Raw genomic sequence first — 110641 nt, 5'->3', positions numbered from 1 at the left:
AGGTCAATTGAGCGGAAAGTCTAGCAATCTCGGCATACCGAATATATGCAGCTCGGTTTTGCATTACGGAAAGTGCAATTGGAGAGCTTATTCCCTTTCCGTTGGTCATATCCATTAGTTTTCTTTTGTCTAAGGATAGTGCTTTGAAAAAAATATGTGCCAAGTCGTGGATTGATATGTTCGCAAGTCCAGTGTACAGGGTCTGGTTTGCTGGGTATTTTGATTTTATTTCTTTCCAGAATTCACTATCGCTATAGTATAGCTCGCATGGATTATTAAAAACGATGTCCGAGTTGACCAAGAATACCAAATATGTACAGAAGAAAAAATCCCATTTATCTTCGGAAAAATACGAATTGAATGTATGGATTCTTTTTGTTATTGCTTCCAGATCTCGTATTTGGCAGTTGAAAGACAACGAAAGACTTTTAAATACAATTTGGTGTGGGTTTAGCGTGTCGCTAAATATTGACGTGGAGCTTGGCTCAACCTCTTCGTTTAGGCCGAATGGAGACGGGCTATGATAAGTGTCGAAAATTTTATAATGTGTGAATGGCGGGCAAATATCTTGCTTTATATGGGAGATTATCCAATTGTCTAGTTGTGCGTTGTCAAGCTTGAAGGTCGAATCGAAAAATCTTTTAAGGTAGCGTTTTGATGCGAATCCTGAGCCATACACTGCGCAAATTGAATGTGCAAGTTGCTCCGTGTCAGTCGCAATAACAAAGCGACAGCCTTCAATTTCAAAAAAATGTTTGACTCGCTCAAGGAGTTCAATGGCGTAAGTTGGGCGGCAACGATCTAACTCGTCGATAAAGATATAAACAGGCTTCTCTTGGTTGTTGCTACTAACGACCTTGAATAACTCCGTGAGGGAGTCTTGAAATTGGCTGACGGCGTTTAAAGCTTCCTGGTTTTTTCCTAATATTTGTTCAACAAATTTCTCCGCTGATTCAGCTGTCGCTTCTCCATCTAGAATGTCTAGAAAATCATCCCCAAGATATTTTTTGGCCGCTGCTTTCAGCATTGACGGTGCGATAGCCACGGCTAGCTCGCCAGCTTTTTTAGTAAACTCTTTGACTTTCTCTTCAACTAGTGATTGCGTTCCTCTATGTTCAGAAAGCTGGTCGCGGATTACCGATACGAGTGATAATAAAGGGTCATCTAAAAAATCGTTTTCCCATGCGTTAAAGTAGACTACTGGTCGCAGGTCTTCTTGCAAAAGCTGGAATCTCCAGTTTTTTAAAAAATACGTTTTTCCTGCGCCCCATGGGGAGTCTATGTTGAGTACGCGACAAATGTCTTGGTCCAAGAAATTTGAAAGAAATTCCGCGCGTCTTTTACGATCTAATAGGTCGTCGCTCCAAGCTAAGTTTGTCATGATTTTCCGTTACTATTTAAATGGTTGTAGGTGGTGGGTTATTTTTTTGCGTAGTGTAGATTCATGCTTCATGTTTGAGTAGGTCATATACGCAGAGAACTCTCTTAAATTCAGTGGTGCTCCTGTCTTGGAAGTTTTTTGTATATATCTCAAGATCGTCGATTGAAATTTTTTTGTTGAACGCTGACCATATTATAGAGTTGATTTTGTTACTGCTGGCAATGCTGTCATCTTCAAGGATGTCCAAGATTTTTTTGTGGTCTGTTTTTAAACGATCCTTGATGCCGTCTACAATGCTTTTGATTTTGTCCCTTTGTTGTTGTTTTAGGCGAGCTTCGTCTTTGAGGGTGGTGCAGACTTTAGAAAATCCGAATATAGGAAAAAATTGACTGGATTGGATTTTTTGTTTGTTGATAAGTTCCAGTATCTGATCGTTCGACTCTTCCATGATTTTGAAGTAATTTGTGATTATTTCTGAAATGGTGAAGTATTGATACTGAATGGTTTTTGATGATCCGATTGCCAGGATTTTGTCACTGTTCTTAAGTGAGTCCAGATCTTCAGTGATTGTAACTTTTATCTCTCCACCTGCATAAATTTCTTTGACGATATTCTGAACCTTTCTAACATCCATCGCGGTGATTGGTAATGTAAGCTTAGAGATTGCTTCGTAGATTGCGCCAAAATTATCTGTTTTTATCTTATTGATTCTTATGGTGGATGAGAATCCTTCTAGGTCAATATCATGCTCTGAAATTTCAGTTGAGGTAGAGTCTCTTTCAAACTCAATGAGTAGGAAGTTCTCTCGAATTTTTTTTGCATGATCGGAGTTGGGTTTTACGTAGGTAAAGATAGTTCTCAATAAGGCTTTTATATTTTCATCGCTAACGCTGTAGCCTATAAATATAATAGGGTTGTGGATGAAAAGTGAAAGTAGTTGAGCCCTGATCAGTTCGTATCTTGCAAAAAATGATTTATAGTCATCCTCGCTGATTATTATTTTTGTAGGGTGGTCAACGCAGCCGTGAATTTTATATACGGATCCATATGGGTTGCTGAGTAGTATGTCATTGCCAATTAGTGGTGAGAACTCAAAGAAGGTTTCGAGGAAGCTGTCATAGTTTGTGGTGATTATTGATCCTATGTTTTTGCTTGCTCGTTTAAGTGCGGATAGTTCTTCGGTGAAACCTTCTCTTATGGTGGTGTCACTGAGTAATTGAGATATGTAAATCTTCAGTCGACTTATGCTTATGTTATTTTGCATGTTTTGATAGAAGATATCATTTACAAAGCCCAAAGGGCCGCTTCTGTTTGAAGCTACTTCGGTATTAAACTCCCTCTCAAGGGTGCTTGCAATTCTGTCATATTTGAAGTCTCCATCCACTTCTGACGCAGCTTTTATGTCAAAGTAGTACTCATCATTACCTTTCAGGTCGTATGATATTTTTTTAAGCAGGCCGTCCCAAGTGTAGGATTTGTTGAGGTATCTTAGGCTCATTCCAGTCCCGACAAACAAAATCGGGTGATTTCGATATTTCCCTATAAACTCTTCAATATTCATTTGTTGAGTGCCTTCCAATTATTCTCGGATAATCTGGTTTATTGTCTCTGGATTGGAAATGAAGGTTTTGATCTCTGTCTAGTGCTGAGCGGAGCATACCTAACAGTCATGTGCCTAAACAGTTAAGAGGGTGACGTCCGTTCTAGCCAACCGCTCCCCATTAACCATCACATGCACCACATGCACCCCCGCATAATGCTTCCTCGTAGTGAAATCCTTAATCACCTGCCGCCGCACCACAACCTCACTCCAAAACCCTGCCAACTCCAGCGTCTTCAACTTGAAAACCTTGGCCGATGTCCCGCCATTCGCCTTCACATAGTCAATCGCATAATCAATCACCAACCGCTGTTCAACTGGCACCAACGATCGAACGGTAAACGACAAAGTGATCGTCTCTCCAAGCCGAACAACCGCCGGTTCCACCTTCACATCCAGCAACTCAACCTCAGCCTTTGCCCCCGCACCAATAACAGTGAGCGCCCGCGAATCGCCCTGTTTGATCAAACTCCGCAATGCATGTCTGGCAATCCAAGCCGTGTGCCTGTTCTCAAGGGACCACCCCTCAACCGTATCCAGCACCCATTCCGGATGCTCTTTCGTCACGTCATTCAAATGATTCGCCACGGACTTGCGCACGTACAAACTTTCATCCGCCTTAAGCCGGTCGAGAATCCCGGCAGCCAACAGCGGATCAGCCTGCACCGGTTCCAGCCGAAATGACCACGGCAGGCGAGGGCGGCTGCCTTCGCTGGCGAGTCTTCGGACGTGGTGGTTTTCGTCTCGGGTCCAGTCGTGCATCAGTTCCAGCGAGCGTTCCAGGTCGCTGCGCAGGAAGTGGCGGATGGCAAATTCGGAGGAGCCGAAGGTGGTGAAGTACTTCAGGGCCTCCATGGAGGTGTCGAACGCGTGCGCGCCGTAGCTCGCGACGTAGTGCGGCAGGCACATGCTGACGAAGCCGCTGTTCAGTCGCGGGGCAAGTTCGCGTAGTACGGCGAGGGAATCTTCGTAATCCAGCGGTAGCACGTGGTGCAGGCTTTCGCTGACGCGGGCCATGCGTTGCATGACGGAGAGGTCGGCGAGGCCGTGGTTGGCGTGCTTGAGAAACGCCTTGGCCTTGAACGCCGGGTACACGGCGCTCATTTCTGTAGCGATGTGTTGCAGGCGTTCGGCGTTGAAGAATTCTTTGAGGGCCGGGGCGGCGGTTTCGGTGGTGCTCATGGTCAGGTCATCGGGGTGCTGATGAACGCCTGGGTGCTTTCGGCGTACGCGGTGTATTGGGCGATGCGCGGGAAGCGATCCGCGTCGATCTGGTCAGGGACGACGAGGCCGGTGAAGCTCCAGGCGACGGCGAGGGTGATGCCGTCCTGCTGGAGAGGGCCGTCGGTGGGCAGCGGGTGTTTTTCGAGTTCGTGTTCGAGGGCAGTGAAGGCGGCGGCGAGTTGACCTTCGACGCGTTCGACCCACGGTTGGTATTGAATGTCGGCCGGGCGCAGGTTGCGTTCGTAGTAGAGCTGCACGGCTTTTTCGCAGGCGGCGAGGCCGAGGCCGATCAGGCGCAGGGCTCTGACCCGTTGCGGCAGGTCGGCGGGCAGCAGGGTTTTGCCCGACAGGGCTTCGAGGTAGTCGAGGATCAGGGTCGAGTCGATCAGCACTTCGCCGTCATCGAGCACCAGGGTCGGAGCCTTGACCACCGGGTTGATCTGCTGGAAGCGCTCGAAGTGACGGAACACCGACACCGGGTCGTGTTCCAGTTCGATCCCCAGGCACTTGGCGGAGATCGCCACGCGGCGCACGTAAGGGGAGTCCAGCATGCCGATCAGTTTCATGACGCGTTCCTTCAAGTCGAACCGGGGAGGGCATAACGTAGCCGAGGTTGGGGGGATTTGTCAGTCTTTGGAAAGGGCTGCTGTCGCCGTCAACGACCGTAACGAATTGCGACAAAGCGCCGCTCGTCCGACGTTTGTCTTCTATATACAGCCGCTCGACTGAATTTCTTGCTATAAACGCACTCCGATGAGCGCTGTGAAGCCTGTGTCAGAGCAGTTTCCGGGCCTTGTCGGACAAATTCCCGGTATTTACAGTTGCTGAGGCCTCAAACGGGCCTTAGACTGCCGCCCCTTCGTAAATTGAGTGCCGGGTGGCGTTTGCAATAAACGATGCCTTTCCGATGACCGCAGGCGGTTCGCCGGAACGCTCCCTAATTCGCCTTAATGCACGTTTTTTATAGAGATATCAATGACAAAGGACAAGTTGCTGGCCATGCCGGCAGATGACTACATGAATGCCGAGCAACACGCTTTCTTTCAAGAGCTGTTGCAGAACATGAAAGTCGAAACCCATGAGCGCATTGAGCAGAACCGTATTGCCATCGAAAGCCTGGACACCCCGGCTGACCCGGCGGACGCCGCATCGGTGGAAGAAGAGCGCACCTGGCTGGTAAACGCGATCGATCGCGACCAGCGCATGCTGCCGCAACTCGAGCAGGCCCTTGAGCGTATCAAGGAAGACAGCTTTGGCTGGTGCGACGACAGCGGCGAGCCGATCGGCCTGAAACGCCTGCTGATCAGCCCGACCACCAAGTACTGCATCGAAGCTCAAGAGCGTCACGAGCAGATCGACAAGCACCAGCGTCAGGCCTGATTCCTGAGGCGACCCCTTCAATGCGGGTCGTCGCGAAAAGATCGCAGCCTTTTGCAGCTCCCCCGGGAACTGCAAAAGGCTGCGATCTTTGCTTTTTTTCGTCTGCCGGAAAGTCTCCCCGCCATTCCATTGACCTGCCACAGACCCACGACTAACGGACCATGGATAATGGCGTTGTAGTGGCGTTTAATGCAGTCACAACAATGAGAACAAGCGTGGGGTAACGAAATGACGAGAGATGGATCTCTGGTTGCGGCTCTGCCTGCACCAGTTGTTTTGCCGAAGAATCGCTGGCTGACGCCGACCCTGCAAAGCATCGCCCTGATGCTGTTGCTGGCCGGGATGAGCCTGGGCGAATGGCCCTTGTACGTCGGCATGCCGCTGGCGGTGCTGATCGTCTGGCTGCCGCGCCTGCGTTCCCGGGCGGTCCCCGATGCGCAACCTGTCGACAGCAGCAGCGCGATGTCCGAGCTGACTCGCGATCTTTCCTACACCACCAGCCATAACGCGCTGTCAGCCGCCGGCGTGGCATTTTCCGTCAAGGAGCTGGCCGGCAAGCTGCAATCACAACTCGATGCCGCCGCGCAGATCGTCAACAACGCTGAAGTCATGATCGCCACTGAGCAGGCCACTTCGCAGCTCAGCCGCGAGGCATTGGGCGCTGCCAGCGAAGCCCATCACAGCAGCGCGGCGGGGCGCACCGAGCTGGTGGATTCGATCTCGCGCATGCATCAGCTCAGCCAGCGCGCCAATGCCAGCCGCGAACTGATCGAAGCCTTGAGCCAGCGCAGTGATGACATCCAGCGCGTGACACTGGTGATCCAGTCCATCGCCAGCCAGACCAACCTCCTGGCATTGAACGCCGCCATCGAAGCGGCCCGGGCCGGTGAGCACGGTCGCGGTTTTGCGGTGGTGGCGGATGAAGTGCGCGGTCTGGCTGCCCGAACCGCGACAGCCACCGGCGAAGTGGGCGAGATGGTCGCCGACATCCAGCAACGCACGGCGCAGGTGGTGGAGCAGATTCGCCAGCTCTCCGACGATTTGCACACGGGCGTCGAGCAGGTCGAACACACCGGTCAGCACCTGGAAAACATCGCGCGACTGGCGGCCGGGGTGGAAACCCAGGTCGGCGAAATCGCTCGAGGCGCAGAAACCAATCGTGAACAGCTCGACAGCCTGTTCACCGCCATCGAGCAGATGCGCAGCGATCTGGCGATCAGCGACCAACAGACCCGGCGCCTGGCCGAGGCGGCCGTGCAGATGGAAGGGCAGGCAGAAACCATCAGCGAACGTCTGGCTGAAGTCGGTCTGGATGACTATCACCAGCGCATCTATGATCTCGCCCGCGAAGGGGCCAGTCAGATTGCCGCGCGATTCGAGGCCGATGTCGAACAAGGGCGCATCAGTCTTGAAGACCTGTTCGACCGCCAGTATCAGCCGATTCCCGGTACACAACCCGCGAAGTTCCAGACCCGTTTCGATCGCTACACCGATCAGGTGCTGCCGGCCATTCAGGAACCATTGTTGCCGCGCCACGAAGGTCTGGTGTTTGCCATCGCCTGCACGCAGCAGGGTTACGTGCCGACCCACAATCAGGCGTTCAGCCAGCCGCTGACCGGGAATGCACAGGTCGACACCGTCAACAATCGCACCAAGCGCAAGTTCGCCGACCGCACCGGCATCCGCTGCGGCAGCCATCAGCAACCGGTGCTGTTGCAGACTTACACCCGCGATACCGGCGAGCTGATGCACGACCTGTCGGTGCCGATCATGGTCAAGGGCCGCCACTGGGGCGGGTTGCGTCTGGGCTACAAACCGGAGAATCCGCGCTGAGGCATTGTTGCCGGAACTGCAATTAAGCTGTACAGCCGCGCAGCTGTTTCATCCTGATCCAGATCATTAACATGCCTACATAGTTAGGTTGCTAATGAAGTTGGGAGGTCAGCATGCAATGCAGAGTCGATGTCGCGGTGATGATCGGCAGCGGCGTACCCGCCGGTTTGCGCGCGATGGGGCAAAGTGTCTGCTGGGTGGTGCTGCTCAATGGCGAGCAGCGCGGCACCGCTTTTGCCAGTCGCGACGAAGCCGAGGAGTGCAGGGCGGCGTGGCTCGCGCAATTGAGCGCCAGGGCCGGAGACAGCCTGCACTGATTGAAATCATTTGCCCCGGTGCAGGCGCACGTTCAGTTCATCGACCATCACCGCTTCTTCACCATCAGCACGCAGCCATTCCTTGAGCAATTGCGCCTGCTGCGGGCTCCAGAATTCGGCGTCGATCAGTTTGGTACCGGCTTCCAGCGGATGGGCTTCGATGAAGTCGTCGATCGCCGTTTCCTCCGAAGGCAGCCCTAATTGATCGAACAGGGTTGTCAGGTTGTAGGCAGGCAGTTCCATGGTGTACTCCTTGAAGGATGGCGGGGTCGGTCACTCTCTTTATCTGAGGTGCTCGCTGGCCAGGAGTTCGATCCGGGATTCCAGTGAACGGGCGAGGGCGCAAGCGGCGTTGTGATTCTCGCGGAAACCTCTGACAAGCCCAGTCGACTTTTCCCTGATATGGAAAAAGCCGTTGCCCGCCGGGATCACCTGAAACAACGGTGCCTGACCGCAAGACTCGGTTGTAGGAACAGTCTCAAAGCCTGGAGTGTTCAGGACAAAGGCAGGTTCGTGAGTCACGGCAAAATGCGTCATAGTGCACATATGAAGTCCTTTTCATGGATTGACCCGCATTTACAGGGTGTTGCGGGTAGTCGCGAACAGCATCGCTGCTCTAGAATCGCCAACACCTGTTGACGGCATGGCGCTATCTAAAGCAATTTTTTGCGTGCGATATGTCGGAAAAGTGATTTTCTTGGTGAGTTTTTTCCCTAAAGTTCGTAGTCAGTTTTCTCTGGCCGGCCGTGACGCGTTTTCCTTCAACATTTGGAGAACGTCTTTGCAGGTTTCGCGAGTGGCATTCCAGTAGTCTTGTGCAACTCGCGTTGAATGAGCACTTCGCTCGCTCAGGCGTATATTCGAGTCATCGCGCAACACCTTCGGCCTGGCCGACTTTTTCTGCCGTGCGCGCTTTTCGCGTACGGCACTCTTTTCAAGTGTGGGGATGTTTCTTTGGCAGTCAGTAACCTCGATATGCATGCTTTGTTCGTGCTGGGTGATTTGCGGGCAAAGCTGGTCAAGCAGTTTCAGTCGCGTTTTGTTTACATCACCGAGCAGAACGCCGAAGGCATTTACGTTGCCGAGATCGACACCGAAAGCGCATTGGTGGTCGATGACAAACCTGGCCTCAAGCTCAAGGTCGGCGATCATTTCAGCGCGTCGGTGCTGCCGAGCCGTGAAGGCGGCAAGATGGACATCCGCTTTCGCGAAATCAAAATGACGGTCTACGGTCTGGGCGACTACGCCTTTGTCACCACCGCCGACGGCCATGCCATCGTGTTCAAGGAAGGCCACAGCGCGGTCACCGTGTTCGCCGCCAATGAACAACTGCAGGAAGGCCTGACCAAGACCCTGAAAGCCGTCACCGCCAAAGCCGCCAAGTGGCGCAAGGGCGAACTGGTGACGTTCAAGGCCAGCGAGTGAGCCGCGCCGATTTCCATTTGCAGAACCTCGACAGCGCCCGCGAAGAAGCACGTCGATTGTTCACGGCAAAGGCTGAATTGCAGGGCGCCTGGCTGGGTTGGGTCGCCTCGCAGATCTATGCCTTGCAGCCTGCGGAATACGCCAGCATGGTCAGACGCGAGCTGAAGAGCCTGCAGGAAACTTCTGAAAAGTAGCCTTGTCCGTGTCATGCCCCTGAAAAAGCAGGAACCTCGTCTACAGTCAGTTGACTGAGTATTCAGAGGCTTGCGGTCTTCTGTCAGGCCATCCTGCTATTGCTGTGAACAGCACGAGGTGCAAAAGCATGAACGGATTTCGACGATTGCTGGCCGCTGGCCTGACCACCTTCGGCTTGATGACGGCGGTGCCTGCGGTGAGCGCGGCACAGGCGCCGATCCACTTTGCCGACCTGAACTGGGAAAGCGGCAGCCTGATCACCGATGTCCTGCGCATCATCGTCGAGAAGGGCTACGGCCTGCCGACCGACACCTTGCCGGGCACCACCATCACTCTTGAGACCGCACTGGCCAACAACGACATTCAGGTCATCGGCGAAGAATGGGCCGGACGCAGTCCGGTGTGGGTCAAGGCCGAGGCCGAAGGCAAGGTCGCCAGCCTGGGCGACACGGTCAAAGGCGCCACCGAAGGCTGGTGGGTGCCGGAATACGTGATCAAGGGCGACCCGGCAAAGGGCATCAAGCCACTGGCGCCAGACCTGCGCAGCGTCAGCGATCTGAAGAAGTACAAGGACGTGTTCAAGGATCCGGAAACCCCGAGCAAGGGCCGGTTCCTCAACAGTCCGATCGGCTGGACGTCGGAGGTGGTGAACAAGCAGAAGCTCACGGCTTACGGTTTGCAGGATGATTTCGTCAATTTCCGCAGCGGCTCCGGTGCGGCACTCGATGCCGAAATCAGTTCATCGATCCGTCGGGGTAAACCGGTGCTGTTCTATTACTGGTCACCGACGCCTTTGCTCGGCAAGTTCAAACTGGTTCAACTGGAAGAACCGCCGTTCGATGCCGAGGCCTGGAAAACCCTGACCGACGCCGATAATCCCAATCCGAAACCGACCCGTTCACTGGCCTCGAAGCTGTCGATCGGGGTGTCCACACCGTTCCAGAAGCAGTATCCGCAGATTGCCGAGTTCTTCAGCAAGGTCGATTTTCCGATTGATGACCTGAACAAGGCGCTGGCCGAGATGAGCGAGAAACACACGGCGCCTCGTGACGCAGCGGTGGCGTTCATGAAGGCGCATCCGGATGTGTGGCAGGCTTGGTTGCCGAAGGACGTGGCGCAGAAGGTCCAGGCAGGTTTGTAGCGGTGTGGCGAGGGCGTCAGGCCCTCGCCGAGTTGAATCAGAAGCGGGTTTGCACAGCCAGCTCCAAGGTGCGCGGTGTGCCGAGGTAATACGCCGGCGACACATGGGCGAACTCGGCGTACACCTCATTCGTCAGGTTGCGCACCCGCCCGGTCACGGTGGTGTGCGAATCCACCTTGTAGCTGAGAAAGCTGCCAAATAGTGTGTAAGACGGCACGGTCATGGTGTTGGCCGTGTCGGCGAACACCGACGCCACGTATCGCGCATCGACCCCGCCTTGCCATTGCGGCGAGAAATCGTAGGTCAGCCACAGATTGCCGACCCGGTCCGGCACGTTGGTCGGTGTATTGCCCTTGCGGGAAACCACTACGCCGGCAGCGTTCTTCTCGTTGAACTCATCGTATTGCGCATCGACCCAGGCGAAGTTGCCTTCTGCCAACAACTTGTCGGTGATCCGCAACGAGCTGGCAATCTCGATGCCCTTCGAAGTCTGCTGGCCGACCGGAATGCTGCTGGTCGGGTCCAGTGGGTCCGTCACCGCGAAGTCCTTGCGCTCAATGGTGTAAGCCGCGACTGTCGCCGAGCCGCGCCCGTTCAGGTAGTCGAACTTGCTGCCGATTTCCCATTGCTTGCCGGTCGAGACATCGAAGTCCTGGGTGCCATTGGGCTGCTCGGCGGCGGTGCTGTATTGCACGTACACATTGGCTGACGGAATGAACTGATACGTCATACCCACGCGTCCGGTAACCGGCTCCCAGCTGCGCTTGAGATGACGCGGATTACTCGCGGTCACCGTGCGATGGTTGGTCACGTCGAGATCGATGTCGTCGTAGCGCAGACCGGTGAGCAGCGAGAGCTTGTCGGTCAGTGCCAGGCGATTTTCGGCAAACAGCGCTTTGGTGGTGACTTCGTTGGTCTTGTCGCTGACAAAACCCGGCATCGTTCCGGGGATGTCATAGAAATGCCCCGGTCGGTAGTTGTTCGGGTTCACCGTGCTGGCGCCTTTGACATTCAGCGGCGAGTTGGTGGTCTGGTTGACCTTGTACTCGAAACCGCCGGACCAGGTGGTGTCGAGGCCAAACAGGGTGTTGTCGTGGCGCAGCTCGAACTGGTTGCCGTTCTGCTCGCCCTGGTGCCGCACCTGATACGCAGTGGAGCGGTCCACGGCGCTGTTGTCGGCGTTGTATTGATAGGTTTCCAGGTTGCGGTAATCGCGCTGGCTGTCGAGGTGATAGAGGGTGTTGCGCAGGGTGGTGCTGTCGTTGATCCGGTAGTCGATGATCGAGCGCACCCAGATCGTCCGCTGCTCGTAGCGGCCGTCCTCGACGTTGTAGTTGTTGAAGCGGTTGTGCTTGTCGATCTTCAACTCGCCGGCCTTGGGGTTGAGCACCGGCGTGCCCCAGTACGGGCTGTCCTCGTGTTCGTCCTGATATTCCAGGGCCAGGGTGTGCGACAGGTTCGGCGTCAGGTCGCTGAGCAGCGAGAACGCCACGCTCCAGGCGTCGCGCTCCTGGCGGTCGATGTAGCCGTTGCTGGTGTTGTGGCTGACGTCGAGGCGCGCGTAATGCTGCACGTCGGCGCCCGGGTCGGTCAGCGCGTGGTTGAGGCCGAATGCGGTTTCGGTGGTGTCGTAGGTGCCATAACTGACTCGGCCTTCGATGGCCTGCTCGTCGCGGGTGGCCAGTTTGGTCACGTAGTTCAGCGAGCCACCGACCGAGCCGGCGCCGTTGATCAGCGACGAGGGGCCGCCGACCAGTTCCACCCGGTCATAAATCCACGAGTCCACGGGCCGTGCCAGTCCGCCGGAAACGTTGACCCCGTTGAACATCTGGGTGATCTGGCTGCTGGTGAAACCGCGATAGGAGACGAACCCGCCAAAGCCCGGCGGTGCACTGGCGTTCACACCCGGCAAGGTGTTGGCAGCGTCCTGGAAGTTTTGCGAGCCGTGACGTTCGATGTCGTTGCGGTTGGCAATCGCCACCGAGGCCGGGGTGTCGCGCACGCTGAGACCAAGGCGCGAGGCCATGCCGCTGGACTGGTCGAGGCTCAGGCCCGGTTCGACGCCGGATTCGCCGTCAATGGTGATCGGCGCCAGGTCCACGGTGGATTGCGCCCAGACGTTGACGGACAGGCAGCCACACAGGCTCGCCAGCAAGGTAAGTTGTTTCATCGATTGAATCCTGAATACTTGTCTAGGAGTCAGCGCACAGGCGAACGCCGCGCGTTGGCGCAGTGGGCTGACAAATCAAAAAGGCAAGGGCACTCAGGCGAGCGGCGGGGCGCGAGGATTGGCCGAAGGCCAGATGAAGCGGGCAGGGAGGTCGGCGCTGACGATGACCGGCAGCGGCGGGCTGTGTTGTTCCGGCAGGATCGCCAGGGTCAGGCTGGAGTTGAACGCCGGGCCCATGCCGCCGGTGGAGCACAGCGGGCATCCGAAGGCCTTGGCCAGGGTCGGCAGTTTTTCTTCGGCGGGATTCGAGGCGAGCGGCGCCTGGGTGCTCGGGTCGACGGCGCAGAACTGGCCGCCGATACCGTTGAGCTGCATGCCGACCATTTGTCCGTGACCGATGCTGCAGGCGAATACGTTGAACAGGACGCAGCAATAGAGCATCCAGGCCAGCAGTGAGCGATCGGTACGGGTGAATTTCATGGGGCGGCACTTTACCGCACCGCCGACCGGTCGTGCACATGGAAAAATGCCGACTAGGATGTTTTGTTCAAATCCCTTTAAAGGATTCTCGACCATGACCTTTGTGTTGGCTCAATGGCTGGTGACGATATTCGCGGCGATCAGCCTGATGCATGTGTATTGGGCGATGGGTGGGCAGTGGGCGGCCGTGGCGGTGGTGCCGCAGGTTCCGGTGGACAACGGCGGACTGACGCTCAGGCCGGCGTTCAAGCCGTCAGGCTGGATCACGCTGGTGGTGGCGGCAGCCCTGCTACTGATTGCCGCACTGGTGTGCATGCGAGTGGGGTGGTGGCTGCCCGCCGTGCATCACTGGGCGCTGCAATGGGTGATCAGCGCGATTGCGCTGCTGATGTTTGCGCGGGCAATCGGCGATTCGGAGCTGGTGGGTTTTTTCAAGGAAGTGAAGGGGTCGCGGTTTGCCCGGCTCGACACTTGGGTTTACTCGCCGCTGTGTCTGATTTTGGGAGCCGGGCTGTTGGCTGTTGCCTGGATCTAGCTGCCGGTTTCAGTACGTCGGCTGCTGACCTCGGCCGGCACGTCATCCCCGGCCATGCGCTTGCGGAACAATGCCGCTCGCGCCAGCAGCAGGGTGGTCACCGGTACGGTGATCGACAGCAGAATCGGGATCAGCCATGCGTGCAGCACCGGCCCGGACTTGAGCGCGGAAAAACAGATGATCGACGCCAGTGCCACGCACCACGCGCCCAGCGTCGAGGCCAGCGCCGGAGGGTGCATGCGCTGGAAGTAATCCTTCATCCGCAGCAGGCCGGTTGCGCCGATCAGGGCGAAAATCCCGCTGAGGACCAGCAGGATCGCCACCGGGATTTCCACCCAGAGAGACAGTTCAGCGTTCATTCGATCACCTCGCCACGCAGGAGGAATTTCGCCAGGGCAAACGAGCCGACGAAGCCGAACAGCGCGATCAGCAGCGCCGCTTCGAAGTAGGTGTCACTGGAATAACGAATCCCCAGGGTCAGCATCATCAGCATGGCGACGATGTACAAGTAGTCCAGCGCCAGTACCCGGTCCTGTGCCGACGGCCCTTTGAACAGGCGCACCAGCGTGAGGACCATGGCCAGGGAAAACAGGAACAGCGTCAGCAGAATCGCGTTCGACAGCAGCGGGCTCATTCGAAAATCTCCATCAACGGCCGCTCGTAAGTGACCTTGAAGTGCTGGATGAATTGCGCCTCGTCATCCAGATCCCAGACGTGCAGCAACAGAATGCTGCGATCCAGCGCCAGTTCCGACCACACCGTGCCGGGCACGACCGTACAGATCATCGACAGCGCCGCCAGACCGTTGGCATCGCGCAGGTCCAGCGGCACCTTGATGAAGCGTGAACGAAGCGGCCGACGAGCGGCGTTGAGTACGCCCCAGGCCACCTGCAGGTTCGAGACGATCACGTCACGCCCGACCAGCAGAAACAATCGCAGGATCGTGCCCGGGCGGCGGATGTGAATTTGTTGCGGGCGCAGTTTGCGCATCATCAGCGGGGCGCAGAAACCGAGAACGGCACCCAACAGCAGATTGCCCGGGCTGACCGACAGGTTCAGCACCAGCCACAGCAACCACAGCGCAAGCGACAACCACGGAGCAGGGAACAGACGCTTCATGGTTGTACCTCCAGCAGCGCAGCCTTGGCTTCCGGGCTCGGCACGGCGCGGGTGCCGAGTACCGCCATCACGTATTGCTGCGGATTGTTCAGAGCGTCGGCCGCTGCCTGGGTGTAACGCAGCAGCGGTTCAGCCTTGAAGGTCAGCGCGATGCTCAGCCCGAGCAGCAGGAAAATCGGCGTGCATTCCAGTTTGCGCAGCAGGGGCGACGGGCGCTCTTCGGGCGACCAGAAGCGCTGGATGCCCAGGCGCGAGAACGCCATCAGCGAGCCGAGTCCGGTAAGGATCAGCAGGGCCAGCAACGCCCAGGCGGCCTTCGAGATCGGTTCGCCGGCGCCGAGGCCCAGCGGGTTGAGCAGGGCGCCGATCAGGCTCAGCTTGCCGATGAAACCGGACAGTGGCGGCATGCCAATGATCAGCAGCGCGCAGGCAATGAAGCTCAGACCGAGGAACGCCATGGTCCATGGAATCACCTGACCGACCACGGCTTTCTGCTCGTCGTCGAGGTTGATGCCCTTGACCGGACGCTGCCATTCCTGCGGACGCGGCAGCAGTTCGTTTTCATCTTCAAGCGGCACTTCGATGGCGGTGCGCGAGCGTTCGATCAGTTCGGCCAGCAGGAACAGCGCGCTCAACGCCAGGGTCGAGCTGACCAGATAGAACAGCGCGGCGCCAATCAGGTTTGGCTGGGCGAAACCCACGGCCGACAGCAGGATCCCCGCGGACACCAGAATGCTCAGGCTGGCCATGCGTTCCAGACGTTGCGCGGCAATGATCGCCACGCCTGCGCCGGCCATGGTGGCCATGCCGCCGTAGATCAACCAGTCACCACCAAAATACGCCGAAGCACCGGCCTGGCCCGAGAACAGCAGCGTCCACAGACGTAAAAGGGTGTAGACGCCGACCTTGGTCATGATCGCGAACATCGCCGCCACCGGCGCGCTGGCCGACGAGTAGGCCGGCACCAGCCAGAAATTCAGCGGCCACATGCCGGCCTTGGCCAGGAACGCCACGGCCAGAATCCCCGCGCCGGCGTGCAGCAGGCCACGGTCGGCTTCCGGCACCAGCGGGATCTTCAGAGCCAGATCCGCCATGTTCAGCGTGCCGGTCACACCGTAGATCAACGCCGCGCCGATCAGGAACAGCGACGAGGCCAGCAGGTTGATCGATATGTAATGCAGCCCCGACGAGACACGCGCCCGGCCCGAGCCATGAAGCAACAGGCCGTAGGACGCGGCCAGCAATACCTCGAAGAACACGAACAGGTTGAACAGGTCCGCCGTCAGGAACGCGCCGTACAGGCCCATCAACTGAATCTGGAACAATGCGTGGAAGCTCGACCCGGCGCCGTCCCAGCGAGCCATGGCGAACAGCAGGGCGCTGACGCCGATGATCCCGGTCAGCACCAGCATCAATGCCGACAGGCGATCGACCACCAGCACGATGCCGAACGGCACTTGCCAGTTGCCCGGCAGATAAACGCCGATGGAGCCGGGCACGCCGGTGGTCTGGGTCCATTGCAGCAGCATCACCGAAATACCGAGGCCGAGGAGGCTGGAGAACAGGTTGATTTTCGCCTTCAGCGGTCGGTGCTTTTCGCCAAGCATCAGCATGATGGCGGCGGTCAGCAGCGGCAGCAGGATCGGTGCGGCGATCAGGTGAGTCATCGCCGTCATTCCTTGGGCTCCCTTCCGTCAACGTGGTCGGTGCCGGTCAGGCCCCGTGAGGCCAGCAACACCACCAGGAACAATGCGGTCATGGCGAAGCTGATGACGATGGCCGTCAGCACCAGCGCCTGGGGCAGCGGGTCGGTGTAGTTGAGCAGATCCTGCGGCACGCCGTCCTTGATGATCGGCTCCTTGCCGATGAACAGGCTGCCCATGCTGAAGATGAACAGGTTGACGCCGTAGGACAGCAGGCACAGGCCCATCACCACCTGGAAGGTCCGTGGCCGCAGGATCAGCCAGACCCCGGACGCGGCGAGTACGCCGATGGCGATTGCGATGACTTCTTCCATCAGACGGCTCCTTTGGCGGCAGCGGTTTTGTGGCCCCGGACCGATTGGTGGGCGAGGGCGGTGAGGATCAGCAAGGTCGAGCCGACCACCACGGCGTACACGCCGATATCGAAGAACAGCGCGCTGGCGATATGGATGTCACCCAGCAGTGGCAAGCTGAAATGCCAGGTGTGGGTGGTGAGGAACGGATAACCGACCGCCATCGCCCCGAGACCGGTGACGGTGGCGAACAGCAGGCCGGTGCCCATCCAGCGCAGCGGCCGCAGGCTCATTTGCGCCTCGACCCACTGGGTGCCGGCGACCATGTATTGCAGGATAAACGCCACCGACATCACCAGACCGGCGACGAAACCGCCACCCGGCTGGTTGTGACCGCGCATGAACAGGTAGAACGACACCACCAGCGCAATCGGCAGCAGCAGGCGCACCAGCACCGCCGGCACCATCATGAAACCGAGCGCGGTGTCGCTGGCCGAGCGCGGGTTGACCAGATCGGTGACCACGTCGGGGGCGAGCAGGCGTTGCTGGGCCGGCAGTTGCAGGCTTTCTTTCGGTGGGCGGAAGCGACGCAGCAGGGCGAACACAGTCAGGGCTACGGCAGCGAGCACGGTGATTTCGCCAAGGGTGTCGAAACCACGGAAATCCACCAGCATCACGTTGACCACGTTGCTGCCGCCGCCCTCGGGCAGGGCGCGGCTCAGGTAGAACGAGGAAATGTCGTTCGGCGTCTGCCGGGTCAGCATCGCGTAGGACAGCAGCGCCATGCCGCCACCGACGGCAATCGACAGCAGCAAGTCGCGCAAACGCCGTACCCGCGCCTTGCGCAGGCTGCTTGGCAACGGCGAAACCTCTTCGATCCGCCGTGGCAGCCAGCGCAGGCCGAGCAGGATCAGCACCGTGGTCACTACTTCGACCACCAGTTGCGTCAGTGCCAGATCCGGCGCCGAGAACCAGACGAAAGTGACGCACGTCATCAGCCCGCAGACGCTGACCATGGTCAGGGCGGCGAGACGGTGATACTTGGCCTGCCACGCGGCGCCGAGGGCGCAGGCGATTGCCAGCAGCCACAGGGTCACGAACACGATCGAGCCCGGAATCTTCGGCCGGTCGCCCCAGCTCAGACTGCTGTGCAGCATCGGGATCAGGCCGGCCAGCACTGCGGCCAACACCATCAGGAACAGCTGGGTTTGCAGACGCTTGGTGCCGATCCGCCGCTCCAGCCGTCGGGCCAGACGCATTATCGCTACCAGACTGCGCTCGAACAGGCGCTTGCCGTTGAAGCGGCCTACCAGTGGCGGGAATTTGAAACGACCGCGTTTGAGCTGATTGCGCAGCAGCAGATAGACCACGATGCCGCCGGACATGGCGATCAGGCTCATGATCATCGGTGCATTGAGGCCGTGCCAGATCGCCAGGCTGTATTCCGGCAGCACGCCACCCACCACCGGCAACGCAGCAGCGGCCAGCAACGGGCCGACTACCTGGGCCGGGAAAATTCCCACCAGCAGGCAGGTGAACACCAGCAACTCGACCGGTGCACGCATCCAGCGCGGCGGTTCGTGCGGGGTGTGCGGCAGGTCGGTGGCAGTAGGGCCGAAGAACACGTCGACGGTGAAGCGCAGCGAGTACGCAACGCTGAACGTGCCGGCGATGGTCGCCACTATCGGCAGCGCAGCTTCCACCCAGGCGGTGGCGTTGATGAATACGGTTTCGGCGAAGAACATTTCTTTCGACAGGAAACCGTTGAGCAGCGGTACGCCGGCCATGGACGCACTGGCGACCATCGCCAGGGTGGCGGTGAACGGAATCAGTTTGAACAGGCCGTTGAGCTTGCGGATGTCGCGGGTGCCGCTTTCGTGGTCGATGATCCCGGCGGCCATGAACAGCGAAGCCTTGAAGGTCGCGTGGTTGAGAATGTGGAACACCGCCGCCACGGCGGCCAGCGGGCTGTTCAGGCCGAGCAGCAGCGTGATCAGGCCGAGATGGCTGATGGTCGAGTAGGCCAGCAGTCCCTTGAGATCGTTCTGGAACATCGCGCAGTACGCGCCGAGCAACAGGGTGGCGGCGCCGGCGCCGCTGACGATGTAGAACCATTCTTCGCTGCCGGACAGCGACGGCCACAGGCGGGCCAGCAGGAAAACCCCGGCCTTGACCATGGTCGCCGAGTGCAGGTACGCCGAAACCGGTGTGGGCGCCGCCATTGCGTGGGGCAGCCAGAAGTGGAAGGGGAACTGGGCGCTTTTGCTGAGGGCGCCGATAAGAATGAGGGGAAGCAGGATGGGGTAGAGGGCATGTGCGCAAATCAGATCGCCGGCGGCCAGGACCTTGTCCAGGTCATAGCTGCCGACGACATGGCCGAGGATCATGACCCCCGCCAGCAGGCACAATCCCCCGGCACCGGTGACCATCAATGCCATGTAGGCGCCGCGGCGCGCGTCGTGGCGGTGGTGCCAGTAGCCGATCAACAGGAACGAGAAGAGGCTGGTCAGCTCCCAGAAGAACACGATCTGGATCAGGTTGCCGGAGATCACCAGGCCGAGCATGGCGCCCATGAACGCCAGAAAGAACGCAAAGAAACGCGGCACCGGATCGTCCGGCGACATGTAATAACGGGCATATAAAGAGACGAGGGTGCCGATGCCCAGCACCAGTATCGAGAACAGCCAGGCGAAGCCATCCATGCGCAGGACGAAGTTCAGACCCAGGCTGGGCAGCCATGTGAATTCTTCGCGAATCACGCCGCCGTGGGCGATCTGCGGGTACAGCAGCGCGACCGAGACAGTGCCGATCAGTGCGACCAGACCTGCCAGCAGGGATTCGGCGTTACGTGCGTTGTGCGGCAGCACGGCTGCCAGACAGCTGCCCAGAAAAGGCAGAAGCAGTAGAACTATCAGGGACATAGGCTTCTAATCTGCGGAAGTTTGTGAAGCATCATACGTGCCAGCTCCCGGATCGCCAAACGCGAGGATGTCTCTGAATCCTACAAAGTAGCCCTAAAAGCCGCGTTTAGCCTTCGGTCTCGTGCTCCAATTCTTCCGTGACTGTTTGTGTCTCTTTGCCTTTGGTCTTCAATTCACTGACGATCACCGCCGCCACGATCAGTCCCGCACCCACCAGTGCAATCGCTGGGAGACGCTCTCCTGCGATACGACCAACGATCCCGGCCCACACCGGTTCACCGGCGTAGATTAAGGTCGCGCGGGTCGGCGAGACACTTTTCTGCGCCCAGTTCATCGCCACCTGAATCGCCGCACTCATCGCGCCGAGGCCCAGGGCAGTGCTCAGCAACAGCCACGAGAAATCCGGAATCGCCTCGCCGGTCGGCACCACCATCAAAAACGACAGCACCGAAGTCGTCGCCAGCTGCACCACGGTTACCCGGCGCACATCGACCTGCCCGGCATAGTTGCTGATCAGGATGATTTCGGCTGCTATCGCGATGGCGCTGATCAGCGTGGCTATTTCACCGGGGCTGAAATTCAGCGAAGCACCGGATGGCCCGGAAAGCAGCATCAGCCCGGTAAACGCCAGCATGATGCCGATGCTCGGCATCAAACCCGGGCGCCGACCGAGTACCAGCCATTGCAGCAGTGGCACGAACGGCACGTACAGCGCGGTGATGAACGCCGACTGGCTGCTTGGGATGCTCTGCAAACCGACGGTCTGCAAGCCATAACCGAGCATGATCGCCACGCCGATAAAGACGCCGGCCTTGAGTTCGAACAAGGTCAGTTCACGCAGATGTTTCCAGGAAAATAGCGCAACGATGCTCGCGGCAGCGGCAAAGCGCAGACCGACGAAAAACATCGGACCGCTGACGGTCATGGCGTGTTGCACCAGCAGAAAGGTGCCGCCCCAGAGCATGGTGATCAGCACCAGCACGCACTCGGCTTTGCTGAACCGGGAAAACCGCAGGGAAGATTGTGAGGGATTGGCTGACGTCATGACCTTGCGCACTTTTAAGGAGGGGACGCACAATGCGCCAAATGTTGCGCAGTATACTGCCCAACCCCAGCCAGTGAGCAATATAGTGCACAAAGATTCTGTACAGCGGGCTTCGGTCCTGCAACACGTCAGCCAGAACGTCCGGCGCCTGCGCCATGCCGCCGACATGAGCCAGACGGCCCTCGCGGAAAAGTCCGGGGTCAGCCGGCGAATGCTGGTGGCCATCGAGGCCGGCGAGAAGAATGTCAGCCTGACCACTCTCGACCGTGTCGCCGAAGCCCTCGAAGTGGCCTTCAGCGATCTGATCCAGGCCCCGGACAATCGCGATCCGGGCCGTATCAACGAACTGGCCTGGGCTGGCAGCATCCCCGGCAGCAAAGCCGTTTTACTGTCCAAGGCCAACGCCACCCGTGCGGTGGAACAGTGGGAATGGTGCCTGCAACCGGGCGAGGTCTATCCGTCGCAACCGGATGCCGAAGGCTGGAGCGAACAGATTTTCGTGTTCGAAGGCTGCCTGACGCTGATGCTCGGCGACCAACCCCAGCGCATCGCTGCCGGGGAGTTTTTCATGTTCGCCAGCAACCAGCCGCACACCTATCGCAATGACGGGGAAGTGGCGGCGCGCTTCGTGCGCAATGTGGTGATCTGACTGTTGCATGGCCGACAGCGGATAAACAGTTTGCTCCATCCTGCGTGCAGACTGCTTTAGATTGTTATCTCAATCTATTGATAAATAAATAAAATATATTCAGGCATGACTCCTGCTATGGGTTCTGGATCCTCATCCGGAAACCACGGAGTCGCCTCACATGACCTTTTTAATTCACACCTTCAAACGCCTCCTGAACATCGGGAGTGCCATTTGATGCCCCGCGAAATCCGTCTCAACGCCTTCGACATGAACTGCGTCGGCCATCAGTCGCCCGGCCTGTGGGCTCACCCTCGGGATCGCTCCTGGCAGTACAAGGATCTGGAGTACTGGACCGATCTGGCGAAAATCCTCGAGCGTGGCAAGTTCGACGGCTTGTTCATCGCCGACGTGCTGGGCATCTACGACGTGTACAACGGGAATGGCGAAGCGGCCATCCGGCAGGCGGCGCAGGTGCCGGTCAACGATCCGTTGCAACTGATCCCGCCGATGGCGCTGGGCACCGAGCACCTGGGGTTTGGCCTGACCGCTTCGTTGTCCTTCGAACATCCGTATCCATTCGCCCGACGCCTGTCGACCCTCGATCACCTGACCAAGGGCCGCGCCGGCTGGAACATCGTCACCTCTTATCTGGAGAGCGGCGCGAAGAACATCGGCCAGCAAGCCCAGACCGAACACGACGCGCGCTACGACTTCGCCGAGGAATACCTGGAGGTCTGCTACAAACTCTGGGAAGGCAGTTGGGAAGAGGGCGCGATTCTGCGGGATCGCGAGCGACGGATTTTCAGTGACCCGAGCAAGATCCACGAGATCCGCCACCACGGGAAACACTTCCAGGTGCCGGGCATTCACCTTTGCGAGCCGTCGCCGCAGCGCACGCCGGTTCTCTATCAGGCCGGCGCTTCCAGCCGGGGCAAGCAGTTTGCCGCCGAGCATGCCGAGTGTGTATTCGTCGCGGCACCGTCCAAGGTTTTGCTGAAAAAAACCGTGGCAGACATCCGCCGCCGCGCCGTCGAGGCCGGACGCGATCCGTCGAAGATCCTGATCTTCAACCTGCAAACCGTGATCCTCGGCGAGACCGACGCCAAGGCCAAGGCCAAGTTCGAGGAGTACAAATCCTGGGTCAGTTACGAGGGCGCGATGGCGTTGATCTCGGGCTGGACCGGCATCGACTTCAGCCGCTTCAAACCGGACGAACCGCTCAAACACGTACACACCAACGCCATTCAATCGGCGGTCGAGGCGTTTTCCACGGCGGATCCGAACAAGGTCTGGACCCCCAACGAACTCGCCGACTGGGTCGGCATCGGCGGCTTCGGCCCGTTGTTCGTCGGCAGCCCGGAAACGGTGGCGGATCTGTTGCAGGAATGGGTCGACGAAACCGACGTCGACGGCTTCAACCTGGCCTACGCGCTGACCCATGAAACCTTCATCGACGCCGTGGAATTGCTGGTGCCGGAGTTGCAGAAGCGTGGTGTCTACAAGACCGAGTACGCGCCGGGGACCTTGCGCGAGAAGCTGTTTGGCGAAGGGCCGAGGCTGCCGGAGATTCATCCGGGCAGCGGCTATCGAAACCTCGGCGAGCTGCATCGGCAGGAGAAAAAAGTCGCGTCCGTCTAGACACCTTCGCGGCGTCTGAATGACACTGGCCCGAGCATATCCTCAGCTGCGAGAACGGCATGACTCAAACCGATACGACCGCACTGCGTCACGCCGACATCCTGATTGTCGGCGGCGGCCTCAGCGGCACGATGCTGGCGGTGCAATTGCTGCGTTTGCCGGGGCGCAGAAAGATTCTGGTGATCGAGCCCCGGGCCGAACTGGGCCGGGGCGAAGCGTACAGCGCGGTGGAACTGGGCCACACGCTCAATGGCAACGCGGCGCGGATGAGCGTTGATCCGGACAATGCCGATGACCTGACCCAATGGCTGACCGCTCACATTGCCGCTGGCGGTTGGCCGGAGTCTGATCAGCAACATGTGCCGGTCAGCGAACTGTTTCCACCACGGGGGCTGTTCGGCGTGTACGTGCAGCAGCGTCTGGCCGAAGCGCAGCAGGTGGGCGCGCAACACGGTTCGACGGTCGAGCATGTGCGCGCCGAAGTGGTCGATGTTCAGACCTCCAGCGATTCCGTGCAGCTCACCTTAAGTGACGGCCAGCAATTGCAGGGCGCTCATGCAGTGCTTGCAACCGGGATGTTCCCGGCTGCCCGCACCCCGCAAAAAGAATCCAGCGGTCTCAACGCGGCGGCACTCGATCCATGGGATGTCGCGGCCATGCGTCAACTCGATCCGCAATCGACGGTGCTGATCATCGGCTCCGGCCTGACCATGGTCGATGCCGTGGTGTCGCTGGAGCAGGCCGGGCATCGCGGGCCGATCGAGGTGTTTTCCCGGCACGGGCTGTTGCCGCATGTGCGTCGTCAACCTCCGGCGTGGGTGGACTTCCTCGCCGAGGATCACAGCATCCGAACGCCACGCCAGTTATTGCGCGAATTGCGCCGGCATTGCCGCGACGCCATCGCCCAAGGTATCGACTGGCAGGCGCCGCTCGACACCGTGCGCGCGCACATCGGCCGGTTATGGAGCCAAGCCAGCGATGTGCAGCGCCGGCAATTCGTGCGGCATGTGCGGCCATGGTGGGAAAGTCATCACCATCGTTCGCCGCCGCTGAGTGCGGAATTGGTCGAGCGTCTGCATCGAGAAGGACGATTGCGCATTCATGCTGCGTCTTACAAGGGACTTGAGCCTGTATCGGGCGAGGGCGTGAGTATCCGCATTCGTCCTCGCGGTGAGGCCAAAACCTGCGTGGTGCAGGGCGCGGCGTTGATCAATTCCAGCGGCATCGAATACGACTGGCGCCGGGTCGCGCGACCTTTGCCGCAGCAGTTGCTGGCGCGCGGTCTGGTTCGTCCGGGGCCGCTGGCGCTGGGCATCGCGGCCGCGGTGGACGGCGCTGTATTGGATGAAGAGGGCCGAATCTCGAGCCGTCTGTTCGCCATGGGCCCGCCGTTGCGCGGCATGTGGTGGGAAAGCACCGCTGTCACCGACGTGGCGTCGCAGGCCAAGGCGCTGGCCGCGCGACTGGTTCGCTGATGCCCAAATGCAAGAAACCCCGCTTCGGCGGGGTTTCCTGTTTCTGGCAGCTCAAACCGATCACTCAGTAGCGCTGATATTTGGAACCGAATTCCGGGCGGTTTTCTGCAACGTACAGTTTGGTCTGTTCGGCGTTCTGTTGCAGGTTGAGGTTGCCCTTGTGTTCGGCATCGATGCTGACAGTGTCAACGTTCAGGGTGCCGGACTGGCCAACGGTCGCCGCCGCGACAACCGGGGTGCTGGCGTGTGGGGCTGCGATCGCGGAGGTGGCGCCGATCAGGGAAACGATGAAGCCGAGTGCGATGATGTCTTTCATGATGTTGCTCCAGAGAGTGGGGAGAAGATGGAGCCCACTCTAGTGCTGGAGGGTTTTGATGTGAAAACACCCTTGCGCATAGTCGTTATCGAAGGCGTTGATGCCTGATCAGCGCGGTAGGGTATTGGACAGCCAGCGCTGGCGCAGCTGCTCCAGACGGCCGTCGGCCCGCAATGTATCCAGCGCCTGCTGCCAGCGTGCGACCTGTTTCGGATCGGTTTGCGGCGAAAAGGCAATGTAGGTGTTCTGTTTCATCAGCGGGATCTGGTACCGCAAGCGTCCCGGCTCCATGCCTTGCTCGCGGGCGAGGGCGGCTTTGGACCAGGTATCGGAGACCACGAAATCGGTTCGCCCCAGGCTGAACAATCGCATCATCTGCTCCGGGGTTTCGACGCCGTAGAGATTGTTCAGGTCTTGTCCTTGCAGGTAGCTGTAGACCAGCCATTTGCGCGGCACCGTGATCCGGCCCAGATGATCGGCTTCACGCAGGCTGTGCACGGGAGGCTGGAGATTGTCGCGGGCGTACAGCGCGGTTTCGACTTCGATCAGCGGCCCGACCCATTGATAGCGATCGTCGCGGTCGTCGGTACGCAGTACGGTGAATACGCCGGTGTCGGGCGTGTCGCTGGCCATGCGCAGGGCGCGCAACAGCGGGACTTGTTGCAGATGGATGCGGTCGCCGGTCTGGGTCGCCAGGGCCTGCACCACGTCCACCCCGAATCCTGCGAGCTGATTGCCTTGCATGAAATGCAGAGGCGGGTGGTTGTCGGTGAGCAGTTGCAGATCCGCCGCGGTGGCCGTCAGGGCCAGCATGGACAGCAGACAGGCGGCAAATCGTTTCATGGATCGTCCCTGAACAAATCAATCGCGCAGCTTAGTACGAGCCATGACGGCTGTCGTGGGGAAACAGCGGGGCTTTTGTGTCAGAGAACAAGGCTTATCGGTAGTGAACGCTGCGGGGGCAGAGCGCCCCCGGCAGGAATCGACAACGGCGGGTAAAAACGATCAGTAACGCTGGTACTTGGAGCCGAACTCGGGACGGTTTTCGGCGACCAGTACGCTGCGGGCCGAACGTTCGCGCAGTTCCTGCAAGCGGTCGGCGCCACCTTCAGCGACGCGTTCGCGCAACTCTTGCAAACGGTCAGCACCGCCTTCGGCTACGCGTTCACGCAGTTCCTGCAAACGATCCGCGCCGCCTTCAGCCACGCGTTCACGCAGTTCCTGCAAACGATCCGCGCCACCTTCGGCAACACGATCCTTCTGCAGGTTTTCCGAGCCGTATTCTGCAACCAGCGGCTGGGAGCTGGCGGACGCCAGGTCGGCCAGGGCCAGGCCGCCGAGCAGGCTGATTGCGAGTACCAGGGATTTCGAGGACTTGAACATGGTGCTTCTCCTTGCGTTTGAGATGAGTGAACCAGTGCTTTCTGGTGGGTTCATTCAAACGCGAGGGTGTATCGCTGATATGTGGTGTTGCGGCCCGAAAACACGGGTTACGTATCTGCGCGGCGAATTTATACAGAGCGATACAAATCCGTCAGGATTCGGCGAGCATCTCCACGGCGAAGGAGAAAACATAACCCTCGTTGCGCAAGGTCTTGATGTAGGTCGGCTCGCGGGAGTCGTCCAGCAGACGCTGGCGCAGGCGGCTGACCAGCAAATCGATGGAGCGGTCGAACAGGTCCGCGTCGCGGCCCTGGGTCAAATTCAGCAATTGATCGCGGCTGAGCACCCGTTGCGGATGATCGAGAAACACCCGGAGCAGTCGATACTCGGCGCCGCTGAGGGCAACCATGGTGTCGTCTTCATCGAGCAGGTGGCGGGCGGTGGTGTCCAGGCGCCAGCGACCGAACGCGAGCAGGCGTCCGGTTTCGGTGATCAGCAGATTGGGTGGCAGCATTCGCGTGCGGCGCAGCACGGCGTTGATCCGCGCCAGCAATTCGCGGGCAGCGAAGGGTTTGGTCAGGTAGTCGTCGGCACCCATTTCCAGGCCGAGGATGCGGTCGGTCTGGTCGTCGCGGGCGGTGAGCATCAGGATCGGGATCGCCTTGTGCTTGCCGGCGCGCAGTTCGCGGCACAGCACCAGCCCGTCATCGCCGGGGAGCATGATGTCGAGCACGATCAGGTCGACCGTGTTGGCTTCCAGAAAACTGCGCATCTGCCGGCCATCGGCGACCACGGTGCTGCGCAGGCCGTTCTTGGTCAGGTAATTGCCGACCAGCTCGCGGATCTCGCGGTCATCGTCGACGATCAGGATGTGGTTGATGTGATCCATGGTTCACACTCTTTTTGTGGGGGCGGGTTTGCTCGCGAAAGCGGTCCGTCAGTCAACAAAGATGCTGAATTCGATGGCCCCTTCGCGGGCAAGCCCGCTCCCACAGTGTTATGGGATGCCCTGAAGAATGGGTCTTCAGGGTTAAGCATTGGCGGTGTCAGGACACCACGCGATAGCACGGCACATACGCCGCGCCGCCCGGCAGTTTCATCCGGTGCTGGGCGACGAAGGCTTTGAGCAGCAGATCGAGCGGTTGCATGATCGCGGCGTCGCCACGGATCTGATACGGCCCGTGTTCCTCGATCAGGCGGATGCCCTTGTCCTTGACGTTGCCGGCCACGATCCCGGAGAACGCGCGGCGCAGGTTGGCCGCCAGTTCATGGGGTGGCTGATCGCGGTGCAGCTTGAGGTTGGCCATGTTTTCGTGGGTCGGATCGAACGGGCGCTGGAAGCCTTCGTCGATCTTCAGCAGCCAGTTGAAGTGGAACGCGTCGGCGCGTTCGCGGCGGAACTGCTTCACGGCCTTGAGGCCCGCGGTCATCTGCCGCGCCACTTCGGCCGGGTCGTCGATGATGATTTCGTAGTGCTTTTTCGCCGCTTCGCCGAGGGTGGCGGTGACGAAGGCGTCGAGTTGTTCCAGGTACGGCGCGGCGTGTTTCGGCCCGGTCAAAATCACCGGGAACGGCAGGCCGGCGTTGTCCGGGTGCATCAGGATGCCCAGCAGGTACAGGAACTCTTCGGCGGTGCCGGCACCGCCCGGGAAGATGATGATGCCGTGGCCGACGCGGACGAAGGCTTCCAGACGTTTTTCGATGTCCGGCAGGATCACCAGCTCGTTGACGATCGGGTTCGGCGCTTCGGCAGCGATGATGCCTGGCTCGGTCAGGCCGAGGTAACGGCCACCGTGAATCCGCTGCTTGGCGTGGGCGATGGTCGCGCCTTTCATCGGGCCTTTCATCACGCCCGGGCCGCAGCCGGTGCAGATATCGAGGCTGCGCAGGCCCAGTTCGTGGCCGACTTTCTTGGTGTATTTGTATTCTTCGGTGTTGATCGAGTGGCCGCCCCAGCACACGACGATTTTCGGCTCGACGCCCGGACGCAGGGTGCGCGCGTTGCGCAGCAGGTGGAAGACGTAGTCGCTGATGCCCTGGGAGGTGCTGAGGTCAATGCTCAACGCATCGAGTTCGTTCTCGGTGTAGACGATGTCGCGCAGGGCGCTGAACAGCATTTCCCGGGTGCTGGCAATCATTTCGCCGTCGACGAAGGCGTCGGCCGGGGCGTTCAGCAGTTCCAGACGCACGCCGCGATCCTGCTGGTGGATGCGGATTTCGAAGTCCTTGTAGGCTTCAAGAATGGTTTTTGCGTTGTCGACATGGGCGCCAGTATTGAGGATGGCCAGGGCGCACTGGCGAAAGAGGGTGTAGGTGCTGCCGGTTCCGGCCTGGCTCAGTTGCTGAACTTCACGTTGGGAAAGGGTTTCGAGGCTGCCTTTTGGGCTGACCGAGGCATTGATTACGTGTCGTTGGGTCATGCAGTGATCCTTAAAACGATGTCATTGCCGGCATGGCCAATGGCATCCGAATAGTGTGTATCCATGAATGAAGATGGCACGATCTGCGTGGTATCGCCATGTCCCCGTTGGACTTTGAAAAGATGAAAAGGAGCTCCAGCATAGCTAAATCCGCCTCAGAGGCGATAATGCGCCGGCCTCTTTTTATTTCAAGCCATGGAAGCCTGTCGCGATGTTCGAGATTCAACCGATCGATGCCATCACTTATCGCCAGCAGACCCGGCGCAGCACGCTGATCATCGCAGTGCTTTTTCTGGTGCTGGCGATGGCGTTTTCGACGGCAGCGGTGGCGCTGTTCGGCGAGCCGGGCGGGGATAATCTGCGGTTCAATGTCGGCGGGGTGTTTGGCGCATTCCTGCTGACGGCGGCGTTGTTGCGCGGGCGTTTCTGGAACCAGACCTGGATGGCCCCGGCGGTGTACGGCTGGAGGCTCAAGCGCAGCCTGATGAGCGTCACCAACGTGATGCATCAGGTGACGGCGGCGGTGGAGAAGGGTGATCCGGTGGCGATGAAGTTGCTGCGTTTCTATCACCTGGGGCTGACCCAGATGCATGAACTGGACGGTAACTCCAGCGATCACGCGCAATTGCACCGGGAAGTCGAAGCGCACAAGGCACGGATGGAGGCGCTCGGTCTGGACACCGATCAGAAGCGCCTCGATCCGGCCTGGCTGGAAACCTTGAAAGCTCGCTAGAACGGAATGCGCGCGGCGCGCCGCAGTTTCCAGCGGCGAATCAGGCGCCCGTAGACCAGCAGGTTGACCACCAGCACTACGCTGCCCAGCACCAGTTGAATTTGTGGCGTCAGCCCGGCCGGGTAGATGATGGGCCAGACGTAATGTTCGATGAAACCGCCGGCGTATTCGGTTTGCCCGGCAGCGTGGCGCATCAGGTTTTCCCAATAGGTCAGCGGACAGGTCAGGTGCAACACCTCGACCGCCACGCCCCAGGCCGCCGCCGGCAAATGCAGCCACATCAGCCGCGGCCACTTGAGCACCAGCAGCCCGCCGAACAGCACGAACAGAATGAACAGCAAATGAAACAGCACCAGCCCGTCGGCGGCTATCCGATACAGCATGTCGTCTCCCTGACGCGTGTGTGAATGGTTGTCATGTTACGCCGGTAAACGACTGACGGAAGGAAGGAATTGCGCCAACTGCGCAAGATTGTTCAAGCCATGAACGGTCATTTGCTGGCAGAGTCCGGGGTCTTGTCTCACGGTTGAAGCGTGTTATGTCTGACTCATTAATGCCGCGCAGTGCCTTTCTTCGCGGAGCCGCGGCGATCATGCCGTTATCCCTGGCGACCGCGCCGTGGGGGCTGCTGGCTGGCTCCATGGCGATCGAAGCCAACCTCACGCCGCTGCAAGGGCAGGGCTTGTCGAGCATCGTGTTCGCCGGCGCTGCGCAACTGGTGGCGATCGGCATGCTCAAGGGCGGCGCCGGGATTTTCTCGATTCTGCTGACCACGCTGTTGCTGACTTCGCAACATTTGCTCTACGGCATGAGCATGCGCCACGTGATTTCGCCGTTGCCGGGGCGCTGGCGTATCGGTCTGGGCTTTTTGCTCACCGATGAACTGTTCGCCCTGACCAGTCAGCATGATCGTCAGCAGTTCAATCGCTGGTACGCGTTGGGCGTCGGCCTGACGTTCTACATCGCCTGGAACCTCTTCACCCTGGCCGGCATCGTGCTCGGCAGCAGCATTCCGGGGCTTGAACACCTGGGGCTGGACTTCTCGATTGCCGCCACTTTCATCGCCTTGATCACCCCGGTGGTGCGCAATGTGCCGACAGTGGTCTGCGTGGCGGTGTCGCTGTTCTGCTCGGTGCTGTTCAGCTACTGGCAATGGGGTTCGGCGTTGGTGCTGTCGGGCCTGGCCGGCATGACCGCCGGGTTTATCTGCAACAAGCTGTATCGGGAGCGCACATGATGGTCTGGGCAGTGATTTTTGGCATGGGGATTCTGGTGTTCCTCAACCGTTACGTGTTTCTCGAACCGCGCTTACCGGTGCGTTTGAGCAGCAACGCACGGCAATTTCTCGGTTTTGCCGTGCCGGGCATGTTGACCGCGATTTGCGGGCCGATTGTATTCATGCCGGATAAACAACTGAACCTGCAGTGGGATAACCCTTATCTGCTGAGTTCACTAGTGGCAATCGGCCTGGTGATCTACACACGCAACACGTTGCTCAGCATGCTATTGAGCATGGCGTTCTTCTTTCTATTGCGCTGGTGGCTTTAAGTTCTACGCTTAATGGATGAATTCCATTAGCGAGGTGAACATGGCAACCGAGCAGAAACGTCCCGAAGAAGATGACGAACCGAGTGAAGAGGAGATCGAGCGGGAGAAACACAAGGAGCAGACCTGGAAGCATGACGACAGCCGCGAGTTGTCCGACCGTGATCAGGAACGCCCGCTGAAACCCTGAACGCCACAACGAAAAAGCCCCGCGATTGCGGGGCTTTTTCGTTTTATCAAAGATCGTCCAGCTGCGTGAAATCGGGGTGGGAGGCCCGATAACCCAAGGTCTTGTCGATCCAGGCATTCAACTCGTTGACCATCACCGGCGGGTGGCAGGGATAGCTTTCAAGGGTAGCGCGCAGGATGCGGTCGATATCGGGTACGTCGCGCAGGTTTCGAGTCTTTATGTAGTGGCCGATAAAACAGTCGAGTTGAAAGCGTTCTGTCGTGGACAGATGAATACACTCCAGGCCTGTGACCTGTTTGATTGCAAAATCGTCGCGCAACTTAGTTCTCTGCAAGGCTTGTTAGTTTGTGGGGTATTCCTGGTTTTGCTGACTCTTTGGTCAACTGGTATGCCAATAGGAAATGCGGCGCGCATGCTATCCGTAGTGTTTCTAAAAGTATGTATGACGATTGAAATGTCAGACAGGCGGTTAGTTCACTCAAACGACTGTTTAAGCTCCCTGTTTCGCGAATGAAACACCGCGTGTAACGCGCAGGATTCAATTCGTGGATTCCTGTTCTTGATAACGCATCACGAGGGCGTTTATTTACGTTACCGCTTCAATCAGTTCCGCGCCCTGATTGCGGGAGTTGCCCACCGCTTTGCCGACTTTGTGCCATTGGAACGCTTCGCTGGGTTCGGCTTCGAACAGCAGCATCTGCTCGGCGCGTTCGGTGGGCGTGGCAGGATCGAGCCATTCGTGCACCCGATCAGCCCGCAGCACGATCGGGCGCCGGTCATGCACATCGAGCAAGCCGCCTTCGCTGTTGGCGGTGATGATGACGAAGCCGTCGTCTTCCCGTGGAGGTTCGCCGGGTGTCGGAAACTGGCCGATGGCGGCACAGAAAACCGGCTGATGATCGGCGCGACGAATCAGCCACGGCTGTCGGCTCTTGTCGGGTGCATCGACCCACTCGAACCAGTTGTCGACCGGCACGATCAGTCGATGGCGCCAGATCGCTCGAAAGAACGGCCCGTGGGCGACTTTTTCCACCCGCGCATTGATTGGCGCGGCGCGATCCTTGGCCCAGTGCGGGCGCCAGCCCCAACGCAGATTCTCGGCGTACAAACGTTGTTGGTGCTGATGAAGGATCGCCAGTGACGTCGTGGGCGCAGCGTTGTAATGCGCCAGCGGTGCGTCGCCGACGTGATTGATCAGCGCATCGGGAATGCTCAGCACCGCGACGAAATCGTGGATGCCCCGGTATTGCGACAGTCTTCCGCACATCGGCCGACCCTCCGGCGAACAGCTGCCTGAAGGTTTGAGCTTAGTTGCACGGTTCAATCCTTGCTGCCCTGGCCGGTGAACGCGTCGCGCCAGACCAGCCAGCGGCGTTCCAGCACGGCCAGCAGGCCGTCGCTGAGTTTGCCCAGCAGCGCCAGGACGATGATTGCGGCCAGCACGATGTCCGGCCGCGAAGTTTCGCGACCGTCACTGAGCAGGTAGCCCAGTCCTTTGGTCGCCGCGATCAGTTCGGCCGCGACCAGAAACATCCACGACAGGCTCATGCCGCTGCGCAATCCCGTAAACAGACCGGGCAGGGCGGCAGGCAGCAGAATTCGTCTGACCAGTTGCAGCGGACTGAAACCATAGATGTGCCCGACCTCCACCAGTTTGCGGTCGATGTTGCGGATCGCCGCGACCACGTTGACGTACACCGGGAAGAACGCACCGATGGCGATCAGGACGATTTTCGAGGTCTCGTCGATCCCCAGCCACAGCAGCAACAGCGGCACCCAGGCCAGGCTGGGAATCGAACGCAGCGCGGCGAAGGTCGGTTCCAGATAGGCCTCGGCTTCGCGGCTCAGGCCTACCCACGCGGCAAACACCAGCGCCAGACTCGCGCCGATGGCAAACCCCAGCAGTACGCGAATCAGGCTCGCGCCGATGTGTTTCCACAAGGCGCCTTCGGCCAGATCGGTGAGGGTCAGGGCGATCTCGCTTGGCGCGGGCATCTGGTAGGACGGCAGCCAGCCGATGCGTACGATAAATTCCAGGGCGATCACGATCAGCAGTGGCAGCGCCAGGCCTTTAAGGCGCCGACGCCAGAGCAGATTCAACGCCAAGGGTTTTCGGCGTGGGGCCGACAAGGCGAGGCGGGCGGGAAAGTCGTTGCTCATGGACGGTTCTCCGCTCACGACAAATCCGCGACGGGCGCGGACTTGTTGTGAGCCTGATCGGTTACTGGGCGGCAGCGACTTGCTGGAAACCGGTGTCGATCAGTTGATCGATGACCTGATCGACATTCACCCCACGGCGTACCAGTTCTTCGGAGACCAGAATCGGTGCGGCGGCTTTCGAGGCCAGCACGTCCTTGGCGGTCAGTTGCGGGCTGCTCAGGTCGGTGCGCGACAGTTGCAGCTTGGCCACGTCCAACGGCAGGCCGGATTCGCTGGCGAGCAATTTGGCCAATTCTTCGGGGTTCTTCACCGACCACTCGCGGGCCTGCTCATAGGCCTTGATTACGGTGTCGATGGTTTGCGGGTGTTGCTTGGCGTATTGCTCGGTGACGCTGACCACGCCGTAACTGTTGAAATCGCGATTGCGGTACAGCAGGCGCGAACCGGCCTGCACCTGACTGGCGGCCATGTGCGGATCGAGACCGGCCCAGGCGTCTACATCGCCTTTCTCCAGGGCGGTGCGGCCGTCCGGGTGTTGCAGGTGCACCAGTTCCACGTCGTCCTTTTTCAGGCCTGCCTGTTGCAGGGTGCGCAGGGTGAACAGGTACGGGTCGGTGCCTTTCGTGGCGGCGATTTTCTTGCCCTTGAGGTCGGCGACGGACTGGATCGGCGAGTCCTTGCGCACCACCAGCGCGGTCCATTCGGCGCGGCTGTAGACGTAGACCGATTTGATCGGGCTGCCATTGGCCCGGCTGAGCACGGCAGCGAGGCTGGCCGACGAGGCGAAATCCACGCCGCCGCTGTTGAGGTATTCCAGCGAGCGGTTGCTGCCCTGGCTCAGCACCCAGCTGACTTTGCTCTGGGGCAGGGCTTTTTCCAGGTAGCCCAGGTGTTTGAGCGCCAGGCTGACCGGCGAGTAATAGGCGTAATCCAGATGCACTTCGGCCGGCGGCGCTTCGGCAGCGTGGGCGAGCGGTTGCAGGCTCAGGGCTACTGCGCAGGCCGCGAGCAGCGTTTTGACGCGGGAAAACGGTAAGAGGTATTTCATGGGCACGCTCCGGCAAGGCAACAGTTTCTTATGTCCAAAAAGATATTTTTATCGAATGCTTCCTGCATGAATGGAATATTGCAGGCTCTGTGCCATATGCGCGTTGTCCCGTATTTATGGGGTTTGACGCCGGTTTTGCAGGTTTGAAGTGTTGCAGGGAAAACACTGTGCCGAGCCACTGTTGCTCGACCAACAGTGCGGCGGGAAGGTGATGAGCTTATGCGCTAATCGAATTTCAAATCTGATTTGTAAGAGCGTTATGGTCTATAAAAATCCCTTCTGCAGGACTCGCCATGAAGCTCTCACGTTTCCTACGCGCCGCGTTGACCAGCGCACTGTTTGCCACGCCATTGACCTACGCCGCCGAACCCTTGGTCCTGCACGTCGGTGACCAGAATTACTACAACATCCGCGCGTCCATAGAAGCGTCCGGCGTATTGAAGGACGCGCCTTACACGGTCGACTGGAAACATTTCCAGGCCGCCGCGCCGTTGGCCGAAGCGTTGCAGACCGGGTCGCTGGATCTGGGTTTTCTGGGGGATTCGGGATTTTTGTTCCTGGCCGCCAAACAGGCGCCGGTGAAACTGATCGGTGTGTCGCGACAGAACCCGGACACCATCGCCCTGTTGGTGCCCAAGGATTCTCCGGTGAAAACCATTGAGGACCTGAAGGGCAAGAAGGTCGCCTACTGGCCGGGAGCCTGGAGTCAGCAATTGACCTTGCGGGCGCTGGAGCAGGGCGGTTTGCCGGAGAATTACGTCGACTTCGTCAAATTGATGCCGATTGATGCAGCCGCCGCGCTACCACAAGGCAGCATCGATGCGTTCCCGGTCTGGGAACCCTACATTTCCCAGCAGATCGTGTTCTCGGGTGCGCGGCCGATTCTCACGGCGAAAAACCTGATGCCGGGCTTGAGCGCGATTGCGGCATCGGCGCCGTCCATCGACAGCAAGCGTGAAGCGATCGCCGATTTTCTCGGGCGCCTGAAGCAGGCCCGGGCCTGGGTTGACAGTCACACCGACGAATACGCCGACCTGTGGGCGAAGAAAGCCAACCTCGATCAGCAGGTTTCGCGACACTGGTTGCGCCAGGCGCACATGACGGTCGGCCCGGTGGATCAACAAGCCGCCGCTGATCTGCAAAGCACCGCTGACTTTCTGTTCAAGGTCAAGGCGCTGCCGGCTCCGCTGGCCACGGCCGGTATCATCGACAGCTCGTTTCAACAGGCACTGGCACGCTGAGCAAGCGCCGGAACCAAACCCTGTGTATCTTTATCCAACCTCGACCCATCTCAATGGGTCGCAGGGAGGCAGCAGCGGCGAAGGAGTTTTGCCAATCGACAACATGACCGCAACGGTCGGGCTCAAGGCAAAACATGACACAGTGGTTCAAGCTTTTCTGCGCGATGGCGGTGGCCGTCGGGCTGGCCGGGTGCATCGCCGCTCCCATCGAAATGACCACGCTGACCGAAGCCCGGCTCAAGGCCCAGGCGCCTGTGCGGTTTCTGTTGACATTCGATGACGGGCCCAGCGCTTCCAGTTTTTTCAATCCCACCGACACCGTGCTCGACAGCCTCAAGGACAACCCGCTGCAGCCGGGGATCAAAGCCGTGTTCTTCGTCCAGACCCGCGCGCCCCGAGCGGGCAACAGCGAGATCGGCCGACGGGTCATGCGCCGCGAGCACGCTGAAGGGCACATTCTGGGCTTTCACACCGCGACCCATTGGCACACCAATCATCGATTGCTCGATCCGGAGGAACTCGAAACCACGTTGACCAACGGCGCAGCGGACATCGCGGCGATCACCGGCGCGCCGCCGACGTTATTGCGCCCGCCATTCTGGAACTACGACAAACGCACCTTCGCCGCCTATCAGCAGCACCACATGCAGGTGTTGCTGACCGACCTGAGCGCCAACGACGGCAAGATCTGGGGCTTCAACGCCAGCCCCCGGCGGCGGGCAAACATGCTGCGTCAGCTGTCGGAAGTCCGCGAACGGATTGCCCTCGGCGAGTTGCCAACGGTGGACGGGGTGATTCCGGTGGTGGTGACCTTCCACGATCTCAACCGCTACACCGCCCGGCACACCCGCGAGTACTTGCAGATTCTGCTCGACAGCGCCGCCGCCACCGGCGTGCGACTGGCGGACAAACCGTTCTATGAGGATCGCACAGCACTGGAAAAAGCCGCGCTGGCGCGCACGGTAGGCGAGTCTTCGAAACCGGTGAACCTGCCGGGAATATGGAACTGGATCTGGGACCATGACGCCCATTGAGAGTGGCTACTTGAAGATGTGAAGCGGTTGGCAAATTTTGCGGGTGTCGGTGAGAGCACGGCGGCAAAAGCTCATCTATGCTGATCGGGTCGCCCGAGCCTGCGCCTGTGAGGCGTGCCCCCATGATTGCCATTACCGACATTTGCCGCATCGTCGAATCCGGCTTTTCGCCGCTGTATTGCGATTGCACCGAAACGGCGCAGGGACTCTTGCAGATCAAGGTTTACGAACCCGACAGCGGGCGGGTCAACCTATTGCTCAACGGGGTTTCCCCGGAGCATCTGGTCACCATTCGTGACATCTCCAATTTCATCGGTGAATTGCGCACGGAAATGAGCGCCGGTCGCCGGGCCTTCGCCGGCTGAGGCTCAAAGACGTCGCTGAAAGGCGCGGACGATGCTCAGCGTGGCGTCACTGACGTTGAGATTCTGCACTGCATCGAGCGGATGCCAGAGACAGTCGACGATTTCATTCAGCGGGCGAACCTGATCAATGTTCAGCACCGACGCCTCGTAGACGTGGTGGCGGGTGTTGCCGTTCTGCAATTCCATCAGATAAAGCATGTCATCGCTGTCCAGCCCGGTTTCTTCCTTGAGTTCTCGGACGGCGGCTTGCGCGCGGGTTTCCCCCGGTTCGACGGTGCCCCCCGGAAGCGTCCAGCGGCACCTGGGTTTGCGCACCAGGAGAATGTGTCGATCCTGCTCGCAGATGACGGTTGCTCGTACTTTCATGTGTTACTCGATTGCCGGTTGTCATAAATCTGTCATGAATTAGCAATATTTGGGCCGCTACCGGTTTAGAGCTTCTGAGTGCCTGGCAGCGGCAAAAGTGCCGGAGACTTGACGCGGCCGCGGTGCGACGTTCGGTCGGCACGGCAGCGCGTCGCGGGTGTAAGGTGGAAAAGTTCGTTACCAGACAGGAGGTGCCTATGAGCATGGCGATGCTGAATAAAATGCACATGAATGGCTACGATGTACTCAGCGTGAACAACGGCCCGTGGCGGGTCTGCACGCAGGGTGACCGGCTCGCTTCGTTTGCCAGTCGCGAGGAAGCGCTGGCGTACGCCGCCGCGCTGCCGGGGTACAAAAGCCGCGCACGCGGTCGCAAGGCAGACTGAAGGTCTGTGAAGAAAAAGCCCCGGTTGTCCGGGGCTTTTTGCTGTGGGCAGGGTGAGGTTCAGTGGATTTTGGTTCGGCTGATGGCGCGGGCTTTCACTTCCCGGGCGTAAAGTTGCAGGCGTTCTTCATCGCTTTGCAGCACTTCGCAGGATCTGAGCACCGCCTGGGCGTCGGCCTCGTTGCCCGACTGGCGCAGTTGCTCGGCGATGCGCTTGAGGTCCACCGCCGACCATCTCAGGTCCGATGCCACGCTTTGCAGGTCACGCTGAAGTTCGTGTTCGTATTCATTGAGCCGCATGATCACCTCCGGAACATTCTCGGTAAAACAGAGTAGCCGCATTTTTCCGGTGTGGGGCAAGGTCTTCTGTCGGTGAGCTCAATGGCCCGGTTTTCGGGGAATACAGGCAGAGCGCTACGATGGATGTCCGAACAGTTACAGGGTACATTCGCGTTTTTTCAGAAGAAGGAATCACCATGCGGATGTTGATCGGGGGGATGCTGATGGCGGCATTGGCCGGTTGTTCGCTGCCTGCGTCACTGGTGCCGGGCGAGCCGAATGTCAGCAAGATCAGCGGCAAGACTCCCAAGGACTACGCCGCGTGTGTATTGCCGCTGTGGCAGCAGGACGTTGCCAAGACGTCCCAGACAGCGATTTCGAATGGCTACCGGATCACCGCGCCGAGCATCGTCACCGCCGACGAGATTCTCGATGTGGTCAAGTACAAGGACGGCAGCCGCGTTTCCCTCTACCAGGGGCCGCCGTGGGCGAAGTCCGGGTCGTTGCGCAAAGCGGTGCGTGACTGCCTGTAAGGTCGAATAAAAAAAGCAGAAACCGGTGATCGGTTGCTGCTTTTTTTTGCCTGCTGATCGAGCTCAGTCCGAGATGTCGGTAAGCGGAATGCCGGCGCCACCGGTCTTCTTTTCCCGGCGATCCTGCATCCAGTCTTCGACCTGGCTGTTGAACCCTGCCGGTGCCTTGCGCCCGACCTTTCTGGCGATGTCGAGGATGGTCTGCTGGGCGAGGGCTTCTTCCATGCGCTTTTGCGCGGTCATCATCGCGGCGTGAATCGAGCAGGTGCCGTCCAGTGCCCAGTCCGGCGGGGAACCGTCAAAAAGCGCGCAGCGTCCGCGAATGTCCCGGCATTCGAAAATGTTCTTGGGACCATCAATGGCATTGACGATATCGAGCAGGGTGATTTCATCCGCCGGACGCGCCAAGGTGAAGCCGCCGCGCACACCGCCGGTGGATTCCACCAGTTTGCCTTTGGCCAGTTTGGTGAAGATCTTCGCCAGGTAATCCAGCGGCACCCCTTGCAGCTCTGCCAGGTCACGCACGCTGGCTTCACGACTGTCACCGCCGCTGCCCACCAGAAAGGTCAGGCAGTGAATGCCGTACTCGACCCCCGCACTGTAAAGCGACATAACTATCTCCGACTGTATTTGTCGCCGATGTTATCAGGGTTGTTCGTGGCAAACAAATCGGGAACGCCTTGGGTTTTTGGCTCTGAGGATCCCGTTTTTCTTGGTTTTCAGCTAAATCAACGAGTTAAAGAGGGTGGATTAGTTCAATCTGAGCTATCGAAGTTTTCGATGCTAATCATCACAAAATCTGACTTGTCGGATTTAAAGGCGACCAATAGAGTCGCCGTTATCCGGTGAGCAGCCCTCCGCGTTCTTGAAAAATCCAGACGTGTCCGCTCCCGATGATGTGAATCCTTCAACCTCATTCAGTGACTTGGCTTCGTGCCTGGAGAGAACAATGAAACAGCACATTCTGGTAATCGGCGCAGGTTTCGGTGGCATGTGGACGGCATTGAGCGCCACGCGTCTGGTCGACATTCACAATCAGGACAACATCGACGTAACCGTGTTGGCGCCGCAAGCCGAGCTGCGCGTGCGTCCGCGTTTCTACGAGCCGAATGCCCACACGCTGGCGGCGCCTCTGGGCGATCTGTTCGATGCGGTTGGCGTCAACTTCATCAAGGGCGCGGCGCACACCATCGACGTGCAGGCGAAAACCGTGGGCTACACCGACGCAGCCGGTGTGCAGCAGGTGTTCAACTACGACAAACTGGTGCTGGCCTCCGGCAGCGGCCTGGCCCTGCCGGACACCCCGGGCGTGGCGCAATACGCGTTTGATGTCGATCAGATCGAAGCTGCGATCCGCCTGGAAAACCATCTGGATTCCCTGATCGGCCAGCCTGAAAGCCAGGCACGCAACACCGTGGTCGTCGCCGGCGGCGGTTTCACCGGTATCGAAACCGCCACTGAAATGCCGGCGCGTCTGCGCGCTGTGCTGGGCGCTGATGCCAAGGTTCAAGTGATCATCGTTGACCGCGCGCAGAAAGTCGGCGCGTCCATGGGCGAAGCGATCAGCGTGTCGATTGCTGAAGCGAGCGAAGAACTGGGCGTTGAATGGCGACTGGGTGTGTCGGTGCTGTCGGTCGATGAAAACGGCGTGACCCTGTCGGACGGCCAGCGCATCGAGGCAAAAACCGTGGTCTGGACCACCGGTGTACGCGCCAGCTCCCTGACCGAACAGATTCCTGCCGAGCGTGATCGCCAGGGCCGTCTGCACGTTGATGCCAACCTGAAAGTCATCGGCCAGGACGACATATTCGCCACCGGCGACGTGGCTTACGCGGCCACCGACGATATCGGCAACTTCGCCCTGATGACCTGCCAGCACGCGATTTCCCTTGGTCGTCACGCCGGCAACAACGTCGCGGCACAGATTCTGGGTGTCGACCCGACGCCGTACAGTCAGCCGAAATACGTGACCTGCCTCGACCTCGGCGCCTGGGGCGCGGTGTACACCGAGGGTTGGGATCGTCAGGTGAAACTGGTCAAGGAGGAGGGCAAGTCTCTCAAGACCCAGATCAACACCCAGTGGATCTACCCGCCGGCGGCTGACCGTGCCATCGCGCTGGCGGCTGCGGATCCGATGATCCCCGTCGTCGCGTAAAAACGGCGTGGCACAGAAAATCCCGCCCGGTTGATGCCGGGCGGGATTTTTTCGTTCAGATTCCGCAAACCCCTCCGGCAAGGACCACCCGACCGAACTCGGCGTTGGCCTCCTGAGGTGTGATGGCGAGTAGTTGGTCGAGGCGAATTTCCTGTTGTGCGCCTTGTTGCTCGATCACCAGGAATTCTTCTTTGTCACTGCTGGTTCGCGTGGTCACGGCCCGGGCCATCAGCCGCTGACCGTCGATCAGCTCGATGTCCAGCTGATAGCCGCGCAGGCAGGCGATTTCGAGGTAGTCGTGCAGATCACAGTTCAACGGCTGATAACGGGTCATGGCTTTACTCCTCGAAACCTTGCAGGGTGATGATGAAATAGCCGTCTTCGGCGATGGCCTTGGCGACCTGCGGATTGGCCGGCTCGCTGTGGCAGAACAGACACTGGCTCTGGGAAATGTCTTCGTCCTGCAAGCCGTTGTCCATCAGGAACTGCCGGGCGTAGGCCTTCGCCGCTTCGGCTTCGCGATCGGTCAAAACATCGAAATGAAGATAGCGGCCATCTTTGGTGCGCACGTGGGTATCGAATACTTTGACGAACATTATTGGCTCTCCTGCATTTTCCAGGTGCCGGGCAGCGAGAGGTTGCCCGAGGCGATGTCGTAGACGCTGCTGACACACAGCAGCGGGTTGTGCAGGTCGGCATTGACCTTCAGCGCTGCGGTGACGCCGTCATAGTTGAAGCTTTGCGGGAAACCGACGGCAGCCAGCGGCACGCGGATCTGCGCGGCATTCTGTTTCACACTCAGGTCGTAGCCGGGGGAGTCGATGTAAATCGGCGCGCCGGGCCAGGTCGCGGGCAGTTTCGGTTTGGCGTCCTTGGGGATGTCGCGCACTTTCAGCCCACCGGGGCCGCAGCTTTCATCCTTGCTCAGGACCACCCAGTGCGAGTGCCAGAGGCCGCCATCGTTGTCCTTCTTGCCGTCCTTGTTTTCATCCAGCTGCGGGGTGTCATCGAAGTCCGGGTGCGAGGTCAGGGCGAGGGCGAGGATGCCGGAGTTCGGCTCAAAACCGACGGCGCTGCTGTCGAGGCTGGTGGGCCAGACGTAGCTGTAAACCTCGGCGCCGGCGAATGAGCCCTTGGCGGTCGGCACGCGGCTGCCGGCCTTGCCATCGACCAATTGTTCGAAGACCAGGGTGTTGCCGTCCTTGAAAACACGGGTGTGGACGAGGTCGAACGCGGCGTCGGTTTTACCGGGTTCGCTGTGAATGCCTTCAGGTCCGTGGGCCCAGGCTTGTGTTGCCAGAAGCGTGCTGATGGTCAATGCCAATGCGCTTTTCATGGGATGCCTCGATGTGCGGTTAAGTTTCGAATCGACACCGCAATCCTAAGCTGGCACTGTTTTTTGTCAATAAGGTTTTTAAACGATACTATTTATCGATCCCATTGAAACAGGCGATGACCGTGTTGTTTGACCTGCTGGAAAGATTGTCGAGCCTGGCCCGCGTGTGGTTTCGCGAGCACCCGCTGCTGGCCGAACTGCAACCGATTCAACTCAGCGCGCTGCTGTATCTGGCGCGGTGCAACCGCTATTCGAATACGCCGCTGGCGGTCACCGATTACCTCGGCCTGACCAAGGGCACCGTGTCGCAGTCACTCAAGGCGCTGGAGACCCATGGCTTTCTGACCAAGGTTCCGGACGCCCGAGACAAGCGCAGCGTGCATCTGGAATTGACGACCACTGCGCGCGAACTGATCGATGCGGTCATGCCGCCAGATTTCCTGAGCAATGCCGCGCAACGCATGGGCGCGCGTGCCGGCGATTTGGAGGGCTTGTTGCTGGAGTTGCTGCGCAACATTCAACACAGCGAAAACGTACCGAGTTATGGGCTTTGCCGGACTTGTCGTTTTCACCAGGCATCGACCGCTGGTGCCGTTTGCGGATTGACCGGCGAAGCGTTGGCTCCGCCGGAAATCGAACTGATTTGTCGCGAGCATCGGTTACCTGAAGAAATCCCTGTTTGATCTTCTTTGTGCCACGGCTGTGACTAATCCTCACGGCTCCCTGTTTTCTCTACGATGCGTAATGCCCGGTGACACTTGATCGCAAGCGTCTTTCCAGCGTGCACTAGGCTTTGAATGCCGGCCCATTACGGGCCGGCATTGCTGTTTTGGGAGGACTGTTTTTTTGATTCAAGGAGCGACCGATCATGGATGATCTGGTGAAAGAAGTGATTCCGCTGTTGCAGTACCTGATCCCGGGGTTTGTCTCGGCCTGGATTTTCTACACCCTGACGGCCTTCAAGCGGCCGGATACGTTCGGGCAGATCGTGCAGGCGCTGATTTTCACGTTTGTGATTCACGGGATGGTGCTGGGGGTTGGGGCGGTTTGTGTGTGGGTGGGGGAGAAAGGGTTTTCTGTAGGAAAATGGGATGCGAAGGCTGAAGCTTGCTGGGCATTTTCTGCTTCGTTGTTGCTTGGGCTGATGGCTTGCTGTCTGGCAACCAATGACCGATTGCATGGATGGCTACGCAGTAGAAACGTAACGAAACAATCTTCCTATCCGAGTGAATGGTTCAGCGCATTTGTACAGAATGACCACTTCATCACCCTGCATTTGAACGACGAAAGGCGCGTTCTAGGCTGGCCGATCGAGTGGCCTCCCGAATCCAGCACCGGGCAATTTTTGATGGGATCTCCGTACTGGCTAAATGAAGATGGCACCAAGTCGCCTTTGGGCGCTGAGTTTTTGCTGATAGATTCCGCGAAGGTTAAATGGGTTGAGTTCAACCCGACATCAGAGGGTTCAACATGACTGCTAGAGCACGACGACCTATGCCGGAGCATCTCAGACACCTGGTTTATGGGCCAGACGGTAAGCGATTGGAGAATCCACCGATTCAGGTTTCAAAGGCACCACCACCGCTGAAGTATCCCCCATCACCGCATACCCATTCCTAACCCCATCCATCCTTCACCGCCCGGCGAATGCCCTCCAGCAGCATTGCAAACGCCGGGTTGTCATTGTTTTCCCGCCAGATCAGATGCAGTTCGCTCTGCACCCCTTCGCCCAGATCGATCTCGCGAAACACCACATTCCTGAACACCACACTGGTCGCGCAACGCGGCACCAGCGCCAGGCCCATGCCCGCGTTGACCAGCGCCAGAATCGTCAGCGAAGACCCCAGCCACTGCACGTAATCCGGAGCGACCCGGGCCGAACGCAGCATACCGGTGAGCAATTCGTTGAACGGCGGATAGGCCGCATGGGAATACATCAGGAACGGCTGCCCATCCAGGTCCTTCACTGACACGTCGTCGGCCTCGGCCAGTCGATGACCACTCGGCACCGCCAGCACAAACGGCTCACGCACCAGGCATTCGGTGGCGTAGCCCGGCTCCAGCAATGGCGCGCGGACGATGCCCAGATCGATGCGTCGGGCGCGCAGGGCTTCGTGTTGCTGATAGGTGTTCATTTCGGTCAGGTCGATCTTCACCTGCGGCTGCTTGAGGCGCGCCTCGGCGATGACCTTGGGCAGAAACTCGTACACCGCGCTACCGACAAAACTGATGTTCACCGAACCGATATCACCCTCGGCAAAACGTCGGGCGGTGACGGCGGCCTGTTGCGCGCGTTCGAGCAGGTTTTGCGCCTCGATGAAGAATGCGCGGCCGGCAGCGGTGAGCGCCACGCTGCGTGTGCTGCGGGTAAACAGTTCGACGCCCAGATGATGTTCCAGTAACTGGATCTGCCGGCTCAGTGGCGGCTGGGTCATGTTCAACCGCTCGGCGGCACGCCGGAAGTTGAGCTCGGTGGCGACGGTAGTGAAGCAGCGCAGTTGGGTGAGTTCGAACATTGATCTAATCCAGGTATCAATCGAATGCCAAGTTAGATTAGACGGGATCAATTGCTCCGTCCATGATCGTTCTACGCCTCAAAGGCCACCGCTATCCCTACAAAAACAAAGATCGGGAGTCGCCCCTTGAATACCCTCCAGAGTCCGCCGGACATCACGGTACTCGCCCGCGCCGCCGCCAAGGTCAAGCGCCATGTGCTGCCGTTGTTCGTGGTGATGTTCATCGTCAACTACATCGATCGGGTCAACATCGGCTTCGTGCGCAGCCATCTGGAAACCGATCTGGGTATTGGCGCCGCTGCCTACGGCCTGGGTGCCGGTCTGTTTTTCATCGGTTACGCCTTGTTTGAAGTGCCGTCCAACATGCTCCTGCAACGCTACGGCGCCCGCGCCTGGCTGACGCGGATCATGTTTACCTGGGGCGCCGCCGCGATGGCCATGGCGTTCGTCAAAGGCGAAACCAGTTTTTACGTGTTGCGCTTCATCCTGGGCGCTGCCGAGGCCGGGTTCTTTCCGGGGATCATTTATTACTTCACCCAATGGCTGCCGGCCTCGGAGCGCGGCAAGACCATGGCGGTGTTTCTCAGCGGTTCGGCGATTGCTTCGGTGATATCCGGCCCGGTGTCCGGCGCGTTGTTGCATATCAGCGGTTTGGGTATGCACGGCTGGCAATGGATGTTCCTGATCGAAGGCGCCGCGTCGGTGGTGCTCTGCGGGTTTGTCTGGTTCTGGCTGCAATCCCATCCGCGTCAGGCCAAGTGGCTGAGCGAGGAGGAGCGTGAAGCGCTGGTGACGGCAATCGCCGAGGAGCAGCGTGCCCGTGAAGCAACTCACGTCGCCAAACCATCGATGTTCAAACTGTTGGCGGACCGGCAGATTGCGCTGTTCTGCTTCATCTACTTTTCCATCGCCCTGACCATCTACGGCGCCACTTTCTGGCTGCCGAGCATGATCAAGAAGATGGGCAACCTCGGCGACTTCCAGGTCGGGCTGCTCAACTCGGTGCCGTGGATCATTTCCATCGTCGCGATGTACGGCTTTGCGGCGCTGGCCGGCAAGTGGAAATTCCAGCAGGCGTGGGTCGCGCTGACCCTGGTGATCGCCGCGTTCGGCATGTTCATGTCCACCACCGGCGGGCCGATTTTCGCCTTCGTCGCCATCTGTTTTGCGGCCATCGGCTTCAAGGCTGCTTCGGCACTGTTCTGGCCGATTCCGCAAAGCTATCTGGATGCGCGTATCGCGGCGGCGGTCATTGCGCTGATCAACTCCATCGGCAACCTCGGCGGCTTCGTTGCGCCGACCGCGTTCGGCTTTCTGGAGCAGACCACCGGCTCTATCGAGGGCGGTCTGTATGGCCTGGCCGCGACTTCGCTGGTAGCGGCGGTAGTGATTTTCTTCGCCCGCATGGCGCCCGGCGCCAAAGGCAAAACCCCGGCAAAGCCTGAACCCGAGACCGCCGTTGCGCCGACGGCCAACCCGGTGGCGAGCCACTGATTCCGACTCAACAGGAGCGTCATTTTGAAAATCACTCGCGTCACCGTCACTCCGATTGCTTTCCGTGATCCGCCGCTGCTCAACGCCAGTGGCATCCACGAACCGTTCGCCTTGCGTTCGATCATCGAGATCGAGAGCGACAACGGCTATATCGGCCTCGGCGAAAGTTATGGCGATGCCCCGGCGCTGGCGATCCAGCAACAGTTGCAGTCGCAGTTGATCGGCCTCGATCCGTTCAACCTCAATCAGCTGCGTCGGATCGTTCAGGCGACGGTTGCTGCCAACAAACCGGCCAGTCTGGCCGGTGCTGAACTCGCCCCCGGTTCTCACGCCAGCAAGGCCGTGAGCAACGCGTATTCGGCGTTCGAAGTGGCGTTTCTCGACTTGCAGGCGCGCTATTTGAATGTGCCGTTGGTGGATCTGCTGGGCGGGGCGGTGCGTGATGAGGTGCCGTTCAGTGCCTACCTGTTTTTCAAGTACGCGCAGCACGTCGATTCACCGTACAAGCCGGACAACTGGGGCGAGGCGCTGAACGAACAGCAGATCGTCGCCCAGGCCGCGCGGATGATCGAGGCGTACGGTTTCAAGAGCATCAAGCTCAAGGCCGGCACGCTGCCGCCGGAACATGAAGTGGCGTGCATCAAGGCGCTGAAGAAGGCCTTTCCCGGTTATCCGCTGCGCATCGATCCCAACGGCAACTGGTCGCTGGAAACCTCGATCCGCATGGCCGAGTTGCTGGGTGATGATCTGCAGTATTACGAGGACCCGACCCCTGGCCTCGACGGGATGGCCGAACTGCACAAACGCACCGGGCTACCGTTGGCGACCAATATGGTGGTCACCGATTTCGACGAATTCCGCCGCAGCGTCGCGTTGAACAGCGTGCAGATTGTCCTCGCCGATCACCATTACTGGGGCGGTCTGCGCGACACTCAAACCCTGGCGAAAATGTGCGACACCTTTGGTCTGGGTGTGTCGATGCACTCCAATTCACACTTGGGCATCAGCCTGATGGCGATGGCACACGTGGCGGCGGCGGTGCCTAATCTGGACTACGCCTGCGACACCCACTACCCGTGGCAGGAACCGGATGAAGAAGTGATCAAGGGCGGCAAGCTGCCGATTGTCGATGGCTGCGTGAAGATCACCCGCGCACCGGGCTTGGGGTTGGAGCTGGATCACGATCAGCTTGGCAAGCTGCATGACCAGTACCTGACCTGCGGCATTCGCCAGCGCGATGATGTGCGGCAGATGCAGCGCTACAAACCTGACTGGAAAGCGCTGAAGCCGCGATTCTGATCGAGCAAAACCAGAGGGCGCCAAACGGCGCCCTCTGTTGTTTCAGAGCGTACGCATCAACCAGTCGCGAAACGCCTTCAGCGACGCCAGCGACTCATTGCGCGCCGGGTACACCAGGTAATAGCTGCGTCGGCTGCTGATCGGTTCTCCGAGTTGCAGCAGCTCGCCGTTGTGCAACTCATCCTCCACCAGAATTCTCGGCACCAGCCCGATACCGATATTGGCGCGCACGGCCTGGATCAGGTGCGAGGTCATCTCGAAACTCGGGCCGATGCGCATGCTGCGATGGGGCAGGGCGTGATGGCTGAACCACTCGGACCAGGCCTGAGCGTTGCTACTGACATTGAGCAGCAGTTGCCCGGCGATATCCTTGTCAGCCGCGAGGCGTTCGGCATCGGACAGCTGCGTGCTGGCGATCACTACCAGTTCTTCGGTGTGCAGACGGTGGGCGGTCAGCCCCGGCCAGTCGCCGCCGCCTACGCAAATCGCCGCGTCGATTTCGCTGGTGTCGAAGTCGATGGTTTCGATGCGTGAATGCAGGTGCACGGTCATGCCGGGATGCGCGGTGTAGAAATCCTTCAAGCGCGGCAGCAGCCATTTCGAGCCGAAGGTTGGCAAGGTCGCCAGGCGCAGGCTGTGAATGCCCGAGCCAAACGCCATGGCCTGCAACGTCGCGCTGCGGATCTGGCCGAGGGCTTCGGACAGTTCGCGCTGATACATGCGCCCGACGTCGGTAAGGATCACCCGCCGGCCTTCGCGACTGAACAGGCGCATGCCGAGCATCTTTTCCAGAATCTGCACCTGACGACTGACGGCGCTCTGGGTCAGCGACAGTTCGTGGGCGGCGCGGGTGTAGCTTTCATGGCGTGCGGCGGCTTCAAACGCCAGCAGCAACGACATCGAGGGAGTGAGGGTTCGCGGATTCATTCGTTTTAGTCATGGATTACGGGTCGATTTTACGGTTGTCCCGGCGTCGCTCTGCAATGAACATAAGCCCTATGAGATGGCGGGAGCGTGACGCAATCATTCATTGCGCACAACTGTTCACCGCCACACGGCCCGTTTTTGACCGAGATTGCCCTCCCGATGATTGCCCAGCTGTCGCCTTCCACCGCGCTGAACACCGATTACCAACAGTTTCTCAAAGCCCTTGAAACCGGCGGTTTTCGTGGCGAAATCAGTGCCGACTACGCCAGCCGCGTAGTGCTGGCCACCGACAACTCGATCTACCAGCGCTTGCCGCGAGCGGCGGTATTCCCGCGTGACGCCGACGATGTGGCGCTGCTGGCGCGTCTGATCGCCGAACCGGCTTACCAGAAAGTGGTGATCACCCCTCGCGGCGGCGGCACTGGCACCAACGGCCAGTCGTTGACCGACGGCATCGTCGTCGACTTGTCGCGGCACATGAACCGCATCCTCGAAATCAACGTTGAACAGCGTTGGGTGCGGGTGCAGGCCGGTGTGGTGAAGGATCAACTGAACGCCGCGCTGAAATCCGCCGGGCTGTTTTTCGCTCCGGAACTGTCGACCTCGAACCGCGCCACCGTCGGCGGCATGATCAACACCGACGCCAGCGGCCAGGGCAGTTGCACCTACGGTAAGACCCGCGATCACGTGCTGGAACTGCACATGGTCCTGCGCGGTGGCGAGCGCTTGCACGGCCGCCCGCTGGAAGAAAGCGAGCTGGAAGCGGAGTGCGCTCGTGAGGGCCGGGCCGGCGAGGTGTATCGCTGCGCGCGGCAGATCATCGACGAGCAGGGCGAACTGATCCGGGAAACCTTCCCCGATCTCAACCGCTGCCTGACCGGCTACGACCTGGCGCACCTGCGCGAGGCCGACAATCGTTTCAACCTCAACAGCGTGCTGTGCGGCGCTGAAGGTTCGCTGGGGTTTGTGGTCGAGGCCAAGCTCAACGTATTGCCGATCCCCAAGCACACGATGCTGGTGAACATTCGCTACGCCGGCTTCATGGATGCCTTGCGCGATGCCCGGGCGTTGATGGCGCTCAAGCCATTGTCGATCGAAACCGTCGACTCCAAAGTGCTGTTGCTGGCGATGCAGGACATCGTCTGGCACGGCGTCGCCGAGTACTTTCCGGAAAGCGCCGAGCGGCCGACGCTGGGGATCAACCTGGTTGAGTTCTGCGGCGACGATCCCGAGGAGTTGCAACGCCGGGTCGAAGCCTTCGTCCAGCACTTGGGCAACGACGCCACGGTCGAGCGCCTGGGCCACACGCTGGCGGTCGGGCATGCGGCGGTGAATCGCGTCTATGGCATGCGCAAGCGTGCGGTGGGTTTGCTTGGCAACGTTGCCGGTGAAGCGCGGCCGCAGCCGTTTGTCGAAGACACTGCCGTGCCGCCACAACATCTGGCCGAATACATCGCCGAACTGCGCGACCTGCTCGACAGCCATAAGCTGCAATACGGCATGTTCGGCCACGTCGATGCCGGTGTGCTGCACGTGCGGCCGATTCTCGACATGAAGGATCCGCAACAGGCCGCGTTGGTGCGCCCCGTTTCGGACGGCGTCGCGGCATTGACCCAGCGTTACGGCGGCTTGCTGTGGGGCGAACACGGCAAGGGCCTGCGCTCGGAATACGCGCCGGCCTTCTTCGGCGACTTGTACCCGGCGCTGCAGGCCCTGAAGGCGGCATTCGATCCGTTCAACCAGTTCAACCCCGGCAAGATCGCCACGCCGAACATTCCCGGCGCGGCATTGCTGAAGATCGACGAAGTGACCCTGCGCGGCGAACTCGACCGGCAGATCGACGAAAAAGTCTGGCAGGACTACGGCGCGGCCATGCACTGCAACGGCAACGGCGCCTGCTACAACTTTGATCCCGACGACGCCATGTGCCCGTCGTGGAAAGCCACCCGCCAGCGCGCGCAATCGCCCAAGGGCCGTGCTTCGCTGATTCGCGAATGGCTGCGGTTGCAGGGCGAGGCGGGTGTCGACGTGTTGGCCGATGCCAGTCGCCGTCCGCCGTTTTTCAGCACGTTGCTGCAGCGCTGGCGCAACAGCCGTGCGCAGGAACAGGACTTCTCCCACGAGGTGTACGACGCCATGGCCGGGTGCCTGGCGTGCAAGTCCTGTGCGGGGCAGTGCCCGGTGAAAGTCAACGTGCCGGACTTCCGCTCGCGGTTTCTCGAGCTGTACCACACCCGTTATCTGCGGCCGGCGCGGGATTATCTGATTGCCTCGCTGGAGTACACGATTCCGTACATGGCGCGGATTCCGTTGCTCTACAACGGCTTGATGGGCGCCTCGTTCAGCCGTCGCTTGATCGAGCGCCTTGGCGGCATGGTCGATGTGCCGTTGCTCAGCCGTTTCGATTTCCACGCGGCGATGCGTCGCTGGCAGGTTCAGCCGGCGTCGGTCGAGGTACTTTCGGCGCTGACCCAGGCACAACGTGAACGCAGCGTGGTGCTGGTGCAGGATGCGTTCACACGGTATTTCGAGGCGCCGTTGCTGGCGGATCTGATCGAGTTGATTTCGCGTCTCGGTTATCAGGTCTACCTGGCGCCGTTCAGTGCCAACGGCAAGCCGCTGCACGTGCAGGGCTTCCTGTCGGCGTTCAATCGCGCGGCGTTGCGCAATGCCGGGCAATTGCGCGCACTGGCCGAGATCGGCGTGCCGTTGGTGGGGCTCGATCCGGCGATGACTCTGGTCTATCGCCAGGAATATCTGAAAGTGCCGGGGATGGAGAAATGCCCGGAGGTGGCGCTGGTGCAGGAGTGGTTGCTCAAGGTCATGCCGGAGCAGACCGACCAGCGCCGCGCCGAACCCTTCCGCCTGCTGGCGCACTGCACCGAAAAAACCAACGCTCCGGCCGCCACCCGACAATGGGAGCAGGTGTTCGAACGTGTTGGCCTGAAGCTGGCGACCCAGGCCACCGGTTGCTGCGGCATGTCCGGCACTTACGGACACGAAGCGCGCAATCGCGAAACCTCGGCAGTGATCTACGAGCAATCCTGGGCGAAGCAGATCGAGGCGCCGACGGAGAAGGGCGAGGCGCTGGCCACCGGGTATTCCTGCCGCAGTCAGGTCAAGCGCCAGGCTGATCGACAGCTGCGCCATCCGTTGCAGGTCGTGCTGGAAACCCTGCGCACAGCGTGATCGCCGTTTGAGAATCGCTAGCGATTGGATCGACTTTTCATGTTATAAGGTAACGTAAATTATGCGGCTGCTTTCGTGCGGTCGCATCGATCAACCTTTCGATTGCGATACCTCCATGACGATTGCGGTTCCCCGTTCTGCCCCCTTGGCGACTGGCCGGTTGCTGTCCATTGATGCGCTGCGTGGCCTGGTCATTCTGTTCATGTTGCTGGACCACGTGCGCGAAACTTTCCTGCTGCATCGACAGGTCAGCGACCCGATGGACATCGCCAGCACCGAGCCCGCGCTGTTCTTCAGCCGCACCCTGGCGCATTTGTGCGCGCCGGTGTTCGTGCTGCTGACCGGGTTGTCGGCGTGGCTGTTCGGCGAGAAGTACGACGGCAAGGCTGACGTCAGCGCCTTCCTGTTCAAGCGCGGTTTGTTTCTGGTCGCGCTCGAATTCACCCTGGTGAATTTCGCCTGGACGTTCCAGCTGCCGCCGACCGTGATCTACCTGCAAGTGATCTGGGCGATCGGCCTGAGCATGATCGCGCTGTCGCTGCTGGTCTGGCTGCCACGCTGGCTGTTGCTGACGTTGAGCGTTGCGATCATCGCCGGGCACAACTTGCTCGACGGACTGCACTTTGGAGCGGAATCGGCACTGCATGTGCCATGGGCAATCCTGCATGACCGCGGCTGGATCGAGGCCGGCGAGACCTTGCGTCTGCGCACCTCGTACCCGTTGTTGCCGTGGATCGGCGTGATCGGGCTGGGTTACGCGCTGGGGCCGTGGTTCGCTCGCGCAGCCGATGCAGGCGTGCGCCAGCGCCGCTTGTTGATCGCTGGCGTCGCCGGGCTGTTGGGGTTCGTGGCACTGCGGTTGGTCAACGGTTACGGCGAGAAACCCTGGGCATTCGGGGACAGCGGTCTGCAAACCCTGATGAGCTTTTTCAACATCACCAAATACCCGCCGTCGCTGTTGTTCATCACGCTGACGGTGAGTGTCGGGCTGTTGCTGTTGCTGGTGTTCGAGCGCGCGCAGGACCGGCGCTGGATTCGCTGGCTGACGGTGTTCGGCTCGGCGCCGATGTTTTTCTACCTGCTGCACCTGTATGCGCTGAAGGTGCTGTACCTGATTGGCGTGGCGCTGTTCGGGCTTAATCAGGGCACGTATTTCGGTTTCTCGTCGGTGACGGCGGTGTGGCTGGCGGCGATGGTGCTGGCGGTCGCGTTGTTCCCGGCCGTGCGCTGGTTCTCGGGATTGAAGGCCCGGCGCCGCGACATCGCCTGGTTGAAGTATCTGTAAAGCGGCTCAGCCCGTTTTGCCCTCGCGGGCATTGCGGGCGAAATCGATAAACGCCTTGAGCGGCGCCGGTACGTGGCGTCGGCTCGGGTAGTACAGATGGAGGCCGGGATAGTACGGGCACCAGTCCGCCAGCACCTGTACCAGCCGCCCACTCGCCAGGTGTTCCCGGGCCATGTCCTCGAACACATACGCCAGTCCCAAGCCCTGCAACGCCGGGCCGATCATCAGGCTGACATCGCCCAGGGTCAGCGGGCCGTTGACCTCGATTTCCTGTTCTATACCACCCCGTTCGAATTCCCAGCGGTACATCGAACCGCTCGGGAACCGATGTCGGATGCAGGGAAGGGCATGCAAATCTTCAGGTTTCTGTGGCGCGGGATGTCGTTCAAAAAATCCGGGTGCGCCGACCACCACTGAACGCAGATTCGGCCCGATGGGTAACGACACCATGTCAGCTTCCAGCCGGTTGCCGAAACGTACACCCGCATCGAATCCGGAGGCGACGATATCCAGCAGCGCATCGCTTTCGACTACTTCCAGACGAATGTCCGGGTAAATCTTCAGAAACTCGCTGGCTATAGGCAGCAGCACCAGTTCGCACGCCTGGCGCCCGGAGGTAATGCGCAGATTGCCCGAGGGTTTGTCACGAAAGTGATTGAGGTCTTCGAGGGCGTCGTCGATGTCGCGAAACGCCGGTTTCAGCCGCGCATACAGCCGCTCGCCGGCCTCGGTCAGGGCCACGCTGCGGGTGGTGCGATTGAACAGGCGCACGCCGAGGCGATTTTCCAGTGCTCGCAATGAATGGCTCAGGGCCGACGGTGTCAGGCCCAGATCTACCGCCGCACGGCTGAAATTCAGGTGCTGGGCAATGCAGAGAAAGATCGACAGATCCGCCGTGGACGGGTTTTTCATTTGTGAGCGCCTTTCACAAAGTCATGCAAATTTGTTGGGATTATCACATCAGTAGCACGGCTTTAAAGTCGACTCAACTCATCAAGAAGGCCCGGCAATCTCGCCAGGGTCACCGACAGGAGGAGTTGATATGCGTACCTGGCTGATTACCGGAGCTTCCCGTGGTTTTGGCACCCTTATCGCTGAACAGGCCCTGCGTGCCGGTGACGCGGTGATTGCCACCGCCCGCAACCCGCAAGACATCACCGACCGCCTCGGCGATCACCCGAATCTGCTGGCGGTGCGCCTCGATGTGACCCGCGAAGAAGAGGCCCACCAAGCGGTGGCAGCAGGCATCAAGCGCTTCGGCCGCATCGACGTGCTGATCAACAATGCCGGCTTCGGCGTGTTGGGCGCCGTCGAAGAAACCAGCGCCAGCGAAACCGAGCGCCTGTTCGCCACCAACGTGTTCGGCCTGCTGAACGTCACCCGCGCCGTGCTGCCACATATGCGCGCCCAGCGCAGCGGACGGGTGATCAACATCTCGTCGATTGGCGGCTATCAGGCGTACATGGGCTGGGGCGTCTACGGCTCGACCAAGTTCGCGGTAGAAGGCATCAGCGAAGCCCTGCATCAGGAACTGGCGCCGCTGGGCATTCATGCCACGGTGGTCGAGCCGGGCTTCTTCCGCACCGACTTCCTCGACGAGCAATCGCTGATCAAGACCGCACTGGTGCTGCCGGACTATGACGAAACCGTCGGCAAGATGCGCACGTTTGCCGAAGCGGCCAACCATGCACAACCGGGCGATCCGCTGAAGTTTGCCGAAGCGATGCTGGCGCTGGTCAACGCACCGAACCCGCCGCAGCGGCTGGCGCTGGGCAGCGACACGGTTGCACGGATCGAGGCGAAGAACCGCTTGGTGGCGCAGGAGTTGGCCGAGTGGAAGGCGCTGGCGCTGTCCACGGATTTCAAGGACTGACCTAGCCCCTCGTTGAAGCTATCGCAGGCTGCGCTCTATTGATCGCAGCCTGATTTTCTTTTCATTGGATGAAATCATGACAAACGTCTCCCAACACACTGGCACGCGCGACAAGCTGCTGATTCTCGCGGCCATTTGCCTGTCGGCGCTAGTCCTGCCGTTAAGTTTTACCGGTGGCGCGGTGGCGACGCCGGCCATTGGCCGAGACCTGGGCGGCAGCCCGGTGGCGCTGACCTGGATCACCAATGCGTTCATGTTGTCGTTCGGCAGCCTGCTGATGGCGGCGGGGGCGTTGGCCGATGTCTATGGACGCAAGCGCCTGTTCACCGCCGGCATGTTGTTGTTCACCGCAGCGTCGATTGCCCAGAGCCTGGCGCCTTCGGTGTTCTGGCTGGATGTGTTGCGGGCGATTCAGGGCGTGGCCGGTGCGGCGGCGCTGGCCAGCGGTTCGGCGGCGTTGGCGCAGGAGTTCGAAGGCCATGTGCGCACCCGTGCCTACAGCATGCTAGGCACCACATTTGGTATCGGGCTGGCGTTCGGGCCACTGGTGGCCGGGGCGCTGATCGAGGCTTTCAACTGGCGCGCGATCTTTGTGTTCACCGCGCTGATCGGTGTAATCGCGATGGTCTTCGGTCTGCCGCGCATGCGTGAAACCCGCGACCCCGACGCCAGCGGTCTCGACTGGCCGGGTACCGTGACGTTCAGCTCGATGCTGGCGCTGTTCACGTTCGGTGTGATCCAGGCGCCCGAAAGCGGTTGGGGCAGTCCGTTGGTGGTCGGTCTGTTGGGGGCTTCGGCGTTGTTGCTGGCGCTGTTCGTCTTCATCGAAATGCGCGTCAAACGTCCAATGCTCGATCTGACGCTGTTCCGCTTTCCGCGCTTCATCGGCGTGCAGATGCTGCCGATCGGCACCTGCTATTGCTACATCGTGCTGGTGGTCATGCTGCCGCTGCGCTTTATCGGCGTCGAAGGCTTGAGTGAAATCGATGCCGGTCTGCTGTTGCTGGCGCTGTCGGCGCCGATGCTGGTGGTACCGATGCTGGCGGCGTCCATGACCCGGTTTGTCTCGGCCGGCATCCTGTCGGGCGTGGGCTTCCTGATTGCCGCCGTGGGGCTGCACTGGCTGAGCCTGTACAACATCGGCGAGCCGAAATTTGCGCTGGTGGTGCCGATGGTATTGATCGGAATCGGCGCGGGTCTGCCGTGGGGCTTGATGGATGGACTGTCGGTCAGCGTGGTGCCGAAAGAGCGCGCCGGCATGGCGGCCGGGATATTCAACACGGTACGGGTGGCGGGTGAAGGGATTGCACTGGCGAGCGTGGCGGCGATTCTTGCCTCGCTGCTGCATACCGATCTGCAGTCAGTGGCCAGCGGTGCAGACGCCGCGCTGATTGCGGAGACCGCCCACCGGGTGACCACGGGCGACATGGCGCATGCGATCAACACGGTTCCGGGCCTGGCCAATGAGCGTCTGGTTCGAGGTTACGCCTCGGCGTTCCAGTATCTGCTGCACATCCTGACGATCATCACCCTGGTGTCGGCGGCTGTGGTGCTGGGGCTATTAAGCAAGGATCGGACGGTGTCGGAACCCCAACAGGCTGCGGCATAAATGAAAAAGCCCGGAAGCGCAAAACGCTTCCGGGCTTTTTTCATTGGATCAGCGGCGATCCAGCCACACCGTCTGCGCGTTGCAGAACTCGCGAACGCCGAAGTGCGACAGCTCACGGCCGAAACCGCTTTTCTTCACGCCGCCGAAGGTCACGCGCGGGTCGCTGGCGGAGTAGCCGTTGATGAACACGCCGCCGGTTTCCAGTTCGCTGGTCAGTTGCTGGGCCAGGGCGACGTTGGCGGTGTAGATCGTGGCAGTCAGACCGAACTCGCTGTCGTTGGCCAGTGCCACGGCGTGAGCGCAATCGCGGGCGGTGATGATTGAGGCCACCGGGCCGAACAGTTCCTGCTTGAACGAAGTCATGCTGTCGGTGACATCGGCCAGTACGGTTGGCTCGTAGTAGTTGCCCGGCCCTTGGCCTTTGCCGCCGCCGAGCAGCAGGGTGGCGCCTTCTTCCAGGGTGTCGCGCACTTGTTGATCCAGTTCGTCACGCAGATCGAAGCGGGCCATCGGGCCGATGTAGTTGTCGGCGGACAACGGGTCGCCCATCTTCAGCTGGCGGGTGGCTTCGACGAATTTGCGGGTGAATTCTTCGACCACGCCTTCTTCGATGATCAAACGTTTGGCGGCGGCGCAGACTTGCCCTGAGTTCTGGTAACGACCGATGACTGCGGCTTGCACGGCCTCGTCGATATCGGCGTCGTTGAGCACGATGAACGGATCGGAACCGCCCAGCTCCAGCACGCATTTCTTCAGTGCGGCACCGGCTTGTGCGCCGATGGCCATGCCGGCGCGGACGCTGCCGGTCAGGGTCACGGCAGCAATGCGCGGGTCAGCAATGGCGGTGGACACGCCTTCCGGGGTGACGTTGATCACTTCGAACACGCCATCGGCAAAACCGGCGCGGGTGAAGGCGTCGCGCAACAGATAGGCGCTGCCCATCACGTTCGGCGCATGCTTGAGCACGTAGGTGTTGCCGGCGATCAGCGCCGGGACGGCGCCGCGTAGCACTTGCCAGATCGGGAAGTTCCACGGCATCACGGCGAGGATCGGGCCGAGTGGGCGGTACTCGATGCGCGCCTTGCCGCCTTCGACCAGCGTCGCTTCGGCGTTGAGCATGGCCGGGCCGTGTTCGGCATACCACTCGCAGAGCTTGGCGCATTTCTCGATTTCACCACGGGCCTGGGCGATCGGTTTGCCCATTTCCTGGGTGATCATGGTCGCCATGGCTTCGCTGCTGTCACGCAGCGCGCCGGCCAGCGCAGTCAGGGCGCGGGAGCGATCCTGCAGCGGTTTGCGTTTCCACTTGTTGAAGCCGAATGCGGCGCGGGTCAGCGCGGCGTCGAGGGCTTCGGCGGATTCGAAGGCGTAGTGACCGATCTGCTCGCCGGTGGCGGGGTTGATCGAGATGGCGTGGGTCTGGCTGGAAATCGGGCTCATGGCATCGTCCTGCGAGGTCAGTGGATGCGCTCAGAGTAGGGTGGCGTTTGGTTTCTGGAAACTGAATAATAAAGAGCGTTTCTTTCACGATTGGAGAATGACTGTGGATCTGGTGCAACTGGAAATCTTCAAGGCCGTTGCCGAGCACGGCAGCATCAGTGCTGCGGCGGCGCAGATTCACCGCGTGCCGTCGAACCTGACGACGCGCATCAAGCAGTTGGAGGAGGATCTGGGCGTCGACCTGTTCATCCGCGAAAAAAGCCGCTTGCGCCTGTCGCCCGCCGGCTGGAGCTTTCTCGAGTACGCGCGACGGATTCTCGATCTGGTGCAGGAAGCCCGCGCCACGGTGGCCGGCGAGGAACCGCAAGGCGCGTTTCCGCTGGGCTCGCTGGAAAGCACGGCGGCGGTGCGGATTCCCGGTTTGCTCGCGACCTACAACCAGCAACACCCGAAGGTCGATCTGGACCTGTCGACCGGGCCGTCCGGGACGATGATCGACGGTGTGCTTTCCGGGCGCCTGGCGGCCGCATTTGTCGACGGCCCGGTCTTGCACCCGGCGCTGGAAGGTATTCCGGCATTCGAAGAGGAAATGGTCATCATCTCGCCGCTTCATCACGGGCCGATCCAGCGCGCTGCGGACGTGAACGGCGAGAACATTTATGCGTTCCGCTCGAACTGCTCCTATCGCCATCACTTCGAAAAATGGTTCAGCACCGACGCTGCGGTACCGGGCAAGATCTTCGAAATGGAGTCCTATCACGGCATGCTCGCCTGCGTCAGTGCCGGCGCCGGTCTGGCTTTGATGCCGCGCAGCATGCTGCAAAGCATGCCCGGCTGCGCGACAGTGAGTGTCTGGCCGCTGGCGTCGGATTTTCGCTATCTGACGACGTGGCTGGTATGGCGGCGGGGCACGGTTTCGCGCAGTCTGAGCATGTTTGTGCGCTTGCTGGAAGAGCGCGGCGTGGTGCGCGCAGAAGAGAATTGACACGTTGTGTCATGGTTGTATCTTAGGCGTCCTGTTTCGCAATATAAAAAACTATACAGCGCTAACGATTAGCCAGAAGGAATCAGCGATGACCACAGCCCTGAGCGGAAAAGAAGCGGTAGGTGAGCGTTTTGTGCTGGAAACCATGCGCCACGCCCAGCAGTTGACCTGGAAGGCCGTGGACGAGATCGCCAAGGTGATCAAACCCGGGATGCTCGAGTCGGAAGCCCATGCACGGGGCAAGGAAATCCTCGTTGAGCTGGGCATGGACCGGATCTGGCATCCGCTGCTGATCCGCTTCGGCGCCAACACGTTGAAGACCTTCAAGGAGCGTTCCGACGGCGATCCGGTGCTGGGCGAGAACGACATTTTCTTCATCGACATGGGCGTGGTCTGGGAAGGTCACGAAGGCGATGCCGGGGCGACGTATGTCACCGGTTCCGATCCGCAGATGATTGCCTGCGCAGCGGCCTCCAAAGAACTCTTCGACAAGGTCGAAGCCTTCTGGCGTCAGGGCGTGACCGGTGTCGAGCTGTACCGTTACGCCACCGATCAGGCCGAGACGATGGGCTGGAAGCTGAATCTGGACATCAAGGGCCACCGGGTCAGCGATTTCCCTCACGCGATCTATCGCGGCGGCAATCTGGGGGATTTCGATCAGGCTCCGAATGCCGGTGTGTGGATTCTGGAAATCCAGATTGAACACCCCGAGCTTCCGTACGGTGCCTTCTATGAAGACTGCTCATTTGATTGAAAAGCTTGCCCGGTTCGGTGATTCGCCGAACCGGGCATTTTTTATTGGCCGTCTATGCTGCGGGGCAGGTCGAGTGGATTGGCGTCGCGCAATACCTGCGGCAGCAACGCATCCGGAAAGCCCTGATACGCCACCGGCCGCAAGAAACGCTCGATTGACGTCATGCCGACCGAGGTGAAGCGGCTGTCAGACGTAGCCGGGAACGGCCCGCCGTGTACGGTGGCGAAGGTCACTTCCTGCGGATGGGCGAAGGCGTTGACCACGATGCGTCCGGTGCGGCGTTCGAGGATCGGCAGCAGACGCCGGGCCAGATCCAGATCGCGGTCTTCAAGGTGAATGGCTGCGCTGAGCTGACCCTTGAACGAACGGGCAACTGCCAGCAGCTCTTGTTCATCGTTGACCGTTACCAACAGCGCCGCCGGACCGAACACTTCATGGGCCAGCGCCGGTTCGCTGAGCAGGCGTTGACCGTCAACTTTCAGCAGCGCCGAGCGGCCTTCAAACTGGCCATCCACCGGAGCGCCGACCGCTACCAGATTCGCCCCCACTCTTTCCATCGCCACCAGTCCTTTGACGTATGAACCGTGAATCCCCGGCGTCAACATCGTGCGTGCCGGTGCTTCACTGACCCGTTTGATCATCGCGCTGCGCAACGCGTGCAGACCTTCACCCTCGACCGCGATCAGAATCGACGGACACAGACAGGCTTGCCCGACATTCACCAGCATCCGCTCGATAAAACCATCGCCGATTTCACTGCCGCGCGCGGCCAGCGCGGCGGGCAAAATAAACGTCGGGTTGACGCTGGTCATTTCGGTAAACACCGGGATCGGATCAGGCCGTAATTGCGCGCGGCGATAAAGCGCCATGCCGCCCACCTCTGAACCGGTGAACGTCACCGCTTTAATCAAAGGATGATCGACCAGCGCCTCACCGATGACATTGCCGCCACCGCGCACCATGGAGAAAACCCCTTCGTGCAAGCCATGCATCTGCACCGCTTTGCGGATAGCGCGAGCCTGAATTTCCGAGGCCCCGGGATGCGCGTTATGCGCCTTGAGAATCACCGTCGCACCGGCCGCGAGTGCCGACGCAGTATCGCCGCCGGCCACCGAATAGGAGATCGGAAAATTGCTCGCACCGAAGATCGCCACCGGGCCGATGGCGACTTTCTGCAGGCGATGATCCATCCGTGGTCGCGGCTGGCGATCAGGTTGCGCCGGGTCGATCGCCAGTTGCAGAAAGCGCCCTTTGCGCACCACCTCGGCGAACTGACGGAACTGGGTCGCGGCCCGGGCGGCTTCGCCTTCGAGCTGCGCCTGAGGCAGGCCGGTTTCCAGCGCGGCGCGGGCGGCCAATTCTTCGCGTACGGCGTCTAGGTTGTCGGCGATGCTTTCCAGAAACGCCGCACGTTCGGCCAGCGAAGTGTGGCTGTAGCTGTCGAAGGCCGCATCGGCGAGGGTTGCCGCCTGATCGACCTGCGTCGCACCGCCGAAGGCGAATTCCGGTTCGATCAGCGTATTGGTTGCCGGATTCAGCGCCTTCATCGTGCCCTCGGTGGCGGGCACGTCAGCGGCGCCGATCAGCAGGTGGCCGGTCAGACTCATTTCGCTTCCCCCTGGGACTGAAGGCTGGCGATCAGTTCGTCCGTGGTGGTGATGACATGAGCGAACGTCGGGCCGTTGAGTTCGTGGGCGGCGTGCATCATTTCTTCCTTGAAAGCGGCAGTGGCATCGCGCACCAGGGTGACGTGATAGCCGAGCTCGGACGCGTAGCGCGCGGTGGCTTCGATGCAGGTGTTGGCCAGCAGGCCGACAATGATCACGTGGGTGATGCCTTGCTGTTTCAGGCGAAAATCCAGGTCGGTGTTGGCGAAACCGCTGGAGCCCCAGTGTTCCTGAACCACGATGTCGCCGTCCTTCGGTGCGAAATCCGGGTGCCATTCACCGCCCCATTCGCCGCGCGCGAAGTGGTGCATGTGCATGATCTTTTGTTGGGTCGGGGTTGGGTGATCCCAGTTCTCGTAGTCGCCTTTGACCCAGCGGTGATGCGGTACGATGACGACCGGAATCGGCAGGGCCCGCACGGCGCGATCGAGTTTGCGCAGGTTGTCGAGCAGGCCGTTCTGCTCGGCCATCGGTTTGATCAGCGGAAAGATCTTGCCGCCGTCCGAGAGAAAATCGTTGTACGGATCGACCAGCAGGTAGGCGGTTCTGTCGAGCGGATAGAGAGGTTTCGACATGACGATGTACTCCGGCAATGAGAGTGATCGATGCTCAGGGCTTGTTCCCGCATCGTGTTGATATGATAATCATAGTAAATGTGAAAGAGGCAAGCCCTGATGGCTGTAAACGATAGTCTTCCCGACACGCTGTGCCCGATTTCCCGGGCCGAGGCGATCGTCGGCGACCGCTGGACGGTGCTGGTTTTGCGCGAATTGTTCATGGGTAGCCATCGCTACGACGAGATCCTGGCCCAGACCGGCGGTACGCCGCAGATGGTCGCCGCCCGTCTGAAAAGCCTGGAGGCGGACGGGCTGGTCGAGCGCCGCTTGTACAACGAGCGCCCGAAACGCTACGAGTACCACCTCACCGCGAAAGGCGAGGCGTTTTACCCGGTGGTGATTGCGTTACGTGCCTGGGGCGAGACCTGGTGCAAGTCGCCCGAGGAAGGGCTGGCGGTGAACATGACCCACAAGAACTGCAACCACAGCGCCGGCCTCGGGCCGTTGTGCGATCACTGCGGTGAGGTGTTGCGCCGTGAGGATCTGATCAGCCAGCCGCAAGAGGCATACGCCGCCGAACGGCAGGCGCGGCGTGAGGCGTTCAAAAACAAGTGACCGGCATCAAGGCGTGCCGTTTCGTCCGTGCAATCGGTAAGCGGGGCGCAGGCTCAAACGTTCGTAATAAGCGCTCACCGCCGGCAAGTGCGGATGTTCCAGCGGCGTCTCGAACCAGCGATTGACCGACAGGCCGATCGGGATGTCGGCGAGGGAAAATTGCTCACCGCTGACATAGGCGCCGGTCTTTTGCAGCTGCCGGTCGAGGATCTCCATGTGCCTTGCCCACTCCCGGCAACCGGCGGCGAGAGCAACGTTGTCCTGATGCGCAGGTGACTTGCGTACCAGCGACATGAACGCGTAAGACCAGGACTTGTTCAGCTCCGAAGCCTGCCAGTCGATCCATTGATCCACCCGTGCCCGGGCGCGCGGCTCGCTCGGGTAAAGTTGTTCGCCGTGATAGCGCGACGCCAGATAGCGAATGATCGAGTTCGACTCCCACAGCGTGAAGTCATCGTCCTGAATCACCGGCACCATCGCGCAGGGATTGAGTGCGAGGAACTCCGGCGTCAACGTCGATTGAAAACCTGAGCCCCAGTCTTCGCGTTCGAAGGGCCGGTTCAGTTCAGCACAGGTCCACAGCACTTTGCGCACATTGATCGATGAGGCTTTGCCCAGAATTCGCAGCATTGGATTTCCATCTCCGGTTGTCGTCGGGCGTAAAGAAATAGCACAACGCAGAGCAGAAGGCCCGCACAGGGCGGGCCTTGTTGGTGCATCGAGTCAATCTCAGAGACTGCCCGCCAGTTTTCCGGAGGTCAGCCGCCGACGATAAGCACTGTCACGGGTCGCCAGCCAGAAATACAGCGGCGAGGTCACCAGCAAGCCAACCACCCACGACAGGTCCGCGCCGTTGATGTGTGCCGACACCGGCCCGACGTACAGCGGTGTGTTCATGAACGGGATCTGCACCGCGATACCGATCGCATAGGCCAGCAAGGCTTGCGGGTTGTAACGGCCGTAAATGCCGCCATCCACCTGGAAGATCGAGCCGATGTCGTACTGGCCTTTGTGGATGGCGTAGAAGTCGATCAGGTTGATCGCGGTCCACGGCACCAACACCACCAGCAACACCAGCACCATGTCGACGAAGTGGCCGATGAAGTCTGCCGAAGCGCCGACCGCAGCGAAGCAGCAGGCCAGCAGGACGATGATCGAAATCACAGCGCGGCTCTTGGCGGTCGGGATCCAGCGGTAAGCGAAAGTCTGCACCAGGGTGATCAGCGACAGCACCGCGCCATACAGGTTGAGGGCGTTGTGGCTGATCACGCTGAGCAGGAACAGCACCAGCATCAACGGGCCAATGGCGCCGGTGGCGAGTTTCACCGCGTCCATGGTGTCCATGCCCACCGGGGTCGCCAGCACGGCAACGGCGCCAAACACGAACGACAGGCTCGAACCCAGCGCCGATCCCAGATAGGTCGTCCAGAAGGTCGCCGCCACCGGCACATTCGCCGGCAGGTAGCGCGAGTAGTCCGACACGTACGGCGCAAACGCGATCTGCCACAACGCCGCCAGCGACACGGTGGCGAGCCAGCCCGAGATGTTGAAGCTGCCGCGAGTGAGGAAATCATCGGTCTGGATGTGGGTGAGGATGTAGCCGAAGCCGACCACGATGCCGATCCCCAGCACCCAGGTGCCGATGCGGTTGAGCACGTGGATGAAGCGGTAACCGATGATCCCGATGATCCCCGAACCCAGCGCGCCGATGACGATGCCGACCGGCACCGGAACGCTGTCGACCACGCCATGCAACGACTTGCCGGCCAGCACGATGTTGGAGGCGAAGAAACCGATGTACATGACGCCGGCAATCAACACCACCAGCAATGCGCCGAGGGAGCCGAATTGCGCGCGACTCTGGATCATCTGCGGAATGCCCATCTGCGGGCCCTGTGCCGAGTGCAGCGCCATCAGCACACCGCCGACCAGATGGCCGACCAGAATGGCGACGATGCCCCACACCAGATTCAGATGAAACAACTGCACGCCGAGGGCGCCGGTGACGATGGGCAACGGCGCGATATTGCCGCCGAACCAGAGGGTGAACAGATCCCGAACCTTTCCGTGGCGATCTTCGGGCGGCACATAGCCGATCGTGTGTTTCTCAATGAGCGGTGCGGACGTTGTTGCAGAGGTGGCCATGACGAACTCCAAGGCAAGGACGAGTACGTGGACGTACTTCAATGAGCGCCGGCACGGACGGCGCATTTCTTGTTGGGGTTGATCATGGGCAAGGAAAGGGCAGAGATAAATTAGTAGTTTTGTTGCTTCAGGCGTTAAAAAAACGAGGTTCTCCGGTCAGCTGAAAACGCTCTGCCTCGGGCGTTTTAGCGCCATGAACGACAACGCAGCTGACCTCCATCGGAGCAGCTGTCTGTCGGTGTTATTGCGGCTCGGCTGCGGATTTGAATCCGGCAGCCAGACCGTTTTTTAAAGGCGAATAGACGCCAGCATTCGTTGCAGCATCGCATCGCAGGCGTTGAGCTGATCGAGGCTGACAAACTCGTCCGGCTTGTGGCCCTGATCCATGCTGCCGGGGCCGCACACCACTGTGGGAATCCCCACCGCATCAAACAGTCCGCCTTCGGTCCCAAACGCAACAGTGCCGAAATCGTCCGAGCCGCAGAACGTGGCGATCAATTCCGCAGCTTTGCTTCGGGCATCGGTGGCCAGCCCTGGATAGGCCGACAATTCGCGGAAACGGATATCGCTCTGCTCACTGACGGCCCGCATGCGCGGCAGCATTTGCTGCTCGGCGTAGGCCTTGAGTTGCTGGGCGACAAGCGCCGGATCCTGCGAGGGCAGGGCGCGGATTTCGAAGTCGAAACGGCAATCGGCGGGAACAATGTTCAGCGCCTTGCCACCGTTGATCACACCGGTTTGCACCGTGGAGTACGGCGGGTCGAAACGCGGATCGACGTGTTCACCCTTGAGTTGCCGACCGATGCGTCCCAGCTCGCCGATCAGCTCGGCGGCGCATTCGATGGCGTTCACTCCGAGCGGCGCGTAAGCCGAGTGACAGGCATGACCCTGGACATCGCAGCGCACAGCCAGTTTGCCCTTGTGCCCAAGCACCGGTTTGAGTTCGGTGGGCTCGCCGATGATGCACAGCAGCGGTTTGACCGGACGCTGCTCCAGCACCTTGAGCAACGAGCGCACGCCTAGGCAGCCGACCTCTTCGTCATAGGACAAAGCAATGTGCACCGGCAGGCGCAACGGTGCTTCGACCAACGACGGCACCAGCGCCAGCACGCAGGCGATGTAGCCCTTCATGTCCGCCGTGCCGCGACCGTAAAGCTTGCCGTCACGCTCACTGAGTTCGAACGGCGACAGCGTCCACGGCTGGCCATCGACGGGCACCACATCGGTGTGCCCCGACAGCACGATGCCCGGCTGATCGGCCGGGCCAATTGTGGCGAACAGATTGGCCTTGCTGCGCTCATCGTTGTAGATCAGCTCGCACGGCACATCGAAACCTTCGAGGTAGCTGCGCACGAAGTCGATCAACTGCAGGTTGGACTCGCGGCTGGTGGTGTCGAACCCCACCAGCGTCTTGAGCAACGCGACGCTGTTGCTCATCGATCGTCTCCGGCAACCCCGTAGCCCGGCGCCTTGGCCGGATCGAGGGCGCGGTCGATGTAGTCCTGAAGCTGCGGGCTGTAGGCGTCCCAGAGTTTCTGCAATTGACCGATCGGGTCTTCATCGGCCCAGTCCACCCGTAGGTTGACGATGGGCCAGGTCAGTTCGCCGACCACGACAACAGCTGCCGAATGCACCGGACCTGCTTCACCACCCAGGGCCTGGGCGGCGTGCAGGGCCTTTATCAGGCGATCGGCCAATTGACCTTCGCCTTCTTCGAACGCGCTGACCATGGCTTCGATCACCGAGCGCCCGGCGAGCATGTTGCCCGCCGCCACGCATTGCTCGCCGGATACGGCGTTGTGCACGCCGAGGGTCTGCGCGCCGCTGAAATGCGCGGTCTGGCCGAGGTGGTTGATCGCCGTGATCTGCCGGTACTGACTGTAGCCGTTGCGGGTCAGTACCTTGTCCAGCGCCGCCTCGGGCGCCAGGCCTTGCTCCATCAAGGCGAGCACTTCCGGGCCGAGCGACGGCAGAGTGATGTTCTGGCTCGACACCGCGCCGACACCCGGCAACAGCCACGGGCAGCGGGCGCCGACGGCGATGCTGGAGGAACTGATGGCGATGCCGAACTGACCGGTTTCGGGGCAACGGGCGGCGATGGAAAATGTCATGTGTGGCCTCCTTTCGCTAAGGTCGAATTACTCGGGAATCACCGCAACTACATCAATTTCCATCAGCCACTGCGGCTGACCCAAAGCCGACACCACCAGCCCGGTGGAGATCGGGAACACGCCCTTCAGCCATTTGCCGACTTCCTGATACACCGGCTCGCGGTAGCGCGGGTCGATCAGGTAAGTGGTGGTCTTGACGATATGGCTCAGGTCGCTACCGGCTTCTTCGAGCAGTTGCTTGACGTTGCGCATCGCCTGTTCGGTCTGCGCGCGCGGGTCGCCGAGGCCGACCAGTTCGCCGTCGAAATTGGTCCCGACCTGGCCACGGACATACACGGTGTTGCCGGCGCGCACGGCCTGGCACAGGTCGTTGTCCAGGGTCTGGTTCGGGTAGGTGTCCTTGGTGTTGAACATGCGGATGCGGGTGTGGGTTGGCTGACTCATGTGCGGCTCCTGACGAAATCGGGCCCGGCGCGACGGGCGCCGGGATTGAAGAAGGAAATCAAGCGTCGACGGTGTCGACAGCGTTGTTGTGCAGCGCGGCTTCGCGTTGTTCGGCATCGCGATAGGCCAGGTATTTGCGCTGGGTGGCGATGTGATCGGCCACGTGCTTGGCGTCGTGCCACACACCCCAGATGAACGACGAGCCGCGTCGCGACTGCCACGGCAGACCGAGGAAATACACGCCCGATTCGCTGGACACACCGCGCTGGTGCTGTGGCTTGCCGTTGTCGTCGAACGCGGCGACTTTCAGCCACGAATAGTCCACGGCAAACCCGGTGGCCCAGATGATCGAGGTGATGCCGGCGGCGGCCAGATCGAGATCGGCCAGCGGGTTTTTCACACATTCAGGATCCGGATAAGTTTCGCGGGCTTCCGGTTCCAGCGGCAGATCCAGACCGTTGCGTTCGATGTAGGCGTCGGCGGCATCCAGCAGCGCGAGGTAGTTCTCGTCGCCACGCTTGAGGTTGTCGCGCAGGTCCTGTTTGAAGGTCACCACGCCGTCGCTGAACGATTCGGTGACGCCGACCAAAGTCATGCCGCGATGGGCCAGGCCACGGAAGTCGATGGTACGGCCACCGTGGGCACCGCTGACGGCGATGGTCACGTGTTCGCGGCCGGGTTTCATTGCGGCTTGATCCCACTCGCCGAGCACGCCGAGCCACCAGCAGAAATCACGGTTGCGGTAGGCGCGAGGAGGGCGGTCATGGGCGCCGACCGAGAGGTAAACCTGCTTGCCCGAGCACTGCAATTCATCGGCGATCTGCACGCCCGACGAACCGGCACCGACCACCAGCACGGCGCCGGCCGGCAACTGCTGCGGGTTGCGATAATCAGCCGAGTGGATCTGCAGCAGACGCTCATCTTTCGGCGCAATCGCCGGGATCACCGGACGCTGGAACGGACCTGTTGCAGCGACGACGCGGGCCGCTTCTATCACGCCCTCGGAAGTCTCGACGGTGAAGCCCGGGCGCCCGACATTACGCACCACGCTTTTCACATCGACGCCGGTGCGGATCGGCGCGTTGAATTTCTTCGCATAGGCTTCGAAGTAGTCGGCGACGCGTTCCTTATGGGCGAAACCGTCCGGATCGACGTCGTCGAATTCCATCCCCGGAAACCGGTCGTGCCACGCCGGACCGTTGGCCACCAGCGAATCCCAGCGCCCGGTGCGCCAGCGTTCGGCAACGCGGTTGCGCTCCAGCACCAGGTGCGGCACACCAAGTTTGCTCAGGTGTTCACTCATGGCCACACCCGCTTGACCGGCGCCGACAACAAGCGTGTCTGTTTTTATTATTTCAGTGGTCATCTCTGATCCCTTCTCACGAGGCCGTTGGATTCAGGTCGCTGTCGACCTGTTCTCTGTGCTTGGGATCAGACTAGGGAGGGGGTGGTTATCGGTAAAATATTATTAAGCTGGCATGTGAAGATAAAAACGTGATGCAGAGGCCTGAAAGCCCCGGAAATACGGGGCTTCGCCCTGGCACCGGAATCCGGGACAACAAAAAAAAGGACCGCCGACAGGGTTGTCGACGGCCCTTTTCAAGGCGCGTTCAGATCAGCAGGACTCAGCGATCGAGAAACGCCAGCAGGTCTTCATTCAATTGCTGCGCATGGGTCACCGCAAAGCCGTGCGGTGCGCCTGCGTAGACTTTCAGCTCGGCACCCTTGATCTGCGCAGCCGCTTGTTTGCCGGTGGTTTCGAACGGGACAATCTGATCGCCATCACCGTGAATCACCAGCGTCGGCACATCGATTTTCGCCATGTCCGGGCGGAAGTCGGTTTCCGAGAATGCAGTGACGCAATCCACGGTGCCTTTGAGCGAGGCCAGCAGGGCGATGTTCAGGGTTTGCGTCAGCACGCCGTCAGAGACTTTCTGACCCTGATTGGTGCCGTAGAACGGGGCGTTGAAGTCAGCGATGAACTGCGCGCGATCCTTCAGCAGGCCAGCCTTGATCCCGTCGAACACCGACGTGTCGACACCTTCGGCAAAGTCCGGTTTCTTGCCGAACAGCGGCGTCACCGCGCCCAGCAGCACCAGCCCGGCAACACGCTCGCTGCCGTGGCGCGCAATGTAGCGGCTGACATCGCCGCCGCCCATGGAGAAGCCGACCAGGGTCACGTCACGCAGGTCGAGGTGCTCGATCAACTGCGCGATGTCGTCGGCGAAAGTGTCGTAGTCGTAGCCGGTCCACGGCTGCTCGGAACGGCCGAAACCACGACGGTCAAAGGCGATGGTGCGATAGCCGCGGCTGCTCAGGTATTCCATCTGGTATTCCCACATGTCGGCATCCAGCGGCCAGCCGTGGCTGAACAGCACGGGCTTGCCGCTGCCCCAGTCCTTGAAATAGATCTCGGTGCCGTCTTGGGTCGTGAACGTGCTCATGAAAACTCCTTGGGTGTGGGCCTGCGTGGATGCCGTGATGGCAGCGTTCACTATCGCGACAAAGGGCATTGGCCACTTGTACGCAGGTGCTAAGTTTCGTGGCGCACGCGTTAACGGTTTGGCGGCATGAGTTGTAAGATGCAACCGCATCCAACCTGCCGTTTTGCCGGAGACACCCGAAATGAAGCGCAAAAGCCTTGCGGGCAATGCCTGCCCGATCGCCCGGACACTCGACCTCATCGGCGACTGGTGGTCGTTGCTGATCATCCGCGATGCGCTGGAAGGCATCAGTCGATTCAGCGATTTCGAGAAGAGCCTGGAGATCGCCAAGAACATGTTGAGCACCCGGCTCAAAGGGCTGGTGGAGCGCGACATTCTGCGTCTGGCGCCGGCGTCCGATGGCAGCGCTTACAAGGAATACGTGCTGACGGAAAAGGGGCGAGCGTTGCAAACCGTGATTGTTGCGTTGTCGCAGTGGGGTGGTGAGTTCATGTTCGAGCCGGGAGAGCCGGGGTCGGTGATGGTCGATGCGCAGAAGCGAAAGCCGATCAGGAAACTTGAGTTGCTGTCGGTCGATGGTCGCCATTTGGCGCCGGAAGATATCGCGACAACTTCGACTGCGTACTGACACCTGCGTCAGACGAAAAAAAAGCGCCCCGACGTTCTGTTCGGGGCGCTTCTACATTCAAGGTCGCTTGACGTATTTAACGAAACGCCGGCACCACATGCTTGATAAACAGCTCCAGCGACTTCTTCTTTTCCGCATGCGGCAAGCTGTTGTCACACCAGAAACTGAACTCATCCACCCCCAGTTCCTGGTAGTACTTGATCCGCGGAATGATTTCCTCAGGCGTGCCGATCATTGCCGTTTTGTGCAGGCTTTCCAGTTCAAACTCCGGACGCCCGGCAAATTTCTCTTCCGGGCTCGGTGCCAAGAAACCGTTCACCGGCACTTCCTTGTTGCCGAACCACGCATCGAACGTGCGATAGAAACGCGAGATGGCTTTCGCGCCCACCTTCCAGCCTTCCGGGTCATCCGACGAGTGCACGTGGGTGTGACGCAGCACCATCAATTGCGGACGCGGCACGTCCGGGTTGTTGTCCAGCGCAGTCTGGAACTTGTTCTTCAGATCGAGGACTTCTTCGTCGCCCTTCATCAACGGCGTGACCATCACGTTGCAGCCGTTGGCCACGGCGAAGTTGTGCGAGTCCGGGTCGCGGGCGGCGATCCACATTGGCGGATTGGGCTTCTGGATCGGTTTCGGCACGCTGGTGGAGGTGGGGAATTTCCAGATCTCGCCGTTGTGGGCGTAGTCGCCTTGCCACAGCGCGCGCACCACCGGAACCATTTCCCGCAGCGCCTGGCCGCCGCTGGAGGCGGGCATGCCGCCGGCCATGCGGTCGAATTCCACCTGATAGGCGCCGCGGGCCAGGCCGACTTCCATCCGGCCGTTGCTGATCACGTCGAGCAACGCGCATTCACCGGCGACCCGCAGCGGGTGCCAGAACGGCGCGATGATGGTGCCGGCGCCCAGGTGAATGGTGGTGGTCTTGGCCGCGAGGTAGGCCAGCAGCGGCATCGGGCTCGGCGAGATGGTGTATTCCATCGCGTGGTGTTCGCCGATCCACACGGTGCTGAAACCGCCGGCCTCGGCCATCAACGTCAGTTCGGTCAGGTCTTCGAACAGTTGACGGTGGCTGAGGCTTTCGTCCCAGCGCTCCATGTGTACGAACAGGGAAAATTTCATGACGCTACCTCGAATCTCTTGTGGTCGACCGGTCGCTTGCCGGCCTGTTTAAGTGCAATCGTGCGGATCAGGCGAAGGCGGGCAAGGCGCCCATCTTGCCGTGGCAATACACCAGCGGGCCGGCGTCCTGCTGAGGAACGATGAGGTTTTTCACCGCGCCGACCATGATCGCGTGGTCGCCGCCTTCGTATTCGCGCCACAGCTCACATTCGATGATAGCTGTCGCGTTGGCCAGGATCGGGTTGCCCAGTTCGCTCAGCGTCCATTCGATGCCCTGCGCCTTGTCCTTGCCTTTGCGGGCGAAGGCATAGGCTTCGCTCTGCTGGCCGCCGGACAGGACGTGAATGGCAAAGCGTTTGTTCTTGATCAGGACGGGATAGGAGTCGGAGCTGTAGTTGGGGCAGAACAGCACCAGGGCCGGGTCCATCGACAGCGAACTGAAGGCGCTGGCGGTGAGGCCGACGATCTGGCCGTCGTCATCCAGCGTGGTGATGACAGTAACGCCGGACGGGAACGAGCCCATGACTTGTTTGTAGACGGCAGCATCGATCATTGGTCAATCCTCGAGTGCGGTGGAGCGTGTTTTTATGTGTTTATGGGTCTGATGGTATACCGTAATACATCGATTGCAAGCGCTTTTTTGGTGAAACGATAAACGTGGTTCATCCGTCGGAAACTCAGCATTTACGGGGCTTTGCTCTAGCCGTGAACGCTGGCTATCAGGGAGGATGCCGGATCAGATGCCGTCGCAAACAGCGGATCAGTCTTGTGAAAATGTTGGAATACCATAATATGGTCTGCATCTGAGGGGCGGCCACGAAGCACCCCCGGTTTGGCTTCATACAACGATAAGAACAGACCCAATCGAGTTCATTTTTATGTCCCAGATGTCCCGGCAAGATCCGTTGATCGAGAATCATACGGTCGACTACGTCCCACTCGCGGAACGCCACGGGAAGGCCCGCGACCTTTTCACCCTTTGGTTCAGCACCAACATTGCGCCACTGCCCATTGTCACCGGCGCCATGGTGGTCCAGGTGTTTCATCTCGACCTGTTCTGGGGGCTGCTGGCGATAGCGCTGGGGCACATGATCGGCGGGGTGGTGATCGCCCTGGCGTCGGCGCAAGGTCCGCGCATGGGCATTCCGCAGATGGTCCAGAGTCGTGGCCAGTTCGGGCGTTACGGTGCGCTGTTGATCGTGTTCTTCGCGGCGATCATCTACATCGGCTTCTTCATTTCCAACATCGTGCTGGCCGGCAAATCCATCGTCGGCATCGCGCCGTCGGTGCCGGCGCCGCTGAGCATTTTGATCGGAGCCCTGAGCGCTACGGCCATCGGCGTGATCGGCTACAACTTCATCCACACGCTCAACCGCATCGGCACCTGGGTGATGGGCAGTGCGCTGCTGGCCGGGTTCATCTACATCTTTGCCCATGAGTTGCCAGCGGACTTCTTCACCCGTGGCAGTTTCAATCTTTCGGGATGGCTGGCGACGGTATCGCTGGGGATCATCTGGCAGATCAGCTTTTCGCCGTACGTCTCCGATTATTCCCGTTACCTGCCGGCGGACATCGGTATCAGCAAGCCATTTATCGCGACGTATCTGGGCGCCACGCTGGGTACGATTCTGTCATTCACCTTCGGCGCGGTGGCGGTGCTGGCAACCCCGGAAGGCACAGAAGCGATGGCGGCGGTCAAGCAGTCCACCGGTTGGCTGGGGCCGATTCTGATGGTGCTGTTCCTGCTCAACATCATCAGCCACAACGCGCTGAATCTGTATGGCGCGGTGCTGTCGATCATCACCTCGATCCAGACCTTCGCCAGCCAATGGACGCCGAGCATCAAGGTGCGGGTGATCTTGTCGAGCGTGGTGCTGGCGGGTTGCTGCGTGGTGGCGCTGGGTGCCTCGGCGGATTTCATTTCCGAGTTCATCGGGCTGATTCTGGCGTTGCTGCTGGTGCTGGTGCCGTGGGCATCAATCAACCTGATCGACTTCTACCTGATCAAGCGCGGTAGTTACGACATCGCCTCGATCTTCCGCGCCGACGGTGGCATTTATGGGCGCTTCAACCTGCTCGCGATCATTGCCTATTTCATCGGCATCATCGTGCAGCTGCCGTTCGCCAACACCTCGCTGTACGTCGGGCCGTACGCCAACTTGGTGGAAGGCGCGGACCTGTCGTGGCTGGTCGGCCTGATCGTGACGTGCCCGCTGTATTACTGCCTGGCGACCCGTGGCCAGACGCAGCAGAGCAGGGCGGCGCGGTTGGGTTTTACCGACTGAGCGTTCGCAGGCTGTTCAGACAATGCCCGGCACTTCGTCGGGCATTGTTGTTTCCGCATCCCGGCGGTCATGCAAATTGGCCATTTCGATCCCCTTTTGGCCAACGGGCTACTGTGCCGCGTCTACGCTGTCAGGAAGAATCGAAGCCACAACTAGATGCTGCACCTTCCTTGCCCTTGGCTGATCTGACAGCCGCTGCCGTGTACAGAACATAAAAACCATCGACTCACGCTGCATTCGGGGAAACACAACATGGTCACGATGAAACGCATTCTGGGCGCTACTGTTTTCGGGCTGACGCTGCTGGCCAGCGCCGTACAGGCCGAACAGCGCGAACTGCGGGTTTACAACTGGGCGGATTACATTCTGCCGTCGGTGCCCAAGGACTTCGCCGCCAAAAGCAACATCAAAGTGACCTGGGACACCTTCGACACCAACGAATCCCTCGAAGCCAAGCTGCTGACCGGCAACTCCGGCTATGACCTGGTGGTGCCGTCGAACCAGTTCCTCGATACCCAGATCAAGGCCGGCGTGTTCCAGAAACTCGACAAGTCCAAGCTGCCGAACTGGAGTCACCAGGACCCCGCGTTGCTCAAGCTGCTCGACGTCAACGATCCCGGCAATCAGTACGGCGTGCCTTACATGGTCGGCACGGTGCTGATCGGTTTCAACCCGGCCAAGGTCAAGGCTGCGCTCGGTGAGAATGCACCGGTGGACAGTTGGGACCTGGTGTTCAAACCGGAGAACATGGAAAAGCTGAAATCCTGCGGCGTGGCGATGCTCGATTCGCCGACGGAAATCCTGCCGCTGGCCCTGCATTACCTGGGCCTGGACCCGAACAGCCAGAACCCGGCCGACTATGAGAAAGCCAAGGACCTGATGCTCAAGGTTCGCCCTTACGTGACCTACTTCAACTCGGCCAAGTACATGACCGACATCGCCAACGGCGACATCTGCGTGGCCATCGGTTACTCCGGCAGCTTCTACCAGTTCGGCAACCGCGCCAAAGAGGCGGGCAACGGCGTGGTGGTCGATTGGCGCCTGCCGAAGGAAGGCGCGCCAATCTGGTTCGATACTTTCGCCATTCCGAAGAGCGCGAAGAACGTTGAAGAGGCCCACGAGTTCCTCAACAACCTGCTGGATCCGAAGGTCATCGCGTCGATCAGCGATTTCCTCGGCTACCCGAATGCCAACAAGGATTCGCTGCCGCTGATCAACAAGGAAATCACCGGCAACCCGAACCTGACACCGACCAGCGAAGCGCTGAAGAAGCTGTACGTGGTGCAACCGTTGCCGCAGAAACTGGAGCGGGTGCGGACTCGGGTCTGGACCAGCATCAAGTCGGATAAATAAGCCCAAAACCGGGGGAGCGAACCACGTTCGCTCCCCCGGCTGTTATTTCGCCTGACTTTTTTCAGGCGATTTGTCCTTCGTCAGGATCAGACTCAGCACCACCGACGCCAGAATCAGCCCGCCAACAATCGCCAGCGACCACTCCACCGGCATGTGAAACCACGGCATTACCGTCATCTTCCCGCCGATGAACACCAGCACCATCGCCAGTCCGTACTTGAGTAGATGAAAGCGGTCGGCCATGTCCGCCAGCAAAAAGTACAGCGCCCGCAGGCCCATGATCGCAAAGATGTTCGAGGTGAAAATGATGAACGGGTCGGTCGTCACCGCGAAGATCGCCGGGATGCTGTCGACCGCGAACATCAGGTCGCTGGCCTCGATCAGCACCAGCACCAGAAACATCGGCGTGGCCCAGCGCACACCGTTCTGCAGCACGAAAAACCGCTCGCCGTGAAAGCCATTGGTGATCCGCAGATGCCCGCGCACCCAGCGCAGCAGCGGGTTGTTATCGAGGTCCGGTTGCTGCTCGGCGAACACCAGCATCTTGATCCCGGTGATGATCAGGAACACGCCGAACACATACAGTAGCCAGGTGAACTGCGACACCAGCCATACGCCGGCAAAGATCATCGCCGCGCGCATCACGATCGCTCCGAGCACGCCGTACAGCAGCACCCGGCGCTGCAACTCCGGCGGCACGGCGAAGTAGCTGAAGATCATCACGAAGACGAACATGTTGTCGATCGACAGCGACTGCTCGATCAGATAACCGGTGAGGAATTCCAGGGTCTTGACCTTGGCGATTTCGGGACCGAATTCGCCGTTCAAATACCACCAGAGCAACCCGGCGAAGGCCATCGCCAGCATGCACCAGGCGATCACCCAGGATGAGGCTTCACGTACCGAGACCCGATGCGCCTTGCGCCCACCGAAGACAAACAGGTCGACGGCCAGCATGGCGAGGACAAAAACGATGAAGGCGACCCACATCCAGGGTTCGCCGATGTTGATGGGGTGCATGCCGTTCTCCCTGTCTTTATGTTTTTCGGGGTAGACGGGGCCATGCTAGTAGGAGCCTTCCGACAAAGAAAAATCGTTTATTTCGTGGGTATTGTTCGTGAATAACGAAGTGTCGGACGATCCGGGCAGGCGAGTAATACTTCATTCGACACTTCTTTGCTAACCTCGCTGTCGAGTCAGTCCACCACTTTGGGAGCTACGATCATCGACACGCCAGATCCTCAAGCCGTCTGCAGCCCGATCACCAGCGCTGCCATCTTCATTGTGGCGACTCTTAACGCCGAGGGCGAGGCCGCCGAAAAAGTCCGTGGCTGGTGCGCCGATATCGCAGGGCTGACGCGCTCGGTCGGCAAGCGCGTCCCTTCTGGAAACTTGTCCTGCGTTTGCGGGTTTTCTTCCAGCGCGTGGGATCGTCTGTTCGGCAGTCCACGCCCGGCGTCCTTGCATGACTTTCGCGAATTTGGCGTGGAAGGGCGGCGCGCCGTTTCCACGCCTGGCGATCTGTTGCTGCACATTCGCGCCGATCAGATGGACCTGTGTTTCGAATTGGCGACGCAGTTGATGTCGGCGCTGGATGGCGCCGTGACGGTGACCGACGAGGTGCAGGGCTTCCGCTATTTCGACATGCGCAGCATCATCGGTTTTGTCGACGGCACGGAAAATCCGGTCGGTCGCAAAGCCGAGCATTTCACCCTCGTGGGCGATGAAGATCAGGTGTTTAGTGGTGGCAGTTACGTGCTGGTGCAGAAGTACCTGCACAACATGAAGGCGTGGAACGAATTGTCGGTCGAAGCGCAGGAGCGGGTGATCGGGCGCACCAAACTGTCCGATATCGAGCTGGACGATTCGGTCAAGCCGAGCAATTCCCACAGCGCGTTGACCACCATCACCAAGGACGGCGAAGAGGTGAAAATCCTGCGCGACAACATGCCGTTCGGCCGGCCCGGCGCGGGGGAATTCGGCACTTATTTCATTGGCTACGCGCGCTCGCCGGAGCCGTTGGAGCAGATGCTGGAGAACATGTTTGTCGGCAAGCCACCCGGCAATTACGACCGGTTGCTGGACTTCAGCACCGCCGTCACAGGGAGTCTGTTCTTCGTGCCTTCGGCGGATTTGCTGGAAGAACTGGCAGAGCGATAAAAAAACGGCGGGATCAATCGATCCCGCCGTTTTTGCATTTACTTGCCTGCCGACAGTGCTGGCGTACGCGGCGGCACCAGACGTTTCGAACCCGTCGCTTCAAACGCCGCCGCCAGGCGCAGCAACGTCGAATCGTCATAGGCACGACCGGCAAACGTCAGCCCCACCGGCATGCCGATGTCGGCCATCACGCCCATCGGCACGGTGACGGTCGGTACGCCGAGGTGGCGGATCGCGAGGTTGCCGTTGGCGACCCAGATGCCGTTGCTCCAGGCGATGTCGGCCGAGGCCGGGTTGACGTCGGCGTCGGCCGGGCCCACGTCGGCATTGGTCGGGAACAGCACGGCGTCGAGGCCGAGGCGATCCATCCAGTCTTCGAGGTCGAGCTTGCGGGTCTTCTCCAGGCCGCGCAGGCCGTCCGGCAGCGTCGGGATCTGATCCCACGGCGTGATGCCACGTTCGGCCATGCGCACGTATTCGTCCATGCCGGCGGCGAGGTCGCCTTCACGGTTGGGCAGGGTGCCCGGGTCGTGCGGGAATATTTTCGGCCCGTCGACGTCTGCCAGACGGTTGAGTTTCGGGTCGCCGTTGGCACGCAGGAAATCATCGAAGGCCCAGGCCGACAGGTCCCACAGTTCATGGTGCATGAACTCTTTGGAGACGATGCCGCGATTGAACACGGTCGGTGCTCCCGGACGATCGCCTTCGCAGTTGGAGACCAGCGGGAAATCCACCTCGATGACTTCGGCACCAGCGGCTTCGAGGGCCTGACGCGCCTGTTTCCACAGATCGATCACCGAGGCGCGGGTGTTGATGCGCTGCCCGGTCGGGCCGCCGATGCCCGGCTCGTCGCTGGTGCCGGCCTCAGGGTCGGCGTTGATGTACATGCGCGGCACGCCCAGGCGTTTGCCGGCCAGTGCATCACTTTTCACGGCGAGTTCAAGATAGGAAGCAGGGCGCACCGAGGCGACGCTCGGGATCGGCACCCACGGTTGCAGGCGCCACAGGTCGCCACGGGTGTCGGTGTCTTCGGCGACCACCACGTCGAGCACTTCCAGCAGGTCGGCCATGGTGCGAGCGTACGGCACCACCACGTCCATGGTCGGCGTCAGCGGCCAGTTGCCGCGTACCGAAATCACCCCGCGTGACGGTGTGTAGGCGCACAGGCCGTTGTTCGACGCCGGGCCGCGACCGCTCGACCAGGTTTCTTCCGCCAGACCGAATGCCGAGAAGCTGGCAGCGGTGGCAGTGCCGGCACCGTTCGACGAGCCGGAAGCAAACGGTGCAGTCAGATAATCAGCGTTATAAGGGCTTTCGGCACGGCCATAGACGCCACGCTGCATCCCGCCATTGGCCATCGGCGGCATGTTGGTCTTGCCCAGGCAGATCGCACCGCCAGCACGCAGGCGCTCGATGGTGAACGCGTCGCGCTGGGCGACGAGATCGGCGAAGGCCGGGCTGCCGGACGCGGCGGTCAGGCCTTTGACCAGATAGCTGTCCTTGGCGGTGTAGGGGATGCCGTCTAGCGGACCGAGGGTTTCGCCTTTGGCGCGACGGGCATCGGAAGCTTGCGCTTCTTTCAGCGCTTCAGGGTTGCGCACGATCACTGCGTTCAGGGCAGTGGCGGTGTCCGGGCCGTCATAGGCGTCGATGCGCGCCAGATAGGCCTGCACCAGCTCGACCGCCGTGGTCTGGCCGGACTCGAGCGCCGCGCGCAATTGGGCAATGGAAACTTCAGTGACTTCGATCATGCTGTTACCGCCGACAGGTTCTCTAAAGGGTGGTTGATCATTGTTATCGTCGAAAGATGTCAAAGGTTCTTGATGGGCGAAACTCTACCCTGAAATTTGCCCAATGGCATGTATAAAGTCGATAAATATCGGTTAATTTCATCGGAAAAACTCTCCCGGCGTCTCGCCGAACTGCTGGCGAAACGCCGCGATAAACGCGGATGTCGAGTCATAACCACAGGCCAAAGCCACGTCGGTGACGCGTTCGCCGCGTTCGAGCGGCGTCAGCGCACCCAGCAGGCGCAGGCGCTGGCGCCAGGTGCGGAAGGTCAAACCGGTATCGCGCAGGAACAGCCGAGTCAGAGTTTTCTCGGTAACGCCGAACTTTTCGCTCCAGTGCGCCAGGGTCGTCTGCTGTTCCGGATGTTGCTCCAGACTCTGATAGATCTGGCGCAAGCGACTGTCCTGCGGCAATGGCAGCATCAGGTCGATGGGCGGCGCATCGGCCAGTTGATCGAGGATCACCTGGGCCAGACGCCCGTGCGGGCCGCTCAGGTCATACTCGACAGGAATCTGACTGAAGGCCCGAATCAGCTCACGCAAAAGATCGCTGACGCCGAGCACATGACAACGCTCCGGCGCCCAACTGGCGACGCTGCAATCGATGTACAGGCTGCGCATTTCCGTGTGCGGCGAACTGAAAACCCGATGCGGCACACCCGCCGGAATCCACACCGCCCGCTCCGGCGGCGCAACGAAACGACCGACGGCGGTCTGCACTTCGAGCACACCCTGGATCGCGTAGGACAACTGCACCCACGGATGACTGTGGCGGCGGGTCAGGGCGCGATTGGGCAGCGATTCAGTGCGCCCGTATAGCGGACGCGGCAGGCTGGGCAGGCCGGGAATGCTGCGTCTGACGCTTTTGTCGTGTCCTTTTGGCGGCATCTGTGGGTTCTTCGGCGTTAGTCGGTAATTTCCAGTCACGTTAGAGTCGCTTCCACGTACTGGCAACCCCCGGATGAAAAAACCATGACGCGCCCACGATTTTTGCCCGACAACTTCACCCTGACCCTGATCGGTGTCGTGCTGCTGGCCAGCTTCCTGCCCGCCAGCGGTCAGGTCGCGACCGGTTTCGGCTGGCTGACCAACATCGCCATCGCGCTGCTGTTTTTCCTGCACGGCGCCAAGCTGTCGCGCGAATCGATCATCGCCGGCGCCGGCCACTGGCGCCTGCATTTGCTGGTGTTCGGCCTGACCTTTGTCCTGTTCCCGCTACTGGGGCTGGCGCTCAAACCGCTGTTGTCACCGCTGATCGGCGATCAGCTGTACATGGGCATGCTTTACCTGTGCGCGCTGCCGGCCACGGTGCAATCGGCGATTGCCTTCACTTCGCTGGCGCGGGGCAATATTCCGGCGGCGATTTGCAGCGCTGCGGCATCCAGCCTGTTCGGGATTTTCCTTACGCCGCTGCTGGTGACGCTGCTGCTGAACGTCCACGGCGACGGCGGCTCGACCCTCGACGCGATCGTGAAAATCAGCGTGCAATTGCTGCTGCCGTTCATTGCCGGCCAGATCGCCCGTCGCTGGATCGGCGCCTGGGTCGGTCGCAACAAGAACTGGCTGAAATTCGTCGATCAGGGCTCGATTTTGCTGGTGGTCTACGGCGCGTTCAGCGAAGCGGTGAACGAGGGCATCTGGCACCAGATTCCGGTGATCGAACTGCTGGGGCTGGTCGTGGCGTGCTGCGTCCTGCTGGCGCTGGTGCTGCTCGCGTCCACAGTGCTGGGCAAGCTGTTCGGTTTCAATCTGGAAGACCGCATCACCATTCTGTTCTGCGGCTCGAAAAAGAGCCTGGCCACCGGTGTGCCGATGGCGCAGGTGCTGTTTGCCGGCAGCACGATCGGCGTGCTGATTCTGCCGCTGATGCTGTTCCATCAGATTCAACTGATGGTCTGCGCGGTGCTGGCGCAACGCTATGCGAAGCGACAGGAATCGGTGCCTGAACTGATGGCGCAGGTTGATCCTTGATCCTCATCGAGCGGGCCAGCGGGTATGCAGGAACTCCTGCAAAAATTCGGTGAAGGCCTTGACCTTGGAAGTCATGGCGGCGCGCTCCTGCACACAGGCATAGATCTCGAGCGGCGCGGCGCCGGCAAAGGTCGAGCCGCCGCCCGGTTCGAATAAAGAGACCAGTTGACCACTCTCCAGATAGGGCGCGGCAACGAATTCCGCCAGTCGGGTGATCCCGGCACCATGAGCAGCCATTTGCGCCAGGGCGTCGATATCGTCGCTGATGGTGGTCGCATTGATCCCAGCCTCAAAGCGCTGACCCTGCTCAACGAACCACCAGCGCAGTAGTCGTCCGTCCAGCGGATAGCGGAACGCAAGACAGGCGTGTTGCTGAAGATCCGCCGGAGTCGAAGGGCGACCGGCCTTTTGCAGGTAGTCAGGGCTGGCGCAAATCACGAACGGTACCGTCGCAACCTTGCGCGCGATGATGCCGTCTTCCAGTTGCGGCTCGATGCGCAGACTCAAGTCGATACCTTCGTGGAGGTGATTGATTTTGCGGTCGGTCGTCGAGAGCTCAAGCGTCAACTGCGGGTAGCGTTCGGCGAAACCGGCAATTACCGGGGCCAAAACATGGCGTCCGAACCCGGCGGTGGAGGCAATACTCAAGTGTCCCTGGAGTTGCGTCTGCGCGTGGCTGATGGCGCTCTGCGCGGACTCCAGATCGAGCGCGATACGTTTTACTTTCTCGAAATACACCGAACCGCTCTCCGTCAGCGCCATGCTGCGGGTGGTGCGTTGCAGCAGGCGTGTGTCGAGGTGATTCTCAAGGCGACCAAGGGTCTGACTGACGGCGGCGGCACTCACCCCGAGGGTTTTGGCGGCGCCGACAATCGATCCCGCCTCAACGACTTTGATAAAACAATCGATTGCACCCAAGAGGTTCATGCGTGGATCCCGGCAAGGACGAATTAATAAGATTTTGTTTATAAAGTGCTCACGGCGATCAGTCTAGTTGCGGGGTGACAGACTTGTTAGGGTGCTCGGCGCCTATCCACTTCGGTCAACAAGGACTGACATGAATCAGAGACTATCCCCAAGAACCACAGTATTCAGCCCGCGCAAGCTGTCTGGCCGTGCCATGCCGTACGTATTCGCGTTGTACATGGCGATCATCATGGCGTTTCTTATGTCGCTGGTAATCACCGCCTCCAATTTCGGAATTGATGCCGATTACCTTAGTAATACGCTACACGCCTACAAACTGGCGATGCCCGTGGCGTTTCTGTGCATTCTCGTGGTCCGGCCGATTGTGGTGAAACTGGTCGCACTGACCGTCCACCCGCAAGGCTGAACTGGAGGCAGGCTACAAGGCCCCGGAGTATTTCACCGCCGCCGCTGCCCGCGACGGCACGTTGAGCACCCGCAACAACGACGACACATGAATCCGCACCGTGAACGGCGAAATATCCAGTTCACGGGCGATTTCCTTGTTGGTCTTGCCCTGGGCGATCAGCCGCAGCACATCCTGCTGACGCGGGGTGAGGGCGGTGCCGGTGTCCAGCGGCAGCAGGCCGGACGGGGCGAATTTCACCAGAACCTCACCTTCACGAATCGCCCGGATCGCCTGACCGATCTCGTCGGGGGCGATGTTCTTGCCGATGAATCCATCGATGCCGGCCGCCATGACTTCGCCGATCAGCGCCTCGTCATCGACCATCGACACCACGATCAGCGTGGTTCGCGGCAAACGCCGGCGCAGTTCCGCGAGCTGACTGACACAGGTCAGGCCGGGAAAGCGCAGATCGAGGATCAAGGTGTCGGGCTCATCACCGGCCGGCAGCAGGGCGAGCACGGCGTCGAGGTCGCCGGCTTCTTCGATCAGGGCGTCGGGCAGCAGACGCTGGACGGTGCGCAGCAACGCTTCGCGAAACAACGGGTGATCGTCGGCTATGATGATTCGGCACGCCATGGCGCAACCCTCCCTGGGTCTGCATTGCTCATGGCATGCACCTTAGCATCGGGCGAAGGCATTGCCTGTTGATTCGTGCGTTTATGACGACTGCTGCACAAGGACGTTCCCCCATGAAGTTCGAAAAGAACACCGAGCTCGACCAGGCCAATCTGCGCATCATCATCGCCAGCATCGCGTTGGTTTACATGGCCGTGCTCGGTTTCCTGCCGGGCCAGCGCTTCGATACTTATCTGCCGGTGGTCACCTACATTTCCCTGTTTCTGCTGGCCTCCGTCGTGCTGCGCCAGGCCATCGTGCGCTGGCCGGGACATTATCCGGCGCGGCGGATTTTCGGCATGCTCCACGATTACACCGGCACCAGTTTCGGGCTGGTGGTCGGCGGCGAGGCGGCGTTGCCCATCTATGCCGTCATGGTCTGGGTCAATCTCGGCAACGGCATGCGCTACGGCTCGCGCTACCTGGCGATCGCCACGGTGTTGGCATTGCTGGCGCTGCTGGCGGTCTATCGGTTGACGCCGTACTGGCAGGCGCAACCGTTCATGGTGTTGATGCTGATGATCACCAGCACGGTGATTCCGGTGTATGCGCACCTGCTGCTGGAGCGTACGCGCAAGGCATCTGAAGAAGCGGTTGCCGCCAACCTTGAGAAGTCGCGTTTCCTTGCTCAGGCCAGTCATGACCTGCGTCAGCCTATCCATTCCATCGGGTTGTTTACCGCATGCCTGCGCGAGTCGCGACTGGGCGAAGAGGAGCGGCGGCTGGTGGACAGCATCGACCGTTCGCTGCTCAACGTGTCGCAGCTGTTTCGCTCGATTCTCGATCTCTACACCCTCGACAACGGGCGGATTCTGCCCCGCTTGCAGACGCTTGAGCTGGGCGAATGGCTGGCGGATCTGATCCGCCAGAACGCCGAAGCCGCACGCTGGGCGGGTGTCGAACTGCGCTTGCGGCCTTGCGAACACTGGGTGCGCACCGATCCGGCGTTGCTCGCGACCATGGTGCAGAACGTGCTCTCCAACTGCTTCAAATACGGGGCGCACCGGCCGGTGCTGATCGGTGTGCGCAAGCGCGGCGCGGGGTTGGCCATCGCGATCTATGACCGCGGTAACGGCATCGCCGAAGAGCATTTGCCCAAGGTGTTCGAGGAGTTTTATCGGGTTCGCCAGTTGCGCGACAAGGACGTCGAAGGCGTGGGTCTGGGGCTGTCGATTGTCCGGCGTCTGGGGCAATTGATCGGTGTCGACGTCGCGATCCGCTCACGGCTGGGGCATGGCACGGCGGTGACCTTGCATGGACTGCCACTCGCGCCGCCGCAGGTGCCGGTCAATCGTGAAGAGACTCGGCAAATCGGTTTGCTGACGGGGTTGAAGGTGTGTCTGGTGGAGGATGATCGCAACGTTCTGCTGGCGACCTCTGCGTTGCTCGAGCGCTGGGGCTGCGTCGTGCAGGCTGAGCTGAGCGGGCAGGGCCTGGTCACCGACTGCGACATCATCGTCGCCGACTATGACCTCGGTTCGCACAGTACCGGCATCGAGTGCATCGACGAGGTTCGCCGTCAGCGCGGTTATGCGGTCCCGGCCATGATCATCACCGGGCATGACATCGAAAAAATCCAGGCGGCCCTGCATGACCGGCAGATCGCCATTTTGTCCAAACCGGTACGCCCGGCCGAGCTGCGCGCGACCTTGCGTGCGCTGCGCGACCGGCAGACCGAAGCGGTCAGCGCTTACACAGATAGTCTTGCGTGATGGTGGTTTGCAGGCAGTTGTACTGGCCCATGGTGCGGCAGATGTTTTTCTCCGAGCCCGAAACTTCGGCGCTCTTGTAGCCCCAGACCTTGCATCGGCCTTCAGCCGTGGCCAACCCTTGAGCGGCGGAGGTTTGCCCGCTCTCGAACTGGCCCAGTTCATAGGAGACCTGGACAACGCCGTCGGTCTTGCTGCCGCCGGTGGCTTCCCATTGCTTGGGGGTGGCGCAGCCGGTCAGAACGACGGCCGCGAGGCTGAGGGTGGCGATGAGTGTTTTCATGATCGAGCGGTATCCTTTACCGGGTGAGACGAGGCGTTGGTACGGTTTTTCTGCGCCGGATTACTGGTACGGAATCGGCGATGCGCCTTTGGGCAGGCAAGACAGCGGAGGCGTCATGATGCCCATGCTGGCGACGGCCATGATGACGCCGCTGGGCTGCTCGCAGTTGTATTCGCCGGCGGCGGTGTAGGCCGTGTAGTAGGTGAGGGTGCTGTCGTTGCGGACGTTGGCGATTTTGCTGACCGGTTGGCCAATGACCGTCTGCGCACGTTCTTTCATGCTGTCTTCGGTAGGTTTTACGGTCTGGCAACCGCTGGCGCCGAGGAACAGGGCACCGAGAACCGTGATCTTGGTGAGGCTGAGGTGCAGTTTCATGGTGTTTCTTCCTTGGTGTTGTTGTTTTTCCAGGCACAACGATCCCGCGCACTGCACAGCTGCAATGTTGGGGAGCGTCGGGGGTTGCGAGGGAATATAACGCCAGGGATCGGGGTGGTCGATTAGCACAAATGTGCTAGTGCGGCGCAACCAGCGGTGGGCTGGTTGCGCCGATAGCGGTTATTGAGGACTGTTGAACTGGTCGGAATAGCTGCCGCTCATGAGGGCGGAAGCGACCTGGTCGGAGCCGACGCCTGCGCGGGAATAGGCGAGCCGGTTGGCACCGACCTTGTCTGCGCCATCGGCGGCGAGGGCGCGTGCGCCGACGTGGTCGGAGCCGTCAGAAGCGACTGCTCCAGCGCCAACGTGGTCGGAGCCGTCAGAAGCGACTGCTCCAGCGCCAACGTGGTCGGAGCCGTCAGAAGCGACTGCTCCAGCGCCAACGTGGTCGGAGCCGTCAGAAGCGACTGCTCCGGCGCCAACGTGGTCGGAGCCGTCAGAAGCGACTGCTCCAGCGCCGACGTGGTCGGAGCCGTCAGAAGCGACTGCTCCAGCGCCGACATGATCTGAACCGTCAGATGCGACTGCACCGGCGCCAACATGATCCGCGCCGTCAGAGGCGAGCGCCCCAGCACCGACGTGATCCGCGCCGTCAGATGCGACTGCGCCGGCGCCAACATGATCCGCGCCGTCAGAGGCGACCGCCCCAGCACCGACGTGATCCGCGCCGTCAGATGCGACTGCACCGGCACCAACATGATCCGCGCCGTCAGAGGCGACCGCCCCAGCACCGACGTGATCCGCGCCATCAGATGCGACTGCACCGGCGCCGACGTGATCCGCGCCATCAGAAGCGACTGCACCAGCGCCAACATGATCGGCGCCATCAGACGCAACCGCCCCCGCCCCCACATGATCCGCCCCATCCGACGCCAATGCCTGCGCCTTCGCAGCCCAGACACTGGGCATTGCCACCGTTGCCGCAACTGCCAGGACGATGCCCGGCCAAAGCGTGTGCTTCATGATTTTCTCCACGCCCCATCAGCCACACAGCACCGAGCGTTACCCGTCATTCGTTGCTAGACGGAAGGCTCGTCGGCCCGGGGTCAACCAGATTGGTGAATGGCACGGGGGCACCGGAGGGTGCACGGGTGTCGACGGTTTACAGGAAATCTGGACAGCGAACTGAAAAGTATAGTTCGCCCTTGGCGAGAGGCAGGCTGAAGGGCCGTGAAGGCGATAGTCGGTTAGCTTCCTTGCAAGCGTGCGCTAGAAAACAATCAATCTAAAAACCGCGTAGCGCAATGTCGCGCGTTTGCTAGGCTCAAGAATGTAGGCGAAGACGCAGACTGATGCGCAAGCGGATAGCAAGGGGACGTGGGGCGCGTTCCGAAGGGTACACGGTTAGAAAGATCTCCGCGCTGAGATCCAGCCCTTATGCCGTGTGAAGCAGCCGAGACCGTACCCCTTTCAATTTGGTCCGGTACTGTGAGAAGCCTGATAAACCTTGTAAGCCAGAGACCAGCACTGGCCGCCTACTCAAACACCAAAGCCCGCCTCGTGCGGGCTTTGACGTTTTCGGGTGTTAGATACTGGCCAGCGCTTGCGCCAGATCCGCACGCAGGTCTTCGATGTCCTCGACGCCCACCGACAGACGCACCAGACTGTCACCGATGCCGAGCTTGGCACGGGTTTCCGCCGGAATGGTCGCGTGAGTCATGATCGCCGGGTGTTCGATCAGGCTTTCAACACCGCCCAGGCTTTCGGCCAAAGCGAAAATCTGCACGTTCTCCAGGAAGCGGCGAGCGCCTGCCAGATCACTGTTCAGATCCAGGGAAATCATCCCGCCGAAACCACGCATCTGACGCTTGGCCAGTTCGTGCTGCGGATGGGATTCCAGGCCTGGGTAGTAGACGCGTTTGACCTGCGGCTGCTGTTCCAGCCAGCGCGCCAGCTCCAGTGCGTTGCTGCAATGACGCTCCATACGCAGCGCCAGCGTTTTCACGCCGCGCAGGGTGAGGAACGCGTCGAACGGGCCGGAGATGGCGCCGACCGCGTTCTGCAGGAAGCCCAGACGCTCGGCCAGCGCAGGATTGTCACCGACTACCGCGATCCCGCCGATCACGTCGGAGTGACCGTTCAGGTATTTGGTGGTCGAGTGCAGAACGATGTCGAAACCCAGCTCCAGCGGACGCTGAATCCACGGGCTGGCGAAGGTGTTGTCGGCCACGCAGAGGATCCCGCGCGCCTTGCAGATGCGCGCGATGGCGGCGAGGTCGGACAGACCCAGCAGCGGGTTGGTCGGGCTCTCCACAATCACCATGCGCGTGTCGTCCTGCAACGACGCTTCGAATGCCGACAGATCCGCCAGATCGACGAAGCTGAAACGATGCCCGGCGCTGCGCTGGCGCACCTTGTCGAACAGGCGGAACGTGCCGCCGTACAGGTCATTTCCGGACACGATGTGCGAGCCGGCGTCGAGCAGTTCGAGCACGGTGGAAATCGTTGCCAGCCCGGACGCGAAGGCGAACGCCTGGGTGCCGCCCTCCAGATCCGCCACGCAACGCTCCAGGGCAAAACGCGTCGGGTTGTGCGAGCGGCCGTAGTCGAAACCCTTGTGCACGCCAGGGCTGTCTTGCAGGTACGTGGAGTTGGCGTAGATCGGCGGCATCAGCGCGCCGGTGGTCGGGTCCGGCGTTTGCCCGGCGTGGATCACGCGGGTGGCGAAGCCCTGTTGACGGGCGTTCTTGTCGTGCTGGCTCATGCCAGGGATCTCCGTAATTGATTGAGCATGTCGACGCGGGTGATCAGGCCGTGGAAGCCCGAAGCGTCGGCGATGATGGCCACCAGGCCGCTGCTGAGCACAGCTTCCAGTTCAGCCAGCGTGGCGCCGGGGGCGAGGGTTTGCAACTTGTCCGTCATCGCTTTGGCGACGGGTTTGCTGAAGAGCGAGGCGTCTTCGTGTACCCGCACCAGAATGTCCGACTCGTCGATCACGCCGACTAGTTGCTTGCCATCCACCAGCACCGGCAGTTGCGAAACGTCGGCCAGGCGCATGCGCTGGAACGCGGTCATCAGCGTATCGTCCGGGCCGACGCTGACGACTTTGCCGTCCTCGAAGCGTCGGGCAATCAGGTCGCGCAGGTCGCCGTAGCGTTTGCGTTGCAGCAGGCCCTGATCGGTCATCCACTGGTCGTTGTAGACCTTCGACAGGTAGCGAGTGCCGGTGTCGCAGACGAAGCTGACCACGCGTTTCGGCTCGGTCTGTTCGCGGCAGTAACGCAGTGCGGCGGCCAGCAGGGTGCCGGTGGACGAACCACCCAGAATGCCTTCGGCTTTCAGCAACTGACGGGCGTGATCGAAGCTTTCTTCGTCGCTGATCGAGTAGGCGCTGCGCACGCTCGACAGGTCGGTGATCGACGGGATGAAGTCTTCGCCGATGCCTTCCACCGCCCAGGAACCGGCGGTGCCGAGGTGCTTGCTGCGGCTGTATTCAGCCATCACCGAACCGACCGGGTCGGCCAGGACCATTTCAAGGTCCGGTTGCACGCGTTTGAAGAAACGGGTCAGGCCCGTCAGGGTGCCGGCCGAGCCGACACCGACCACGATCGCGTCCAGGTCATGCTCGGTCTGGGCCCAGATTTCAGGCCCGGTGCTGCACTCGTGGGCCAGCGGGTTGGCGGGGTTGTTGAACTGGTCGGCGAAGAACGCGCCGGGAATGTCCTTGGCCAGACGCGCGGCGACGTCCTGGTAATACTCGGGATGGCCCTTGCCGACATCGGAGCGGGTGATGTGCACTTCGGCGCCCATGGCCTTGAGGTGCAGGACTTTTTCGGTGGACATTTTGTCCGGCACCACCAGCACGACGCGGTAGCCCTTGGCACGACCGACCAGTGCCAGGCCCAGGCCGGTGTTGCCGGCGGTGGCCTCGACAATCGTGCCTCCCGGTTGCAGACGACCATCGCGCTCAGCGGCGTCGATCATGGCCAGACCGATGCGGTCCTTGATCGAACCGCCGGGGTTCTGTGATTCGAGTTTGAGAAACAGGGTGCAGGGACCGGTATCGAAGCGGGTGACTTGTACCAGCGGCGTATTGCCGATCAGCCCAAGTACGGCAGGGCGTGAATCCTTTGACATCTCTTCACCTCTTTGTGGTGTTGATCGCGTTCCATTCGCGGGGAAAAAGCTCGCGTGCAACATAGGCTCAGACCTGAGCTGTCGCAACCTTTAAACGGCCGGAAATACAGCCATTTCGATCTAACGATAGAACGAAATCGGAGAGGGGAAGGAAGTGATTTGCAGAGGTTTATACGCAGGCGTCATCGAGTATTGAAAGGGCGTCTTCGGCGGCATGAAGCGCTTGATCCGGCAGTGAAAATCCTGCACCGAAAATCGCTCAGTGGTTGCTCATCAGACCGTGCAGCACGCCCAGTCGCAAGCCGGGTTCGGAGGGCACCATTTGCGAGATGCCGAACACTTTGAACGCTGCCAGCATGACCACCAGACCGCCGGGGAGGATGCTCTGGCGATGGGGTTGCAGGCCGGCCAGTTTCAGCTGTTGAACATTGCTGACTTCCAGCAGGCGCAACGACAGCCGCAACAGGCCGCCGTAGGTGATGCCGCTCTCGCCATGATCGTTCAGGCGATTGGCCTTGAGCACTTTGGCGAGCATCCGCGCGGTACCCGAAGAGCCAATCGTCTGCTGCCAGCCCTGGGCACGATACCGACGAGCGACTTTTTCGAATTGCAGGATGGCCACGCGTTCGGCTTCTTGCAGGGCGCCGGCGGAAATCTCGCCGTTGCGAAAGTAACGGGTGCTCAAGGTGCCGCTGCCGAGGGCGATGCTTTCGGTCAGCAGCGGTTGCGCGCCCTGGCCGAGAATCAGTTCAGTGGAGCCGCCGCCAATGTCCACCACCAGGCGCATGTCATCGGCGACCGGCAGGGTATGGGCCACACCGGCGTAGACCAGGCGCGCCTCTTCATGGCCGGAAATCACATCGATGCGAAACCCCAGATGCCGCTCCGCGCTGGCCAGAAACAACTGCGCATTGTCGGCCTCGCGAACCGCGCTGGTCGCCACCGCGCGCACGCGACCGGGTTCGAAACCGCGCAGTTTCTTGCCGAACCGCGCCAGCGCCTGCCAGCCGCGATCCAGCGCCATTTCGTCGAGTGCCCGACCGTCGAAACCTTCCGCCAGCCGCACCGGCTCGCGCAAGGTTTTGACCTCCTGAATCATGAAGCCCTTTCTGCTGCGCACCGACTGGCCAATCATCATGCGAAAGGCATTGGAACCGAGGTCGATGGCGGCAAACAGCGAGGTGTCTTCTTTCATGGGAATCCTTGCAAATCATCCGTCGGGAGGCGCGGGACGGTTTGCGAGGATTCTGCCGTGGGTTCGATGACAACCTGATGACGCGGGCGGGGCGGTTCAGTGAATTCATCGCTGTCATGACACTGTCATTATCGGCTGCCCATACTTGCCCCCAATACATCGCGTGCTTTTCATGATTCGGCTGCCTTCTGGGCAGCTTTTTTTTTGCCCGGGATTTACCGGGCACGCAAATTTGCAATCCCGGACGATGCACGATTAATATACGATCCATATACACTTCGTATCGGATATTGCCATGGGCATCGTAAAGATTTCAGAGGACATGCACGAGAATCTGCGCATCTCCAGCAACGCACTCAGCCGCTCGATCAACGCGCAGGCGGAACACTGGATGCGCATCGGCATGCTCGCCGAGCTGTATCCCGACCTTGATCACCACGCCATTTGCCGGTTGCTGATTCGCGCCGAGCAGTCGGGCGGTCTGGATCTGCAGCAAGTCTGCGCATTGGCGGATGCCGCGCAGAACGCCTCGGTCAAAGAGGCGGCCAAGGCATGAGAAACCCGATCAAGATCAACACCCAGGCCGAAATCGCCCAATCCCGCGAGGCCGGCAGACTGGCCGCCGAGGTGCTGGCGATGCTGGTGCCGCACGTCAAGGCTGGCGTCACTACCGATCAGCTCGACCAGTTGTGCAATGACTACATCGTCAATGTGCAGAAGGCGATACCGGCCAACGTCGGTTACCACGGCTTCCCGAAAACCGTCTGCGCGTCAGTCAACGAAGTAGTCTGCCACGGCATTCCTTCCAAGCGCGTGCTGAAGGACGGCGACATCGTCAATCTCGACATCGCGGTGATCAAGGACGGCTGGTTCGGCGACACCAGCCGCATGTACGTGGTCGGCGAGCCGACGCCCGAGGCGCGGCACCTGATCAAGACCACTTACGACGCCATGTGCGCGGGGATCCGCGTCGTCCGGCCGGGCGCCACGTTGGGTGACATCGGACATGCGATCCAGACGCTGGCGGAGAAGGAAGGGTTCAGCGTGGTGCGCGAGTATTGCGGGCACGGGATCGGCAAGGTTTATCACGATGAACCGCAGGTGCTGCATTACGGTTATCCGGAGCAGGGCTTGAAGTTGAAGGCGGGGATGATTTTCACCATCGAGCCGATGCTCAATGCTGGCAAGCGTCATGTGAAGAGTCTGGCGGATGGCTGGACTGTCGTGACCAAGGATCAGTCGTTGTCGGCGCAGTGGGAGCACATGGTGGCGGTGACGGAGGACGGGTTTGAGGTGTTGACGGCCTGGCCGGATGAGATTGAGGGCTTTAAGGCCATCGTCTGAAAAAATGGCCACCGCAACCCGACGTTGCGGTGGCCAGAAGTGACACGCAAATCTCTGTTGAATCAGTGCGCGCCGGCAGCTTTATTCAGATCGCTCTCAGCCCACTCGGTATAGACGCAAGCATCCGCCGTCGCCCAACGCACCCGAACCGGATCCCCAGCCTTCAACGGCATCCCCGCCGCCGACAACGCCTTCACCGTCATCGAAGTCCCGCCTGACGTCACCACACTGCACGTCTGACTCTCCCCCAGAAACAGCACCTCGACCACCTTCGCCGAAACCTCATTCCAGCCCGCCGCCAACGGCTCACTCGCCGCCTGCTGAACACTCAACGCCAACGCCTTTTCCGGCCGCACCATCAGCAGCACATCCTGCCCGGTCTGCAATCCAGCGGTCAGGCGGATCGACAGCGACTGCCCCTCAAAACTCGCCGCCGCATTACCCTGTGCCTTGAGCTTGAGAAAGTTCGAGTTACCGAGAAACGACGCCACAAACGCATTCGGCGGATTCTGATAAAGGTCATACCCGCTGCCGAGCCCGACAATCTTGCCGTGACTGAAAATCGCGATGCGCTGGGACAGGCGCATGGCTTCTTCCTGATCGTGGGTCACGTAAACGATGGTGATGCCGAGGCGACGGTGCAGTTGGCGCAGTTCATCTTGCAAGTCTTCGCGAAGCTTCTTGTCCAGCGCACCGAGCGGTTCGTCCATCAACAGAATGCGTGGCTCGTAAACCAGCGCCCGTGCAATGGCGACCCGTTGCTGCTGGCCGCCAGACAGTTGCGAAGGGCGGCGATGGGCAAATTGTTCGAGCTGCACCAGTTTCAACATCGCATCGACGCGCTTGTCACGTTCAGCGGCGGCGAGTTTGCGGATCGCCAGCGGGAACGCGATGTTGTCGCGCACTGACAGATGCGGGAACAGCGAATAACGCTGGAACACCATGCCGATGTCGCGCTTGTGCGGCGGCACATTCACCAGCGACTGGCCGTTGACCAGGATCTCGCCGCTGCTCGGGGTTTCGAAGCCGGCGAGCATCGACAACGTGGTGCTTTTGCCCGAGCCGCTGGAGCCGAGGAAGGTGAGGAATTCACCGTCCTTGATGTCCAGCGAAATGTTGTCCACGGCCGCAAAATCGCCGTAGTGCTTGTTCAGGTTGCGCAGGCTGACCAGGGGTTTGTCGTTCTGCTGGGATGCGTCTTTGATCACGGCACTCATGTCGTACTCCTGGGCGCTCAGGCGCTGATTTCGTTGCGCCGGCGCAGGGCGGCGGCGATCACCATGACCAATACCGACAGGCCGATCAGCAGCGTCGAGGCGACGGCGATCACGGGCGTCAGGTCCTGGCGCAGGGTGGTCCACATTTTCACGGGAAGGGTTTGCAGGGTCGGGCTGGCCATCATCACGCTGAGCACCACTTCGTCCCACGAAACCAGGAAGGCGAAGAGGGCGCCGGCCACCATCCCCGGGCGGATCGCCGGAAAGGTCACCTTGAACACCGCTTGCAGGCGTGACGCCCCGCAGATCACCGCCGCGTCTTCAATCGACTGATCGAACAGCTTCAGCGAGTTGATGATCGAGATGATGGTGAACGGCAGCGCGACGATCACATGGCTGACCACGAAGGCGAACATCGTCCCGGTGTAGCCGAGTTTGAGGAACAGCGCGTACACCGCCACCGCGATGATCACCAGCGGCACGATCATCGGCAGGGTGAACAGACCGTAGAGCATTTCCCGGCCGGGGAAGCGTCCGCGCACCAGCGCGAAGGCGGTCGGCAAACCGAGGGCGACGGCGCAGATCGTGGTCAGCACCGCGACCTTGAGGCTGGCCAGCGCTGCGCTCATCCAGTCGGCGTTGGAGAAGAACTGCACGTACCATTTCAGCGTCCAGCCCGGTGGCGGGAACACCAGCCACTGGGACGAACCGAACGACAGCAGGACGATGAACACGATCGGCAACAGCAGGAACAGGCCGATCAGCCCGGTGGTGAAATACAGGCCGAAGCGCATCCGGCGACTCATGGCATTGGGCGTCAGGAGCATCTCGGCTTACCTCGCGTTACTGGCGCCAACCGGGGATTCCGGTTGCAGCTTCAGGTAGACGTAGAACAGCACCAGCGTGATGACGATCAGCAACGCGGCGCCGGCGCTGGCCAGGCCCCAGTTGAGGAACGACTGCACCTGCTGAATGATGAATTCCGGCAGCATCATGTTCTGCGCCCCGCCCAGCAGCGCCGGGGTGACGTAGTAACCGAGCGACATCACGAACACCATCAACCCGCCGGACGCCAGACCCGGCCGGCACAGCGGCAGGAACACCCGGAAGAAGTTGGTCCAGGGACTTGCGCCACAGATCGAACCAGCCTGCAGGATCATCGGGTCGATGGCCTGCATGGTCGCCTGCAACGGCAGCACGATGAACGGGATCATGATGTAGCTCATGCCGATCACCACGCCGGTCAGGTTGTGCACCATTTCCAGCGGCTGATCGATGATGCCCATGGCCATCAAGGCTTTATTGATGACGCCCGAAGCCTGCAACAGCACCAGCCACGAATAGGTGCGGGCGAGGAGGCTGGTCCACATCGACAACAGCACGATGTTGAGGATCCAGCGGCCCCAGCCCCGTGGCACTAGAGTGATTGCCCAGGCCAGCGGGAAGCCCAGCAGCAGGCTGAACACCGTCACCAGTCCCGCCACCGAAAAGGTGTTGAACAGCACCCGGGCGTAGGCCGAGTTAGCGAACAGTTGCTCATAGTTGCCGAGGCCCGGCACCGGTTCCAGCACGCCGCGCAGCAACAAGCCAATCAGCGGGGCGAGAAAGAACAGACCGAGGAACAACAGCGCCGGCGCGAGATTGCCGGCGCCGCGCCAGCGTTGCTTGAGGGACGGGGCTTGCGCCATTGCACTCGCCTTGCCTGACGCCGGGCCGGCAGCGCTTGCGGCGCTCCCGGTGGCAGTGGAGGGACGGGACGCGGTGGCCGCCATTTTCATTTGACCAGCCATTCGTTCCACCGTGTCGCGATGGCCGGACCGTTCTTGGCCCAGTACGCGAAATCAAGAGTGATCTGATCCTTAGCGTAGGCAGTCGGCAGGTTCGGGGCCAGCGTTGAGTCCAGACGCGCCACGCTGTCGACGTTGACCGGGGCGTAAGCGGTCAGGTTGGAGAAGTCGGCCTGGCCTTTGGCACTGCTGGCGCTGGCCAGGAACTTCATCGCCGCGTCCTTGTTTTTCGAGCCTTTTGGCACGACCAGAATGTCGGCCATGACCAGGTTCTGTTTCCAGCTCACGCCGACTGGTGCGCCATCTTCTTGCAGGGCGTGGATCCGGCCGTTCCAGAACTGGCCCATGCTCGCTTCACCGGAGGCCAGCAGTTGCTGCGACTGCGCGCCGCCGCCCCACCAGACGATGTCTTTCTTGATGGTGTCGAGTTTCTTGAAGGCGCGATCGAGGTCCAGCGGGTAGAGCTTGTCGGCCGGCACGCCGTCGGCGAGCAGGGCCAGTTCAAGCACGCCGGGGCTCGGCCATTTATAGAGGGCGCGTTTGCCGGGGAAGGTCTTGGTGTCGAACAGCGCGCTCCAGTCCTGCGGCTTGTTGGCGCCGAGCATGCCCTCGTTGTAGCCGAGGACGAAGGAGAAGAAGAACGAGCCGACGCCGTGGTCGCTGACGAAACGCGGGTCGATCTTGTCGCGCTGGATCTGTTTGAAATCGAGGGGTTCGAGCAGGCCTTCGGCGGCGGCGCGTAGGGCGAAGTCGGCTTCGACGTCGACCACATCCCATTGCACGTTGCCGCTTTCGACCATGGCCTTGAGTTTGCCGTAGTCGGTCGGGCCGTCCTGCACGACGGTGATGCCGCTGGCCTTGCTGAACGGATCAGCCCAGGCCTGTTTCTGCGCATCCTGGGTGCTACCGCCCCAGCTGACAAAGTTCACACTCTCGGCGGCCATCGCGGCCTGACCGGTCACGCTCAGCAGTCCCGCAAGAAAGATCGCGGTTGCAGCTTTGTTCAACACCATTTTTACGCCCTCATTGTTGTGTTTTTGAGCGGGCTTGCGTTGTTGCCCGCCTGTCGGGAGCAGTAGCTGGACGATTTTTCAGATCGTCCGGTCTATGGAATATCATATTATGGTATTCCAAACTTTGTGCAAGCACTTTGCCGTACCGGCTATCTGGCAAACGGGGTTATTCGGTGAAGGGAATGCTCTCGACCACCTCAAGATCGTAGCCAGTCAAACCGGCATATTTCAGCGGCGGGCCCAGGTGGCGCAGCTTGCCGACGCCAGGTTCTGCAGAATCTGCGCCCCGGTGCCGACCTCCGAATAGATCCGCGATTGCGAGCGACTGAACTGCCGAGGCGGTTGAGTCAGTTGCGGAATGCGCTCCAGCAGCGCCTGGGAAGATTCATGATTGGCCAGCACCACCACAACGCCATGCCCTTCGGCCGCGACCCGTTGCAGCGCTGCCCACAACGTCCAGTTCGTCGGCCCGCTGTACTCGGCGCCGACCAGATCCCGCAGCGGATCGATCACATGCACGCGCACCAGCGTCGGCTCTTCACGGCGCAATTCGCCCATGACCATCGCCATGTGCACGCCGCCCTCGATGCGATCTTCGAAAGTAATCAAACGGAACGTGCCATGCACCGTCGGCAGTTCCCGCTCGCCGATGCGCTCGATGGTGTGTTCAGTGCTCAGGCGATAGTGGATCAGGTCGGCGATAGTGCCGATCTTGATCCCGTGTTTGCGCGCAAAGACTTCCAGATCCGGGCGACGGGCCATGGTGCCGTCGTCGTTCATCACTTCGACGATCACCGAAGCGGGCGTGAACCCCGCCAGCCGCGCCAGATCACAACCGGCTTCGGTGTGGCCGGCGCGGGTCAGCACGCCACCTTCCTTGGCGCGCAGCGGAAAGATATGGCCGGGCTGCACCAGGTCTTCAGCGCGAGCATTGGGCGCCACCGCAGCGGCCACCGTACAAGCGCGGTCAGCGGCGGAAATCCCGGTAGTCACGCCGACCGCCGCTTCGATGGAGACCGTGAACGCGGTGCTGAATACGCTGCCATTGCTCGGCACCATTTGCTCCAGCCCCAGGCGCTGGCAATGATCGTCGGTCAACGTCAGACAAATCAGCCCCCGGGCCTCACGGGCCATGAAACTGATCGTCTCAGGCGTGCAACGATCGGCGGCCAGTAGCAGGTCGCCTTCGTTTTCCCGATCCTCGTCATCGACCAGCAACACCATTTTGCCGAGGCGATAATCTTCGATGATTTCTTCGATGCTGTTGAAGGCCATGCTGAACTCTCGATGTGGATGAAATTCGTGGTATACCATAATACAAAACCAGCCAAGAGGTCACTATGAAGGCGTACTGGATTGCTCACGTGGACATCACCGATCCCGATCACTACAGCCAATACACCCAGCGCGCGCCGAAAGCGTTCGCCGAGTTCGGCGCGAAGTTTTTAGCCAGAGGCGGGCGCAGCGAAGCGATGGAAGGGCGGACGACACCACAGCGCAGCGTGGTGATTGAATTCGACAGCTACGAGCAGGCCGTGGCGTGCTACCGCTCGGCGGCGTATCAGGAAGCGAAGAGCTACCGCGAGGAGTGGGCGCGGGCGGAGATCGTTATTGTGGAGGGCATCGCCCACCTCTGATCATTCCCACGCTCTGCGTGGGAATGCAGCCCGGGACGCTCCGCGTCCCTGAAGTGCCGAACGCGGAGCGTCCGAAGAGGCATTCCCACGCGGAGCGTGGGAACGATCAGACGGCGCGGGCAGCACGATCAACGCATGAAATGAATCTTGCCGCTGTCGTCATTGCCCATGTACATGCCATACACCCCGGCCTGGCGTTCCTCGATGTAGCGTTCGAGGATCTGCCGGATCGCCGGGTAGTAGATCTGCTCCCACGGGATGTCTTCCGGGGCGAAGAATTGGCAGGCGAGGGTTTCCGGGCCGTACTGTCCGGTGATCTCCAGCGCGAGGGCGCGGAAGATGATGTAGACCTCGCTGATCTTCGGCACGCTGAAGATCGAGTACGGCGAGACGATTTCCGCGCGTACGCCGCTTTCTTCCCAGACTTCGCGCAAGGCGGCCTGTTCGGTGGTCTCGCCGCTTTCCATGAAGCCGGCGGGCAGGGTCCAGGTGCCGGGGCGCGGGGGAATCGCCCGTTGGCACAAGAGGTATTTACCGTCCTGCTCGATGATGCAGCCGGCGATGATCTTCGGGTTTACATAGTGGATGTAGCCGCAGCCGCGGCACATCAGTCGCTCGTGCGTATCGCCCGGCGGCACCTGCTGACCGAGATCAGCGCCACCGCATTTCGGGCAAAAGCTCGGGCTGAACATGTCAGTGACCTATGCGCGGTTCTTTCAGCGCGATGGGCAGGGTGATCGGTGGAGTGGCGCCGGTCTCTTCCTGCTTGCGCTTGAGGTAGTCGAGGGCCACGGCAGCCGCAGCGCGCACGTGATCGACGCACGCCTGATGCGCCGCCAGCGGATCGCCGCTCTTGATCGCCTCGACCATTTTTTCCATTTCGTGATTACTGGCGCCGCGACGGTTTTCCTGGGACACCGACGTCGCGCGCAGGTAGCTGATGCGCGCCTGCAACTGACGCAGCTGAGTGGCCGCGACATGGTTGCCCGAGCCTTCCAGCAGCACGTCGTAGAAACCCTGCACCGAGTCGATCACCTGTTGCAGTTCGCCGTCCTTGAGCGCCTTGCGGTTCTCGTCGAGGGCTTTTTCCAGGGCCTTGATGTCCTTGGCCTTGGCGCGCAGGGTGAACAGCTGGACGATCAGGCCTTCGAGCACGCAGCGCAGTTCATAGATGTCGACCGCATCGGCGAGGGTGATGATGGCCACGCGCGGGCCCTTGGCGTCGGCGAACTCCACCAGGCCTTCGGATTCCAGGTGACGCAAGGCTTCGCGCACCGACGTACGGCTCACGCCCAGGCGATCGCACAGATCGCGCTCCACCAGGCGATCGCCCGGCAGCAGCTGGAAGTTCATGATGGCGCTTCGCAGTTTATCCAGCACGATTTCGCGCAGGGTGACGGGGTTGCGATTGACCTTGAAGCTGTCGTCGAGTGGCAGGCGTTTCATGGGGTCCGCTCTTTAAGTTGGCTGTCCATGCCAGACGGGCATCAAAACAGCCGAGGGGTTAACTGGAGGCCTCGGCGTCGGCTTCGGCGAAGGCTTCACGGGCGAGCCGGAAACTGTCCACGGCTGCCGGGACGCCGCAATAAATACCGACCTGAAGCAGAATTTCGCGTATTTGCTCACGACTCAGGCCGTTACGCAAGGCGCCGCGCACATGCAGTTTCAGTTCGTGCGGGCGGTTGAGCGCCGAGATCATCGCCAGGTTGATCATGCTGCGCTCCTTGAGCGACAGACCCTCGCGTCCCCAAACATGGCCCCAGCAGTATTCGGTGACCATTTCCTGCAACGGGCGGGTGAAGTCGTCGGCGTTCTCGATCGAGCGCTGCACATAGGCTTCGCCCAGCACCTGGGTGCGGATCTTCAGGCCTTGCTCGTACTTTTCGTTGCTCATGTGTTTCTCCGCTCAACCCAGTGTCGGCAACGCGCCGAGCTTGCCCTTGTGATAAATCATCGGCGTCACCGGTTGCGCCGGCAGGATCAGGTTCTTCACCGCGCCGACGATGATCGCGTGATCGCCGCCGTCGTATTCACGCCACAACTCACACTCGATGATCGCCGTGGCCTTGGCGAGGATCGGGTTACCGAGCTCGCTCAAATGCCACTCGATGCCGTTGGCCTTGTCCTTGCCTTTGCCGGCGAAGGCGTAGGCCTCGGCGGTCTGGTCGGCGGACAGCAAATGGATCGCGAAACGCTTGCTGTCGCGCAGCACCGGGTAGGTGTCGGAGGCGTAGTTGGGGCAGAACAGCACCAGCGCCGGGTCAATCGACAGCGCACTGAAGGCGCTGGCGGTGATGCCGACGATGCCGCCATCCGGGTCAAGGGTGGTGACCACCGTGACCCCGGACGGAAACGAGCTCATGACGTCTTTGTAAATGCCGGGTTCGATCATGTCGCAGGACTCCTAACGCATCACAAACGGATCAGGCATCGGCGCCTGGGAGAGGTTGATCCACACCGTTTTCAGTTCGGTGTAGGCCAGCACCGAATCGATGCCGCTTTCGCGTCCATAGCCACTGTTCTTGAAGCCACCGATCGGTGCCATCGCCGACACGGCGCGGTAGGTGTTGACCCAGATGATCCCCGAACGCACGTCCCGGGCCAGGCGATGGGCGCGGCCCAGGTCGCGAGTCCAGATGCCGGCGGCGAGACCGAACTGCGAGTCGTTGGCGATCGCCAGCGCTTCGGCTTCATCCCTGAAGCGGATCACCGAGGCCACCGGACCGAAGACTTCTTCCTGCATGATCTTCATCGAATTGCGGTCGCATTCGAACAACGTCGGTTCGTAGAACCAGCCGTCACCGACGCCGCTCGGCCGCTTGCCGCCCAGACGCAGACGCGCGCCTTCGGCGATGGCATCAGCCACCAGACCTTCCACCACCGCCAGTTGCTGCGCGGTGGCCATTGGGCCCATTTCGCTGCTGTCGTCCTGCGGGTTGCCGATGCGGATGCGCTGGGCGCGCTCCACCAAACGGCTGACGAATTCGTCGTAGATTTCATCCTGTACCAGCAGTCGCGAACCGGATACGCAACTCTGGCCAGACGCCGCGTAGATCCCGGCGATGGCCCCGTTGATCGCGCTGTCGAGATCGGCGTCGGCAAAGATGATGTTCGGCGACTTGCCGCCCAGTTCCAGCGACAGCTTGGCGAAGTTCTCGGCGCTGCTGCGCACCACATGCCGGGCCGTGACCGCGCCGCCGGTGAAGGCGATCTTGCGGATCAGCGGATGACGGGTGAGGGCGGCGCCGGTGCTCGGGCCGTAACCGGTGACGACGTTGACCACGCCCGGCGGGATCCCGGCTTCGAGGGCCAGGCGCGCCAGTTCCAGAATGGTCGCCGAGGCGTGCTCCGACGGCTTGATCACGATGGTGTTGCCCGCCGCCAATGCCGGGGCCAGTTTGATCGCGGTCAGATACAGCGGGCTGTTCCAGGGAATGATCGCGGCGACCACGCCCATGGCTTCGTGCACGGTGTAGGCGAACAGATCGGGTTTATCCAGCGGCAGGGTGCCGCCTTCGAGCTTGTCGGCGAGGCCGGCGGTGTAGTGGAAGAACTCCGGCAGATAACCGACCTGACCCCGGGTTTCGCGGATCAGTTTGCCGTTGTCTCGGCTTTCCAGCTGCGCCAGTTGTTCCTTGTTTTCAGCGATCAGGTCACCGAGACGACGCAGCAGTTTGCCGCGCGCGGTGGCGGTCAAACCACGCCATGCCGGGCTGTCGAAAGCGGTTTGTGCGGCTTGCACGGCGCGCTCGACGTCGGCTTCGTCAGCGTCGGGCAATTCGGCCCAGGGTTCGGCCAGCGCCGGGTTGAGGCTTTCGAAAGTCTTGCCGGAGAGGGCGTCGACCCATTCTCCGCCGATGCACATCTGGAAGCGTGCGAGCGTCATGCAACGATCCCCTTTATATGGTTTTGTCGGGCGTGTGCGGTGTCGAGAAATTCCAGCAGCGTCTGGTTCACCAGCCGTGGCGACTCTACCGGCATCATATGCCGTTGCTCGGGCAGCACGGCAACCTTCGCACCGGGAATGCGCGCGGCCAGTTGCTCGGCCATTTCCGGGGTCGATCCGGGGTCCAGTTCGCCGGTGGCGATCAGCGTCGGCGCCTGGATGCTGCCCAGATCGTCGGCGCGATACATGTCCTGGGTGGCGAACAGTTCGTAAGTGGTCAGGTAACCCTGCGGATCATTGCCGGCGAGGGTCTGGCGGATCGCGGCGATTTGCGCCGGGTTGGCCGCCTGGTATTCACGGCTGAACCAGCGCGACAGCGCCGCTTCGGCATTCGCGTCCGGCCCGTGCTCGGCTGCTTGCGCGGTGCGGGCGATGACGCCGGCGCGCTGCTCTTCGCTGCGGTTGAACACGCTGTTGAGCACCACCAGGCTTTTCAGGCGGTCCGGGTAATGCAGGGCAAAGGCCCGTGCTACCAGTCCGCCCATGGAGAAACCGATCACCGATGCCTCGGGCAATTGCAGGTGATCGAGCAGCTCCAGCAACTGATCGGCGTAACCGAGCAGGGCGGTGCCGCTGGCCGGTCGCGGGCTTGCGCCATGGCCGAGCATGTCGTAGGCGATCACCCGGTATTGCGTGGCCAGGCCAACAATCTGGCCGCCCCACATTTCTTTGTTCAGGCCCACGCCGTGGATCAACACCACGGGTTGGCCTTGGCCGGTCGCCAGATAACTGGTGCCGGCCGGGGTGAGTTCAGCGGTGAGCCGAATCATGGAGCGCTCCTGCAATGCCTTTTTTTATTGTGATTACTGGGCTTTTTCGGCGGCCAGTTCTTCCAGATCGATGTAGCGGTTGCCGATGCGCGGGTGCAGGCGACCACCGTCGGCGCAACCGAGCACCACGACGATTTCGTCGGCGCGCGGGGCGTCTTCGATCTGCATTTCCAGGGTGATGTAGTGCGAGCGCAGGCCTTCGTCGTCCTTGTGCATCATCGGGATCTGAATCGAAGTGCCCGGACCGCCGCGCTTGTTGGTGAAGCTCAGGTAACTCTTGGCCTTGACCGCTTCGCGGTAGTGATTGCCGAAGCGCAGGGTGTGGATCACCGCCGACGCGTGCTCGATTTCGCCATCGGCGCCAACCACTGCGGCTTTGCCGTAGGCCTCGATCTTCCCGGCACCGCCGATGATGCCCACCAGACGCTCGACCATCATTGCGCCGAGATCGGAGCAATTGGCGCGGATCTGCGGCTTTAGGTCTTCGACAAAGCCGTTGCCGACCCACGGGTTCTTCATCACGACGGCCAGGCCGACCATGGTCACCGGGGTGTCGGACGCCTTGCCGCCTTCGATGAAGGTTTCTTCGACATAGCTGACGATCTTGCGAATTTCGAAACTCATGAGCTGCTCCGTAGGGGATAAAGAGTGTCTGTGCGTCTGATGGTATACCATAATACCGATCGTGCAAGTCCCCCTCGCAAGAATCCCTGCCATCAGTCGGACGAATGCCCGCGTATTCAGCCGCCGCTGTAGTCCCTTTCGGTTAACAAAAGATAACGTTGCGCCGATTGTCAGACGTTTCGAATGCCCGATAGGATGAGCCAGCTTCCGAAGGGGCTCTGGATGGCGGGTTTCAGGACTATGCTTGTGACCAGGCAGTCACCGTGAGCACCCTTGCGGCGCCCTTTAAGGTCCATGACCAACAATAATAAACAGGGGAAGGTCTATGAGTCGTTGCCGCCCGCCGGCGTTACGCAATACCGCGTTGCTGGCCACAGCACTCTCTCTGCTGGGCTTTGCCACATTGTCGGCGCCGGTTCTCGCCGCCGAAGCGCCTGCCGACGTGGTCTATTCCACCGAATCGGCCAAGGCCTCGAAAAGCCTGATGCTCGATGTCGTTCACGCCGGAACCCGGCTGGTGGCGGTTGGTGATCGCGGGCACATTCTCTATTCCGACGACCAGGGCAAGACCTGGACCCAGGCCAAGGTGCCGAGCCGCCAGTTGCTGACCGCCGTGTATTTCGTCGATGACAAGCACGGCTGGGCCGTCGGCCACGACGCACAGATTCTCGCCAGCGAAGACGGCGGCCTGACCTGGACCAAACAGTTCGAAGACCTCAAGCGCGAATCGCCGCTGCTCGACGTCTGGTTCAAGGACGTCAACAGTGGTCTGGCCGTGGGTGCCTATGGCGCGCTACTGGAAACCACCGACGGCGGCAAACACTGGGAAGACGTCAGCGATCGCCTCGACAACGAAGACCAGTTCCACCTCAACGCCATCGCTTCGGTAAAAGACGCCGGCCTGTTCATCGTCGGTGAGTCGGGCAGCATGTTCCGCTCCGCCGACTGGGGCCAGACCTGGGAAAAACTCGAAGGCCCGTACGAAGGTTCGCTGTTCGGCGTGATCGGTACGGCGCAACCGCAGACCCTGCTGGCCTACGGTCTGCGCGGCAACCTTTACCGCTCCACCGATTTCGGCAGCACCTGGGAGCAGGTCGAACTGAAAGCTGCGCGCGGTTCGCTGGAGTTCGGCCTGTCCGGCGCCACGCTGCTCGAAGACGGCTCCATCGTCATCGTCGGCAACGGCGGCTCAGTGGTCAGCAGCAGCGACAACGGCGAAACCTTCAGCGTGTTCAACCGTCCGGATCGCATCTCGCTGTCGTCGGTCACCGCCGCCGGCAACGGCAATCTGATCCTGAGCGGACAGGGTGGCGTTCGCGTGACTACTGCGAACGGCGCCGAGCTGGGCAAATGAGCCGAATCAATAATAAGAAGGCGGGGCTATGACTTCCTTGAGCACTCATCATCAGGACAAGGCGACGTTTCTCGAGCGCCTGATCTTCAACAACCGCCCGGCAGTGATCGTGATCTGCCTGCTGGTCAGCATTTTCCTGTTCTGGCAGGCCACGCTGATCCGCCCGTCCACCAGTTTCGAAAAGATGATCCCGCTCAAGCATCCGTTCATTGAAAAGATGATGGAGCACCGCAACGATCTGGCGAACCTGGGCAACACCGTGCGCATTTCGGTGGAAGCGAAGGATGGCGACATTTTCTCCAAGGAGTACATGGAGACCCTGCGTCAGATCAACGACGAGGTGTTCTACATCTCCGGCGTCGACCGTTCCGGCCTCAAGTCGCTGTGGAGCCCGAGCGTGCGCTGGACCGAAGTGACCGAGGAAGGTTTTGCCGGCGGCGAAGTGATCCCGCAGAGCTACAACGGCTCTCAGGACAGCCTCGATCTGCTGCGCAACAACGTGCTCAAGTCCGGTCAGGTCGGGCGTCTGGTGGCCAACGACTTCAAGTCGAGCATCGTCGACATCCCGCTGCTGGAGTCCTACCCGGACCCGCAGGACCAGGGCAAGCTGCTGGCGCTGGACTATCGCCAGTTCTCCCATGAGCTCGAAGACAAGATCCGCAACAAGTTCGAAGCACAGAACCCCAACGTCAAGATCCACATCGTCGGCTTCGCCAAGAAGGTCGGCGACCTGATCGACGGTCTGGTGATGGTGGTGATGTTCTTCGGCATCGCTTTCGTCATCACCCTGATCCTGCTGCTGTGGTTCACCAACTGCCTGCGCAGCACCGTGGCGGTGTTGAGCACCACGCTGGTGGCGGTGGTCTGGCAACTCGGGTTGATGCACTTCTTCGGGTTCGGCCTCGATCCGTATTCGATGCTGGTGCCGTTCCTGATCTTCGCCATCGGCATTTCCCACGGCGTGCAGAAAATCAACGGTATCGCCCTGCAATCCGGTGAGGCGGACAACGCGTTGACGGCCGCGCGGCGGACATTCCGTCAGCTGTTCCTGCCGGGGATGATCGCGATTCTGGCGGACGCCGTCGGCTTCATCACGCTGCTGATCATCGACATCGGCGTGATCCGCGAGCTGGCCATCGGGGCTTCCATCGGCGTGGCGGTGATCGTGTTCACCAACCTGATCCTGCTGCCGGTGGCGATTTCCTATGTCGGCATCAGCAAGCGCGCCATCGCCAAGAGCAAGAAGGACGCGCACCGCGAGCATCCGTTCTGGCGCCTGCTGTCGAACTTCGCCAACCCGAAAGTCGCCCCGATCTCCATCGCTCTGGCGCTGGTCGCCTTCGGCGGCGGTCTCTGGTACAGCCAGAACCTGAAGATCGGCGACCTCGACCAGGGCGCGCCGGAACTGCGTCCGGACTCGCGCTACAACAAGGACAACAACTTCATCATCAGCAACTACTCGACCAGTTCTGACGTGCTGGTGGTGATGGTCAAGACCAAGTCCGAAGGCTGCTCGCGCTATGAAGCCATGGCGCCGATCGACGAGCTGATGTGGAAGATGCAGAACACCGAGGGCGTGCAGTCGGCAATCTCGCTGGTGACCGTGTCCAAGCAGATGATCAAGGGTATGAACGAGGGCAACCTGAAATGGGAAACCCTGTCACGCAACCCGGACGTGCTGAACAACTCCATCGCCCGGGCCGATGGCCTGTACAACAACAGTTGCTCGCTGGCGCCGGTGCTGGTGTTCCTCAACGACCACAAGGCCGAAACCCTGGATCGCGCGGTACATGCGGTGCAGGACTTCGCCAAGGAAAATAACAAGGAAGGCCTGGAATTCATCCTTGCCGCCGGTAACGCTGGCATCGAAGCGGCCACCAACGAGGTGATCAAGAAGTCCGAGCTGACCATCCTGATCCTGGTGTACATCTGCGTGGCGGTCATGTGCATGATCACCTTCCGCTCGTGGGCGGCGACCCTGTGCATCGTGCTGCCGCTGGTGCTGACCTCGGTGCTGGGTAACGCGCTGATGGCGTTCATGGGCATCGGCGTGAAGGTTGCGACGCTGCCGGTGGTGGCGCTGGGCGTGGGCATCGGCGTCGACTACGGCATCTACATCTACAGCCGTCTGGAAAGTTTCCTGCGTGCCGGCCTGCCGTTGCAGGAAGCCTATTACCAGACCCTGAAATCCACCGGTAAAGCGGTGCTGTTCACCGGTCTGTGTCTGGCCATCGGCGTGTGCACCTGGATCTTCTCGGCGATCAAGTTCCAGGCCGACATGGGCCTGATGCTGACCTTCATGTTGTTGTGGAACATGTTCGGTGCGCTGTGGCTGCTGCCGGCACTGGCGAAGTTCCTGATCAAGCCGGAGAAACTGGCGGGGCAGAAGGGGAATTCGTTGTTTGCTCACTGATCCGGTTGGCTGAAATGAAAAAGCCGCAACCTTGAAGGGTTGCGGCTTTTTTATGCCTGCGGTGAGGGCAAGCGGTCTCAAGGCTTAAGAAAGTTCGGTGCCTAGCACTACGCTAAGCGCACTGCGCGCATCATCCAACTGCACCAACGTCGCATGCCGCGCCCCCAACGCATCCCGATTCTCGATCGCGGTCAAAATCGCCTTGTGCCGAGGCAACGCCAGTTCATGCAGATTCGGCCGCTGGTTCGAATGCTTCAGCGCCTCGGCAATCGCCACCGACAGCATGTTGCACAGGTTCGCCAGCAAATCGTTGTGAGTCGCGTCGGCAATTCGGCTGTGAAAGTCCAGATCCGGTTGCAGCAAGGCTTCCGGCGTCGGCGCCGCTTCCATGCGCTGGTAAGCCTCGGCAATCGACGCGATATCAGCATCGGTGGCGTGCTGGGCGGCGAGGGCGGCGGCGGCCGGTTCTATGATGCTGCGCACGCTGGTCAGGACGTTGAAGAACTCGTTCTGCGGGCTGCTTTGCATCAGCCAGTGCAGCACGTCCGGGTCGAGCATGTGCCATTCGCGGCGTGGCTTGACCACGGTGCCGACGCGCGGTTTCGAATACACCAGGCCCTTGGCGACCAGTACTCGGGTGGCTTCGCGCAACACCGGCCGGCTGACCGCATATTCCTCGCAGAGCAAGGCTTCGGCGGGCAGCTTGTCGCAGGGCAGAAAGCGTCCGGAAACAATCTGCATGCCCAGTTCCTGGACGATGCGCGAGTGCATGCTTTTACGGTCGGAAGGTTTGCGGTAATCCATGGGGAGTGGCGCGATCCTGAGCGATGGAGATGCCGCGCATCATAGCAGGCACGGCGTAATCTGGAGCGAGGCAATGCTCGTTCCCACGTCGAACCGTCTGCGTGGGAATGCCTGAAGGGACGCTCTGCGTTCCAGTTCTCGAATGGGACGCAGAGCGTCCCAGGCTGCATTCCCACGCAGAGCGTGGGAACGATCAGGGCAGGGGACGGCGGTGTTAGTGGGAATGGCGGGGAACTTCAGCCCCTCGGCAACCTACCAGGAAGTCGAAATCGCAACCTTGATCCGCCTGCAGCACATGGTCGATATACAGCTGACGATACCCACCCACCAACAATTGCTGCGGCGGTTGCAGATCCGCCATACGCGCCGCCAGTTCAGCGTCCGGAATATCCAGATGCAAACGCCCGCTGGCGCAGTCCAGCTCGATCCAGTCACCTTCCTTCACCGCCGCCAAAGGCCCGCCGGCCGCTGCTTCCGGGGCGACATGCAAGACAACGGTGCCGTAAGCGGTGCCGCTCATGCGCGCGTCGGAAATACGCACCATGTCGGTCACGCCCTGCGCCAGCAGTTTGGCCGGCAGCCCCATGTTGCCGACTTCGGCCATGCCCGGATAACCCTTCGGCCCGCAGTTCTTCATCACCAGAATCGAGTTCTCATCGACGTCCAGTTCCGGGTCGTTGATCCGCGCCTTGTACATGTCGAAGTTCTCGAAAACGACCGCACGGCCACGGTGCTGCATCAGTTCCGGCGTGGCGGCTGACGGCTTGAGCACCGCGCCCAGTGGCGCCAGGTTACCGCGCAACACGCAGATGCCGCCGTCGGCGCGGATCGGATTGTCGAGGGTGCGGATCACTTCGTCTTCACCGTAGATCGGCGCGTCCTTGGTGTTCTCGCCAATGGATTTGCCGTTGACGGTCAACGCGTTCGGATTCGGAATCAGATTGGCCTCGCCGAGACGTCGCAGCACGGCCGGCAAACCGCCCGCGTAGTAGAACTCCTCCATCAGGAAACGCCCGGACGGTTGCAGGTCGACGATGGTCGGCATGCCGCGACCGATGCGCGTCCAGTCGTCCAGATCCAGCTCGACGCCGATGCGTCCGGCGATGGCTTTGAGGTGGATTACCGCGTTGGTCGAACCGCCAATGGCCGCGTTGACCCGGATCGCGTTTTCGAAGGCTTCCTTGGTCAGGATCTTCGACAGTTTCAGATCCTCACGAACCATCTCTACCGCGCGCATGCCGGACATGTGCGCCAACACATAACGCCGCGCATCCACTGCCGGAATCGCCGCGTTGTGCGGCAGGGAAGTGCCCAGTGCTTCGGCCATGCAGGCCATGGTCGACGCGGTGCCCATGGTGTTGCAGGTGCCGGCCGAGCGGGACATGCCGCCCTCGGCCGCGAGGAAATCGTCAATCGTGATGGTGCCGGCCTTGACCTGCTCGCTGAGCTGCCAGACCACGGTGCCGGAACCGATGTCCTTGCCCTTGTGCTTGCCGTTGAGCATCGGCCCGCCGGTGACGACAATCGCCGGCACGTCGCAACTGGCCGCGCCCATCAGCAGGGCCGGGGTGGTCTTGTCGCAACCGGTCAGCAGCACCACGCCGTCAATCGGGTTGCCGCGAATCGCTTCCTCGACGTCCATGCTCGCCAGGTTGCGGGTGAGCATGGCGGTCGGGCGCAGGTTCGATTCGCCGTTGGAGAACACCGGAAATTCCACCGGAAAACCACCAGCCTCGATCACCCCGCGTTTGACGTGCTCCGCGATCTGGCGGAAGTGCGCGTTGCACGGGGTCAGTTCCGACCAGGTGTTGCAGATGCCGATGATCGGCTTGCCGTGGAACTGATGGTCGGCGATGCCCTGATTCTTCATCCAGCTGCGGTACATGAAGCCGTTCTTGTCGGCCGTGCCAAACCATTGGGCGGAGCGCAGGGTGGGTTTCTTATCAGACATGATCGATTCTCTTATTGTAAGACTATTGTTTGCGAGCCTCGGCTAAACATAAGCGCAAAATCGACGGTTTGGAAGTGTTGTTGCGTAATTAGTATTACTATATAGTCGATTTCGACGGAGGGATGGCCCTGGCGATTTTCCGCGAGAGGCGTCCCCCGAGGTTCCATAAAAACAACAATCGGAGACCGATCTCATGAGCCAGGAACTGCGGCTTGTCCGGCGCATCACGCTGAAACTGATTCCCTTCCTGATCCTGCTGTACCTGATCGCCTATGTGGATCGCTCCGCCGTCGGCTTCGCCAAGCTGCACATGGGCGCCGACATCGGTATCGGCGATGCCGCCTACGGCCTCGGCGCCGGGCTGTTTTTCATCGGCTACTTTCTGTTTGAAATCCCCAGCAACCTGATGCTCGAACGCTTCGGCGCGCGGCGCTGGTTCGCGCGGATCATGATCACCTGGGGCGCGATCACCATCGGCATGGCCTTCGTCCAGGGCCCGCACAGTTTCTACGTGATGCGCTTTCTGCTCGGCGCGGCGGAGGCGGGGTTCTTTCCCGGCGTTCTGTACTACATCACCCAATGGTTCCCGGTGCGCCATCGCGGCAAGATCCTCGGACTGTTCATCCTTTCCCAACCCATCGCGATGATGATCACCGGCCCCGTGTCCGGCGGCCTGCTGGGCATGGACGGCATCCTCGGCCTGCATGGCTGGCAGTGGCTGTTCATCGTCATCGGCACCCCGGCGATCCTGCTGACCTGGCCGGTATTGCGCTGGCTGCCGGACGGCCCGCAGCAAGTGAAATGGATGGACCAGGCCGAGAAGGACTGGCTGACCGGCGAGCTGAAAAAGGACTTGCAGGAATACGGCCAGACCCGTCACGGCAATCCGCTGCATGCGCTGAAAGACAAACGCGTGTTGCTGCTGGCGCTGTTCTACCTGCCGGTGACCCTGAGCATTTATGGCCTGGGCCTGTGGCTGCCGACGTTGATCAAACAGTTTGGCGGCAGCGATCTGGTGACCGGTTTCGTGTCATCGGTGCCGTACATTTTCGGGATCATCGGCCTGCTGATCATTCCGCGCAGTTCCGACCGTCTGAATGATCGCTACGGCCATTTGGCGGTGCTTTATGTGCTGGGCGCGATCGGCCTGTTCCTCAGCGCGTGGCTGTCGTTGCCGGTGGCGCAACTGGCGGCGTTGTGTCTGGTGGCGTTCGCGCTGTTTTCCTGCACGGCGGTGTTCTGGACTTTGCCGGGGCGGTTCTTTGCCGGCGCCAGCGCGGCGGCCGGGATTGCCTTGATCAACTCGGTGGGCAACCTCGGTGGCTACATCGGCCCGTTCGTGATCGGCGCGCTGAAGGAATACACCGGCAACCTCGCTTCGGGCCTGTACTTCCTGTCCGGCGTGATGGTGTTCGGGCTGATTCTGACGGGCGTCG

General features: G+C 60.6%; 114 protein-coding genes and 1 pseudogene (2 of these 115 cut by a window edge). 44 read left to right on the top strand and 71 right to left on the bottom strand.

The window, feature by feature from the left end; translation table 11 throughout:
- From AC0R79_RS18595 to AC0R79_RS18580, 4 genes are all read right to left on the bottom strand, one after another.
- Positions 1–1381 carry the 5' portion of a KAP family P-loop NTPase fold protein gene (locus tag AC0R79_RS18595; protein WP_474731157.1) on the bottom strand. Its footprint begins 2 nt before the window's first position, so only the first 1381 of its 1383 coding nucleotides appear in the window; the start codon lies at positions 1379–1381; only part of the stop codon is in view: it crosses the left edge, with 1 base visible at position 1.
- Positions 1382–1442: 61 nt separating this feature from the next.
- A complete protein-coding gene (locus tag AC0R79_RS18590; protein ID WP_474731154.1) occupies positions 1443–2942 on the bottom strand; it encodes an SIR2 family protein in 1500 nt (499 codons plus the stop codon).
- 114 nt (positions 2943–3056) lie between these two features.
- Entirely contained in the window at positions 3057–4163 is a 1107-nt protein-coding gene (locus AC0R79_RS18585) for a DNA alkylation repair protein (protein WP_474731149.1), read from the bottom strand.
- Positions 4164–4165: 2 nt separating this feature from the next.
- Positions 4166–4771 carry a glutathione S-transferase gene (locus AC0R79_RS18580; RefSeq protein WP_474731146.1) on the bottom strand — a complete coding sequence of 202 codons (606 nt, stop codon included), beginning with the start codon at positions 4769–4771 and terminating at the stop codon, positions 4166–4168.
- Between the two features lie 409 nt (positions 4772–5180).
- Here AC0R79_RS18580 and AC0R79_RS18575 point away from each other — a divergent pair, with 409 nt between their 5' ends.
- The 3 genes from AC0R79_RS18575 (at position 5181) to AC0R79_RS18565 (ending at position 7735) form a co-directional block, all read left to right on the top strand.
- Positions 5181–5585: a TraR/DksA family transcriptional regulator gene (locus AC0R79_RS18575; RefSeq protein ID WP_039767046.1), complete on the top strand. Its 405-nt coding sequence runs from the start codon at positions 5181–5183 to the stop codon at positions 5583–5585.
- A gap of 228 nt (positions 5586–5813) precedes the next feature.
- A complete protein-coding gene (locus tag AC0R79_RS18570; protein WP_474731142.1) occupies positions 5814–7418 on the top strand; it encodes a methyl-accepting chemotaxis protein in 1605 nt (534 codons plus the stop codon).
- Between the two features lie 113 nt (positions 7419–7531).
- Positions 7532–7735, top strand: coding sequence for a hypothetical protein (locus AC0R79_RS18565; RefSeq protein WP_273897471.1), 204 nt, complete (start codon positions 7532–7534; stop codon positions 7733–7735).
- A gap of 6 nt (positions 7736–7741) precedes the next feature.
- Here the strand turns inward: AC0R79_RS18565 and AC0R79_RS18560 are convergent, their stop codons facing one another.
- Positions 7742–7978, bottom strand: coding sequence for a DUF2789 family protein (locus AC0R79_RS18560; RefSeq protein WP_007950543.1), 237 nt, complete (start codon positions 7976–7978; stop codon positions 7742–7744).
- 39 nt (positions 7979–8017) lie between these two features.
- Entirely contained in the window at positions 8018–8281 is a 264-nt protein-coding gene (locus tag AC0R79_RS18555) for a hypothetical protein (RefSeq protein ID WP_375747353.1), read from the bottom strand.
- Positions 8282–8689: 408 nt separating this feature from the next.
- Between AC0R79_RS18555 and AC0R79_RS18550 the strand changes: the two genes are divergently transcribed.
- From AC0R79_RS18550 to AC0R79_RS18540, 3 genes are all read left to right on the top strand, one after another.
- Positions 8690–9160: a hypothetical protein gene (locus AC0R79_RS18550; RefSeq protein ID WP_007950541.1), complete on the top strand. Its 471-nt coding sequence runs from the start codon at positions 8690–8692 to the stop codon at positions 9158–9160.
- On the top strand, positions 9157–9354 hold the full coding sequence (locus AC0R79_RS18545) for a hypothetical protein (protein ID WP_474731138.1): 198 nt from the start codon (positions 9157–9159) through the stop codon (positions 9352–9354). The genes AC0R79_RS18550 and AC0R79_RS18545 overlap by 4 nt, the downstream gene beginning before the upstream one ends.
- Positions 9355–9482: 128 nt before the next feature.
- Entirely contained in the window at positions 9483–10496 is a 1014-nt protein-coding gene (locus AC0R79_RS18540; protein WP_115078290.1) for an ABC transporter substrate-binding protein, read from the top strand.
- 37 nt (positions 10497–10533) lie between these two features.
- Here the strand turns inward: AC0R79_RS18540 and AC0R79_RS18535 are convergent, their stop codons facing one another.
- Together AC0R79_RS18535 and AC0R79_RS18530 are read right to left on the bottom strand one after the other, a co-directional pair.
- Positions 10534–12666 (bottom strand): TonB-dependent receptor, encoded by a 2133-nt coding sequence (locus AC0R79_RS18535; protein WP_474731134.1) that lies wholly within the window; start codon positions 12664–12666, stop codon positions 10534–10536.
- Between the two features lie 93 nt (positions 12667–12759).
- A complete protein-coding gene (locus tag AC0R79_RS18530) occupies positions 12760–13146 on the bottom strand; it encodes a DUF2946 domain-containing protein (protein WP_085602912.1) in 387 nt (128 codons plus the stop codon).
- A 94-nt stretch (positions 13147–13240) separates the two neighbouring features.
- On the opposite strand from AC0R79_RS18530, the gene AC0R79_RS18525 reads away from it, so the two are divergent.
- On the top strand, positions 13241–13681 hold the full coding sequence (locus tag AC0R79_RS18525) for a DUF3995 domain-containing protein (RefSeq protein ID WP_127798465.1): 441 nt from the start codon (positions 13241–13243) through the stop codon (positions 13679–13681).
- On the opposite strand, the gene AC0R79_RS18520 is transcribed toward AC0R79_RS18525, so the two are convergent.
- The 7 genes from AC0R79_RS18520 to AC0R79_RS18490 form a co-directional block, all read right to left on the bottom strand.
- A complete protein-coding gene (locus AC0R79_RS18520; protein ID WP_064379433.1) occupies positions 13678–14040 on the bottom strand; it encodes a Na+/H+ antiporter subunit G in 363 nt (120 codons plus the stop codon). The two genes, AC0R79_RS18525 and AC0R79_RS18520, sit on opposite strands and share 4 nt — an antisense overlap.
- Positions 14037–14315, bottom strand: coding sequence for a K+/H+ antiporter subunit F (locus tag AC0R79_RS18515; RefSeq protein ID WP_007910754.1), 279 nt, complete (start codon positions 14313–14315; stop codon positions 14037–14039). The genes AC0R79_RS18520 and AC0R79_RS18515 overlap by 4 nt, the downstream gene beginning before the upstream one ends.
- The gene (locus tag AC0R79_RS18510; RefSeq protein WP_474731128.1) at positions 14312–14800 is read right to left on the bottom strand and encodes a Na+/H+ antiporter subunit E; all 489 of its coding nucleotides are present in this window, start codon (positions 14798–14800) and stop codon (positions 14312–14314) included. Before AC0R79_RS18510 ends, AC0R79_RS18515 begins: the two co-directional genes overlap by 4 nt.
- Positions 14797–16476, bottom strand: a complete 1680-nt coding sequence (locus AC0R79_RS18505; RefSeq protein WP_127798464.1) for a monovalent cation/H+ antiporter subunit D — start codon at positions 16474–16476, stop codon at positions 14797–14799. Before AC0R79_RS18505 ends, AC0R79_RS18510 begins: the two co-directional genes overlap by 4 nt.
- Positions 16473–16817, bottom strand: coding sequence for a Na+/H+ antiporter subunit C (locus tag AC0R79_RS18500; protein ID WP_003192163.1), 345 nt, complete (start codon positions 16815–16817; stop codon positions 16473–16475). Before AC0R79_RS18500 ends, AC0R79_RS18505 begins: the two co-directional genes overlap by 4 nt.
- On the bottom strand, positions 16817–19717 hold the full coding sequence (locus AC0R79_RS18495; protein ID WP_474731123.1) for a monovalent cation/H+ antiporter subunit A: 2901 nt from the start codon (positions 19715–19717) through the stop codon (positions 16817–16819). Before AC0R79_RS18495 ends, AC0R79_RS18500 begins: the two co-directional genes overlap by 1 nt.
- A gap of 106 nt (positions 19718–19823) precedes the next feature.
- Positions 19824–20762: a DMT family transporter gene (locus AC0R79_RS18490; protein ID WP_127798462.1), complete on the bottom strand. Its 939-nt coding sequence runs from the start codon at positions 20760–20762 to the stop codon at positions 19824–19826.
- 85 nt (positions 20763–20847) lie between these two features.
- Here AC0R79_RS18490 and AC0R79_RS18485 point away from each other — a divergent pair, with 85 nt between their 5' ends.
- From AC0R79_RS18485 to AC0R79_RS18475, 3 genes are all read left to right on the top strand, one after another.
- Positions 20848–21411 (top strand): helix-turn-helix domain-containing protein, encoded by a 564-nt coding sequence (locus AC0R79_RS18485; RefSeq protein ID WP_007950529.1) that lies wholly within the window; start codon positions 20848–20850, stop codon positions 21409–21411.
- A 216-nt stretch (positions 21412–21627) separates the two neighbouring features.
- Positions 21628–23031: an LLM class flavin-dependent oxidoreductase gene (locus AC0R79_RS18480; RefSeq protein ID WP_474731120.1), complete on the top strand. Its 1404-nt coding sequence runs from the start codon at positions 21628–21630 to the stop codon at positions 23029–23031.
- Between the two features lie 59 nt (positions 23032–23090).
- Entirely contained in the window at positions 23091–24506 is a 1416-nt protein-coding gene (locus AC0R79_RS18475; RefSeq protein WP_474731116.1) for an FAD/NAD(P)-binding protein, read from the top strand.
- 64 nt (positions 24507–24570) lie between these two features.
- On the opposite strand, the gene AC0R79_RS18470 is transcribed toward AC0R79_RS18475, so the two are convergent.
- The 5 genes from AC0R79_RS18470 to ppnN form a co-directional block, all read right to left on the bottom strand.
- Entirely contained in the window at positions 24571–24822 is a 252-nt protein-coding gene (locus tag AC0R79_RS18470; protein WP_474731113.1) for a hypothetical protein, read from the bottom strand.
- Between the two features lie 108 nt (positions 24823–24930).
- Positions 24931–25665 (bottom strand): substrate-binding periplasmic protein, encoded by a 735-nt coding sequence (locus AC0R79_RS18465; RefSeq protein WP_474731110.1) that lies wholly within the window; start codon positions 25663–25665, stop codon positions 24931–24933.
- Positions 25666–25827: 162 nt separating this feature from the next.
- Positions 25828–26205 (bottom strand): hypothetical protein, encoded by a 378-nt coding sequence (locus tag AC0R79_RS18460; protein WP_459794511.1) that lies wholly within the window; start codon positions 26203–26205, stop codon positions 25828–25830.
- A gap of 151 nt (positions 26206–26356) precedes the next feature.
- Positions 26357–27094, bottom strand: coding sequence for a response regulator (locus tag AC0R79_RS18455; RefSeq protein WP_474731106.1), 738 nt, complete (start codon positions 27092–27094; stop codon positions 26357–26359).
- A 157-nt stretch (positions 27095–27251) separates the two neighbouring features.
- Positions 27252–28625: a nucleotide 5'-monophosphate nucleosidase PpnN gene (gene ppnN / locus AC0R79_RS18450; RefSeq protein WP_007950520.1), complete on the bottom strand. Its 1374-nt coding sequence runs from the start codon at positions 28623–28625 to the stop codon at positions 27252–27254.
- 211 nt (positions 28626–28836) lie between these two features.
- Here ppnN and AC0R79_RS18445 point away from each other — a divergent pair, with 211 nt between their 5' ends.
- A complete protein-coding gene (locus AC0R79_RS18445; protein WP_375747349.1) occupies positions 28837–29358 on the top strand; it encodes a DUF3087 domain-containing protein in 522 nt (173 codons plus the stop codon).
- Here the strand turns inward: AC0R79_RS18445 and AC0R79_RS18440 are convergent.
- On the bottom strand, positions 29355–29741 hold the full coding sequence (locus tag AC0R79_RS18440; RefSeq protein ID WP_039766992.1) for a DUF2784 domain-containing protein: 387 nt from the start codon (positions 29739–29741) through the stop codon (positions 29355–29357). The two genes, AC0R79_RS18445 and AC0R79_RS18440, sit on opposite strands and share 4 nt — an antisense overlap.
- A gap of 155 nt (positions 29742–29896) precedes the next feature.
- Here AC0R79_RS18440 and AC0R79_RS18435 point away from each other — a divergent pair, with 155 nt between their 5' ends.
- From AC0R79_RS18435 to AC0R79_RS18425, 3 genes are read left to right on the top strand one after another with little or no spacing between them, the layout of a single operon-like run.
- On the top strand, positions 29897–30595 hold the full coding sequence (locus AC0R79_RS18435; protein WP_045121617.1) for an AzlC family ABC transporter permease: 699 nt from the start codon (positions 29897–29899) through the stop codon (positions 30593–30595).
- Entirely contained in the window at positions 30595–30906 is a 312-nt protein-coding gene (locus tag AC0R79_RS18430; protein ID WP_164872179.1) for an AzlD domain-containing protein, read from the top strand. Before AC0R79_RS18435 ends, AC0R79_RS18430 begins: the two co-directional genes overlap by 1 nt.
- 40 nt (positions 30907–30946) lie before the next feature.
- Positions 30947–31093, top strand: a complete 147-nt coding sequence (locus tag AC0R79_RS18425) for a hypothetical protein (RefSeq protein WP_007950514.1) — start codon at positions 30947–30949, stop codon at positions 31091–31093.
- Between the two features lie 46 nt (positions 31094–31139).
- Here AC0R79_RS18425 and AC0R79_RS18420 read toward each other — a convergent pair whose 3' ends face one another.
- The 4 genes from AC0R79_RS18420 to AC0R79_RS18405 all read right to left on the bottom strand — a co-directional run bounded on the left by AC0R79_RS18420 (position 31140) and on the right by AC0R79_RS18405 (position 34301).
- On the bottom strand, positions 31140–31412 hold the full coding sequence (locus tag AC0R79_RS18420; RefSeq protein WP_192561400.1) for a hypothetical protein: 273 nt from the start codon (positions 31410–31412) through the stop codon (positions 31140–31142).
- 267 nt (positions 31413–31679) lie between these two features.
- A complete protein-coding gene (locus AC0R79_RS18415; protein ID WP_375747348.1) occupies positions 31680–32360 on the bottom strand; it encodes an SOS response-associated peptidase in 681 nt (226 codons plus the stop codon).
- A 53-nt stretch (positions 32361–32413) separates the two neighbouring features.
- Positions 32414–33253: an ABC transporter permease gene (locus AC0R79_RS18410; protein ID WP_375747347.1), complete on the bottom strand. Its 840-nt coding sequence runs from the start codon at positions 33251–33253 to the stop codon at positions 32414–32416.
- Between the two features lie 61 nt (positions 33254–33314).
- Entirely contained in the window at positions 33315–34301 is a 987-nt protein-coding gene (locus AC0R79_RS18405; protein WP_474731097.1) for an aliphatic sulfonate ABC transporter substrate-binding protein, read from the bottom strand.
- A 293-nt stretch (positions 34302–34594) separates the two neighbouring features.
- Between AC0R79_RS18405 and AC0R79_RS18400 the strand changes: the two genes are divergently transcribed.
- The 3 genes from AC0R79_RS18400 to AC0R79_RS18390 all read left to right on the top strand — a co-directional run bounded on the left by AC0R79_RS18400 (position 34595) and on the right by AC0R79_RS18390 (position 36941).
- On the top strand, positions 34595–35542 hold the full coding sequence (locus AC0R79_RS18400) for an ABC transporter substrate-binding protein (RefSeq protein WP_011334669.1): 948 nt from the start codon (positions 34595–34597) through the stop codon (positions 35540–35542).
- A 134-nt stretch (positions 35543–35676) separates the two neighbouring features.
- Positions 35677–36576, top strand: coding sequence for a polysaccharide deacetylase family protein (locus AC0R79_RS18395; protein WP_474731093.1), 900 nt, complete (start codon positions 35677–35679; stop codon positions 36574–36576).
- 122 nt (positions 36577–36698) lie between these two features.
- The gene (locus AC0R79_RS18390; RefSeq protein ID WP_007950507.1) at positions 36699–36941 is read left to right on the top strand and encodes a DUF1652 domain-containing protein; all 243 of its coding nucleotides are present in this window, start codon (positions 36699–36701) and stop codon (positions 36939–36941) included.
- Positions 36942–36944: 3 nt separating this feature from the next.
- Here the strand turns inward: AC0R79_RS18390 and AC0R79_RS18385 are convergent, their stop codons facing one another.
- Positions 36945–37307 (bottom strand): NUDIX hydrolase, encoded by a 363-nt coding sequence (locus AC0R79_RS18385; RefSeq protein WP_375747344.1) that lies wholly within the window; start codon positions 37305–37307, stop codon positions 36945–36947.
- A 197-nt stretch (positions 37308–37504) separates the two neighbouring features.
- On the opposite strand from AC0R79_RS18385, the gene AC0R79_RS18380 reads away from it, so the two are divergent.
- Complete coding sequence (locus AC0R79_RS18380) at positions 37505–37693, top strand: hypothetical protein (protein ID WP_007950503.1); 189 nt, start codon at positions 37505–37507, stop codon at positions 37691–37693.
- A 59-nt stretch (positions 37694–37752) separates the two neighbouring features.
- On the opposite strand, the gene AC0R79_RS18375 is transcribed toward AC0R79_RS18380, so the two are convergent.
- Complete coding sequence (locus tag AC0R79_RS18375; RefSeq protein WP_375747343.1) at positions 37753–37992, bottom strand: hypothetical protein; 240 nt, start codon at positions 37990–37992, stop codon at positions 37753–37755.
- Between the two features lie 176 nt (positions 37993–38168).
- Here AC0R79_RS18375 and AC0R79_RS18370 point away from each other — a divergent pair, with 176 nt between their 5' ends.
- Complete coding sequence (locus AC0R79_RS18370) at positions 38169–38504, top strand: hypothetical protein (protein WP_085602948.1); 336 nt, start codon at positions 38169–38171, stop codon at positions 38502–38504.
- Positions 38505–38567: 63 nt separating this feature from the next.
- On the opposite strand, the gene AC0R79_RS18365 is transcribed toward AC0R79_RS18370, so the two are convergent.
- Complete coding sequence (locus AC0R79_RS18365) at positions 38568–39116, bottom strand: RrF2 family transcriptional regulator (protein ID WP_221534365.1); 549 nt, start codon at positions 39114–39116, stop codon at positions 38568–38570.
- Positions 39117–39453: 337 nt separating this feature from the next.
- On the opposite strand from AC0R79_RS18365, the gene AC0R79_RS18360 reads away from it, so the two are divergent.
- Positions 39454–40659, top strand: a complete 1206-nt coding sequence (locus AC0R79_RS18360; protein WP_474731087.1) for an NAD(P)/FAD-dependent oxidoreductase — start codon at positions 39454–39456, stop codon at positions 40657–40659.
- Between the two features lie 55 nt (positions 40660–40714).
- Here the strand turns inward: AC0R79_RS18360 and AC0R79_RS18355 are convergent, their stop codons facing one another.
- From AC0R79_RS18355 to AC0R79_RS18345, 3 genes are read right to left on the bottom strand one after another with little or no spacing between them, the layout of a single operon-like run.
- Entirely contained in the window at positions 40715–40993 is a 279-nt protein-coding gene (locus AC0R79_RS18355) for a Rho-binding antiterminator (RefSeq protein WP_236177779.1), read from the bottom strand.
- A 4-nt stretch (positions 40994–40997) separates the two neighbouring features.
- On the bottom strand, positions 40998–41255 hold the full coding sequence (locus AC0R79_RS18350; RefSeq protein WP_007950496.1) for a DUF2024 family protein: 258 nt from the start codon (positions 41253–41255) through the stop codon (positions 40998–41000).
- Positions 41255–41995 carry a hypothetical protein gene (locus tag AC0R79_RS18345; protein ID WP_474731082.1) on the bottom strand — a complete coding sequence of 247 codons (741 nt, stop codon included), beginning with the start codon at positions 41993–41995 and terminating at the stop codon, positions 41255–41257. The genes AC0R79_RS18350 and AC0R79_RS18345 overlap by 1 nt, the downstream gene beginning before the upstream one ends.
- A gap of 116 nt (positions 41996–42111) precedes the next feature.
- On the opposite strand from AC0R79_RS18345, the gene AC0R79_RS18340 reads away from it, so the two are divergent.
- Positions 42112–42678, top strand: coding sequence for a MarR family winged helix-turn-helix transcriptional regulator (locus AC0R79_RS18340; RefSeq protein WP_474731079.1), 567 nt, complete (start codon positions 42112–42114; stop codon positions 42676–42678).
- Between the two features lie 185 nt (positions 42679–42863).
- Positions 42864–43469 carry a DUF6338 family protein gene (locus AC0R79_RS18335; RefSeq protein WP_474731076.1) on the top strand — a complete coding sequence of 202 codons (606 nt, stop codon included), beginning with the start codon at positions 42864–42866 and terminating at the stop codon, positions 43467–43469.
- A gap of 142 nt (positions 43470–43611) precedes the next feature.
- Here the strand turns inward: AC0R79_RS18335 and AC0R79_RS18330 are convergent, their stop codons facing one another.
- Positions 43612–44511, bottom strand: a complete 900-nt coding sequence (locus AC0R79_RS18330; RefSeq protein WP_064379392.1) for a LysR family transcriptional regulator — start codon at positions 44509–44511, stop codon at positions 43612–43614.
- A 126-nt stretch (positions 44512–44637) separates the two neighbouring features.
- On the opposite strand from AC0R79_RS18330, the gene AC0R79_RS18325 reads away from it, so the two are divergent.
- Positions 44638–46005, top strand: coding sequence for an MFS transporter (locus AC0R79_RS18325; RefSeq protein ID WP_474731074.1), 1368 nt, complete (start codon positions 44638–44640; stop codon positions 46003–46005).
- A gap of 24 nt (positions 46006–46029) precedes the next feature.
- Positions 46030–47304, top strand: a complete 1275-nt coding sequence (locus tag AC0R79_RS18320) for a glucarate dehydratase family protein (RefSeq protein WP_007950478.1) — start codon at positions 46030–46032, stop codon at positions 47302–47304.
- A gap of 42 nt (positions 47305–47346) precedes the next feature.
- Here AC0R79_RS18320 and AC0R79_RS18315 read toward each other — a convergent pair whose 3' ends face one another.
- Positions 47347–48231, bottom strand: coding sequence for a LysR substrate-binding domain-containing protein (locus tag AC0R79_RS18315; RefSeq protein ID WP_085690249.1), 885 nt, complete (start codon positions 48229–48231; stop codon positions 47347–47349).
- Between the two features lie 159 nt (positions 48232–48390).
- Between AC0R79_RS18315 and ydiJ the strand changes: the two genes are divergently transcribed.
- Complete coding sequence (gene ydiJ / locus AC0R79_RS18310; protein ID WP_474735144.1) at positions 48391–51420, top strand: D-2-hydroxyglutarate dehydrogenase YdiJ; 3030 nt, start codon at positions 48391–48393, stop codon at positions 51418–51420.
- Between the two features lie 115 nt (positions 51421–51535).
- Positions 51536–52705, top strand: coding sequence for an acetyltransferase domain-containing protein (locus tag AC0R79_RS18305; protein ID WP_474735143.1), 1170 nt, complete (start codon positions 51536–51538; stop codon positions 52703–52705).
- 6 nt (positions 52706–52711) lie between these two features.
- Here AC0R79_RS18305 and AC0R79_RS18300 read toward each other — a convergent pair whose 3' ends face one another.
- Positions 52712–53617, bottom strand: a complete 906-nt coding sequence (locus AC0R79_RS18300) for a LysR family transcriptional regulator (protein WP_474731073.1) — start codon at positions 53615–53617, stop codon at positions 52712–52714.
- Positions 53618–53747: 130 nt separating this feature from the next.
- On the opposite strand from AC0R79_RS18300, the gene AC0R79_RS18295 reads away from it, so the two are divergent.
- Both AC0R79_RS18295 and AC0R79_RS18290 read left to right on the top strand, forming a co-directional pair.
- The gene (locus AC0R79_RS18295; protein ID WP_474731071.1) at positions 53748–54578 is read left to right on the top strand and encodes an oxidoreductase; all 831 of its coding nucleotides are present in this window, start codon (positions 53748–53750) and stop codon (positions 54576–54578) included.
- Between the two features lie 76 nt (positions 54579–54654).
- Positions 54655–56187, top strand: a complete 1533-nt coding sequence (locus tag AC0R79_RS18290) for an MFS transporter (protein ID WP_474731069.1) — start codon at positions 54655–54657, stop codon at positions 56185–56187.
- Positions 56188–56235: 48 nt separating this feature from the next.
- On the opposite strand, the gene AC0R79_RS18285 is transcribed toward AC0R79_RS18290, so the two are convergent.
- Positions 56236–57627, bottom strand: coding sequence for an aldehyde dehydrogenase family protein (locus tag AC0R79_RS18285; RefSeq protein WP_474731067.1), 1392 nt, complete (start codon positions 57625–57627; stop codon positions 56236–56238).
- Between the two features lie 103 nt (positions 57628–57730).
- Here AC0R79_RS18285 and ptrR point away from each other — a divergent pair, with 103 nt between their 5' ends.
- Together ptrR and AC0R79_RS18275 are read left to right on the top strand one after the other, a co-directional pair.
- Positions 57731–58612 carry a putrescine utilization regulator PtrR gene (gene ptrR / locus AC0R79_RS18280; protein WP_007950470.1) on the top strand — a complete coding sequence of 294 codons (882 nt, stop codon included), beginning with the start codon at positions 57731–57733 and terminating at the stop codon, positions 58610–58612.
- Positions 58613–58700: 88 nt separating this feature from the next.
- Positions 58701–59366, top strand: a complete 666-nt coding sequence (locus AC0R79_RS18275; protein ID WP_474731065.1) for a M24 family metallopeptidase — start codon at positions 58701–58703, stop codon at positions 59364–59366.
- Between the two features lie 41 nt (positions 59367–59407).
- Here AC0R79_RS18275 and AC0R79_RS18270 read toward each other — a convergent pair whose 3' ends face one another.
- Together AC0R79_RS18270 and AC0R79_RS18265 are read right to left on the bottom strand one after the other, a co-directional pair.
- On the bottom strand, positions 59408–60973 hold the full coding sequence (locus AC0R79_RS18270) for an aldehyde dehydrogenase (NADP(+)) (protein WP_474731063.1): 1566 nt from the start codon (positions 60971–60973) through the stop codon (positions 59408–59410).
- Positions 60970–61608, bottom strand: coding sequence for a cysteine hydrolase family protein (locus AC0R79_RS18265; RefSeq protein WP_474731062.1), 639 nt, complete (start codon positions 61606–61608; stop codon positions 60970–60972). The genes AC0R79_RS18270 and AC0R79_RS18265 overlap by 4 nt, the downstream gene beginning before the upstream one ends.
- Positions 61609–61707: 99 nt before the next feature.
- Between AC0R79_RS18265 and AC0R79_RS18260 the strand changes: the two genes are divergently transcribed.
- Positions 61708–62205, top strand: a complete 498-nt coding sequence (locus tag AC0R79_RS18260; RefSeq protein ID WP_474731060.1) for a winged helix-turn-helix transcriptional regulator — start codon at positions 61708–61710, stop codon at positions 62203–62205.
- 6 nt (positions 62206–62211) lie between these two features.
- Here AC0R79_RS18260 and AC0R79_RS18255 read toward each other — a convergent pair whose 3' ends face one another.
- The 7 genes from AC0R79_RS18255 to AC0R79_RS18225 all read right to left on the bottom strand — a co-directional run bounded on the left by AC0R79_RS18255 (position 62212) and on the right by AC0R79_RS18225 (position 69349).
- Complete coding sequence (locus tag AC0R79_RS18255; RefSeq protein ID WP_375747328.1) at positions 62212–62835, bottom strand: glutathione S-transferase family protein; 624 nt, start codon at positions 62833–62835, stop codon at positions 62212–62214.
- Positions 62836–62934: 99 nt separating this feature from the next.
- Positions 62935–64350, bottom strand: a complete 1416-nt coding sequence (locus AC0R79_RS18250; RefSeq protein WP_007950463.1) for a purine-cytosine permease family protein — start codon at positions 64348–64350, stop codon at positions 62935–62937.
- A 288-nt stretch (positions 64351–64638) separates the two neighbouring features.
- Positions 64639–65787 (bottom strand): acetylornithine deacetylase, encoded by a 1149-nt coding sequence (argE, locus tag AC0R79_RS18245; RefSeq protein WP_474731058.1) that lies wholly within the window; start codon positions 65785–65787, stop codon positions 64639–64641.
- Positions 65784–66461, bottom strand: coding sequence for a DUF1028 domain-containing protein (locus AC0R79_RS18240; protein ID WP_474731056.1), 678 nt, complete (start codon positions 66459–66461; stop codon positions 65784–65786). Before AC0R79_RS18240 ends, argE begins: the two co-directional genes overlap by 4 nt.
- Before the next feature lie 27 nt (positions 66462–66488).
- On the bottom strand, positions 66489–66905 hold the full coding sequence (locus AC0R79_RS18235) for a RidA family protein (RefSeq protein ID WP_007950460.1): 417 nt from the start codon (positions 66903–66905) through the stop codon (positions 66489–66491).
- A gap of 58 nt (positions 66906–66963) precedes the next feature.
- On the bottom strand, positions 66964–68271 hold the full coding sequence (locus AC0R79_RS18230) for a flavin-containing monooxygenase (RefSeq protein WP_474731053.1): 1308 nt from the start codon (positions 68269–68271) through the stop codon (positions 66964–66966).
- Positions 68272–68530: 259 nt separating this feature from the next.
- Positions 68531–69349 carry an alpha/beta fold hydrolase gene (locus AC0R79_RS18225; protein WP_474731051.1) on the bottom strand — a complete coding sequence of 273 codons (819 nt, stop codon included), beginning with the start codon at positions 69347–69349 and terminating at the stop codon, positions 68531–68533.
- 181 nt (positions 69350–69530) lie between these two features.
- Here AC0R79_RS18225 and AC0R79_RS18220 point away from each other — a divergent pair, with 181 nt between their 5' ends.
- The gene (locus tag AC0R79_RS18220) at positions 69531–69977 is read left to right on the top strand and encodes a winged helix-turn-helix transcriptional regulator (protein WP_375747324.1); all 447 of its coding nucleotides are present in this window, start codon (positions 69531–69533) and stop codon (positions 69975–69977) included.
- 76 nt (positions 69978–70053) lie between these two features.
- Here AC0R79_RS18220 and AC0R79_RS18215 read toward each other — a convergent pair whose 3' ends face one another.
- Positions 70054–71097: an LLM class flavin-dependent oxidoreductase gene (locus tag AC0R79_RS18215; RefSeq protein ID WP_474731049.1), complete on the bottom strand. Its 1044-nt coding sequence runs from the start codon at positions 71095–71097 to the stop codon at positions 70054–70056.
- 67 nt (positions 71098–71164) lie between these two features.
- Positions 71165–71650: a flavin reductase family protein gene (locus tag AC0R79_RS18210; protein WP_007950450.1), complete on the bottom strand. Its 486-nt coding sequence runs from the start codon at positions 71648–71650 to the stop codon at positions 71165–71167.
- A 325-nt stretch (positions 71651–71975) separates the two neighbouring features.
- Between AC0R79_RS18210 and AC0R79_RS18205 the strand changes: the two genes are divergently transcribed.
- Both AC0R79_RS18205 and AC0R79_RS18200 read left to right on the top strand, forming a co-directional pair.
- The gene (locus tag AC0R79_RS18205) at positions 71976–73382 is read left to right on the top strand and encodes a purine-cytosine permease family protein (protein WP_474731047.1); all 1407 of its coding nucleotides are present in this window, start codon (positions 71976–71978) and stop codon (positions 73380–73382) included.
- Positions 73383–73634: 252 nt separating this feature from the next.
- The gene (locus AC0R79_RS18200; RefSeq protein ID WP_127798417.1) at positions 73635–74735 is read left to right on the top strand and encodes a polyamine ABC transporter substrate-binding protein; all 1101 of its coding nucleotides are present in this window, start codon (positions 73635–73637) and stop codon (positions 74733–74735) included.
- 42 nt (positions 74736–74777) lie between these two features.
- Here AC0R79_RS18200 and AC0R79_RS18195 read toward each other — a convergent pair whose 3' ends face one another.
- Complete coding sequence (locus AC0R79_RS18195) at positions 74778–75755, bottom strand: TerC family protein (protein ID WP_474731044.1); 978 nt, start codon at positions 75753–75755, stop codon at positions 74778–74780.
- Positions 75756–75944: 189 nt separating this feature from the next.
- Here AC0R79_RS18195 and AC0R79_RS18190 point away from each other — a divergent pair, with 189 nt between their 5' ends.
- Positions 75945–76895 carry a Dyp-type peroxidase gene (locus AC0R79_RS18190; protein ID WP_474735141.1) on the top strand — a complete coding sequence of 317 codons (951 nt, stop codon included), beginning with the start codon at positions 75945–75947 and terminating at the stop codon, positions 76893–76895.
- A 38-nt stretch (positions 76896–76933) separates the two neighbouring features.
- Here the strand turns inward: AC0R79_RS18190 and AC0R79_RS18185 are convergent, their stop codons facing one another.
- On the bottom strand, positions 76934–78646 hold the full coding sequence (locus tag AC0R79_RS18185; protein ID WP_474731042.1) for an amidase: 1713 nt from the start codon (positions 78644–78646) through the stop codon (positions 76934–76936).
- 138 nt (positions 78647–78784) lie between these two features.
- Positions 78785–79573: an AraC family transcriptional regulator gene (locus AC0R79_RS18180; protein WP_375747319.1), complete on the bottom strand. Its 789-nt coding sequence runs from the start codon at positions 79571–79573 to the stop codon at positions 78785–78787.
- A gap of 84 nt (positions 79574–79657) precedes the next feature.
- Here AC0R79_RS18180 and AC0R79_RS18175 point away from each other — a divergent pair, with 84 nt between their 5' ends.
- Positions 79658–80656 (top strand): bile acid:sodium symporter family protein, encoded by a 999-nt coding sequence (locus tag AC0R79_RS18175; protein ID WP_085603035.1) that lies wholly within the window; start codon positions 79658–79660, stop codon positions 80654–80656.
- A gap of 3 nt (positions 80657–80659) precedes the next feature.
- Here the strand turns inward: AC0R79_RS18175 and AC0R79_RS18170 are convergent, their stop codons facing one another.
- Entirely contained in the window at positions 80660–81583 is a 924-nt protein-coding gene (locus tag AC0R79_RS18170; protein WP_474731038.1) for a LysR family transcriptional regulator, read from the bottom strand.
- Positions 81584–81713: 130 nt separating this feature from the next.
- Here AC0R79_RS18170 and AC0R79_RS18165 point away from each other — a divergent pair, with 130 nt between their 5' ends.
- A complete protein-coding gene (locus tag AC0R79_RS18165) occupies positions 81714–81989 on the top strand; it encodes a DUF2798 domain-containing protein (protein WP_474731036.1) in 276 nt (91 codons plus the stop codon).
- A 12-nt stretch (positions 81990–82001) separates the two neighbouring features.
- Here the strand turns inward: AC0R79_RS18165 and AC0R79_RS18160 are convergent, their stop codons facing one another.
- Complete coding sequence (locus AC0R79_RS18160; RefSeq protein WP_474731034.1) at positions 82002–82607, bottom strand: LuxR C-terminal-related transcriptional regulator; 606 nt, start codon at positions 82605–82607, stop codon at positions 82002–82004.
- 113 nt (positions 82608–82720) lie between these two features.
- On the opposite strand from AC0R79_RS18160, the gene AC0R79_RS18155 reads away from it, so the two are divergent.
- Positions 82721–84358 carry an ATP-binding response regulator gene (locus AC0R79_RS18155; RefSeq protein WP_474731032.1) on the top strand — a complete coding sequence of 546 codons (1638 nt, stop codon included), beginning with the start codon at positions 82721–82723 and terminating at the stop codon, positions 84356–84358.
- On the opposite strand, the gene yecR is transcribed toward AC0R79_RS18155, so the two are convergent.
- The 6 genes from yecR to AC0R79_RS18125 form a co-directional block, all read right to left on the bottom strand.
- Entirely contained in the window at positions 84330–84638 is a 309-nt protein-coding gene (gene yecR, locus AC0R79_RS18150; protein WP_007950440.1) for a YecR family lipoprotein, read from the bottom strand. The two genes, AC0R79_RS18155 and yecR, sit on opposite strands and share 29 nt — an antisense overlap.
- Before the next feature lie 60 nt (positions 84639–84698).
- A complete protein-coding gene (locus tag AC0R79_RS18145; RefSeq protein ID WP_127798412.1) occupies positions 84699–85013 on the bottom strand; it encodes a hypothetical protein in 315 nt (104 codons plus the stop codon).
- A gap of 218 nt (positions 85014–85231) precedes the next feature.
- On the bottom strand, positions 85232–85900 hold the full coding sequence (locus tag AC0R79_RS18140) for a hypothetical protein (protein ID WP_474731030.1): 669 nt from the start codon (positions 85898–85900) through the stop codon (positions 85232–85234).
- A 698-nt stretch (positions 85901–86598) separates the two neighbouring features.
- Complete coding sequence (locus AC0R79_RS18135; protein ID WP_007957389.1) at positions 86599–87777, bottom strand: cystathionine gamma-synthase; 1179 nt, start codon at positions 87775–87777, stop codon at positions 86599–86601.
- Positions 87774–89150 carry a pyridoxal-phosphate dependent enzyme gene (locus AC0R79_RS18130; protein ID WP_085603045.1) on the bottom strand — a complete coding sequence of 459 codons (1377 nt, stop codon included), beginning with the start codon at positions 89148–89150 and terminating at the stop codon, positions 87774–87776. Before AC0R79_RS18130 ends, AC0R79_RS18135 begins: the two co-directional genes overlap by 4 nt.
- A gap of 259 nt (positions 89151–89409) precedes the next feature.
- Positions 89410–90345 (bottom strand): Ppx/GppA family phosphatase, encoded by a 936-nt coding sequence (locus AC0R79_RS18125; RefSeq protein WP_127798411.1) that lies wholly within the window; start codon positions 90343–90345, stop codon positions 89410–89412.
- Between the two features lie 295 nt (positions 90346–90640).
- On the opposite strand from AC0R79_RS18125, the gene AC0R79_RS18120 reads away from it, so the two are divergent.
- Positions 90641–90901, top strand: coding sequence for a ParD-like family protein (locus AC0R79_RS18120; RefSeq protein WP_011334623.1), 261 nt, complete (start codon positions 90641–90643; stop codon positions 90899–90901).
- Entirely contained in the window at positions 90898–91689 is a 792-nt protein-coding gene (gene map / locus AC0R79_RS18115; protein WP_007957394.1) for a type I methionyl aminopeptidase, read from the top strand. Before AC0R79_RS18120 ends, map begins: the two co-directional genes overlap by 4 nt.
- A 62-nt stretch (positions 91690–91751) precedes the next feature.
- Here map and AC0R79_RS18110 read toward each other — a convergent pair whose 3' ends face one another.
- The 5 genes and pseudogenes from AC0R79_RS18110 to ribBA form a co-directional block, all read right to left on the bottom strand.
- A complete protein-coding gene (locus AC0R79_RS18110; protein ID WP_207983019.1) occupies positions 91752–92906 on the bottom strand; it encodes an ABC transporter ATP-binding protein in 1155 nt (384 codons plus the stop codon).
- A 17-nt stretch (positions 92907–92923) separates the two neighbouring features.
- Positions 92924–93733: an ABC transporter permease gene (locus tag AC0R79_RS18105; RefSeq protein WP_007957396.1), complete on the bottom strand. Its 810-nt coding sequence runs from the start codon at positions 93731–93733 to the stop codon at positions 92924–92926.
- A gap of 6 nt (positions 93734–93739) precedes the next feature.
- On the bottom strand, positions 93740–94684 hold the full coding sequence (locus tag AC0R79_RS18100; protein WP_007957398.1) for an ABC transporter permease: 945 nt from the start codon (positions 94682–94684) through the stop codon (positions 93740–93742).
- Positions 94681–95706 (bottom strand): ABC transporter substrate-binding protein, encoded by a 1026-nt coding sequence (locus AC0R79_RS18095; RefSeq protein WP_474731022.1) that lies wholly within the window; start codon positions 95704–95706, stop codon positions 94681–94683. The genes AC0R79_RS18100 and AC0R79_RS18095 overlap by 4 nt, the downstream gene beginning before the upstream one ends.
- A gap of 166 nt (positions 95707–95872) precedes the next feature.
- Positions 95873–96981, bottom strand: a pseudogene (gene ribBA / locus AC0R79_RS18090) (bifunctional 3,4-dihydroxy-2-butanone-4-phosphate synthase/GTP cyclohydrolase II).
- Between the two features lie 65 nt (positions 96982–97046).
- On the opposite strand from ribBA, the gene AC0R79_RS18085 reads away from it, so the two are divergent.
- Positions 97047–97343: a DUF1330 domain-containing protein gene (locus tag AC0R79_RS18085; RefSeq protein ID WP_474731019.1), complete on the top strand. Its 297-nt coding sequence runs from the start codon at positions 97047–97049 to the stop codon at positions 97341–97343.
- A gap of 128 nt (positions 97344–97471) precedes the next feature.
- Here AC0R79_RS18085 and AC0R79_RS18080 read toward each other — a convergent pair whose 3' ends face one another.
- The 7 genes from AC0R79_RS18080 to AC0R79_RS18050 are packed head-to-tail and all read right to left on the bottom strand — an operon-like array spanning position 97472 to position 102683.
- Positions 97472–98035: an NUDIX hydrolase gene (locus AC0R79_RS18080; RefSeq protein WP_085603061.1), complete on the bottom strand. Its 564-nt coding sequence runs from the start codon at positions 98033–98035 to the stop codon at positions 97472–97474.
- Between the two features lies 1 nt (position 98036).
- The gene (locus AC0R79_RS18075; RefSeq protein WP_085603063.1) at positions 98037–98789 is read right to left on the bottom strand and encodes a GntR family transcriptional regulator; all 753 of its coding nucleotides are present in this window, start codon (positions 98787–98789) and stop codon (positions 98037–98039) included.
- A gap of 58 nt (positions 98790–98847) precedes the next feature.
- Positions 98848–99237: a carboxymuconolactone decarboxylase family protein gene (locus AC0R79_RS18070; RefSeq protein ID WP_007957404.1), complete on the bottom strand. Its 390-nt coding sequence runs from the start codon at positions 99235–99237 to the stop codon at positions 98848–98850.
- 12 nt (positions 99238–99249) lie between these two features.
- Entirely contained in the window at positions 99250–99735 is a 486-nt protein-coding gene (locus AC0R79_RS18065) for a flavin reductase family protein (RefSeq protein WP_127798405.1), read from the bottom strand.
- A gap of 12 nt (positions 99736–99747) precedes the next feature.
- Positions 99748–101229, bottom strand: coding sequence for an aldehyde dehydrogenase (locus AC0R79_RS18060; protein ID WP_474731016.1), 1482 nt, complete (start codon positions 101227–101229; stop codon positions 99748–99750).
- Positions 101226–102059, bottom strand: a complete 834-nt coding sequence (locus AC0R79_RS18055; RefSeq protein WP_273897386.1) for an alpha/beta fold hydrolase — start codon at positions 102057–102059, stop codon at positions 101226–101228. The genes AC0R79_RS18060 and AC0R79_RS18055 overlap by 4 nt, the downstream gene beginning before the upstream one ends.
- Before the next feature lie 33 nt (positions 102060–102092).
- The gene (locus AC0R79_RS18050) at positions 102093–102683 is read right to left on the bottom strand and encodes an amino acid synthesis family protein (RefSeq protein ID WP_127798403.1); all 591 of its coding nucleotides are present in this window, start codon (positions 102681–102683) and stop codon (positions 102093–102095) included.
- 325 nt (positions 102684–103008) lie between these two features.
- Between AC0R79_RS18050 and AC0R79_RS18045 the strand changes: the two genes are divergently transcribed.
- On the top strand, positions 103009–104037 hold the full coding sequence (locus AC0R79_RS18045) for a WD40/YVTN/BNR-like repeat-containing protein (protein ID WP_127798401.1): 1029 nt from the start codon (positions 103009–103011) through the stop codon (positions 104035–104037).
- 28 nt (positions 104038–104065) lie between these two features.
- The gene (locus AC0R79_RS18040; protein ID WP_007957414.1) at positions 104066–106450 is read left to right on the top strand and encodes an efflux RND transporter permease subunit; all 2385 of its coding nucleotides are present in this window, start codon (positions 104066–104068) and stop codon (positions 106448–106450) included.
- Positions 106451–106534: 84 nt separating this feature from the next.
- Here the strand turns inward: AC0R79_RS18040 and AC0R79_RS18035 are convergent, their stop codons facing one another.
- Together AC0R79_RS18035 and AC0R79_RS18030 are read right to left on the bottom strand one after the other, a co-directional pair.
- Entirely contained in the window at positions 106535–107254 is a 720-nt protein-coding gene (locus tag AC0R79_RS18035; protein ID WP_007957415.1) for a FadR/GntR family transcriptional regulator, read from the bottom strand.
- Between the two features lie 214 nt (positions 107255–107468).
- Positions 107469–109205, bottom strand: coding sequence for an IlvD/Edd family dehydratase (locus AC0R79_RS18030; RefSeq protein ID WP_258711873.1), 1737 nt, complete (start codon positions 109203–109205; stop codon positions 107469–107471).
- 193 nt (positions 109206–109398) lie between these two features.
- On the opposite strand from AC0R79_RS18030, the gene AC0R79_RS18025 reads away from it, so the two are divergent.
- Positions 109399–110641: the 5' portion of an MFS transporter gene (locus AC0R79_RS18025; RefSeq protein WP_007957417.1), read on the top strand. 80 nt of this gene lie beyond the right edge of the window; the window shows 1243 of its 1323 coding nt (coding positions 1–1243); the start codon lies at positions 109399–109401; its stop codon lies beyond the right edge, outside the window.

The organism is Pseudomonas sp. HD57-3 (genome assembly GCF_056113135.1).
This window is presented reverse-complemented; position numbering and strand designations above follow the sequence as displayed.

Excerpts from the sequence above, each read along its gene's own strand:
- AC0R79_RS18590 (WP_474731154.1), bottom strand. The coding sequence starts at position 2,942 with ATGAATATTGAAGAGTTTATAGGGAAATATCGAAATCACCCGATTTTG.
- AC0R79_RS18585 (WP_474731149.1), bottom strand. The coding sequence starts at position 4,163 with ATGAGCACCACCGAAACCGCCGCCCCGGCCCTCAAAGAATTCTTCAAC.
- AC0R79_RS18580 (WP_474731146.1), bottom strand. The coding sequence starts at position 4,771 with ATGAAACTGATCGGCATGCTGGACTCCCCTTACGTGCGCCGCGTGGCG.
- AC0R79_RS18575 (WP_039767046.1), top strand. The coding sequence starts at position 5,181 with ATGACAAAGGACAAGTTGCTGGCCATGCCGGCAGATGACTACATGAAT.
- AC0R79_RS18570 (WP_474731142.1), top strand. The coding sequence starts at position 5,814 with ATGACGAGAGATGGATCTCTGGTTGCGGCTCTGCCTGCACCAGTTGTT.
- AC0R79_RS18565 (WP_273897471.1), top strand. The coding sequence starts at position 7,532 with ATGCAATGCAGAGTCGATGTCGCGGTGATGATCGGCAGCGGCGTACCC.
- AC0R79_RS18560 (WP_007950543.1), bottom strand. The coding sequence starts at position 7,978 with ATGGAACTGCCTGCCTACAACCTGACAACCCTGTTCGATCAATTAGGG.
- AC0R79_RS18555 (WP_375747353.1), bottom strand. The coding sequence starts at position 8,281 with ATGTGCACTATGACGCATTTTGCCGTGACTCACGAACCTGCCTTTGTC.
- AC0R79_RS18540 (WP_115078290.1), top strand. The coding sequence starts at position 9,483 with ATGAACGGATTTCGACGATTGCTGGCCGCTGGCCTGACCACCTTCGGC.
- AC0R79_RS18535 (WP_474731134.1), bottom strand. The coding sequence starts at position 12,666 with ATGAAACAACTTACCTTGCTGGCGAGCCTGTGTGGCTGCCTGTCCGTC.
- AC0R79_RS18530 (WP_085602912.1), bottom strand. The coding sequence starts at position 13,146 with ATGAAATTCACCCGTACCGATCGCTCACTGCTGGCCTGGATGCTCTAT.
- AC0R79_RS18525 (WP_127798465.1), top strand. The coding sequence starts at position 13,241 with ATGACCTTTGTGTTGGCTCAATGGCTGGTGACGATATTCGCGGCGATC.
- AC0R79_RS18520 (WP_064379433.1), bottom strand. The coding sequence starts at position 14,040 with ATGAACGCTGAACTGTCTCTCTGGGTGGAAATCCCGGTGGCGATCCTG.
- AC0R79_RS18515 (WP_007910754.1), bottom strand. The coding sequence starts at position 14,315 with ATGAGCCCGCTGCTGTCGAACGCGATTCTGCTGACGCTGTTCCTGTTT.
- AC0R79_RS18510 (WP_474731128.1), bottom strand. The coding sequence starts at position 14,800 with ATGAAGCGTCTGTTCCCTGCTCCGTGGTTGTCGCTTGCGCTGTGGTTG.
- AC0R79_RS18505 (WP_127798464.1), bottom strand. The coding sequence starts at position 16,476 with ATGACGGCGATGACTCACCTGATCGCCGCACCGATCCTGCTGCCGCTG.
- AC0R79_RS18500 (WP_003192163.1), bottom strand. The coding sequence starts at position 16,817 with ATGGAAGAAGTCATCGCAATCGCCATCGGCGTACTCGCCGCGTCCGGG.
- AC0R79_RS18495 (WP_474731123.1), bottom strand. The coding sequence starts at position 19,717 with ATGTCCCTGATAGTTCTACTGCTTCTGCCTTTTCTGGGCAGCTGTCTG.
- AC0R79_RS18490 (WP_127798462.1), bottom strand. The coding sequence starts at position 20,762 with ATGACGTCAGCCAATCCCTCACAATCTTCCCTGCGGTTTTCCCGGTTC.
- AC0R79_RS18480 (WP_474731120.1), top strand. The coding sequence starts at position 21,628 with ATGCCCCGCGAAATCCGTCTCAACGCCTTCGACATGAACTGCGTCGGC.
- AC0R79_RS18475 (WP_474731116.1), top strand. The coding sequence starts at position 23,091 with ATGACTCAAACCGATACGACCGCACTGCGTCACGCCGACATCCTGATT.
- AC0R79_RS18470 (WP_474731113.1), bottom strand. The coding sequence starts at position 24,822 with ATGAAAGACATCATCGCACTCGGCTTCATCGTTTCCCTGATCGGCGCC.
- AC0R79_RS18465 (WP_474731110.1), bottom strand. The coding sequence starts at position 25,665 with ATGAAACGATTTGCCGCCTGTCTGCTGTCCATGCTGGCCCTGACGGCC.
- AC0R79_RS18460 (WP_459794511.1), bottom strand. The coding sequence starts at position 26,205 with ATGTTCAAGTCCTCGAAATCCCTGGTACTCGCAATCAGCCTGCTCGGC.
- AC0R79_RS18455 (WP_474731106.1), bottom strand. The coding sequence starts at position 27,094 with ATGGATCACATCAACCACATCCTGATCGTCGACGATGACCGCGAGATC.
- ppnN (WP_007950520.1), bottom strand. The coding sequence starts at position 28,625 with ATGACCCAACGACACGTAATCAATGCCTCGGTCAGCCCAAAAGGCAGC.
- AC0R79_RS18445 (WP_375747349.1), top strand. The coding sequence starts at position 28,837 with ATGTTCGAGATTCAACCGATCGATGCCATCACTTATCGCCAGCAGACC.
- AC0R79_RS18440 (WP_039766992.1), bottom strand. The coding sequence starts at position 29,741 with ATGCTGTATCGGATAGCCGCCGACGGGCTGGTGCTGTTTCATTTGCTG.
- AC0R79_RS18435 (WP_045121617.1), top strand. The coding sequence starts at position 29,897 with ATGTCTGACTCATTAATGCCGCGCAGTGCCTTTCTTCGCGGAGCCGCG.
- AC0R79_RS18430 (WP_164872179.1), top strand. The coding sequence starts at position 30,595 with ATGGTCTGGGCAGTGATTTTTGGCATGGGGATTCTGGTGTTCCTCAAC.
- AC0R79_RS18425 (WP_007950514.1), top strand. The coding sequence starts at position 30,947 with ATGGCAACCGAGCAGAAACGTCCCGAAGAAGATGACGAACCGAGTGAA.
- AC0R79_RS18415 (WP_375747348.1), bottom strand. The coding sequence starts at position 32,360 with ATGTGCGGAAGACTGTCGCAATACCGGGGCATCCACGATTTCGTCGCG.
- AC0R79_RS18410 (WP_375747347.1), bottom strand. The coding sequence starts at position 33,253 with ATGAGCAACGACTTTCCCGCCCGCCTCGCCTTGTCGGCCCCACGCCGA.
- AC0R79_RS18405 (WP_474731097.1), bottom strand. The coding sequence starts at position 34,301 with ATGAAATACCTCTTACCGTTTTCCCGCGTCAAAACGCTGCTCGCGGCC.
- AC0R79_RS18400 (WP_011334669.1), top strand. The coding sequence starts at position 34,595 with ATGAAGCTCTCACGTTTCCTACGCGCCGCGTTGACCAGCGCACTGTTT.
- AC0R79_RS18395 (WP_474731093.1), top strand. The coding sequence starts at position 35,677 with ATGACACAGTGGTTCAAGCTTTTCTGCGCGATGGCGGTGGCCGTCGGG.
- AC0R79_RS18390 (WP_007950507.1), top strand. The coding sequence starts at position 36,699 with ATGATTGCCATTACCGACATTTGCCGCATCGTCGAATCCGGCTTTTCG.
- AC0R79_RS18385 (WP_375747344.1), bottom strand. The coding sequence starts at position 37,307 with ATGAAAGTACGAGCAACCGTCATCTGCGAGCAGGATCGACACATTCTC.
- AC0R79_RS18380 (WP_007950503.1), top strand. The coding sequence starts at position 37,505 with ATGAGCATGGCGATGCTGAATAAAATGCACATGAATGGCTACGATGTA.
- AC0R79_RS18375 (WP_375747343.1), bottom strand. The coding sequence starts at position 37,992 with ATGCGGCTCAATGAATACGAACACGAACTTCAGCGTGACCTGCAAAGC.
- AC0R79_RS18370 (WP_085602948.1), top strand. The coding sequence starts at position 38,169 with ATGCGGATGTTGATCGGGGGGATGCTGATGGCGGCATTGGCCGGTTGT.
- AC0R79_RS18365 (WP_221534365.1), bottom strand. The coding sequence starts at position 39,116 with ATGTCGCTTTACAGTGCGGGGGTCGAGTACGGCATTCACTGCCTGACC.
- AC0R79_RS18360 (WP_474731087.1), top strand. The coding sequence starts at position 39,454 with ATGAAACAGCACATTCTGGTAATCGGCGCAGGTTTCGGTGGCATGTGG.
- AC0R79_RS18355 (WP_236177779.1), bottom strand. The coding sequence starts at position 40,993 with ATGACCCGTTATCAGCCGTTGAACTGTGATCTGCACGACTACCTCGAA.
- AC0R79_RS18350 (WP_007950496.1), bottom strand. The coding sequence starts at position 41,255 with ATGTTCGTCAAAGTATTCGATACCCACGTGCGCACCAAAGATGGCCGC.
- AC0R79_RS18345 (WP_474731082.1), bottom strand. The coding sequence starts at position 41,995 with ATGAAAAGCGCATTGGCATTGACCATCAGCACGCTTCTGGCAACACAA.
- AC0R79_RS18340 (WP_474731079.1), top strand. The coding sequence starts at position 42,112 with ATGACCGTGTTGTTTGACCTGCTGGAAAGATTGTCGAGCCTGGCCCGC.
- AC0R79_RS18335 (WP_474731076.1), top strand. The coding sequence starts at position 42,864 with ATGGATGATCTGGTGAAAGAAGTGATTCCGCTGTTGCAGTACCTGATC.
- AC0R79_RS18330 (WP_064379392.1), bottom strand. The coding sequence starts at position 44,511 with ATGTTCGAACTCACCCAACTGCGCTGCTTCACTACCGTCGCCACCGAG.
- AC0R79_RS18315 (WP_085690249.1), bottom strand. The coding sequence starts at position 48,231 with ATGAATCCGCGAACCCTCACTCCCTCGATGTCGTTGCTGCTGGCGTTT.
- ydiJ (WP_474735144.1), top strand. The coding sequence starts at position 48,391 with ATGATTGCCCAGCTGTCGCCTTCCACCGCGCTGAACACCGATTACCAA.
- AC0R79_RS18305 (WP_474735143.1), top strand. The coding sequence starts at position 51,536 with ATGACGATTGCGGTTCCCCGTTCTGCCCCCTTGGCGACTGGCCGGTTG.
- AC0R79_RS18300 (WP_474731073.1), bottom strand. The coding sequence starts at position 53,617 with ATGAAAAACCCGTCCACGGCGGATCTGTCGATCTTTCTCTGCATTGCC.
- AC0R79_RS18295 (WP_474731071.1), top strand. The coding sequence starts at position 53,748 with ATGCGTACCTGGCTGATTACCGGAGCTTCCCGTGGTTTTGGCACCCTT.
- AC0R79_RS18290 (WP_474731069.1), top strand. The coding sequence starts at position 54,655 with ATGACAAACGTCTCCCAACACACTGGCACGCGCGACAAGCTGCTGATT.
- AC0R79_RS18285 (WP_474731067.1), bottom strand. The coding sequence starts at position 57,627 with ATGAGCCCGATTTCCAGCCAGACCCACGCCATCTCGATCAACCCCGCC.
- AC0R79_RS18275 (WP_474731065.1), top strand. The coding sequence starts at position 58,701 with ATGACCACAGCCCTGAGCGGAAAAGAAGCGGTAGGTGAGCGTTTTGTG.
- AC0R79_RS18270 (WP_474731063.1), bottom strand. The coding sequence starts at position 60,973 with ATGAGTCTGACCGGCCACCTGCTGATCGGCGCCGCTGACGTGCCCGCC.
- AC0R79_RS18265 (WP_474731062.1), bottom strand. The coding sequence starts at position 61,608 with ATGTCGAAACCTCTCTATCCGCTCGACAGAACCGCCTACCTGCTGGTC.
- AC0R79_RS18260 (WP_474731060.1), top strand. The coding sequence starts at position 61,708 with ATGGCTGTAAACGATAGTCTTCCCGACACGCTGTGCCCGATTTCCCGG.
- AC0R79_RS18255 (WP_375747328.1), bottom strand. The coding sequence starts at position 62,835 with ATGCTGCGAATTCTGGGCAAAGCCTCATCGATCAATGTGCGCAAAGTG.
- AC0R79_RS18250 (WP_007950463.1), bottom strand. The coding sequence starts at position 64,350 with ATGGCCACCTCTGCAACAACGTCCGCACCGCTCATTGAGAAACACACG.
- argE (WP_474731058.1), bottom strand. The coding sequence starts at position 65,787 with ATGAGCAACAGCGTCGCGTTGCTCAAGACGCTGGTGGGGTTCGACACC.
- AC0R79_RS18240 (WP_474731056.1), bottom strand. The coding sequence starts at position 66,461 with ATGACATTTTCCATCGCCGCCCGTTGCCCCGAAACCGGTCAGTTCGGC.
- AC0R79_RS18235 (WP_007950460.1), bottom strand. The coding sequence starts at position 66,905 with ATGAGTCAGCCAACCCACACCCGCATCCGCATGTTCAACACCAAGGAC.
- AC0R79_RS18230 (WP_474731053.1), bottom strand. The coding sequence starts at position 68,271 with ATGACCACTGAAATAATAAAAACAGACACGCTTGTTGTCGGCGCCGGT.
- AC0R79_RS18225 (WP_474731051.1), bottom strand. The coding sequence starts at position 69,349 with ATGAGCACGTTCACGACCCAAGACGGCACCGAGATCTATTTCAAGGAC.
- AC0R79_RS18220 (WP_375747324.1), top strand. The coding sequence starts at position 69,531 with ATGAAGCGCAAAAGCCTTGCGGGCAATGCCTGCCCGATCGCCCGGACA.
- AC0R79_RS18215 (WP_474731049.1), bottom strand. The coding sequence starts at position 71,097 with ATGAAATTTTCCCTGTTCGTACACATGGAGCGCTGGGACGAAAGCCTC.
- AC0R79_RS18210 (WP_007950450.1), bottom strand. The coding sequence starts at position 71,650 with ATGATCGATGCTGCCGTCTACAAACAAGTCATGGGCTCGTTCCCGTCC.
- AC0R79_RS18205 (WP_474731047.1), top strand. The coding sequence starts at position 71,976 with ATGTCCCAGATGTCCCGGCAAGATCCGTTGATCGAGAATCATACGGTC.
- AC0R79_RS18200 (WP_127798417.1), top strand. The coding sequence starts at position 73,635 with ATGGTCACGATGAAACGCATTCTGGGCGCTACTGTTTTCGGGCTGACG.
- AC0R79_RS18195 (WP_474731044.1), bottom strand. The coding sequence starts at position 75,755 with ATGCACCCCATCAACATCGGCGAACCCTGGATGTGGGTCGCCTTCATC.
- AC0R79_RS18185 (WP_474731042.1), bottom strand. The coding sequence starts at position 78,646 with ATGATCGAAGTCACTGAAGTTTCCATTGCCCAATTGCGCGCGGCGCTC.
- AC0R79_RS18180 (WP_375747319.1), bottom strand. The coding sequence starts at position 79,573 with ATGCCGCCAAAAGGACACGACAAAAGCGTCAGACGCAGCATTCCCGGC.
- AC0R79_RS18175 (WP_085603035.1), top strand. The coding sequence starts at position 79,658 with ATGACGCGCCCACGATTTTTGCCCGACAACTTCACCCTGACCCTGATC.
- AC0R79_RS18170 (WP_474731038.1), bottom strand. The coding sequence starts at position 81,583 with ATGAACCTCTTGGGTGCAATCGATTGTTTTATCAAAGTCGTTGAGGCG.
- AC0R79_RS18165 (WP_474731036.1), top strand. The coding sequence starts at position 81,714 with ATGAATCAGAGACTATCCCCAAGAACCACAGTATTCAGCCCGCGCAAG.
- AC0R79_RS18160 (WP_474731034.1), bottom strand. The coding sequence starts at position 82,607 with ATGGCGTGCCGAATCATCATAGCCGACGATCACCCGTTGTTTCGCGAA.
- AC0R79_RS18155 (WP_474731032.1), top strand. The coding sequence starts at position 82,721 with ATGAAGTTCGAAAAGAACACCGAGCTCGACCAGGCCAATCTGCGCATC.
- yecR (WP_007950440.1), bottom strand. The coding sequence starts at position 84,638 with ATGAAAACACTCATCGCCACCCTCAGCCTCGCGGCCGTCGTTCTGACC.
- AC0R79_RS18145 (WP_127798412.1), bottom strand. The coding sequence starts at position 85,013 with ATGAAACTGCACCTCAGCCTCACCAAGATCACGGTTCTCGGTGCCCTG.
- AC0R79_RS18140 (WP_474731030.1), bottom strand. The coding sequence starts at position 85,900 with ATGGCGCCGATCATGTTGGCGCTGGTGCAGTCGCTTCTGATGGCGCGG.
- AC0R79_RS18135 (WP_007957389.1), bottom strand. The coding sequence starts at position 87,777 with ATGAGCCAGCACGACAAGAACGCCCGTCAACAGGGCTTCGCCACCCGC.
- AC0R79_RS18130 (WP_085603045.1), bottom strand. The coding sequence starts at position 89,150 with ATGTCAAAGGATTCACGCCCTGCCGTACTTGGGCTGATCGGCAATACG.
- AC0R79_RS18125 (WP_127798411.1), bottom strand. The coding sequence starts at position 90,345 with ATGAAAGAAGACACCTCGCTGTTTGCCGCCATCGACCTCGGTTCCAAT.
- AC0R79_RS18120 (WP_011334623.1), top strand. The coding sequence starts at position 90,641 with ATGGGCATCGTAAAGATTTCAGAGGACATGCACGAGAATCTGCGCATC.
- map (WP_007957394.1), top strand. The coding sequence starts at position 90,898 with ATGAGAAACCCGATCAAGATCAACACCCAGGCCGAAATCGCCCAATCC.
- AC0R79_RS18110 (WP_207983019.1), bottom strand. The coding sequence starts at position 92,906 with ATGAGTGCCGTGATCAAAGACGCATCCCAGCAGAACGACAAACCCCTG.
- AC0R79_RS18105 (WP_007957396.1), bottom strand. The coding sequence starts at position 93,733 with ATGCTCCTGACGCCCAATGCCATGAGTCGCCGGATGCGCTTCGGCCTG.
- AC0R79_RS18100 (WP_007957398.1), bottom strand. The coding sequence starts at position 94,684 with ATGAAAATGGCGGCCACCGCGTCCCGTCCCTCCACTGCCACCGGGAGC.
- AC0R79_RS18095 (WP_474731022.1), bottom strand. The coding sequence starts at position 95,706 with ATGGTGTTGAACAAAGCTGCAACCGCGATCTTTCTTGCGGGACTGCTG.
- AC0R79_RS18085 (WP_474731019.1), top strand. The coding sequence starts at position 97,047 with ATGAAGGCGTACTGGATTGCTCACGTGGACATCACCGATCCCGATCAC.
- AC0R79_RS18080 (WP_085603061.1), bottom strand. The coding sequence starts at position 98,035 with ATGTTCAGCCCGAGCTTTTGCCCGAAATGCGGTGGCGCTGATCTCGGT.
- AC0R79_RS18075 (WP_085603063.1), bottom strand. The coding sequence starts at position 98,789 with ATGAAACGCCTGCCACTCGACGACAGCTTCAAGGTCAATCGCAACCCC.
- AC0R79_RS18070 (WP_007957404.1), bottom strand. The coding sequence starts at position 99,237 with ATGAGCAACGAAAAGTACGAGCAAGGCCTGAAGATCCGCACCCAGGTG.
- AC0R79_RS18065 (WP_127798405.1), bottom strand. The coding sequence starts at position 99,735 with ATGATCGAACCCGGCATTTACAAAGACGTCATGAGCTCGTTTCCGTCC.
- AC0R79_RS18060 (WP_474731016.1), bottom strand. The coding sequence starts at position 101,229 with ATGACGCTCGCACGCTTCCAGATGTGCATCGGCGGAGAATGGGTCGAC.
- AC0R79_RS18055 (WP_273897386.1), bottom strand. The coding sequence starts at position 102,059 with ATGATTCGGCTCACCGCTGAACTCACCCCGGCCGGCACCAGTTATCTG.
- AC0R79_RS18050 (WP_127798403.1), bottom strand. The coding sequence starts at position 102,683 with ATGAGTTTCGAAATTCGCAAGATCGTCAGCTATGTCGAAGAAACCTTC.
- AC0R79_RS18045 (WP_127798401.1), top strand. The coding sequence starts at position 103,009 with ATGAGTCGTTGCCGCCCGCCGGCGTTACGCAATACCGCGTTGCTGGCC.
- AC0R79_RS18040 (WP_007957414.1), top strand. The coding sequence starts at position 104,066 with ATGACTTCCTTGAGCACTCATCATCAGGACAAGGCGACGTTTCTCGAG.
- AC0R79_RS18035 (WP_007957415.1), bottom strand. The coding sequence starts at position 107,254 with ATGGATTACCGCAAACCTTCCGACCGTAAAAGCATGCACTCGCGCATC.
- AC0R79_RS18030 (WP_258711873.1), bottom strand. The coding sequence starts at position 109,205 with ATGTCTGATAAGAAACCCACCCTGCGCTCCGCCCAATGGTTTGGCACG.